Origin of the sequence: Tenacibaculum lutimaris, assembly GCF_003610735.1 — a bacterium.
Taxonomy (GTDB): domain Bacteria; phylum Bacteroidota; class Bacteroidia; order Flavobacteriales; family Flavobacteriaceae; genus Polaribacter; species Polaribacter lutimaris.
Genome location: NZ_RAQM01000009.1, coordinates 135,194 through 250,536, shown reverse-complemented (window position 1 = coordinate 250,536; position 115,343 = coordinate 135,194). Strand labels below are relative to the sequence as shown.

At 31.9% G+C, this 115,343-nt stretch carries 85 protein-coding genes and 2 pseudogenes (1 of these 87 cut by a window edge); 48 read left to right on the top strand and 39 right to left on the bottom strand.

What is annotated here, in order from left to right; translation table 11 throughout:
* The 4 genes from hemE to hemF form a co-directional block, all read left to right on the top strand.
* Nucleotides 1-982: the 3' portion of a uroporphyrinogen decarboxylase gene (gene hemE, locus C8N26_RS09500; RefSeq protein ID WP_120187080.1), read on the top strand. The gene continues 50 nt to the left of window position 1, outside the view; 982 of the gene's 1,032 nt are visible here — the last part of the coding sequence; the start codon falls outside the window, past its left edge; it ends in the stop codon at nt 980-982.
* A 20-nt stretch (nt 983-1,002) separates the two neighbouring features.
* Nucleotides 1,003-1,605 (top strand): TlpA family protein disulfide reductase, encoded by a 603-nt coding sequence (locus tag C8N26_RS09495; protein WP_120187079.1) that lies wholly within the window; start codon nt 1,003-1,005, stop codon nt 1,603-1,605.
* Between the two features lie 71 nt (nt 1,606-1,676).
* Nucleotides 1,677-2,423 (top strand): EI24 domain-containing protein, encoded by a 747-nt coding sequence (locus tag C8N26_RS09490; RefSeq protein ID WP_120187078.1) that lies wholly within the window; start codon nt 1,677-1,679, stop codon nt 2,421-2,423.
* A 30-nt stretch (nt 2,424-2,453) separates the two neighbouring features.
* Entirely contained in the window at nt 2,454-3,356 is a 903-nt protein-coding gene (hemF, locus tag C8N26_RS09485) for an oxygen-dependent coproporphyrinogen oxidase (protein ID WP_120187077.1), read from the top strand.
* A gap of 8 nt (nt 3,357-3,364) precedes the next feature.
* Here the strand turns inward: hemF and C8N26_RS09480 are convergent, their stop codons facing one another.
* The gene (locus C8N26_RS09480) at nt 3,365-6,001 is read right to left on the bottom strand and encodes a DEAD/DEAH box helicase family protein (protein ID WP_245962552.1); all 2,637 of its coding nucleotides are present in this window, start codon (nt 5,999-6,001) and stop codon (nt 3,365-3,367) included.
* Between the two features lie 249 nt (nt 6,002-6,250).
* Here C8N26_RS09480 and C8N26_RS09475 point away from each other — a divergent pair, with 249 nt between their 5' ends.
* Complete coding sequence (locus C8N26_RS09475; RefSeq protein WP_120187076.1) at nt 6,251-7,561, top strand: dihydrolipoamide acetyltransferase family protein; 1,311 nt, start codon at nt 6,251-6,253, stop codon at nt 7,559-7,561.
* 48 nt (nt 7,562-7,609) lie between these two features.
* On the opposite strand, the gene C8N26_RS09470 is transcribed toward C8N26_RS09475, so the two are convergent.
* Nucleotides 7,610-9,619, bottom strand: a complete 2,010-nt coding sequence (locus C8N26_RS09470) for an alpha-ketoacid dehydrogenase subunit alpha/beta (protein WP_120187075.1) — start codon at nt 9,617-9,619, stop codon at nt 7,610-7,612.
* A 107-nt stretch (nt 9,620-9,726) separates the two neighbouring features.
* Between C8N26_RS09470 and C8N26_RS09465 the strand changes: the two genes are divergently transcribed.
* Nucleotides 9,727-10,464: a DUF6263 family protein gene (locus C8N26_RS09465; RefSeq protein ID WP_120187074.1), complete on the top strand. Its 738-nt coding sequence runs from the start codon at nt 9,727-9,729 to the stop codon at nt 10,462-10,464.
* Nucleotides 10,465-10,664: 200 nt separating this feature from the next.
* Nucleotides 10,665-11,486, top strand: a complete 822-nt coding sequence (locus tag C8N26_RS09460) for a hypothetical protein (RefSeq protein WP_147418495.1) — start codon at nt 10,665-10,667, stop codon at nt 11,484-11,486.
* 30 nt (nt 11,487-11,516) lie between these two features.
* Here C8N26_RS09460 and C8N26_RS09455 read toward each other — a convergent pair whose 3' ends face one another.
* Together C8N26_RS09455 and C8N26_RS09450 are read right to left on the bottom strand one after the other, a co-directional pair.
* Entirely contained in the window at nt 11,517-12,194 is a 678-nt protein-coding gene (locus C8N26_RS09455) for a GNAT family N-acetyltransferase (protein WP_120187072.1), read from the bottom strand.
* Nucleotides 12,187-13,074, bottom strand: a complete 888-nt coding sequence (locus tag C8N26_RS09450; RefSeq protein ID WP_120187209.1) for a TIGR01777 family oxidoreductase — start codon at nt 13,072-13,074, stop codon at nt 12,187-12,189. Before C8N26_RS09450 ends, C8N26_RS09455 begins: the two co-directional genes overlap by 8 nt.
* Nucleotides 13,075-13,267: 193 nt before the next feature.
* Between C8N26_RS09450 and C8N26_RS13720 the strand changes: the two are divergent.
* From C8N26_RS13720 to C8N26_RS09430, 4 genes and pseudogenes are all read left to right on the top strand, one after another.
* Nucleotides 13,268-13,540: pseudogene (locus tag C8N26_RS13720) on the top strand (DUF4331 family protein); the annotation flags it as partial.
* Between the two features lie 33 nt (nt 13,541-13,573).
* Nucleotides 13,574-14,506: pseudogene (locus C8N26_RS13635) on the top strand (DUF4331 family protein).
* An 89-nt stretch (nt 14,507-14,595) separates the two neighbouring features.
* Nucleotides 14,596-15,891 (top strand): tetratricopeptide repeat protein, encoded by a 1,296-nt coding sequence (locus C8N26_RS09435; RefSeq protein WP_120187069.1) that lies wholly within the window; start codon nt 14,596-14,598, stop codon nt 15,889-15,891.
* Nucleotides 15,892-15,906: 15 nt separating this feature from the next.
* Nucleotides 15,907-18,135 carry a TonB-dependent receptor gene (locus C8N26_RS09430; protein WP_120187068.1) on the top strand — a complete coding sequence of 743 codons (2,229 nt, stop codon included), beginning with the start codon at nt 15,907-15,909 and terminating at the stop codon, nt 18,133-18,135.
* A gap of 121 nt (nt 18,136-18,256) precedes the next feature.
* Here the strand turns inward: C8N26_RS09430 and C8N26_RS09425 are convergent, their stop codons facing one another.
* The 5 genes from C8N26_RS09425 to C8N26_RS09405 all read right to left on the bottom strand — a co-directional run bounded on the left by C8N26_RS09425 (nt 18,257) and on the right by C8N26_RS09405 (nt 22,002).
* A complete protein-coding gene (locus C8N26_RS09425) occupies nt 18,257-19,054 on the bottom strand; it encodes an anti-sigma factor (RefSeq protein WP_120187067.1) in 798 nt (265 codons plus the stop codon).
* Nucleotides 19,054-19,581, bottom strand: a complete 528-nt coding sequence (locus tag C8N26_RS09420) for an RNA polymerase sigma factor (protein ID WP_120187066.1) — start codon at nt 19,579-19,581, stop codon at nt 19,054-19,056. Before C8N26_RS09420 ends, C8N26_RS09425 begins: the two co-directional genes overlap by 1 nt.
* Nucleotides 19,582-19,615: 34 nt before the next feature.
* Nucleotides 19,616-20,182: a YdeI/OmpD-associated family protein gene (locus C8N26_RS09415; RefSeq protein WP_120187065.1), complete on the bottom strand. Its 567-nt coding sequence runs from the start codon at nt 20,180-20,182 to the stop codon at nt 19,616-19,618.
* Between the two features lie 3 nt (nt 20,183-20,185).
* Nucleotides 20,186-21,514, bottom strand: coding sequence for a M28 family peptidase (locus C8N26_RS09410; RefSeq protein WP_120187064.1), 1,329 nt, complete (start codon nt 21,512-21,514; stop codon nt 20,186-20,188).
* A 104-nt stretch (nt 21,515-21,618) separates the two neighbouring features.
* On the bottom strand, nt 21,619-22,002 hold the full coding sequence (locus C8N26_RS09405) for a DUF6249 domain-containing protein (protein ID WP_120187063.1): 384 nt from the start codon (nt 22,000-22,002) through the stop codon (nt 21,619-21,621).
* A 143-nt stretch (nt 22,003-22,145) separates the two neighbouring features.
* Here C8N26_RS09405 and C8N26_RS09400 point away from each other — a divergent pair, with 143 nt between their 5' ends.
* Complete coding sequence (locus C8N26_RS09400) at nt 22,146-22,724, top strand: RNA polymerase sigma factor (protein ID WP_317124625.1); 579 nt, start codon at nt 22,146-22,148, stop codon at nt 22,722-22,724.
* Nucleotides 22,711-23,124: a hypothetical protein gene (locus C8N26_RS09395; RefSeq protein ID WP_120187061.1), complete on the top strand. Its 414-nt coding sequence runs from the start codon at nt 22,711-22,713 to the stop codon at nt 23,122-23,124. The genes C8N26_RS09400 and C8N26_RS09395 overlap by 14 nt, the downstream gene beginning before the upstream one ends.
* 8 nt (nt 23,125-23,132) lie before the next feature.
* Here C8N26_RS09395 and C8N26_RS13560 read toward each other — a convergent pair whose 3' ends face one another.
* From C8N26_RS13560 to C8N26_RS09365, 6 genes are all read right to left on the bottom strand, one after another.
* A complete protein-coding gene (locus C8N26_RS13560; protein ID WP_211327799.1) occupies nt 23,133-24,305 on the bottom strand; it encodes a nuclear transport factor 2 family protein in 1,173 nt (390 codons plus the stop codon).
* A gap of 292 nt (nt 24,306-24,597) precedes the next feature.
* Nucleotides 24,598-26,829, bottom strand: a complete 2,232-nt coding sequence (locus tag C8N26_RS09385) for an ankyrin repeat domain-containing protein (protein WP_120187060.1) — start codon at nt 26,827-26,829, stop codon at nt 24,598-24,600.
* Between the two features lie 193 nt (nt 26,830-27,022).
* Nucleotides 27,023-28,933, bottom strand: a complete 1,911-nt coding sequence (gene htpG, locus C8N26_RS09380) for a molecular chaperone HtpG (protein ID WP_120187059.1) — start codon at nt 28,931-28,933, stop codon at nt 27,023-27,025.
* A gap of 135 nt (nt 28,934-29,068) precedes the next feature.
* On the bottom strand, nt 29,069-31,489 hold the full coding sequence (locus C8N26_RS09375; RefSeq protein ID WP_120187058.1) for an alpha/beta hydrolase family protein: 2,421 nt from the start codon (nt 31,487-31,489) through the stop codon (nt 29,069-29,071).
* A 74-nt stretch (nt 31,490-31,563) separates the two neighbouring features.
* Nucleotides 31,564-32,637 carry a phosphotransferase enzyme family protein gene (locus C8N26_RS09370; protein ID WP_120187057.1) on the bottom strand — a complete coding sequence of 358 codons (1,074 nt, stop codon included), beginning with the start codon at nt 32,635-32,637 and terminating at the stop codon, nt 31,564-31,566.
* A complete protein-coding gene (locus C8N26_RS09365) occupies nt 32,628-33,521 on the bottom strand; it encodes a nucleotidyltransferase family protein (protein WP_211327798.1) in 894 nt (297 codons plus the stop codon). Before C8N26_RS09365 ends, C8N26_RS09370 begins: the two co-directional genes overlap by 10 nt.
* A 71-nt stretch (nt 33,522-33,592) precedes the next feature.
* On the opposite strand from C8N26_RS09365, the gene C8N26_RS09360 reads away from it, so the two are divergent.
* Nucleotides 33,593-35,395, top strand: a complete 1,803-nt coding sequence (locus C8N26_RS09360; RefSeq protein WP_120187055.1) for a sodium:solute symporter family protein — start codon at nt 33,593-33,595, stop codon at nt 35,393-35,395.
* A gap of 67 nt (nt 35,396-35,462) precedes the next feature.
* On the opposite strand, the gene C8N26_RS09355 is transcribed toward C8N26_RS09360, so the two are convergent.
* The gene (locus C8N26_RS09355) at nt 35,463-36,854 is read right to left on the bottom strand and encodes a Gfo/Idh/MocA family protein (protein WP_120187054.1); all 1,392 of its coding nucleotides are present in this window, start codon (nt 36,852-36,854) and stop codon (nt 35,463-35,465) included.
* 109 nt (nt 36,855-36,963) lie between these two features.
* On the opposite strand from C8N26_RS09355, the gene C8N26_RS09350 reads away from it, so the two are divergent.
* The gene (locus C8N26_RS09350; protein WP_028890988.1) at nt 36,964-37,974 is read left to right on the top strand and encodes a 3-oxoacyl-ACP synthase III family protein; all 1,011 of its coding nucleotides are present in this window, start codon (nt 36,964-36,966) and stop codon (nt 37,972-37,974) included.
* Nucleotides 37,975-38,028: 54 nt separating this feature from the next.
* On the opposite strand, the gene C8N26_RS09345 is transcribed toward C8N26_RS09350, so the two are convergent.
* Both C8N26_RS09345 and C8N26_RS09340 read right to left on the bottom strand, forming a co-directional pair.
* Entirely contained in the window at nt 38,029-40,398 is a 2,370-nt protein-coding gene (locus C8N26_RS09345) for an outer membrane beta-barrel family protein (RefSeq protein ID WP_120187053.1), read from the bottom strand.
* Nucleotides 40,399-40,485: 87 nt separating this feature from the next.
* A complete protein-coding gene (locus C8N26_RS09340; protein ID WP_120187052.1) occupies nt 40,486-42,933 on the bottom strand; it encodes a TonB-dependent receptor domain-containing protein in 2,448 nt (815 codons plus the stop codon).
* 97 nt (nt 42,934-43,030) lie between these two features.
* Here C8N26_RS09340 and C8N26_RS09335 point away from each other — a divergent pair, with 97 nt between their 5' ends.
* Nucleotides 43,031-43,393 carry a CoA-binding protein gene (locus C8N26_RS09335; protein ID WP_120187051.1) on the top strand — a complete coding sequence of 121 codons (363 nt, stop codon included), beginning with the start codon at nt 43,031-43,033 and terminating at the stop codon, nt 43,391-43,393.
* Here C8N26_RS09335 and C8N26_RS09330 read toward each other — a convergent pair.
* From C8N26_RS09330 to pyrR, 5 genes are read right to left on the bottom strand one after another with little or no spacing between them, the layout of a single operon-like run.
* A complete protein-coding gene (locus C8N26_RS09330; protein ID WP_120187050.1) occupies nt 43,390-44,331 on the bottom strand; it encodes a ribonuclease Z in 942 nt (313 codons plus the stop codon). The two genes, C8N26_RS09335 and C8N26_RS09330, sit on opposite strands and share 4 nt — an antisense overlap.
* A gap of 4 nt (nt 44,332-44,335) precedes the next feature.
* On the bottom strand, nt 44,336-44,656 hold the full coding sequence (locus C8N26_RS09325) for a T9SS type A sorting domain-containing protein (RefSeq protein WP_120187049.1): 321 nt from the start codon (nt 44,654-44,656) through the stop codon (nt 44,336-44,338).
* Nucleotides 44,657-44,699: 43 nt separating this feature from the next.
* Nucleotides 44,700-45,032: a hypothetical protein gene (locus C8N26_RS09320; RefSeq protein ID WP_028890994.1), complete on the bottom strand. Its 333-nt coding sequence runs from the start codon at nt 45,030-45,032 to the stop codon at nt 44,700-44,702.
* Nucleotides 45,033-45,034: 2 nt separating this feature from the next.
* A complete protein-coding gene (locus tag C8N26_RS09315; protein WP_120187048.1) occupies nt 45,035-45,967 on the bottom strand; it encodes an aspartate carbamoyltransferase catalytic subunit in 933 nt (310 codons plus the stop codon).
* A gap of 24 nt (nt 45,968-45,991) precedes the next feature.
* Nucleotides 45,992-46,546, bottom strand: coding sequence for a bifunctional pyr operon transcriptional regulator/uracil phosphoribosyltransferase PyrR (pyrR, locus tag C8N26_RS09310; protein WP_120187047.1), 555 nt, complete (start codon nt 46,544-46,546; stop codon nt 45,992-45,994).
* A 234-nt stretch (nt 46,547-46,780) separates the two neighbouring features.
* Here pyrR and C8N26_RS09305 point away from each other — a divergent pair, with 234 nt between their 5' ends.
* Nucleotides 46,781-48,673: a SulP family inorganic anion transporter gene (locus C8N26_RS09305; RefSeq protein WP_120187046.1), complete on the top strand. Its 1,893-nt coding sequence runs from the start codon at nt 46,781-46,783 to the stop codon at nt 48,671-48,673.
* Between the two features lie 58 nt (nt 48,674-48,731).
* On the opposite strand, the gene C8N26_RS09300 is transcribed toward C8N26_RS09305, so the two are convergent.
* Nucleotides 48,732-49,673, bottom strand: coding sequence for a hydrogen peroxide-inducible genes activator (locus C8N26_RS09300; protein WP_120187045.1), 942 nt, complete (start codon nt 49,671-49,673; stop codon nt 48,732-48,734).
* 116 nt (nt 49,674-49,789) lie between these two features.
* On the opposite strand from C8N26_RS09300, the gene C8N26_RS09295 reads away from it, so the two are divergent.
* A complete protein-coding gene (locus tag C8N26_RS09295) occupies nt 49,790-50,260 on the top strand; it encodes a Dps family protein (protein ID WP_028890999.1) in 471 nt (156 codons plus the stop codon).
* Between the two features lie 130 nt (nt 50,261-50,390).
* On the top strand, nt 50,391-52,046 hold the full coding sequence (locus C8N26_RS09290; protein WP_120187044.1) for a serine hydrolase: 1,656 nt from the start codon (nt 50,391-50,393) through the stop codon (nt 52,044-52,046).
* Here the strand turns inward: C8N26_RS09290 and C8N26_RS09285 are convergent, their stop codons facing one another.
* Nucleotides 52,047-52,826, bottom strand: coding sequence for a sulfite exporter TauE/SafE family protein (locus tag C8N26_RS09285; RefSeq protein WP_120187043.1), 780 nt, complete (start codon nt 52,824-52,826; stop codon nt 52,047-52,049).
* A gap of 46 nt (nt 52,827-52,872) precedes the next feature.
* Nucleotides 52,873-53,793, bottom strand: coding sequence for an AraC family transcriptional regulator (locus C8N26_RS09280; RefSeq protein ID WP_120187042.1), 921 nt, complete (start codon nt 53,791-53,793; stop codon nt 52,873-52,875).
* 199 nt (nt 53,794-53,992) lie between these two features.
* Between C8N26_RS09280 and C8N26_RS09275 the strand changes: the two genes are divergently transcribed.
* From C8N26_RS09275 to C8N26_RS09245, 7 genes are all read left to right on the top strand, one after another.
* A complete protein-coding gene (locus C8N26_RS09275; RefSeq protein WP_120187041.1) occupies nt 53,993-55,492 on the top strand; it encodes an aldehyde dehydrogenase family protein in 1,500 nt (499 codons plus the stop codon).
* 52 nt (nt 55,493-55,544) lie between these two features.
* Nucleotides 55,545-55,883, top strand: a complete 339-nt coding sequence (locus C8N26_RS09270; RefSeq protein ID WP_120187040.1) for a DUF779 domain-containing protein — start codon at nt 55,545-55,547, stop codon at nt 55,881-55,883.
* Between the two features lie 93 nt (nt 55,884-55,976).
* Nucleotides 55,977-57,884, top strand: a complete 1,908-nt coding sequence (gene acs, locus C8N26_RS09265) for an acetate--CoA ligase (protein ID WP_120187039.1) — start codon at nt 55,977-55,979, stop codon at nt 57,882-57,884.
* A 210-nt stretch (nt 57,885-58,094) separates the two neighbouring features.
* Nucleotides 58,095-59,564 (top strand): alkaline phosphatase PhoX, encoded by a 1,470-nt coding sequence (locus tag C8N26_RS09260; protein WP_120187038.1) that lies wholly within the window; start codon nt 58,095-58,097, stop codon nt 59,562-59,564.
* On the top strand, nt 59,564-61,357 hold the full coding sequence (locus C8N26_RS09255; RefSeq protein WP_245962550.1) for a cytochrome-c peroxidase: 1,794 nt from the start codon (nt 59,564-59,566) through the stop codon (nt 61,355-61,357). Before C8N26_RS09260 ends, C8N26_RS09255 begins: the two co-directional genes overlap by 1 nt.
* A gap of 113 nt (nt 61,358-61,470) precedes the next feature.
* Nucleotides 61,471-62,232, top strand: a complete 762-nt coding sequence (locus C8N26_RS09250; RefSeq protein ID WP_120187037.1) for a DUF6503 family protein — start codon at nt 61,471-61,473, stop codon at nt 62,230-62,232.
* A gap of 130 nt (nt 62,233-62,362) precedes the next feature.
* Nucleotides 62,363-64,024: a sodium:solute symporter gene (locus tag C8N26_RS09245; RefSeq protein WP_120187036.1), complete on the top strand. Its 1,662-nt coding sequence runs from the start codon at nt 62,363-62,365 to the stop codon at nt 64,022-64,024.
* On the opposite strand, the gene C8N26_RS09240 is transcribed toward C8N26_RS09245, so the two are convergent.
* Both C8N26_RS09240 and cmk read right to left on the bottom strand, forming a co-directional pair.
* A complete protein-coding gene (locus C8N26_RS09240; protein WP_120187035.1) occupies nt 64,021-65,508 on the bottom strand; it encodes an NAD(P)H-hydrate dehydratase in 1,488 nt (495 codons plus the stop codon). The two genes, C8N26_RS09245 and C8N26_RS09240, sit on opposite strands and share 4 nt — an antisense overlap.
* Nucleotides 65,509-65,601: 93 nt before the next feature.
* Nucleotides 65,602-66,288: a (d)CMP kinase gene (gene cmk / locus C8N26_RS09235; RefSeq protein ID WP_120187034.1), complete on the bottom strand. Its 687-nt coding sequence runs from the start codon at nt 66,286-66,288 to the stop codon at nt 65,602-65,604.
* Between the two features lie 277 nt (nt 66,289-66,565).
* Here cmk and C8N26_RS09230 point away from each other — a divergent pair, with 277 nt between their 5' ends.
* The 14 genes from C8N26_RS09230 (at nt 66,566) to C8N26_RS09165 (ending at nt 98,381) form a co-directional block, all read left to right on the top strand.
* Nucleotides 66,566-68,800: a T9SS type B sorting domain-containing protein gene (locus tag C8N26_RS09230; protein ID WP_120187033.1), complete on the top strand. Its 2,235-nt coding sequence runs from the start codon at nt 66,566-66,568 to the stop codon at nt 68,798-68,800.
* A gap of 9 nt (nt 68,801-68,809) precedes the next feature.
* Nucleotides 68,810-70,642, top strand: coding sequence for a PorP/SprF family type IX secretion system membrane protein (locus C8N26_RS09225; protein WP_120187032.1), 1,833 nt, complete (start codon nt 68,810-68,812; stop codon nt 70,640-70,642).
* 47 nt (nt 70,643-70,689) lie between these two features.
* Nucleotides 70,690-84,708 (top strand): T9SS type B sorting domain-containing protein, encoded by a 14,019-nt coding sequence (locus C8N26_RS09220; protein WP_120187031.1) that lies wholly within the window; start codon nt 70,690-70,692, stop codon nt 84,706-84,708.
* An 8-nt stretch (nt 84,709-84,716) separates the two neighbouring features.
* Complete coding sequence (locus C8N26_RS09215) at nt 84,717-85,664, top strand: PorP/SprF family type IX secretion system membrane protein (protein WP_120187030.1); 948 nt, start codon at nt 84,717-84,719, stop codon at nt 85,662-85,664.
* A gap of 66 nt (nt 85,665-85,730) precedes the next feature.
* On the top strand, nt 85,731-86,582 hold the full coding sequence (gene rluF / locus C8N26_RS09210) for a 23S rRNA pseudouridine(2604) synthase RluF (protein WP_120187029.1): 852 nt from the start codon (nt 85,731-85,733) through the stop codon (nt 86,580-86,582).
* 70 nt (nt 86,583-86,652) lie between these two features.
* Nucleotides 86,653-87,783, top strand: coding sequence for a tRNA guanosine(34) transglycosylase Tgt (gene tgt / locus C8N26_RS09205; RefSeq protein ID WP_028891013.1), 1,131 nt, complete (start codon nt 86,653-86,655; stop codon nt 87,781-87,783).
* A gap of 1 nt (nt 87,784) precedes the next feature.
* Nucleotides 87,785-88,870, top strand: a complete 1,086-nt coding sequence (locus tag C8N26_RS09200; protein WP_120187028.1) for an LptF/LptG family permease — start codon at nt 87,785-87,787, stop codon at nt 88,868-88,870.
* Nucleotides 88,857-89,756, top strand: a complete 900-nt coding sequence (locus tag C8N26_RS09195) for a DMT family transporter (RefSeq protein WP_120187027.1) — start codon at nt 88,857-88,859, stop codon at nt 89,754-89,756. Before C8N26_RS09200 ends, C8N26_RS09195 begins: the two co-directional genes overlap by 14 nt.
* A 101-nt stretch (nt 89,757-89,857) precedes the next feature.
* The gene (locus C8N26_RS09190) at nt 89,858-90,811 is read left to right on the top strand and encodes an acetyl-CoA carboxylase carboxyltransferase subunit alpha (RefSeq protein ID WP_028891016.1); all 954 of its coding nucleotides are present in this window, start codon (nt 89,858-89,860) and stop codon (nt 90,809-90,811) included.
* Between the two features lie 123 nt (nt 90,812-90,934).
* Nucleotides 90,935-91,357 (top strand): hypothetical protein, encoded by a 423-nt coding sequence (locus C8N26_RS09185; protein WP_120187026.1) that lies wholly within the window; start codon nt 90,935-90,937, stop codon nt 91,355-91,357.
* Nucleotides 91,358-91,527: 170 nt separating this feature from the next.
* Nucleotides 91,528-92,610 (top strand): efflux RND transporter periplasmic adaptor subunit, encoded by a 1,083-nt coding sequence (locus C8N26_RS09180; protein ID WP_120187025.1) that lies wholly within the window; start codon nt 91,528-91,530, stop codon nt 92,608-92,610.
* 22 nt (nt 92,611-92,632) lie between these two features.
* Nucleotides 92,633-95,881, top strand: a complete 3,249-nt coding sequence (locus tag C8N26_RS09175; protein WP_120187024.1) for an efflux RND transporter permease subunit — start codon at nt 92,633-92,635, stop codon at nt 95,879-95,881.
* A complete protein-coding gene (locus tag C8N26_RS09170; protein ID WP_120187023.1) occupies nt 95,871-97,322 on the top strand; it encodes a TolC family protein in 1,452 nt (483 codons plus the stop codon). Before C8N26_RS09175 ends, C8N26_RS09170 begins: the two co-directional genes overlap by 11 nt.
* Before the next feature lie 186 nt (nt 97,323-97,508).
* Nucleotides 97,509-98,381, top strand: a complete 873-nt coding sequence (locus tag C8N26_RS09165) for a cation diffusion facilitator family transporter (RefSeq protein WP_120187022.1) — start codon at nt 97,509-97,511, stop codon at nt 98,379-98,381.
* 30 nt (nt 98,382-98,411) lie between these two features.
* Here the strand turns inward: C8N26_RS09165 and C8N26_RS09160 are convergent, their stop codons facing one another.
* Nucleotides 98,412-99,044 (bottom strand): 7-carboxy-7-deazaguanine synthase QueE, encoded by a 633-nt coding sequence (locus C8N26_RS09160; protein ID WP_120187021.1) that lies wholly within the window; start codon nt 99,042-99,044, stop codon nt 98,412-98,414.
* A gap of 86 nt (nt 99,045-99,130) precedes the next feature.
* Between C8N26_RS09160 and C8N26_RS09155 the strand changes: the two genes are divergently transcribed.
* The 4 genes from C8N26_RS09155 to C8N26_RS09140 all read left to right on the top strand — a co-directional run bounded on the left by C8N26_RS09155 (nt 99,131) and on the right by C8N26_RS09140 (nt 102,237).
* Complete coding sequence (locus C8N26_RS09155) at nt 99,131-100,651, top strand: helicase HerA-like domain-containing protein (protein WP_120187020.1); 1,521 nt, start codon at nt 99,131-99,133, stop codon at nt 100,649-100,651.
* 41 nt (nt 100,652-100,692) lie between these two features.
* A complete protein-coding gene (locus C8N26_RS09150; protein ID WP_120187019.1) occupies nt 100,693-101,253 on the top strand; it encodes a hypothetical protein in 561 nt (186 codons plus the stop codon).
* 65 nt (nt 101,254-101,318) lie between these two features.
* Complete coding sequence (locus C8N26_RS09145; protein ID WP_120187018.1) at nt 101,319-101,876, top strand: hypothetical protein; 558 nt, start codon at nt 101,319-101,321, stop codon at nt 101,874-101,876.
* Nucleotides 101,869-102,237, top strand: a complete 369-nt coding sequence (locus C8N26_RS09140) for a cupin domain-containing protein (protein ID WP_120187017.1) — start codon at nt 101,869-101,871, stop codon at nt 102,235-102,237. The genes C8N26_RS09145 and C8N26_RS09140 overlap by 8 nt, the downstream gene beginning before the upstream one ends.
* Here the strand turns inward: C8N26_RS09140 and C8N26_RS09135 are convergent.
* Nucleotides 102,205-102,894, bottom strand: a complete 690-nt coding sequence (locus tag C8N26_RS09135; RefSeq protein WP_120187016.1) for a ZIP family metal transporter — start codon at nt 102,892-102,894, stop codon at nt 102,205-102,207. The genes C8N26_RS09140 and C8N26_RS09135 overlap by 33 nt on opposite strands.
* Complete coding sequence (locus tag C8N26_RS09130) at nt 102,891-103,619, bottom strand: class I SAM-dependent methyltransferase (RefSeq protein WP_120187015.1); 729 nt, start codon at nt 103,617-103,619, stop codon at nt 102,891-102,893. The genes C8N26_RS09135 and C8N26_RS09130 overlap by 4 nt, the downstream gene beginning before the upstream one ends.
* A gap of 112 nt (nt 103,620-103,731) precedes the next feature.
* Here C8N26_RS09130 and C8N26_RS09125 point away from each other — a divergent pair, with 112 nt between their 5' ends.
* Nucleotides 103,732-104,913 carry a THUMP domain-containing class I SAM-dependent RNA methyltransferase gene (locus C8N26_RS09125; protein WP_120187014.1) on the top strand — a complete coding sequence of 394 codons (1,182 nt, stop codon included), beginning with the start codon at nt 103,732-103,734 and terminating at the stop codon, nt 104,911-104,913.
* Between the two features lie 30 nt (nt 104,914-104,943).
* On the opposite strand, the gene C8N26_RS09120 is transcribed toward C8N26_RS09125, so the two are convergent.
* From C8N26_RS09120 to C8N26_RS09090, 7 genes are all read right to left on the bottom strand, one after another.
* The gene (locus C8N26_RS09120) at nt 104,944-106,245 is read right to left on the bottom strand and encodes a serine hydrolase (RefSeq protein WP_120187013.1); all 1,302 of its coding nucleotides are present in this window, start codon (nt 106,243-106,245) and stop codon (nt 104,944-104,946) included.
* 10 nt (nt 106,246-106,255) lie between these two features.
* A complete protein-coding gene (locus C8N26_RS09115; RefSeq protein WP_120187012.1) occupies nt 106,256-107,683 on the bottom strand; it encodes a serine hydrolase in 1,428 nt (475 codons plus the stop codon).
* A 1-nt stretch (nt 107,684) separates the two neighbouring features.
* The gene (locus tag C8N26_RS09110) at nt 107,685-108,119 is read right to left on the bottom strand and encodes a MarR family winged helix-turn-helix transcriptional regulator (protein ID WP_120187011.1); all 435 of its coding nucleotides are present in this window, start codon (nt 108,117-108,119) and stop codon (nt 107,685-107,687) included.
* 163 nt (nt 108,120-108,282) lie between these two features.
* On the bottom strand, nt 108,283-108,555 hold the full coding sequence (locus C8N26_RS09105) for a DUF4242 domain-containing protein (RefSeq protein ID WP_120187010.1): 273 nt from the start codon (nt 108,553-108,555) through the stop codon (nt 108,283-108,285).
* Between the two features lie 207 nt (nt 108,556-108,762).
* On the bottom strand, nt 108,763-109,152 hold the full coding sequence (locus tag C8N26_RS13630) for a pentapeptide repeat-containing protein (RefSeq protein WP_245962549.1): 390 nt from the start codon (nt 109,150-109,152) through the stop codon (nt 108,763-108,765).
* Between the two features lie 265 nt (nt 109,153-109,417).
* Nucleotides 109,418-111,322 carry a tetratricopeptide repeat-containing sensor histidine kinase gene (locus C8N26_RS09095; RefSeq protein ID WP_120187009.1) on the bottom strand — a complete coding sequence of 635 codons (1,905 nt, stop codon included), beginning with the start codon at nt 111,320-111,322 and terminating at the stop codon, nt 109,418-109,420.
* A gap of 11 nt (nt 111,323-111,333) precedes the next feature.
* Nucleotides 111,334-112,065: a LytR/AlgR family response regulator transcription factor gene (locus tag C8N26_RS09090; RefSeq protein ID WP_120187008.1), complete on the bottom strand. Its 732-nt coding sequence runs from the start codon at nt 112,063-112,065 to the stop codon at nt 111,334-111,336.
* A 271-nt stretch (nt 112,066-112,336) separates the two neighbouring features.
* On the opposite strand from C8N26_RS09090, the gene C8N26_RS09085 reads away from it, so the two are divergent.
* The 3 genes from C8N26_RS09085 to C8N26_RS09075 are packed head-to-tail and all read left to right on the top strand — an operon-like array spanning nt 112,337 to nt 114,406.
* The gene (locus C8N26_RS09085) at nt 112,337-112,813 is read left to right on the top strand and encodes an outer membrane beta-barrel protein (protein ID WP_120187007.1); all 477 of its coding nucleotides are present in this window, start codon (nt 112,337-112,339) and stop codon (nt 112,811-112,813) included.
* Between the two features lie 12 nt (nt 112,814-112,825).
* Nucleotides 112,826-113,389, top strand: a complete 564-nt coding sequence (locus C8N26_RS09080; protein ID WP_147418494.1) for a hypothetical protein — start codon at nt 112,826-112,828, stop codon at nt 113,387-113,389.
* A gap of 30 nt (nt 113,390-113,419) precedes the next feature.
* Nucleotides 113,420-114,406, top strand: coding sequence for a collagen-like protein (locus C8N26_RS09075; RefSeq protein WP_120187005.1), 987 nt, complete (start codon nt 113,420-113,422; stop codon nt 114,404-114,406).
* A 479-nt stretch (nt 114,407-114,885) separates the two neighbouring features.
* On the opposite strand, the gene C8N26_RS13625 is transcribed toward C8N26_RS09075, so the two are convergent.
* A partial coding sequence (locus C8N26_RS13625) for a pentapeptide repeat-containing protein (RefSeq protein WP_245962548.1) occupies nt 114,886-115,343 on the bottom strand: 458 nt, incomplete at its 5' end.

Genomic DNA, 115,343 nt, shown 5'->3' with positions numbered 1-115,343 from the left:
TCGTCCACCGGTATGGATGATGCGTCAAGCTGGAAGATATTTACCAGAGTTTATGGAATTACGTGAAAAGTACGATTTCTTTACGCGTTGTAAAACTCCTGAATTAGCTTCAGAAATTACAGTACAACCAATTCGTAGATACGGAATGGATGCTGCGATATTATTTTCAGATATTTTAGTAATTCCACAAGCAATGAACATTGAAGTGGAAATGAAACCTAATTTCGGACCTTATTTACCAAATCCTGTAAGAGATAAAAAAGGGTTAGATAACGTAATTATTCCAGATATTCATGAAGAATTAGGGTATGTAATGGATGCTATTAAAGCAACCAAAGAAAAGCTAAACGATGAAATACCATTAATAGGTTTTGCGGGGTCTCCATGGACAATTTTATGTTACGTTGTACAAGGGCAAGGATCTAAAAATTTTGATAAGGCAAAAGAATTTTGTTTCACTCAACCAATTTTGGCACACGAATTGCTTCAGAAGATAACCGATACCACTATTGCGTATTTAAAAGAAAAAGTAAAAGCAGGTGTGAATGCTGTACAAGTTTTTGATTCTTGGGGAGGAATGTTATCTCCAACAGATTATCAAGAGTTTTCATGGCAGTACATCAATCAAATAATAGAAGCATTAAAAGATGATGCTCCAGTTATCGCTTTTGGTAAAGGGTGTTGGTTTGCCTTACATGAAATGGCACAATCAAATGCATCAGCCTTAGGAGTAGATTGGACATGTTCGCCAAGAAATGCACGTTATTTAACAGGAGGAAATATTACCTTACAAGGTAACTTTGATCCTTCAAGATTGTTGTCTCCACCAGCTGAAATAAAAAAGATGGTACACCAAATGATTAATGAGTTTGGTAAAGACAAATATATTGTTAACTTGGGGCACGGAATTTTACCGAATATCCCGCTAGAGAATGCCAAGGCATTTATTGATGCGGTTAAAGAGTATAAAGCCGACAGATAACCCCCTTTAAATAATTAAAAATGAAGAACTTATTTTTTGTTTTGATGTGTTTTTTAACGACTGTTACATTCGCACAAAATAAAACGTATTACAATTTTGCAGTAAATAATTGTGTAGAAGAAAGTACCGAAGGTTTGATTGATAAGTGCATTAAAGGCTCTTATTTGTTAAATTACAACTTTACTACAATGGATAGCAAAACGGTAAGTACAGACAAAATTAACAAGCCAATCGTACTTATAGCCAATGCTACTTGGTCAGCTCCTTGTTGGGGAGATGTACCAGCTTTAAATGCTATGGTTGAAAAATATCATAATAAGTTAGAGTTTATTATGGTTTTTTGGGACAAAGAGGCAAAAGTTAAGAAAATGGCTGAAAAGTTAGATAAAAGAATAAAATTAGTGCCTGCAAGAGACATAGATAAGGTTGAAAAAGGATATTTAGATATTAGCGGGTTTGTTCATAAACTAGATTATCCTACAGCATACTTAATTGATAAAGACAAACAATTCATCAATGTTAAAAGAGGAGCAGCTACACCAACAAAAGAAGTTGGTTGGGATGAAGTAAACGAAATTAATACTAAGAATTTCGAAGACTTTTTAGCACCAATTTTAAAGTAGTTGAAATAACAATATTTTTTAAACCTCTTTCCTAATCGAAAGAGGTTTTTTATTTTCACACAAAAAAAGAAATGATACAAAATATTGTAAAAGGAATTCAAGCGTACTTCGGTGCATTCGGACTGATATCTAAATTAAAGCTATGGAAGTATTTTATCATTCCTATGTTTATAAGCTTATTAACAGCAACATTTGTTGGCTTTATGGCATATACATTTTCAGATAACATAGGTCATTATGTAGCAAATTTTTGGAAATGGGAATTTGGTAAAGAAACCTTTGAAGTAATTAGTACTTTTTTAAGTGGATTACTTATTGTGGTAATAGGTTTGGTATTATACAAACATATTGTAATGGCTTTATCTGCACCTTTTATGAGTCCAGTTTCAGAAAAAATTGAAGATTATCTTAGAGGAGAAGATCATACGCATAGAATAACTTCTTTTCAAGAACAATTAATTAGAGGTATACGAATAAACCTTAGGAATTTAACTAGAGAACTCTTATTGACAATTCCTATCTTATTATTAGGGTTGATTCCTGTGATTGGTATTGTTTCAACTGTGTTACTATTTTTAATGCAAGCATATTATGCAGGTTTTGGAAATATGGACTATACGCTTGAACGTCATTTTAAATACAGAGAAAGTATCAATTTTGTAAAAGAAAACAAGGGGTTAGCTATAGGAAATGGAGTTGTATTTATGCTATTTTTATTAATTCCTGTAATCGGAGTAATTCTCGTATTACCATTATCAGTAACCGCAGCTACTACAGAAACTATTAAGAAAATACAGCTTAAAAAATTACCAGAATAAGTACTTTTGCACTTCAACAGAAACAAACACATGAAAGAACAATTTTACGCCTACATTCAAGAATTACAAGATACCATAACATCTAAATTAGAAGCTATAGATGGGAAAGCTAAGTTTCAAGAAGATTTATGGGAACGTGCTGAAGGTGGAGGAGGTAGAACTCGTGTGATTGAAAATGGAAATATTTTTGAAAAAGGAGGTGTAAATATATCTAAAGTTTTTGGTGAGTTGCCTGAAGCATTAAGAAAGCAATTTGGAGTGGAAAGTGGAGACTTTTTCGCTTGTGGATTAAGTTTAGTAATCCATCCAAAGAATCCATTTGTACCTACAGTACACGCTAACTGGCGTTATTTTGAAATGTATGACGGTGATGGAAACATTGTTACACAATGGTTTGGTGGTGGACAAGATTTAACTCCGTATTACTTATTTGAAGAAGATGCAAAACATTTTCACACTGTTTGTAAAGAAGCTTGTGATAAGCACAACCCAGACTTTTATCCAAAATTTAAAGAAACCTGTGATAACTATTTCTGGAATGCACACAGAAATGAAGCACGTGGTTTAGGAGGTTTGTTCTTTGACTATTTAAAAGAAACAGAAGAGTTCTCTATGCAAGATCGATATGATTTTGTTACCGAAGTAGGAAATAGCTTTTTAAACTCATATGTACCAGTTGTTGAGAGAAGAAAAGATATAGCGTACACTCAAGAGCACAAAGATTGGCAAGAAGTACGTCGTGGTCGTTATGTAGAATTTAATTTAGTACATGATAGAGGAACGTTGTTTGGATTAAAAACGAACGGACGTATAGAAAGTATTTTAATGAGTTTACCACCAACGGTACAGTGGAAATACAATCACCATCCAGAAGAAGGTTCTGAAGAAGCAAAATTATTAAAGGTATTGGCTAAACCTAAAAACTGGGTATAATTTAAAACCTATTTCCAAACAACATTTTTCTTAGTAAGTTCACTATTCACATTATGAATATGGAAAAGACGTGCCTTTAGTAACAGTTTTCTTCCATCCAAAGTTCGTGTGTATACTAACTTAGATTTACCAAGATGTTTGTTCCAATTAGATTGAAAAACCAGACATTCTTTTTTACGAACACCAAAAATTTCTGGAACAGGAAAGAAATTATTTAACTTTAATTTTCTGCGGAACCAACTCGTTTTTATCAGTAAATATTTGGGGTTATCGATAGGTTGTAACAACTCATCCAAAGCCTTTATGAATAGTGTGCTTTCATACCTGTTTGCTCCGTGAATAGTACAAGAAACATTTCCTTTAGCTAATAATTGAGTTTGAACTTGTATATCGTTTAATGGTGTTGTTAAAAGGTTTAGCTCATAAAGAGATTCCAAAATAGCCAATGCAATTTTATCTATTTTTTTATGAATCAATCCGAAGTATATATACAATTGAACAGACTTATAAATTTTATAACCAAAAGTTAGTCCTAAGGCAGAAGACAAAGCAAATAGGAAGTAAATAATTCCCTTTTGTAATAAAACATTAAAGTTTTTGATGATAAATTCAGGAAGAAAAAAGGATAAACCAATAATAATTTCACCAATCGTGTATTTTACAATATCTTGATAATACAACTTTTTCTGTTTAGGATATTGTTTATTCTTTTCATTAAAAAAGGTAAGTTCTTTAATAATTCCTTTTCCATTGCTAATGGCATTTGTCCATCGTTGAGAAATTAAATTTCTGTTTTTAGAAAGCTCTAAAGTCTTTTTATTTTGTTGTTGAATATCTTCATCAATAAAATTAGTAGGAAGCTGTAAACGTTCAATTCCGCTAGTTATAACAGCTTTTTTACCATTGGAAATACCTAAGAAAGCATTAAAACGACGAGCAAGAATTTCAAAATCTCGTCCTCCAAACTCATCCGAAGTATCAATACAAGCCAAATGCCAAATTAAACCAACTTTATTAGGGTTTTTGCTATCTACTCGAATTGCACGACCACGCATTTGATTTGAAGTAACAAATGAGCCTATAACAGAAGCCAAAATTAAGCTATTGATGGATGGGGCGTCCCAACCTTCACCTAATAACGATTTCGTGCCCACTAAAATTTTGATATGCCCGAGTTCAAAAAGCTGAGTAATAGCTTCAACAATACTATGTTTAGATGAATTTTTAGTTGTAAGAATTACAAACTCGGTATCCGATTTTAAAGGAGTGTAATTGTAGTTATCAATAGCGTCAACCAAACCAAGTTTAGCAATATTACTACTATGAATAATTACTAAACTACCCGTAAGAACAGCTAAACTATTTTTGTTTTTAGTAGTTGTTCTAATATGATGAAAAATAGGAATAACTCCTAGTTTTTTAATTTCTTTTATTTCAGGTAAAGAACAGTTTAGGTATTCTTTTCTAATATAATCAGATAAAATAACACAACGTAAATCGTTTTGTAAATTTTGTTGTTCTTGTTGAACAATAGTGGTAATACTTTTTAACTTACTTGGACTATTACTTAGTGATTTATACAAAAGCTCATTTCCTACTAAATTGACTTTGTTTTTACTAAAAACTGCCAATTTTCGAAGTTTTTTTTCTAAGAAATCTAAATAAACTTCATCTTCAATAAGATTTTCACGATCAGTTACTAATAAGTGTTGAAACAAAATTTGAATCCATTCATTTGCAATTGAAGGAAAATCAATCTCTTCATTTTTATCAAAACCTAATACATGTAGCTTTTCAAAAGGAATAGTTTCTCCTGCTTCGTGTAAGAAGATTAACATAGAAGAAAAGAAATCAGAATACTTGTAGAGTTCTTCTAAGTTTTCCTCTGTTTTAGCATAAAATCTGTGTTGTTTTAGAAAAGAAATAAATTCTTCATCTTTTAAAATGTCAGTAACAAACTGAGCTATTTTAAGCCTAAAATCAGTAATAAAATTAATTTCTTGATCTTCAGGTTTGGATAGAAAAACTAAATCTTGATGTGGACAAAGATTTTGTTCTTTCACTAAATCAGGAACTACAATTTCATCATCAATTTCACCACACAGTTTAAAATATTTTTGAATTTCAGTATTGTCACTGTCATACGGTGGAGTAGCGGTTAAGGCAACAACAGTTTGCATGTGTTGTTCTTTTAAGTCAAATAAACATTTCCACCAAGCGTTTTTTAAGTGATGAGCTTCATCTAATAACAAAACTTCTATTTGATGTTTTTTAAAGAAATTATAATAGGCTTCCTTAGTATCAAAAGACTTATAAAAACTGTGTAAAGCCTGATATGTAGAAAAAGTAATATCAGAAGGTTGCTTAATGTCAAATGAAACCTGAGAAAAATTACAATCGGTAGTAAAAAAGTTTTGTAAACGATCTTCCCATTGATTTCTAATGGTTAAAGTGGGAGCTAGAATCAATGTTTTTTTACCTATTCTTTTAATAATTTCTATTCCTAAAATTGTTTTCCCAGAACCAGGTGGAGCAACTATATGAAAGTGATTATCATTTATATGAGCTGAAAAATTTTGAAGCACTTTTGCTTGATAAGGTCTCCAGTCAAATAAGAAGTTAAGTTTGGTAATAGCTTCGTTCAACAATTTTTAATTAGGTTAAGAAGTTCAAAAATAGAATTTTGAGCGAACAAACAAAAGTTTAATTAGATATTAGATTATTCGTAATGATATTTGTTTTTTATAGAGATAACAATAATCTATTTGTTGTTTTTTAGAGTTGAATTGAGGATAATTTAATCAGTAAAGAAGAAATCAAAAATATTTAACGGATAAAATCATGAAAAAATCGTTGCTTTTTAGTAACTTCGCAAGCGTTTAAAATTATACACTATGGCTAGATACGAATTGAAGTTGCCTAAAATGGGCGAAAGCGTTGCAGAAGCAACAATAACTTCTTGGGTAAAAGAAGTTGGAGAAACTATTGATATAGATGATACCGTTGTTGAAGTAGCTACAGATAAAGTAGATAGTGAAGTACCTAGTGAAGTAGAAGGAACCTTAGTTGAAATCTTATTTGAAAAAGATGCTGTTGTACAAGTAGGTGAAACGATTGCCATTATTGAAACTGAAGGAGGAGCAGCTGCAGCAACAGAGGCACCAAAGAAAGAGGAAGCACAACCAGTAGCTGTAGCGGCTGTAGAAAAAATAGTTGAAGTAGCTAAAGAGACAGTAGCTACTACGATTGATACTTCATCAAGTGATCGTTTTTACTCACCATTAGTAAAAAGTATTGCACAAACAGAAGGAATTTCTATTGAAGAATTAGATAAGATACAAGGAACAGGAAAAGAAGGAAGAGTTACTAAAAATGATATTTTATCATATTTAGAAAGCAGAGGAAGTCAACCAAAAGTGGCTGAAAAACCAGCTGCTACTCCAGCAAAAACAGCACCAGCTGAAAAAGTAGTTTCTACACCGATTACCTTAGGAGGGCAAGATCAAGTAATTGAAATGAGCCGTATGGGCAAATTGATTGCAAAGCACATGGTTGATTCTGTGCAAACCTCGGCACATGTTCAGTCTTTCATTGAAATTGATGTTACTAACATTGTAAATTGGAGGAATAAGGTAAAAGACGCTTACTTTAAGAGAGAAGGGGAGAAGTTAACTTTTACTCCAATCTTTATGCAAGCTGTAGCGCAAACAATTAAAAAGCATCCACTAATCAACATTTCTGTTGATGGAGATAAAATCATCCAAAGAGGAAATATTAATTTAGGTATGGCTGCTGCCTTACCTGACGGAAATTTAATAGTTCCTGTAATTAAAAATGCAGATCAATTAAGTTTAGTTGGAATGACTAAGCAGGTAAATGATTTAGCAAACAGATCGAGAGCTAATAAATTAAAGCCAGACGAAATTCAAGGAGGTACATATACAGTAACGAATGTGGGAAGTTTTGGATCGATTATGGGAACTCCAATCATCAACCAACCACAAGTAGCTATTTTAGCTTTAGGAGCTATTAGAAAGATGCCTTCGGTTGTTGAGACTCCAGAAGGAGATTTCATAGGAATCCGCCACAAAATGATTGTATCTCACTCATACGATCATAGAGTAGTAAACGGAGCTTTAGGAGGTATGTTTATTAAAACATTTAAAGAGATTTTAGAGTCTTGGAATGTAAATCAAGATTTTTAATAAAAAGTATAGAAATAAAAAAAGCTCACTTTTAAGTGAGCTTTTTTATTAATAAGCTATTAGTTCTAATAGTTCTTCTTTAAAGCGCTCTTTTGGTAAGTACTCCTTTTCTAAATTTCCTGCAAAAGGAATAGGAGTTTCAAGACTAGCAACTCTTTTTACAGGGGCATCCAAGTACTCAAAACAATTCTCCATTATAAGTGAAGAAATATCGCTAGAAATACTTCCGAATAAGGAATCTTCTTGTAAAATAATTACTTTACCAGTTTTTTTAACTGAGTTGTATATTGTTTCGGTATCTATAGGTTGTAAGCTCCTTAAATCAATTAAATCAGCTGATACAGATACTTGCTCTAAGGTTTCTAAAGCCCAATGCACAGCAGCACCAAAACTGATAATAGTAACCTCATTTCCTTCTTTTAAAACGGAAGCCTTACCTAAAGGAAGCGTATAATAATCTGTAGGCACTTCTTGATAGGTACTTCTATATAAGCCTTTGTGCTCAAAGAATAAAACAGGATTAGGATCATTAATAGCTGCTGTTAACAATCCTTTGGCATCGTAAGGAAAAGCAGGATAGACAACTTTTAGTCCAGGAGTTTTGGTAAACCAAGCTTCGTTAGTTTGTGAATGAAAAGGTCCTGCACCAACACCTGCACCACAAGGCATTCGTATCACAACATCAGCTTCTTGGTTCCATCGGTAATGAGATTTGGCTAATAAATTTACAATAGGATTGAATCCTGTAGAAACAAAATCGGCAAACTGCATTTCCATTACTGCTTTCATTCCGTTTACCACTAAGCCATAAGCAAGAGAAACAATAGCAGATTCACATATTGGTGTATTACGAACCCTACCTTTCCCAAAAGCTTCTACAAAACCTTCTGTAATCTTGAATACACCACCATATTCTGCTACGTCTTGCCCCATAATAACCAAATCATCATAACGTTCCATAGATTGTTTTAAACCTGTTGAAATGGCGTCTATCAAGCGAATATTTTCTGTAGTAGTATTCGGAGTTATTGTTGTAGGAGAAAAAGTCTTGTATACGTCGTTTAATTCATTTTGAACTGAAGAAGTAATGGTTGCTTCTTCAAAAGTTGTATTGAGATGTTCTTGAATTGTGTTTTTAAATTCGTCTTTAAATTTTTCATCCTCTTCCAAGGTAAGTATTCCTTCTTTAATAAGGAAGTTTCTATAATTATCAATAGGGTCTTTTAAAGCCCATTCTTCCATTAACTCTTCAGGAACGTACTTAGTTCCACTAGCTTCTTCATGTCCTCGCATCCTAAATGTTTTGAACTCCAATAAAATAGGCCTTGGGTTTTCCCTAATGCTCTCTGCTAATTCAGAAACTTTGGTGTAGACTTCTAAAATGTTGTTTCCATCAATAATATGGGCTTCCATTCCATATCCAATGCCTCTATCTGCAATATGTTCACAATTAAACTGTTCAGAAGTTGGAGTTGAAAGACCATATCCGTTATTTTCAACGCAGAATAAAACGGGTAAGTTCCATACAGAAGCTACGTTTAAGGCTTCATGAAAATCTCCTTCACTAGTACCTCCATCACCAGTAAAAACAGCACACGCTTTTTTATTTTCTTTTAGTTTATTGGCTAGGGCAATTCCGTCTGCAATACCTAATTGAGGTCCTAAATGAGAAATCATTCCTACGATTTTGTAATCTTGAGTTCCAAAGTGAAAGCTTCTGTCTCTCCCTTTGGTAAATCCGTTCGCTTTTCCTTGCCATTGAGAAAATAAACGGTATAAAGGAATTTCACGAGTAGTAAAAACACCTAAATTCCTATGCATAGGTAAAATGTACTCATCTTTGGTCAAAGAAGAAGTAACTCCTACTGATATGGCTTCTTGCCCAATACCACTAAACCATTTGGATATTTTACCTTGTCGTAAAAGAATTAGCATTTTTTCTTCTATAAGCCTAGGTAAAAGCATTTGTTTGTACAGTTTAATTAGCGTTTCATTAGTAAGGTTTCCTTTGTTATAAAGCATTGAAACATTGTTGTTTGTGTTAAGAGTTGTTTTCATTGTTAAGTTATAGTTATTCAAATGTGGCTAAAAAAAAAATAGAATCAAAATGAGAAATGAGAAATTTTAATTATATAAATTCGTGAAAAATTAAAACTTGATAAAAAATGACTAAAAAAATTATAGTATTATTATTATTTATATCAACAATAACATTTGCGCAAGAAAAGGTGTTACTTCGTTTGAATTATGAAAAAGGAGATTCTTATATAATGAGTATGAAAATGGCTCAAATAATGGGTACAGGAGAGATGACTAATAATATGGAAATTCAAATGAAATATGATATCACTAATGTTTCAAATGACACCTATGAAAGTACAGCAAAGTATACGAAAATGGCAATGGATACGAAGCAAGGTGCTTTACAGATGTCATACGATTCAACTAAAAAAGATGAAGAATTAGACGAAGCAGGAAAAGTGATAAGAACTCAAATGAAACCTATGATGGATGCTGTTATTACTATGAAAGGAGATAAGAGAGGTATCATCTTAGAATCAAAAGCTGAACCGAACTTTCAAGGTGCAGAAAAAATTACAGAACAGTCTAATAGTGTTGTGTATCCTGAAAATGCTGTTGCAGTAGGAGATACTTGGACAATGACTAAAAATCAGGATGGGATGAATATGGATTTTACTTATAAAGTTAAATCTATATCTTCTAAAAATGTTTTAATAGATGTTAGTGGAAAAATTACTGGAATAGCAGATGGAGATATAACAGGATCTATTGATATTGATAAAAAATCGGGAATATTGACAGAGTCTAAAATAGATATGACAATGAAAATTCAAGGTCAAGATTTAACAACTAATATGATAGTAAATCAGTTTAAAAATTAGAGAATTAAAATTACGTAATTAAAAAGCTCAGGATTTCCTGAGCTTTTTTTGTTAAAAACAGTTAAAATACTTAAAAAGTGTATTTTATAATTTGGTAAATTTGCTAATCTCTCGCCAAACCTCTCACACGTAGAGGTAAGTTTATTATTCTTTTTAAGCGAATCCTCAGTCAATTTTATGTAACTAAAACTACTACAATTATGAAAACATCTAAAGTAATGCTACTATTAGGGCTTTTGCTATTAATGGTAATTCCAAGTACTATTTTTGCTCAGAGCGAGAATCAACGTCCAGCTTACATTACCGTAACTACAGGACATTGGAACATGGACTATGAAAATTTTAATAGAGAAAAATGGATTGCTGTAGAAAAAGAGTTTTTAGATAAAGTTGCTAAAAAGAACGAGTTTATTATCAGGTCTTTTGTTTTTCTACATCGTTTTACACCAGACAATACAGAAATTATTTTTGTGAATACCTATAGTTCTTGGGATAATATTGATAAAGCTTCTCAAAGAAACAATGAATTAGCTAAAGAAGCATGGCCAGATGAAGCAAAAAGAGAGGAGTATTTTAAGAAGAGAAATGCGTACTATGCAGATACTCACTCAGATGAAATTTATGTACCTATAGCAGGAGCAAAAATGCTGGCTCCATCGGATAAAGAGATGATTTGGTTAGTAGTAAAAGGACATTTTGCTTTCCCAGAAGATGGTTCTAGAAAAGAATTTGATACTCTTAGTAAAGAATATCTTGATAATGTGATTAATAAAAATGAATATATAAAAGGGTATTACCAACATGGGCATGCTTGGGGGGCAGATAGAACAGAATATGTAAGAGCATTCGTAATAGAATCAATGGGAGATTTAGATAAAATGGGGAAAAGAAGTACTGAACTTTTTAAAGAACATTGGCCAGATGAAGCAAAAAGAAAAGAGTTTGGTAAAAAAATGGGAAAATACTTTACAGGCAAACATGGTGATTATATTTATACATCAGTACCAGAATTAACCAAATAAAAAGAAAAGAGCTCAGAAATTTCTGAGCTCTTATTTTTTATAAAAAAACCACCAATTCATATCTCTTGTTAGTTTATATCCCAACTTTTCATAAAGTTGTATTGCTGGATTTCCTTTATTGGTATGTAAAATAGGATGTTTTCCATCTTTTAAAATTTCTTTAGTAACATGTTGAGAAAGTTGTTTAGCTAATCCTTTTCTGGTATGCTCAGGGTGAGTGACTACAGCACTAAGTTCAATAAAATTGTCAGTTTGCATGCGTTGTCCAGTTACAGCAACAAGTTTATTATTCTTAAAAATTCCAAAATACTTTCCCATATCAAACGTTCTTTTTCTGTAATAACCAGGCATTACTAACCATACTAAGTTATAAATTTCATAAACATGTTTTTCAGTTAATGGTATAATCTCTTCGGTAATGTCAACATCTGTTATGTTTTCTAAAACCATTTGACAGCCATCAATCTTTTTGTACAGAAGAATTTTGTCTTTGTCGTAAGTAGGAGTTTTATTTTCAGAAACCAAAAAGAATTGATCTGTAAGTTTCGAATATTCATTTAAAGCTTCAGTAGTTTTTGAAGCATCAGTAAAAGCACAGAAAGGACAAACTGTAGGATTATAAAATTTCACACTATCATAATTGATAGCAAATTTTTCATGTGTTTCACACAACGAATGCCAAACAGGATTTTCAAGCTTATTATTCATTATAAATATTAGTTAAAGCAGTTTTTAAGGTTGGAAAAATAAAAGTATAATTACTATTTGTTTTTTTAGAAGAAACTCTACTTCCTTTTAATAAGATATAAGCCATTTCTCCTAAAGCAGTTTTTAAAATAAATGAAGGAGCGTTCATTGGAAGTACTGGTTTATTAATACTTTTTCCAAGTAATTTTGTAAAACTTTCGTTGGTTTGATGTTCAGGAGCAACAGCGTTAAAAATACCATTAAAGTCTTTGTCTTCTATTGCTTTTGAATAGAGTTCACATAAATCATCAATATGAATCCAAGGCATATATTGTTTACCGTTTCCTAAGGCAGATAAAAATAAAGGAGTATTCATTTTTTGTAAAGCCCCTCCATTTTTTGAAAGAACGACACCAGTTCGTAAAATGGTTACAGGAATATCTATTTGTTCAAATTGAAGAGCAGCATTCTCCCATTTTACACAAATTTTAGAGATAAAATCATTTTCAGGTTTATCTTTTTCTGTAAAAACTTTGTCAGAAGTAACAGCTCCATAATATCCTATACCAGAAGCAGAAATAAATTTTTCAAGAGGTACTTGGTATTCTTGTACTTTATTGAACAGTAAATTAGCTGTTTTTACACGGCTATTTATCAATTCTTTTTTTCTTTCATTAGTCCATCGTTTATCTGCTATACCTGCTCCAGCTAAGTGAATAATATGGCTAACATTGTTAAAAGCATCCTTATCAATAAAACTTTCTTTTACATTCCAGCGAAACTCATTGTTCTTTTTAGGTGTTCGGGTAAGAATGTTTACCACATGCCCTTTACTAGTTAATTTTTTGGTTAACTCTTTTCCAATTAACCCTGTTCCGCCTGTAATTAATATTGTAGCCATAGTACTCAAAAATAAACATTCATTTTTAAAGAAATGAATAGATAAAAGAAGAGTATAAAAAAAATCACCTGTAATCCCTTTAAAATAGGAGGGTTTCATGTTTTTATAAAAAAAAGTTAAAAAAATAAAAACCGTCATTGCTATTTTCTCGTAAGTATGGTTGAATGAGTAATTAACTTTAAAATTTACAACCATGAAAAAAATGAAATTAATTATTGGAGCCGGTGCTTTAGCATTAATAGGTTTAGTCTTATTAGCAGCCGATCACATTGATGCTCCAAACGTAACAGGAGGCTCAAGTGATATTACAGACTTTTATGCTTTCCAAGGAGAAAATACAAGCAATCTTGTTTTTGTAGCAAATATTCAAGGATTATTAAGTCCATCAGCTACAGCATCAGCAAGTTTTGATGAAAATGTATTGATTGAATTTAATATCGATAACAATGATGACAAAGTTGAAGATTTAGTAATTCAAGCAATTCCAAGAGATGGAAAAATGTACTTTTTTGGTCCATATAGTCCATCAACTACTGGTTTAACTAGTATGTTACCACAAGATGGGTCAGAGTATGGTGTTTCTATAACTCCTTATGGATCTAGTGCCATAGTTGGTAGTAAAGGAGGAATGCAATTTTTTGCAGGACCTAGAGACGATCCTTTCTTTATGGATTTTGCTCAATACGGTGAAATTATTGTAGGAAATGCAGGTGGTTTTAATGATCCAGGAGCAGATACTTTTGCAGGGACTAATGTATTATCAGTAGTAGTAGAGGTACCAAAATCTATGATTGGAGGCTCAGGTACTATTAATACTTGGGTGGAAACTAAAACGAAGCAGTAAAAACAATCAACTTTAAAATTCAAAGACATGAAACTTAACAATATAAAAATCTTAGCAATTTCAATCCTATCAATTTTTGCCTTAGCAAGTTGTAGTGATGATGATAATAATGTACCACCAATGGCTTCTATTGACTTCTCGGGAAGTTACATGCAAAAAGACCAAATGGGTAGACCAGCAGTGAATACTGTTTTTGTAAATAGCGATATGAAAGATGCATTTAATGTAACAATACCATCTGAGCAAGGAGCAAATTTTGCAGCAATGTTTGAAACGAATTTAAAAGCGTTAAGCCCTGCATATGCAAATGCTGAAGATACGAATGCATTAGGTTTAGACGCTGCAACTTTTGCGAGTGTTTTAGCTACCGATGTATTAACCGTTTCATTAGATGGTACAACAACTTTTTACGATGGAACCAATGTGTTAACAGGTAGAGCTTTAGCAGATGATGTGATTACCGTTGAGCTATTATTGATTTTTGGAGGAGAAGACTTTTCTGAAAATCCAACATTATCAGATGATCATGTAGATGCAAATGATAAAGATTTTTTAAGCTCTTTTCCATATTTGGCAAGTCCTTGGTAAAACAGGATGACAAAACCTCCTATAATTAAAATTGGTTGCTTTTTAGCAACCAATTTTTAAACAAACTATTAACTAAAAATCCTTCTAAAATGAAAACTATTAAAATAATTATATGTGCTATTCTAAGTAGTAGTATATTGAGTTGTACAACTTCAAAAACAACAAAAGTAGCTAGCCAAGAAGAGTATAATAAGTACTTACAAAAAACAGTAGTTACTTCAGAATCGTTAGCTCAAAAAGAACTAGATTTTTGGCAGAAAAAATTAAACAATCAGCCAACACAGTATCCATATTTAAGTAAAATAGCAAAGGCTAATACATTACTTTTCTCAGAAAAAGGAAATATTTCTTATTTGATAGAAGCGGAAAAGAAGCTGTTAAAAATCAATCAAAAAACGAATTATAACAAAGCTTCACATTTACGATCATTAGCAAGAAATTATATCTCTCAACATCGATTTAAAGAATCGTTAGAGTTACTAAAAAAAGCCGAGGTAAATGGAGAGAACCTAAATGCTACTCAAAAAATGTTGTTTGATGTTTATTTAGAGTTAGGAGAACCTGATAAAGCTTCTAAATACTTAGCTGAAATTGAAAACTATGCTGACTTTGATTACCTAATAAGAGTTTCTAAATGGCATGATTATAAAGGAGATTTGTCTTCAGCAATTCGATTTATGGAAAAGGCCATGAAAAAAGCAGAAGAAGCTAATAATAAAGATTTAAAGGCATGGAGTTATACCAATTTAGCTGACTTTTATGGACATAATGGTCAAATAAAGGATTCTTATAATTTATACTTAAAAGCATTAGAACTAGATAACAGTAATGCGTATGCAAAAAAAGGTATTGCTTGGATTGTATATTCTCATGATAAAAATGCAGATGAAGCACTACGAATTTTAGATATCATAAGTAACGAACATTCTTCTCCAGATTATTATTTGTTAAAGGCAGAAATAGCCGAGTTTAAGAATAGTTTAACAAAAAGAGATAGTTATCTTGAGGTATATTTATCGGCTGTAAAAAATAGCTCATATGGTGTAATGTATAATCAGCATCTAGCTAAATTATATTTAGAAGAATTTAATGACACATCTAGTGCATTATCATACATCGAAAAAGAAATTGAGAGTAGGTCTACGCCACAATCTTACGATTTACTAGCTTGGTATTATTACAAAAATAAAGAGTTTAAAAAAGCTTTAGAAGTAATCAATACACATGTAGTAGATAAGACTTTCGAGCCCGAAATACAGTATCATATAGCTGAAATTTACAAAGCAAATGGAATTAATGACAAAGCTATGGCTTTAAAAGATGAGTTATTAGAAAGCTCTTTTGAATTAGGTCCGTTGATGACAGAAAAAATTTTAAGTATATAATTAAACCCCAGTATTTTGAAAGCAAAAATTTTATTTTTAGCATTACTGCTAGGTAGTTGCCATGTATTTTCACAACAATTTAAGGGAAAGGTATTTAATACCAATAAAAAGCCTTTAGAGAATGTATATGTATATAATACTACCAGTAATAGCCACACACATACGAAAGTTAATGGAGAATTTATCTTAGATAATTCAAAAGTAGGAGATATTATTGAATTCGGAATTCTAGGATATAAAAAAATCAACTTAGAATTAGATAGTGATGACCTAAGCTCTCCAAAAACAATTATTTTGGAAATGAAAAGTTTTTTGTTAGATGAAATGGTATTATCTAATAAAAGAGATCCATTACAAACAATTGTTAGAGTTGATTTAGATAAAAAACCAGTAAACTCATCTCAACAAATTTTACAACGAGTACCGGGGCTTTTTATAGGTCAACACGCTGGAGGAGGAAAAGCTGAACAAATATTTTTAAGAGGTTTTGATATTGATCACGGTACTGATATAGCATTGTCGATAGACGGAACACCTGTAAATATGGTTTCTCATGCTCATGGACAAGGATATAGTGATTTACATTTCATTATTCCTGAAACTATTGAAAAAATTAACTTCGGAAAAGGACCTTATTATGCTAGTAAAGGAGATTTTAATACAGCTGGATATGTAGACTTCAAAACAAAAACATATTTAGAAGACAGTAGAGTAGAAGTAGGTATTGGACAATTCAATACTTTTAGAACATTAGGTATGTTTAATTTGTTAGATAAAAACAGTACAGATAATGCTTATGTTGCTATTGAATATTTAGAAACAGATGGTTTTGTAGAGTCTCCACAAAATTTTAGTCGAATTAATATTTTTACGAAGTATAGAACCTTTTTAAAAGATAATAGTAGTTTGTCATTATCAGCTTCGCATTTTACGAGTAAGTGGGACGCTTCCGGACAAATACCACAGAGAGAAGTAGACAATGGAAATATTACTCGTTTTGGTTCAATTGATGATACTGAAGGAGGAACAACTTCACGAACGAACATAAACTTAGAACACTCAAAAGTTTTAAAGAATGATGTTAGTGTAACTTCAAACGTTTTCTATTCAAATTATAATTTCAATTTATTTTCAAACTTTACTTTCTTCTTAGAAGATCCTGTAAACGGAGATCAAATAAAGCAAACTGAAAACAGAGATGTTTTCGGGTTTAACACACAGTTTAAAAAGAAAACACAATTATCAAATACACCTGTAGAGTTAACTTTCGGAACAGGTTTACGTGCTGATATTGTAGATAATTTAGAGTTGTCGCATACACTTCAAAGAAAAGAAGTACTAAATCAAATTCAATTAGGAAAAGTAAATCAAACGAACTATTATGCTTTTGTAAACAGTGAATTTGAGTTTGGAAAATTTATGGTAGCGCCGGCGTTACGTTTAGATTATTTAAAATTTAACTACAATGATTACTTATTAGATGAGTACAAAACATTTTCTAAATCACAAGTAGTAGTAAATCCTAAAATAAATGTAACCTATACTCCAAATCCTAAAATTCAATGGTTTTTAAAATCAGGAATAGGTTTTCATTCAAATGATACTAGGGTAGTGGCTACACAACCTAATAGGAAAACATTACCAAGAGCTTATGGTGTTGATTTAGGAACTGTTTGGAAGCCTACTTCAAAAGTAGCAATAAATACAGCATTATGGTATTTACTTTCAGAAGATGAATTAGTATATGTTGGAGATGCTGGTATTGTAGAGCCTTCAGGAGAAGCACAACGTTATGGTATTGATTTAGGGCTTAGATATCAATTAACAGATTGGTTATATTTTGATAGTGACGCTACTTTTACAAAAGCGGAAAGTGTTGACGATCCGTCTGGAGAAAACAATATTCCTTTAGCTCCTAAAGTGACAGTAACAGGAGGACTATCAGTAAATAATTATAAGAATTTTTCAGGAGGTATAAATTACAGATACTTGGGAGATAGACCTGCGAATGAAGATAACTCAATAGTAGCAGAAGGTTATTTTGTTACCGATGCAAATATTAGTTATAAAATAAATAACATAACATTAGGCGTATCGTTAGAAAATATTTTTGATGTTGCTTGGAATGAAACACAGTTTGCTACGGAATCGAGGTTGCAAAATGAACCAAACCCAGTAGAGGAAATTCACTTTACACCAGGAACTCCATTCTCTGCTAAAGCTACAATACGATACACTTTTTAACAATAATGTTGTCCGGGGGGACTTCTAGTAACGTTGTCATTTTTTTAGAAGGATAAATGGCAACAAAGATATAGCCGCTTTATGCGGCTATATTGATTTCTTAAGTTAAAGAGAATAAGTGTTATACAGCACCTAAAGTGTATAATTGTTCTAAGGTAGGTGTTTTACTACCACCAGTAGGTTCTAATGTAATACCGAAAGCTTGAGATTCGTTAGGGTTGCTTATAGTAAATATTTTACTATCACTAACTGTAAAGTTATCTATAGTTCCTAAACTAGTTGGAGATAACGGATCAAGTTTTAATGACCATACTTGGTATACCTTTCCTTTTGGTGGATCAGGTAAACCTTGAACATCTAGGTAAATGTTTTTAGAGTTTTTGTTCCAGTATACTTTTGCATAAGCTTCTGGATATACTTTTTGACCCTGTAGCGGAATGGTAACTATGTCTTTACTTCTTATTACCGCTAAAAGTTTTTTGTTTTCAGCTAAATCGGTATTTGTTTTGTCTAACTGAATTTCATATTGTTCTTTAGCCTCATTAATAGTGTCTATTTGACCTTGTAAATTAGCACTCTTATTTAAAGATAAAATTAAAGTACTTCCAACAACTAAGGCAGCAGCCCATCCAGTATAAGTTACCCAATTATTCTTTGATGTTCGTAAAGGAATTGTCTTTGCTGAATCTTCTTTTTCTTGTAACATTTTTATTAAAACGTCTTTAAAAGAATTTTTAGCATTTTTAGGAGCAACATGAGAAGTAAGAATAGAAATAGACTTTTCAATTTCTTTTACCTCTTCTAAAATCTCAGGATGTTCCATCATCAAACTATATACTTGCTCGTTTTCTTTATCAGAAAGAGCTCCAGCTATATATAGTTCTAATATTCCAGATTCTATGTGTTTGTCAGCTTCCATTATTTCAACATAATTCTTAATTCGTTAATACAGTTTCGATTTCTAGTTTTTACAGTCCCTAGAGGTATGTCTAAACTTTCAGAAACTTCTTTTTGTGTAAAGCCTTTAAAATAAAGTAGTTCTATTACTTTAATACAAGTCTCTTTTAACTTGTTTACAAAGTTTTTTATACCAATTGCATCAGTTTTAGAGTCTAAACTGTCATGATTCTCTAATATATCTACGAAAAATTCAGCATCAAGGTTTTTAGTATTGTTCTTAAAATTTTTAGATCTTACTTTATCTATGGCAGCATTTCTGGCAATGTTGATAATCCAAGTAAAAAAACGTCCTTTTTTCTCAGAATAAGTGTTTGCATTATTCCAAGCTTTTATGAAAACATCTTGTGTTATTTCTTCAGCTATTGTTTGATCTCTCACAATATTGTAAACTACTCCAGTAACACTTTGTTTATACATTTCGTAGAGGCTTTCAAAAGCTTTTACATCTTTGTTTTTAAATTTTTTAACGAGGGATTCTAGTTGCATATAGTTAATTGATTGGACTACAAAATACTAAAAATCATCTAGACTTTTGATTGATGGTACATAAACGTATGATTTCATAAATTCGTTTAGTTCTTGTAGTTTCTCTTTTAGCTTGATTTAACCAATATAAACAGCTTTTTCGGTAAGAAGGAGCAAAATTTTGATAGTTGTTAAAAGCAGTTGGATTTTTATCAAACTCAATTTGTAGGTCTTCAGGAACAATTAATTTTTCTACAGGGTCTAAAGCATTCCAAGAACCATTTTTTTTAGCAATTTTAACAGAAGCAATTCCGGATGGATGCATTAATTCGGAAGCAGTTAGTTCCTTGATATATTTCTTGTTCAAAGCACTCCAAACACTTTTAGGTTTTCTAGGGCAGAAATATTGTCTCCTTTTTCCATCTCCTAAACTTTTTACAGTGCTATCAATCCAACCAAAGCATAAAGCTACTTTTACGGCTTCTTCCCATCGCATGCTAGGTATGTCAACATCAACTTTGTATAAAATTAAATGAACACCGTCACTTTCATTATGGTTGTCTAACAACCAAGTTCGCCATTCAATATGAGTTTTAAAATATAAAAGAGGTTTATTATGCATTTATTAACGTATAATTTTTGAAGGGAATGAAACTATACTTTCATGTCCGTTTTTGCCAACAGCACTTACACCGAAGAAGTAATTATCTAAAACAATTCCGTCTAAAGTAAACTCAGTAGTATTTTCCACATATTTGAAATGATCCCAAGTAGGAGAAGTAGTGTCTCTCCAGTAGATTTTATATCCTTTAGCACCATCAACTTTATCCCATTGAAGTTTAGCAGAAGCTTCAACAATACCTCCAATTCCTACATTTTTAGGAGAAGGTGGTGCAGCAGCAATACTAGCTAAGTTAATAGCGTTTACAGCGGTTAATTTTTTAGCGTAATCGAAGTTTACAAACTTAAGTCTATCACCATATTCAATTTCGTTTTCTGTTCTAATATCTTGATGTTGTTGTGTGTAATTCTCATGAGCTTCCATGATTCTAATACCAGCAAAACCAGCATCGTTAAAAGGTCTATGATGTCCACCACGACCAAATCTGTCTAAGCGATAAATCATTTTCGGATTCATTTCTGGCATATACGTTTTGGTAGTTTTGTATATATAACGTGCAAGCTGTCGTGAAATACCATCGACCTCACCACCATAAAAACGACGTGCTTTTCGTTGGCGTTCTGTTTCTGTTGGAGGAACAGGCTCAGAAAAGATTCTAAACGTACGATTATCAATTACGCCGTCAACACCTTTAATATTTCCTATCATGTCATTATTCATTACACCAACAATGTTCCAGTTTTTTTCTTTAGCATATGTAGCTAGTCCTTTTCCGCCAAATAGACCTTGTTCTTCACCAGACAATCCAACATAAATAATACTGTTTTCAAAGTTGTAATTACTTAAAACACGAGCAGCTTCAATTGTTCCTGCCATTCCGGAAGCATTGTCATTAGCTCCAGGAGCATCATCGGTATAATTATTAGGGTCAGAAATTCTTGAGTCTATATCACCACTCATTACAATGTAATTGTTAGGATATTTTGTTCCTTTTTGAATAGCAACAACATTAACGACCCAAACATCTTTGGTGATTCTGCTATTGGTTCCTTTTTTTACAAAGTCTTTTTGGTAAAATACCTCTAAACAGTTGTTGCAATCAGAAGATATTTTATTAAATTCAGATTTAATCCAACGACGTGCCGCTCCAATTCCACGAGTATTTGAAATAGTATCGCTTAGTGTATGACGTGTTCCGAAATTTGTTAGAGTAGTAATATCAGCTTTGATTCTATCTGCTGAAACAGTATTAATAATATCGTATATTTTAGTGTCGGTTTGCGCTGATATTGTTGTAGAAATTAGTAAGAATAGTACTGTGAGTTTTCTCATGTTAAGGAATTTAGCTCACTAAATTACAAAACAAAAAAGAGAATAAAATTAGCTTTATTCTCTTTTAACATATTTATTAAAATAATTTATTATTTAAACAAACTTTATTCGTTGTCTATTTTTTTAGTTTGATTAAACCCAATTAATAAGGCTCCTCCGGCGCATAAAAAGATAGATGCAATAAAGAAAACTTCAGAGTCGATAGCATCTACAGGACGAGTCTCCCACGGACCGTTGTATCCAAAGAAAGAACTCAAAATAGCACCTAATAAAACACCAACACCTATTCCCATAGCTAATAAAGCTAAGTTTAAGATAATTACCCTACCTGTTAATGTAGAACGCTTTTTTTCGCCTTGCATAAAAATTTTGGCATCTACACCTTTTTCAATTAAAGCTAAACGTTCCTTATTTCTTGTTGAATAGAATAAATAAAAGATTCCGAATATTACTGCAAACAAGAACATAAATACAATTGCTACTTCCATATTTTTGAGTTTAAAATGATTATTTTTAATGTGTTTACAAGTATGACAGCTACATTTAAAAAAAGGTTACAGAATATTTTTAATTTTTTTAATGAATAGTTGTAACCTTTTTTAACTAAGTACAGTCATAGTATAAAACGACTATTATTAACGATCAAACTTATATAGATAAAATCCTTAGAGGAGATGCTAATGCTTATACTTTTTTAGTTGAAAAGTATAAAGTAATGGTGTTTTCGTTGGCGTTAAAAATGGTAAAGAGTAGAGAAGAGGCTGAAGAAATATCACAAGATACTTTTATAAAAGCTTATAAGAATTTGAGCAAGTTTAAAGGAGAGTCTAAGTTTTCTACTTGGTTGTATAAAATAACATACAGAACTTGTTTAGATGTTTTAAAAAAGACGAAAGAACGATACGTTTTAGATGTTATTGATGAGGTAACGATCAATAGAATAAAATCTACGGATACTATTTTAGAAGGAATTGAGCAAAAAGAAAGAGCCGAGGTAATAAATAATTGTTTGTTAAGTATGCCTGAAGAAGAACGTTCAATTTTATGGATGTTTTATTTTGAAGAATTAAGTTTGAAGGAAATAGTAAATGTAACAGATTTTTCTGAGGCTAATGTAAAAGTGAAGTTGCATAGGGCAAGAAAAATGTTACTGAGTATTGTAGAGAAAAATGTTGAACCTGAATTGATAAAACATTATGGGAGAAAATAAAGATATTAAAGAGTTGGATGCTTTTACAAAAAAGTATATCAACGAAATAGAAGCAGAGACACCATCTATTGATTTTACAGCAAATATTATGGATGCGATTTTAAAAGAAGAGCAATCTTCTATTTATAAAGCAGCACCATTAATATCCAAAAGAGTATGGTTTGTATTAGCAGGTATATTAGCTGTTAGTATTTTGTTTGTATCGAAAGGAGCTTCATCAAGTTGGCTTCAAATACCCGAGATAAAAATGGATTATTTATCGAATATTCAATTGCCAAATTTATTTGAAAATATCACAGTATCAAATTTAATGCTAAGTGCTTGCTTCTTTTTTACCGTAATGGTGTTTGTACAAATTTATGTTTTAAAAAATTATTTTACTAAAAGATTAAAAATGTGACTTAGTTATTAGCGAACAAATCTAACGACACTAATTTTCCCATTAATTATTTCATAGATGGCTACAGCATGAAAGGTAGCTCCGTTTGCTGTAACTTCTTCTTCATCTATTACTACATTTCCTTTAACTATTCTACTAATAATTTTACAGTGTAAATCTTTTATTGCTTCAAACTTAGGAGTATATCGTTTACGCATTTCTTCAATACCCTCATATTCTAATTTATTTGGATAACTATACACTTTTACATCTTTAGCGTAAGGTTTTAAAAATGCATCTATATCCCTTTTATTATAAGCTTCTAATTGTGCTTGTGCTAAAGCTTTGGGAGATACTTCTGCTACGATTGCTAGTTTTGTTCCTTCAGGATTTTCCATAATTCTTGAAATATTATTGATGTTTTCATTTTTAAACTGATGAAAAACAGTTGTTTCTTTGTCTGTTTTAGGGTTGTATTGAAAAATCATATTTTGATAAGCAATTAGAAGCGTGCCATCAGGAAGCCAACAAACATCTTGACTTTTGCCTGTTGAAGCGATTTTTTTAATTTCTTTAGAAACAGGGTGTAATGACCAAACTTCCCATTTTTTATCATTTTGTTTCATGAAGCTAATCAAGTTAGAGTTTGGAATTTTATGAAATGAACGTCCTGTTTGTTTAACTACCGAAATGTTAGTGTTCTTTTTTAAGTCGCTAATGTAAAGCTCAAGAGTATCATTTACAATTACGGAAGAAATTATAAGGTTTTTAGTATACCACATAGGGTATGCTACTACCAAGTCTTTAATTACTTCTTTACTTTTACCTGTTTTAAAATTATACTGATAAAAACGTTGTAAACCACTGTTGTTTAAACGTACAGCAGAAACATCTTTTGAATTGGGGATTCTTTGAGGTGAGTATTCGCCTCCATTTGGTGTATGATTAATAAAACTCTTAGCTCCACTATCCATAGAATATTTTACAATATCGATTTGTCCATTTCTATTGGAAGCAAACAAGATGGTATTGTCGTCATAAAAACAAGGTTGACTATCATACCCTTCATTGTTTGAAATATTTTTTCCGTTGGTAACCTTCCATTTTCCATTTTCAGAATTAATATCAAATAAATGAATTTCGGTATTTGTTTGAGCAAAAGTAAAGGATGTAATAAATAGGGAGCATAATAGCTTTTTCATCTGTTTATTTTTATCGTTTTTTATTGGTCAGATGTAATTCGCCAACAAAGATTTTGATAGATGTCATATTCTTTATGGCTCATTTCATGATGGATAAATAGAGGTCTAAAATACTAAAAAAGTCCGCTCTAAATAGTTAGAACGGACTTAAAAGATAGTTTCTTATTTTATCAGCTCATACGAACGTTTGATAAAGTTTGTTAGCTCTTCACAGTATAATAGAGAAGTTAATAGATATTTTGTTTGGTAAAACCTTTATAAGTAAAGTAATATATTGAAAATAACTAAAGACTTATTTTAGTAGCTTTTTAATATCGGAACTTTTAGCTTTGTCATAGGGTGTTTTTCCATATTTATCTTTTGAATTTGAAATGGCACCCGCAATAAGTAAATATTCAACAATGTCTTTATGACCTCTTGAAGCTGCTCTATGAAGTGGAGTAACCCCGTTGTTATCTTTACTGTTAATATTAGCACCAGCACTTACCAACATTTTAACAATTTTTAGATGACCTTGTTGAGAGGCTCCTAAAAGTGCAGTAATACCAAAGGCTTTTTTTTCATCTAGATTTGCTCCTTTTATAATTAAAGTTTGGACTACTGCATCATTACCTCTATAAGAAGCTACGTATAAAGGAGATTCATTTTCGTAACTATTTTTGTTTATATCAGCTCCATGTTCAATCAGGTGTTTAACAATTTGTTGATGGCCATAGTATGAAGCAATATATAAAGGAGTATATTGATCCTCATCTGTTTTATTAACGTTTGCTCCAGCAGTAATAAGGTACTTTACTGTTTCTAAGTATCCACTTTTTGAAGACATAAACAACGCTGTTTCTTTTTCAAAGTCGGGAAAATCTACTATAGCCCCTGATTTAATTAAAAGCTTTACAACTTCAGGTCGATCATTATAAGAAGCTACATGCAGAGCTGTTTGTTGTACTTTATTTGTTTTATTAACTGTTGCTCCAGATTTTATTAATAATTGAATAATATTTAAATGATTACTTAAAACAGCTTTAATTAATGGTGTGTCTTTTTCAAAATGATTACCATTTATGTCAGCACCAGCTTCAATTAGAGTCTTTGCCATTTCATAATTCCCTTCTTCACAAGCTGTACTAAGTGGAGAGTGTTTTTTAGATTTGGTATTAATATCAGCTCCAGAAGCGATTAATAATTCAACCATTTTTTTTTCATCAGAACTAACAGCGCTGCATAAAGGAGTATGCCCATAACTGTCAATCCTGTTTATATCAGCGCCTAGAGAAATTAACTCTTTTGCTAGAGCGTATTCTTTTGTTGAGCAAACTAGTTTAAAAAGGGTCATTCCATGTGAATCCGTTTGATTAATATTAGCCCCTAATTCAATTAAGTATTTTGCTGATTTTAATTTGTTAAGAGATTTAGATAAAGTATAGTTTAGGTTAACTTTAGCTCCAGATTTATATAGATATTTCATTATTTCTGGATATCCATTTTCAGAAGCTTTAATAAACGCAGGACTATTTTCTTTGTTTTCATTTACATTAGCTCCAGCTTCGATAAGGAGTTTTACGATATCAAGATTTCCTTTGCTAGCAGCATAGTAGAGTGGAGTTCGGTTGTGTAAATTATTTACATTAACTATAGCTCCTGATTCAATGAGTAATTTTACAATTTCTACACGGTTATTTTGAACAGCTAGTAACAATGGAGTCTCCTCTTTAGAATTAAGGGAGTTAACTTTAGCTCCATTTTTAATTAATATTTCGACAGCTTTTAAATTATTGTTTATTATTGTTTGGTGTAATGGAGTGACACCTTCTAAATTTTTGTGATTAACGTTTGCTCCTGATTGAATGAGTAACTTTATAATCTCCAAATGACCCTTTTGAGACGCTAGTAAAAGAGGAGACTCTTCGTTGGAATTAATAAGGTTAACTTTAGCTCCATTTTCAATTAATATTTTAGCTATTTTAGGATTTTCAAAGTAGATAGCGTAATTTAAAGGTGTGTTTTTATGGATGTCTTCATTATCAATATTAACACCAAGTTCTAAAAGAGTTTTAATTATTTCTTTATTACTTTTTGTTGCTGCCCATGATAAAGGTGTTCTTCCTTCTAAGTCTTTTAAATTAATGTCTGCACCAGCTTTAAGTAACATTTTTAAAATGTTTACATCTTCACTACCAGAAGCAAAATGAATAGGAGCTATTTTATGTTTAAATTCAGTATTTATATCTGCACCAGCATCTAAAAGTTGTGAGATAATGGTAGTGTGTTTCTTATCAATTGCTAAAATAAGAGCTGTTACTCCTTCTTTGTTTTTATAATTTAAAAAGGGATTTTTTTTTATTAAGTTACTAATAATTGTTAAATCAGGTTTTTCTTTGTTTATTTCATTTATTAGTTTATTTTCAGTAGTTTCTTGTCTCTGAGAAAAAGTATAGGAGCTAAAAAAAAGAAAAAAGATAATAGTAATTTTTTTGCTAATGTAGAGGGATGCATTAATCAATTTATTGTTTTTTATAAAGTTCATAGCTTATTTGTAATATAACAAAAATAGAAGTTTCTAATTTATTAATAGGTAAAAGTGAAGTTTTTCACAATGTTTTTTATTAGTAATAAATAGGAGCTGTGTACCAAAATTAGAGTTGTTTATGAGCTTGTAAAACAAAAAACCTCTCTGTTTTCACAAAGAGGTTTTTTAATTTATCTATGACGATTCGTCATTATTTAATTAATTCGTAAGAACGTTTGATAAAGTTTGTTAACTCTTCACCATGTAATAGGTTTTGAGATAGTTTAGCTAAATCAAAAGCTTGTGATACTAATTGTTTTTGCTTGTCTTCATCAGCATTTAAGATTTCCGATACTAACTCGTGGTTGGTGTTAACTACCAAGTTGTACATTTCTGGCATGTTACCCATTCCCATCATTCCACCACCAGTAGCACTCATTTCTTTCATACGACGCATAAATTCTGGTACGGTAATTAAGAAAGGAGAAGCACTAGAGTCCATAGCTTCTAATTGTACTGTATAGTTTGTATTGTTTACAGCTCCTTCAATAACTGGTTTTAATTTCTCTTTTTCTTCATCAGAAAGTTTAGAAATTACAGTGTCGTCTTTCTTAATTAAATTATCAACATGGTCAGCATCTACACGCTTAAATTGTACTTTAGCGTCACCAGACTCCATTTCTAACTTTTGCATTAAATGCGAAACGATAGGAGAATCTAATAACAATACTTCGTATCCTTTTGCTTTTGCATCTTCAATATAACTGTGTTGAGCATCTTTGTGTGCAGCGTATAAAACGATGTGATTCCCATCTTTATCAGTTTGAGCATCTTTAGTTTTTTCTACTAATTCATCAAACGTAAAGAACTTACCATCAACAGTTGGATATAAGGCAAACTTCTTTGCTTTATCAAAGAATTTTTCTTCCGATAACATTCCGTATTCAATAATAACCTTGATATCGTTCCACTTTTGCTCAAAGTCTTCACGGTTGTTTTTGAATAGAGAAGAAAGTTTATCCGCTACTTTTTTGGTGATATATCCAGAAATCTTTTTAACAGCTCCGTCCGCTTGTAAATAAGAACGAGAAACGTTTAAAGGAATATCTGGTGAATCAATAACACCTTTTAGCATTTGTAAGAAGTCAGGAACAATTCCTTCTACATTATCTGTTACAAATACTTGGTTTTGGTATAATTGAATTTTGTCTTTTTGCATATCCAAGTTCTGCGTCAACTTAGGGAAGTATAAAATTCCTGTTAAGTTGAATGGATAATCTACATTTAAGTGAATATGGAATAAAGACTCTTCAAATTGCATAGGATATAACTCACGGTAGAAGTTTTTATAATCTTCATCTTCTAAATCTGCTGGTTTTTTAGTCCATGCTGGCTCAGTATTGTTGATGATGTTATCAACTTCAATTTGTTTGTGAGGTTCCGTTACTTCTTTACCATCTTTGTCTTTTGTAGTTTGAGGAGTGAAGTCAGGATCGTTTATTTTCTTGGTTCCAAACTTAATTGGCACTTGGTTAAAACGATTGTACTTAGTTAGTAACCCACGGATTTTTCCTTCTTCTAAAAACTCTGTAGAGTCTTCAGCAATATGTAATACTATTTCAGTACCTCTATCAGACTTGTCGTGCTCTACTAAAGTATATTCAGGTGAACCATCACATGTCCAGTGAGCAGCTGGTTCATCTTTAAACGATTTGGTAAAGATCTCTACTTTATCAGCAACCATAAACGCTGAATAAAAACCTAATCCGAAGTGACCAATAACACCCGTCTCGTTTTTATCGTCTTTATACTTTTCTAAGAACTCTTCAGCACCAGAAAAGGCAATTTGATTGATGTACTTTTCAACCTCTTCCATTGTCATACCAATACCTTGGTCTTTAATAGTTAAGGTTTTTGCATCTTTATCAATGCTGATTTCGATTTTGGCATCGCCTAATTCTGTTTTTGCTTCACCAATAGAAATAAGGTGCTTTAATTTAGTAGTAGCGTCAGTTCCGTTAGAAATTAACTCACGTAAGAAGATTTCGTGATCAGAATACAAGAATTTTTTAATCAGTGGAAATATATTTTCAACCGATACATTAATGTTTCCTTTACTCATAAGTATATATTTTATTTGATATTATTTTCTGTGGATTGAATAGTCAAAAAAAATACCAATTAAAAAATTAGTGACAAGATGGCATAAAAAACGCCTTTACTTTGAGGCAAAGGCGTTCAGCTTAATTTTTATGGGTTAGTTTGTTTTTCTGTTTTTAACATGTTTTTCTAACCATTGATCTTGTTCCCAAAGCATATGCATAATAGATTCCTTTGCTCTATAACCATGACTTTCTTTAGGAAGCATAACAAGTCTAACAGGAGCTCCAAGTCCTTTTAATGCGTTAAAATAACGTTCACTTTGTAAAGGATAAGTACCTGAGTTATTATCTGCTTCTCCATGAATTAATAAAAGAGGTGTTTTCATTTTATCTGCATGCATGAAAGGAGACATGTTATAATATACTTCTGGAGCCTCCCAATAATTACGCTCTTCACTTTGAAAGCCAAATGGAGTTAACGTCCTATTATACGCTCCACTTCTTGCAATACCAGCCGCAAATAAGTTAGAATGTGATAATAGGTTTGCAGTCATAAAAGCACCGTAAGAATGTCCGCCAACAGCAACTTTATTACGATCTATATATCCTAATTCATCAACTGCATCTATTGCAGCTTTAGCATTTCCTACTAGTTGTTTTATAAAAGTATCGTTAGGTTCCTCTTTTCCTTCACCAACAATAGGAAAAGAAGCATCATCTAATACTACATAACCTCTAGTTACCCAGTAAATAGGTGATCCGTACCAAGGATAGGTGAATTCATTAGAGCTAGATGTACTTTGACCAGCACTACTTTTGTCTTTAAATTCTCTTGGATAGGCCCACATAATCATAGGATACTTTTTCCCTTTTTCATAGTTACTAGGTAGGTATAAAGTACCAGATAATTCTAACCCATCCTCACGTTTGTATTTAATAACTTTTTTATAAATATTTTGAAGGCTTTTGAAAGGGTTTTCAAATGTTGTTAACGGAGTGATAGGAGTAGATTTCTTTTTAATATTTCTCACAAAATAATTTGGAAACTCACTTTTAGATTCTATACCAACTATAATTTCTCCTTTTTTCATGTCTAAAGAAGTTACTATACTCTCAACTTTATCCGTTAGTTTAGATTGGTATAATCTTGATGTCTTTTGTGTTTTTAAGTTTAACTTATCAACAAAAGGGAATTTTCCTTTTTTACTATAACCATCTCCAATTAAGAAAACATTATTATCAACTATTTCTAGTGTATATTGACCATACTCATTACGTTTAGTAACGAACGACCCTGGGTCGCTGTATCTATCTTGATAATTTCTATCGTAAATAGTAATAGGTTTGATAGAATTTTTTGAAGGATTAAAGAAATAAGATTTAGTATTTCTTGTATTCCACCAATAATCTTCTGCTATTGCAGCATTGTTATTACCCCAATTTATAGTACTAAAACGACCAATAGTTTTAATTAATGAATTTGCCTTACCATTAAAGGGTGCTTCTAATTCAAAAACTTCATCTCTATAAGGTACTTCGTTTTCAGGGTTTCCTTCGTCTAAAGCTTCAGCCCAGAAAATGGTTGAAGGTTTATCTCTACGCCAACTTAAATTTCTTTTACCTTTTCTAACAGCCATAAAACCTTTAGGTAAATCTTCTATCAAAGGAACTTCAAGAGCTGTAGTAATTAGATTAGCATTGGTGTCATAAATATTAGTTTTGGCAGGAAACCTATAATAAGGAACTAAATACGAAAATGGCTTTTGAATAATGGTAATCATAATATAATTACCATCAGGAGAAAAAGATACATTTCTATACATATCATCTTTCATCCAAGAACTTTTATTTCCTTCAAGGTCTACTTTTTGTAGTTCAGACAAAGCTAACTGCTCAAAATTATGTTCGTCAGTTTTGTTTTTAAGAAGATCTTGATAAGTTCTGTTTTGTGCCTTTTTTCCTTTTTGATTAACAGAAATAGTTGGGCCAGAAGGAATGCTAGTTTTAGTGTCGATTAACTCTTTTCTTTCTTTAGAAATAAATTTAACTAATAAAGAGTTACTATCCTTAAACCAAGAAAAAGGTCTACCCATATTAGCATTAAGAGTAGCTGAAGTAAGTTTTTTTGCTTTTTTAGCGTTAATATCTATAATCCATAATTCTACACCAGTAGTAGTTGTATTTGTAAAAGCCATTTTTTGTTGGTCTGGTGACCAAGAAAAGTTAGCAAAGCGACCTTTAGCTGGTAATCCAGTAACAGTACTTTCAATTCCTTTTCTACCAATTCTTACTTTTATATCGTTGTAATAACTTTGTCTGCTATTAATATTGGTTTTAGGATTGATTCTTAATCCTCCTAAACGCATTTCCTTTTCTGATAAGGTTTCAATGCTTTTATAGTTGTTAGCGTATAAAAAGACAATATTTTCAGCATTATCGCTCATTCTAATTCTAGGAGTTGAAGGAGCATCAGCAAGGTTTAAAATTTCTTTGGGTGGTTCTTGATATCCTATGTTTTCTTGAGAAAAACTGAAAAAGGAGATACCAAGTAATAATAGTAAGCTAATTTTTTTCATATTAATTGTAAATGTTTAACTTCAAATATAAGTCCTTGATTTATAGATGAAAATTTGTAAATGTTAAAATAAACTTAAGGTTTATTGTAAATGGTTTTTATAAAGTTTTCAATAAAAGGTTTTTGTTCTTTAATTTTTTCAACCAGAGTAAATTGGTTACTAGCTCTATCTAAATTATGCTCAGGGTGTTTAGTTTTATAATAAACATCATTATTTAAGTAATCTGTTAAAAAGCGAAGCCCCATAATAAAAGTCATAACTTGAATACTTATAGGAAGATAGCTTGCTTCTTGCTTAGAAATATTATCAGCTAAATTTTTAAGAAAACCTTCTGTGTAATTTTTAAAATAATCAAGGTTAAAGTTTATGTTATAAACATTCGGTTCATCTTCGTTAGCAGTATTACAAATAGTTCGTAAAGCATCTCCATAATCAAAATGTATACATCCTTTCATAACAGTGTCTAAATCAATCATACAGATAGCTTTGTTGTTGGTGTTGAATAAAATATTAGAAATTTTAGTATCATTATGAGTTACTCGTAACGGAATTTCTTTTCGATTGATAGCACGGTCAAGAACCATCATCTCTTTTTTGTTTGCTAGAGCAAAATCAATCCATTTTTGGGCTTTCTCTTTTCTTTTTTGAGTAGCATTAACTAAAGCGTCTTTAAATTCTCGAAATCGAAAAGACATAGAATGAAAGTTAGGTAATATTTCTACCAAGTTGCTAGTAAAGTCTGAAGTGTTAGTCAAAAATTCTGCTGTAATTAAACCAGCTTGGTAGGCTATGTCGTCAGATTCAACTTTTAAAAAAGTTTGAGAGTTTTCTATAAACTCGGATAAATTCCAAAGATTGTTGTCATCATCTATTAGATAATAAACATTGTCTTTAGTGGGGATAAATCGAATTGTTTGTATTCCCTTTTCCGATAAATGATGGGTGATTTTTATTTTGTTATGAACAACATCGGTTGCTTTTTTAAAAACGGTAGTATTTATTTTTTGTAGTACATAATTTACGTTCTCTTGAGTAATAATCAAGAAAGTGTCGTTAATATGACCAGAATTGAATGTTTCAAAACGTTTAAAGATATGTTTTGTTTGAAACTGATTGAAAATAACAGCTATTTTTTTTTCTAACTCCATAAACTTTCTGGGTATACACCGTCTTTTTTTAATTCAGTTATTTTTGAAATTACCGCCGCTTTATCTTTTTTATAGGTAACCCCTAACCAATTAGAACTGGTTTCTAAAACTTTTACAGTGGCTATTTGGTTTTCTAGTAAGTAATTTACTACACTTGGCAGGTAAAACTCTTCTTTTTCTGTTCGGTAATTCTCCTTTAAAAATTGATGAAATAGTGTCTCCATTTCTTGAAAGATGGTGGGAGTAAATCCCCAAAAATTCATGGAAACTAAACTGTTTTTTTGAATTTCCTTCTCTTGGTTGTTTTCGGAATAAACGATACGGTTGTTAACTAAACTAATGTTAGTACATTCAACAACTCTTTTTAAATAATTACCTGAGTCAAGATAGCATTCTCCTCTTGAAACGGTTCCGTTTTCAGAAAGTGTATTTTGAATTTTAAACCCGACCATTGTATATTCACTAGAAGAAGAATCAGTTTTACTTAAAAACTCACCCATTTTTAAAAAAGCATGACTGCCGTAAAAATCATCCGCGTTGATTACACAGAAATTCTCATTAACTACATCTTTAGCGGTTAAAAGAGCGTGAGCTGTTCCCCAAGGTTTTACTCTGTTATTATTGTTGAATTCTTTTGGAATATTAGTTACCTCTTGACAAACAAACTCGACTTTAATTTTATCTTGAAGCTTTGGTAGGTATAAGCTTTTTATCGTTTTTAAAAAATCTTTCCGAACCACAAAAACTACTTTTTTAAAACCATATTTAATAGCATCATATATAGAAAAATCGATGATACCTTCGTTTTCATTACTAATAGCGTCTAATTGCTTCAATCCGCCATATCGAGTTCCCATACCAGCTGCAAGAATAACTAAAGTCATAACATTTATTTTAAAAAGCCCAATATAATTTAATCCGATTGATTATTTTGGTCGACATTAAATTTTATTTCATGAACTTAACTACGATTGACTATACTTTTATCTTTATTTTTTTCAGCATCACATTAGGAATAGGAATTTGGGTTTCGAAAAAATCAAAACAAAGTACTTCTGAGTATTTTTTATCTGGTAGAAATATGCCTTGGTGGCTGTTAGGAGTTTCTATGGTGGCCACAACTTTTTCTACAGATACACCTAATTTAGTAACAGATATTGTTAGAACCAATGGAGTTTCTGGAAACTGGGTTTGGTGGGCCTTTTTACTAACAGGAATGTTGACTGTTTTTATTTACGCAAAATTATGGAGAAAGAGTCAATCAACGACAGATTTAGAGTTTTATGAGCTTAGGTACGGAGGGAAACCAGCTAAATTTTTAAGAGGATTTCGATCATTATACCTTGGGATATTTTTTAATGTTTTGGCAATGGCTGGTGTAACCTTAGCTGCTATAAAAATAGGAGAGGTAATGTTAGGTTTAACACCAATTCAAACAATAGGAATTGCTTCTGTGGTTACTGTTATTTTTAGTGCTATTGGCGGATTTAAAGGAGTGGTGTACACCGACTTTTTATTGTTCTTTGTAGCTATGATAGGGGCTGTTGGAGCGGCAGTAGTTTCTGTAAATCATCCTGAAGTAGATGGGTTAGAGAATTTGTTAACACACCCTAACGTCGTAGATAAATTATCAATTTTACCAGATTTTAATAATAAGGAATTGCTTATATCAATTTTTATTATTCCCTTAGCAGTACAATGGTGGAGCGCCTGGTACCCTGGAGCAGAACCAGGTGGAGGAGGGTATATAGCCCAAAGAATGTTAGCATCAAAAAATGAAAATCATGCTATTGGAGCAACTTTCTTTTTTAATATTTTACATTATGCTTTACGTCCGTGGCCATGGATTATTGTGGCATTGGCATCGTTGGTTGTTTTTCCTGACCTAGCAAGTATAAAAGAGGCTTTTCCGAATGTGTCAGATGACAAATTAGGGCATGATTTAGCGTATCCAGCCATGTTAACATTTTTGCCTAGTGGATTAGCAGGAGTTGTACTTACATCGTTAGTAGCTGCTTACATGAGTACAATTTCCACTCATTTAAACTGGGGAGCTTCTTATATAGTAAATGATTTTTATAAACAAAATATAAATCCAAATGCTAGTGAGAAAACATTAGTAAATGTAGGGAAATTAGCCACTGTTATTTTGATGGTTTTTAGTGCAATATTAGCGTTGTTATTTACCAATGCGTTAGAGATTTTTAAATTCATATTAATGTTTGGTGCTGGTACTGGACTTATTTTCTTATTACGTTGGTTTTGGTGGCGTATCAATGCGTGGAGTGAAATTTCGGCAATGATAGCATCAGGAATTTTTTCTTTAATATTTTATTTTAATTCTGAATATTTATTTGGAAATGAAGGAGTATTTGAAAGCTATTGGCAATTTCCGTTAGTGGTATTATGTACTACAATTGTTTGGGTGTTGGTAACTTTATTAACGAAACCAGAAGATGATGAAGTGCTGATTAATTTTTATAAAAAAATTCAACCTAAAAAAGCAGGGTGGATGTATGTGTTAATTAAAGCAAAAGAGAAGAATATAGTAATAGATGAGCAGAAAGAAACGGTTAATTTAAGTAATGGTTTACTAGCTGCTTTTACGGGTTGTATTTTAGTTTTTAGTAGTTTGTTTGCTACAGGAAATTGGATTTATGGAAACTATACAATTGCTATGGTATTAACAGGAATTGCATTTATAACAGTATATATTCTACTTGGCTTGTGGAAGAAGATTAAAGTGAATTTTCTATAAAACAGATTAAAATAAATACTAAAAAAAACACTAACTCATTACAAGTTAGTGTTTTTTTTAGTATAGATTAAATGTCTCTTAACATTTCTGATTTGTTGTTGTTTTTCCAAGTTCCACCAGTAAAATCTGGAACTTTAATAGAACTACTGTTTTGTGCTACAGATAACTCTGAAAGAGGTGTAATCGCACTCCATAAAACACTGTCATAAACATTAATATCTAGTGGTAATCCTTGATTTAAACATCTAATTAAGCGGTAAATCATTACAAAGTCCATTCCTCCATGACCTACTGAGTTATCCGAGATTTGTGTTTTTAGTTTGTCCCAAAGTGGATGATTATATTTTTCTCTATATTCTTTGTATTCTTCAGGCTTTAACCATTCGTGTCCCCACCAAGCTAATTCTTCATCATTAATATATAATTTAGAAGGATACCCTTCGTGTACAGCTTTTGTACCAACAACGGTATTTAAACGATCGTAAGGTCTACCTGTATGTACATCAAATTGAAGCATAATAGTTTTTCCTAATTTAGTTTTTATAATGGTGGTATTCATATCACCACACTTAATATTAGAAAACTTATTTATTCCTGCATGTTTGGCAGCGTCGCTTAAACTTTTTTCACGAGAACTCATAGATACCACATGGTCATATGTATCACCACGACCAATATCCATATACTGACTTATTGGTCCCAATCCATGTGTAGTATAAAAGTTACCATCTTTATTTAAGTGGTGTTTTATTCTCCATTGATCTTCATAGTATTTTTCATCTAATAAATGTTTGCGTAAATCATGAATATAAGCACCTTCAGCATGTGTTAAATCACCAAAGACACCTTGATTAACCATATTCAATACCCATAGTTCTTCGTTGTTATAACAACAGTTTTCTAACATCATACAATGTTTTTGAGTTCGCTCTGCTGTTTCTATCAACTTCCAACAATCTTCTAAGGTATAAGCTACTGGAACCTCGCAGGCAACATGTTTACCTTGTTCCATTCCGTATAAAGCCATTGGTGTATGCCATTCCCAAGGAGTAGCAATTATTAATAAATCAATATCATCACGTTCAACAACCTTTTTCCATTCTTCAGGATTTCCATAATACGCATCGGCTGTTTTACCATGTGTTTTTTGAAGATGTTCGTTTAGTTTGTCTGTTTTTTCTTTACGTAAATCAGAAACAGCTACAATTTCAGCGTTATCATTTTTTACCAACCAATCAAACATTTGCACTAATACTTGTCCTCGGTTTCCACAGCCAATAATTCCAACATTAACTTTGTCTATTTTTGGTACAGTTAAAGCAAAAGCACTTCCTTTTGCAGTTTTATTTAATAGAGGAATGGTTTTGTCGTTCGTCTCTTCTTTACACGAAATAGCAGTAGACAACCCAAAAAACATAGCAGCTTTGGTTGATAATGAGAGGAAATCTTTTCTGTTCATAAATAATTAGTTAATATTTGTAGTTTTATGTCTTTTTGTAAAGGTATTAATTAATTACTATTTTTACAGGCTGCAATTGACAACAACAAAATAATCAACTTTAAAAAATATGTATAATTCAAAAATTACAGGATTAGGTTATTATGTTCCTGAGAACGTAGTGACTAACGATGACTTGACTCAGTTCATGGAGACGAGTGATGAATGGATTCAAGAAAGAACTGGTATTAAAGAACGTCGTTGGATTGATCCAAAGACATCTGATGACTCTACATCAGTTATGGGTGCTAAAGCAGCTAAAATAGCTATAGAGCGTGCTGGTTTAACAAAAGATGATATAGATTTTATTGTTTTTGCTACGTTGAGTCCTGAATTATATTTCCCTGGAGGAGGAGTACAAATTCAAGACTTGTTAGATATGCCTACTATTGGAGCATTAGATGTTCGTAATCAATGTTCTGGGTTTATTTATGCAATGTCTGTTGCTGATCAGTTTATTAAAACTGGAATGTATAAGAATATCTTGGTAATTGGATCTGAAAATCATTCTGGAGGTTTAGAAAAATCTACTAGAGGTAGGGGAGTGACTGTAATTTTTGGTGATGGTGCTGGAGCAGCAGTTTTATCTCGTAGTGAAGAAGAGGGGAAAGGAATTCTATCGTCTCATTTGCATTCGGAAGGAAAGCATGCTAAAGAATTGGCATTAATAGGACCATCAACAGGAAGATGGGTTGATACTATTATTGAAGAAAACGACCCTGATGATACTTCATATTATCCATATATGAATGGACAATTTGTATTTAAACATGCAGTAGTTCGTTTTTCAGAAGCTATTATGGAAGGTTTAGAGGCTAACGGTTTGCAAAAAGAAGATATTGATATGTTAATTCCTCATCAAGCAAACTTACGTATTGCACAATTTATTCAGAAGAAATTCCAGTTGTCTGATGATAAAGTATATAATAATATTATGAAGTATGGTAATACTACTGCTGCTTCAGTTATCATAGCATTGACAGAAGCTTGGGAAAAAGGAAAAATAAACGATGGTGACTTGGTAGTATTAGCTGCTTTTGGTAGTGGATTTACTTGGGGATCAGTAGTGATTCGTTGGTAATTTTACTCTATATATAAAAACAAAAAAGCCGAAGTTAATACTTCGGCTTTTTTATTAAAACATGCCTCCTTGGGCTTCATTATTATCTCTGTATTTTCTGTTTTTACTCTTGTTTTTACCACTCCCAAAATTATAAGAGAAACCTAGGTAAATTGAGTTGTATTCTAAGATGTATTTTCCTTTTTGTGTAAATGGATTATTTGATATGTAATCAAAGTTTACATTATTAAAAATATCAGTACCCCTTAAGGTGATACTTCCTTTACCGTTTAATATCTTTAATCTAGCTGCAGCATTAATCATTGTATATGGTTGTAATATGTATTGAATGTTTTCACTCTTACCTCTAAAAATACCTGATAATTGGAAACTCAGTTTTTTTGAAGCTTTAAAAGAGTTACTTATACGTCCTTTTACTAAGGTGTTTTTTACCGTTTCAAAGTTACCGTTTAAAACACCTTGAGAGTCTTGTATATATGTTTCGAAAGAAGGGTTTAACGTCCACCATTTGGTTGGTTTAAGACTAGCAGAAAGTTCAATACCATAACTATCGGCATAATCGTAATTGGTAAATGAAGTAATGATTTTGTTAGGGTTTTGTTCATCTTGCTGTAATAATCGACCAATTTTATCATTTGTTCTTCGATAAAATGTTCCGAACGATATATAGCCTTTAGTGATTGTTTTAGTATAATTAAGCTCTAGAGAGTTAGTAAATTGTGGTTGTAGATTAATGTTTCCTCTTGATATAGTTAGAGGCGAAAACCATTCTTGAATAGGAGTTATTTGATAAGCAGAAGGTCTGTCAATTCTTCTACTATAAGCAAATTGTAACTTGTCTTTTTCATTAAAGCTGTATAGAACTGATGCTGAAGGATACCAACTAAAAATATTATTTCTTAAAAAGGTGTTTCCTTGTTCAGTGTTCGAAAAAAGAGCATCTAAATTAAATTGTTCTAATCTTATACCTGCTTGAATTGAAATTTTTTTGAACTCCTTGTTAAAATTTAGATATCCTGAATAAATATTTTTGTCATAATTTAGAGTTGTATTTCCTGCGGGTTCAAGAGCAGTAGAATTATTTATGTGTTCTCTATCAGTAAGTATTAAATTATAAAAATCTTGTTTTCTAAATTCAAATCCTAGTTCTAATTTTCCAGATTTTATAGGTTTTACATAATCAACATTAAATAACCAGAGTTTTCGTGTGTCTTTTATATTGTTTGTGTAATTGTACTCTTTTGAATTAGGATTGATAAGTTCTTCATTAATAGTTTTTTCAGGATTTCTTGTAAAAGAATGGTTGAGTTCAATTTCTAAATCCTGACCCTTATCATCAAAATTGTAGACATAATCAATGTTATAAGTTTCGTTTTTTTGATTGTAATCAGAAAAACTTTTGTTATTAAAAACTAGTGAGTTGTTTTCATGGACAAGAGTATTGGTAGCTAAACTATTTTTATCAAAATTTAGAGAAGTGTACATCGACAATACACTTTTCGAAGTAACATCTATGTCTACACCAAATTTAATATTATGGTTGTTTGAATTGTTCAAAAAGTCAAAATCTTGAGTTAAGTCAATGTCGGTTCTTTCAAAATCATTAAATGTTTCATAATCTCCCCAACTTGTATTGTAGTTTAGGTAAAAATTAGTTATACCTGTTTTATAGTTTGTATTTAAGGAAAGTTCAGGCCTTAAGTTTCTACTTTGTTTTATACCAGCTGATAAATTTCCATTAAAACCAATTTTGGTATTTTTTTTAAGGATTAAGTTAATAATACCACTCATGCCTTCAGGTGTATGCTTTGCTGAAGGGTTTGTAATTATTTCAACACTTTTTACAGAGTTAGATGGTATTTGTTTTAATAATTGAGCTGTATTTATGTTGGAAGGTTTTCCATTTACTAAAACTCTAACATTTTCATTACCACGTAAACTTATAGTTCCCGAAAGTTGATTAACATCAACTGAAGGAATGTTTTCAAGCATTTCTAAAGAGGTAGCTCCTGCAGCAGTTAAGTCATTACCTACATTAATAATTTTTCTATCAATTTTTTGAACAATAGTTGAAGTTTCTCCTTGTATTTCAACTTCATCTAATTGAGTAGTATTTTCTTCAAGAAAGATAGTTCCTATTTTACTGTTTTTGTTGAGATCAATTTTTTTTTCGAGCGGTTTGTAACCAATAAATTGAAAAGACAAGAGTAAACTTTCTTTAGGAAGTTTTTCAATTTTAAAATTACCTTTTTCATCAGAAACACCCCCTGTTATTATTTCGTTAGAAGTGTTTTTACAAGTAATAGTAACGAATGGTATTGGTTGATTGTTTTTTTTGTTTAAAATGGTTCCTGTTAGCTGTGAATTTTGAGCTAAACACAAATAAGTGCTTAGGAATGAAATTAGTATAAGCAATTTTTTCATATGTTGAAGGGAATGAAATTGCGCTAAAAATAAAAAAAAACGAAGTAAAATACTTCGTTTTTTTTAAATAATTTAAGAAGGTTAATGTTACATGAAGCCTCCTCCTCCTTGGTTTTCGTTATTATCGCGTTGTTTTCTTGCGCGAGCTTTGTTTTTTCCTCCACCAAACCTGTAGTTGAATCCAATATAAGCAGTTCTACTTTCCCATTTAAAACGTCCGTTTTGAACAAAAGGTCTTTCAGAGTTAAACTTAAATCTCATGTTATTAAAAATGTCATTAACTCTAAGATTAATATTTCCTTTTCCTTTAAGAATGGTATAGTTAGCTCCGATGTTAACCATTTTCATAGGGTCTACGTCCCATTGAATGTCTTCTCTTGGTCCTCTATACATTGCAAATAATTGTAAACGTAATTTTTTAGATACTGTAAAGCTATTGCTTATACGTGCGTTAAAAATGTCTGTTTTAACTTCAATAGTAGAAGCGTTAGGGTCGCTAAAATCAGTGGTTCCAAATTGTTTTTGAGAATAGTAGTCCATACTAGCGTTAGCTCTCCACCATTTAGCTATTTTATAGTTTACAGAGAACTCTAAACCATAAGCATCTGTGTCATCAAAATTGGCAAAAGTTAAAATCTGTTTAGTGTTGGTTTCATCTAAAGAATCCATGTAAGTAGCTCTATTGATTACATCAGTAATATTTCTGTAGAAACTACCTAAAGTTATAGATCCTCCTTTTACTTTTCGAGTATAGTTAAATTCAACAGAGTTCGTAAACTGAGGAACAAGCTCGGGGTTACCAACTGATGTGATTAAAGGAGTACTCCATTCTCTAATAGGGTTAACTTGTTGTATTCCTGGTCTGTCTACCCTTTTGCTATAGCTTAATTGAAATTGATCTGCCTCATTAGGATTATAAGTGAAAAAAGCTGAAGGATATACACTGAAAATGTCATCAGTAACTTTATCGTTTTTCACATCACCATTTACGTCTAGTCCTGTAAAGTTACCTTCAATTTCATATTGCTCAAGACGAGCTCCTAATTGCATAGATAGTTTACCAAACTGATGGCCATAGTTTACATAAGCTGAATAGATATCTCTGTCATAGCTAAAATAAGAGTCTCCTACATCTCTAAATGTTTTATTACCATTAATATCTTCTAATACAATTTGTTGGTTTGTAAGATTAATGTTGTCTGTACTGTTTACTCGATACTCTAAACCTAATTCAAGTTTGCCGTTTTTAGAGATAGGATTTGTATAATCTAAATTTAATAATGTACTTTTTCTATCATTATTAATATCATTGAAGTAATCAGGCTGAGTACCTTCTAAGAAATAGTTATTTAAATAGTTTGGCGCATCGTTTATAGAATAGTTAGCTTCAAACTCAATAGAGTGACCTTCTTTAGCAAAATCGTGTTTATAATTTACATTGTAAGCTTGATTATGACTTTCATTGTTTTGGGTGTTAGGAGAGTACTCTATTAAATCACCATTATTATCTGTAATTATAGCGCGTCCTTTAGCAAAAACATTAAACCAGTTTTGGGTTGTATAAAGCGAAAGGGTGTTTTTATCATCTAAATAGATGTCTGCTCCAATTTTAAATAAGTGTGACTCATCATCATTCTGAAAAACAAAGTCTTGATAGTTTTCACCAGGTCTATTAATGTATCCATAATTATAATTATCACCTCCTCTAAAGCCATAGTTTCCAAAGAAGTTTACTTTTCCTGTTTTATAATTCATGTTAGTAGAAGCATTGTAACGTACAAAATGACCAGCTTCAACCCCTGTGTTTACAGAACCATTGAATCCCATGTTGGCATTTTTATTAAGAATGATATTAATAATACCACTCATTCCTTCAGGGTTGTATTTAGCAGAAGGGTTCGTAATTAACTCAACACTTTTAATAGATGAAGAAGGAATTTGTTTTAATAATTCAGAAGCAGGAATGTTTGTAGGTTTTCCGTCTACCAGTACACGTACGTTTTCATTACCACGTAAGCTAATGTTTCCTGATTGACTATCAACACTTACTGATTGTACGTTGTTTAATAACTCTGAAGCTGTAGCTCCTGCAGAGGTTAAATCCTTACCAACATTAATTACTTTTCTGTCTACTTTTTGAGTTACCGAAGAAGTTTCTGCTCTTACTTCTACTTCATCTAAAGTAGTGCTATCTTCTTCTAAAGAAATGGTTCCTAAGTCTACTTTATTCGATTTATTACTAACTGAAATAGGTTTTGAGAAAGTTTTATACCCTATAAATTGAACTTCAACAAAATTATTCCCTTCAGGTATGTTTTTTACTGAAAAAAGCCCAGCATCATCAGTAATACCACCAGTAATAATTTTTTTGGCAGCATCTTTGATTATAATATTAACATAAGGTAGTGGTTGTTTGGTTGTTTGGTCAATTACTTTACCAGAGACGATTCCCGGTTTCGGAAGATTACTCTTGGGCATTTGAGCAAATACACTTGTGCTAAACACAGTTAAGAGTATGATGAATATGTTTTTCATTTGGTTGTTTTTTTAGATTGTTTTGATGCTTAATAGACTGCCTATAGAGTATTTTTGTTACTTTAGTTAACGTTGTTTAACGTAATATTAACATAAGATGAAAAAACGGACTTTAGTTCTCGGAGCCTCTTTAAACCCTACGAGATATTCCAATATTGCTATTAAAAGATTGAGAAGTAATGGTATAGAAACTTTGGCATTAGGTGTTCGGGAAGGTAGAGTAGGTAATGTTACTATAGAAGTAGAAAAGAAACTTTTTTCTGATATAGATACGGTAACTTTGTATTTGAATCCAGAACGTCAGAAAGAGTATTATGATTACATAGTAAGCTTACAACCACAAAGGGTTATTTTTAACCCAGGAACGGAAAATGTTGAGCTTATTAAAAAATTAGAAGATCATGGAATTAAAGCTGAAATAGCTTGTACTTTAGTTCTCTTATCAACAAGGCAGTATTAATTTAAAATTTCGATAGGAAAATCGTCTGTACTATATAATTTCCCTGCTTCGGCTAGTTCTACATTTTTAAAGATAGTTTGAGCTTCAGCTTTAAAATCTTCCAAATTATTGTACCTGCTAGAATAATGACCTATAACTAATTTTTTAGCATTTGCTTGATAAGCAATAGAAGCAGCTTGTTCAGCTGTAGAATGTTTTGTTTTCTCACACAAATCTTCTCTATCTTTTAAAAAAGTAGCTTCATGGTAGAGTAAATCAACATCTTTAATGATAGAAACAATACCTGGTTTGTATGCTGTATCACTACAAAAAGCATAGCTTAATGGTTTAGGAGGATCAATAGTAAGTTCTTCGTTAGGAACAACCTCTCCTGTAGAAAGAATAAAATCTTTACCCGCTTTTATGTTATGAAAATCACAAGTCTCTATTTCATTGTATTGCTGAATATTTTCAATATGTAACTTTCTAGGTTTTGGTTTTTCCGTGAACAAAAAACCGTTGGTATATATTCTATGATCTAAAGGAATAGTTCTTACAGAAATCTTATCATCTTCAAAGATAAGCTCACTTTCTTTAGAGTCTAATTCGTGAAAAATAATAGGATACTTGGTCCACGATTTAGAAACTTTTAATTGAAGTATTGTAACTTCTTTAATTCCTTTAGGACCATAAATATGCAGTTCTCTTTCACGGTTTAAAATACCAAAAGTTGAAATTAAACCAACTAAACCAAAGAAATGATCACCATGTAAATGAGAAATGAAAATATGGTTGATTTTAGAAAAACCAACCTTATATTTACGCATTTGTCGTTGAGTACCCTCACCACAATCAATTAAAAAATGTCGATTATTAATCTCTAAATATTGGGCAGTAGGGTAGGCATTAACTCTTGGGGTTGCAGAATGACAACCTAAAATAGTCAAGTGTAAACTCATTCATTTATTTTATTACAAAGCGTTTAGAAATAATTTCTTTATTGCTTTGTATTGCGTAAATGTACATTCCAGATTTTAAATCGTTACGTTGAAACGGAAAAGAATTACGTCCTTTAACAGCTTTTAATTCTTTGTTATAAACTGTTTTACCTAACACATTTCTAACAGTTAAAATAACTGTTTGATCGTTTTTAGCGTCAAAATAAATAGTAGTACTGTTTGTAAAAGGGTTAGGGGATGCAACCAACTTCTCGATTGATTTTTCTTGAGAAAAACCAACTGAAATTGCTAAGAAGAAAGTTAAAAATAGTATTTTTTTTACCATAGATTATCATTTAGGGGGAATGAATAATTACTAAAAAATAAGGTTAAAAACCTAAATCGCGTTGAATATCTTCCATTTCTATAACATCTTCTGCTTCTATTAAAGTAGGAACGATGTTAAAAGTTTCAGGAAATTCATCAATGTCTACATCTTTAGATACAACTACAAAAGACATGCCATTGTTTTGATGTTCATGAGCGTATTTCAAAAATAGCAAAATATTTTTGTTAGAGGCATTAAATTGCTCTGAAATTACAAGAATCAGGTTTTTTCCTGTAAGAGTAACATATTCTTTTTCAAAACTTTCTAAGAATTTTGAAAAGGAATTTTCATCAGAGGTTATTAATGTATAAGCTGTTTTATGTTCTGTTTTCATAGTTACCTTTTTATTTGTTGCGCTAACAAATAAATTACTGCCATACGTACAGCAACTCCATTTTCTACCTGATTTAAGATAATAGATTGGTTACTGTCAGCAACATCACTTGTTAATTCTACACCACGGTTTATCGGCCCAGGGTGCATAATAACAATCTTTTTATCAAGGTTGTCTAAAATTTCTTTATTTATACCAAAAAGCTGTGTGTATTCTCTTGTTGAAGGAAAATATTTAATATCCATACGTTCGTGTTGTACACGTAACACATTGGCTACATCACACCACTCTAAAGCTTTTTTAAGATTGGTTTCTACTTCAACTCCTAGGCTAGAAATATAACGCGGAATTAAAGTGGTAGGTCCACAAACTTTTACCTTAGCGCCTTGTAGTTGTAAAGCGAATATGTTTGATAAAGCTACACGTGAATGTAAGACATCACCAACAATTACAATTTTCTTTCCTTTTAAGTCACTATTTAAAGCTTCTCTCATAGAAAAACTATCTAATAATGCTTGTGTAGGATGTTCGTGTGTACCATCACCAGCATTAATAATTTTAGCATCCACATGGTTCGATAAGAAAATTCCTGCTCCTACATTTGAATGACGCATTACAACAATATCAACTTTCATTGATAAAATGTTGTTTACAGTATCAATTAAAGTTTCTCCTTTTTTTACTGATGATTGTCCTGCAGAAAAATTAATAACATCTGCAGATAAACGCTTTTCAGCTAATTCAAAAGAAAGTTTTGTACGGGTACTATTTTCAAAAAATAAGTTGGCAATAGTAATATCACGTAATGAAGGAACCTTTTTTATAGGTCTGTTAATGACTTCTTTAAAATGAGCAGCGGTTTCAAAAATAAGCTCAAGGTCATTTTTGTTAAGGTATTTAATTCCTAATAAATGTTCAACGCTTAACTGCTTCATCTTAGTTTATTTTTTTAATCATAACTAATCAAGCTTTGAGGGCTTGGGTTCAAGGTAAATTATGTCTTCTTTATGAGTTTCTTGCCAACAAACAACTACTTTTTCTTCGTTGATGGCATCTACTTGTCTTCCTCGGTAATTAGGTTGAATTGGTAAATGACGGCTAAAACGACGGTCAATTAATACCAACAACTCAATGTTATCAGGTCTTCCGTACGATTGTAATGCCGTTAAAGCACTTCGTACGCTTCTTCCTGAGTATAATACATCATCAATAATTACCACTTTTTTATCTTCAATTAAAAAGTCAATTTGGGTTGAAGTGGCTTCTAGTGGTTCTTGTCTTCTGCGAAAATCATCACGATAAAAAGTAATGTCTAAAAAACCTAATTGTAAGTCCTTTATGTTGTACTCATCTCTTAGTAATTTAGCTAATCGATTAGCTAAATAAGTACCTCTAGGTTGTAATCCTATTAATACGGTATTAGAAAAATCGTTGTGATTCTCGATTAACTGACAGGCTAATCGATGCAGAATGATTTCAATTTCTTTCGAAGTAAGTAGTGTTTTTCTGCTCATTTGTTGCTACCAAATTGGTTTGATAGTTCAACGTTCAAAATTACGGCAAAAAATAAAGTTGACAAAATTAAACTTAATGAAACACCAATAAATTTTAATCGTAAAATAAGGAATTAATTAAGGTGTTCCATGTGACCTTTAAAGAATAATTAATAATTAACACATGAAACGTAAAACTTGGTCTATAAAATTATCTTTACATTTGCCCACTTTTACAAAAGACTCTTAGAAATTATGATGAAATACATTAAAAGTAAGAAGATTAACATAAAAGATGATTCGTTAGCAGGTATTACAGTATCGTTAGCAATGATACCAGAAGTAGTAGCTTTCGCTTTTGTAGCTCAAATAAGTCCTATTGTTGCGTTATTTGGAGCGTTTGTTATAGGAATCATTTCTGCGATTTTTGGAGGTAGACCAGGATTAATTTCTGGTGCAGCAGGAGCTGTAGCTGTAATTTTTGTTACTATGATTCAAGAAGGACATGCAAAAGGATTGCTATTTGATACACCTGTAGAAAACATGGGGTACTTCTATTTACTAGCAGCTGTAGTTTTAATGGGAATAATTCAAGTGTTAGCAGGAGTATTTAAACTTGGAAAATTAGTTAGACTAATTCCACATCCAGTAATGATGGGATTTGTAAACGGTTTAGCTGTAGTTATTTTTATTGCACAACTAGGAATGTTTAAAGAAAATAAGAAAGATATTTTCGGGCAAAACATGCGTAAAACCGAATCGAAAGAACTGGTTTATAAAATAGCAGATAATGAAGTACAAGACCTAGTATCAAATGCTGCATTATTTTCAATCAAAGGGAATTCAATTACCAACAATCAAACAAACCAAGAAGTTTTTGTAAAATCAGATACACAAGTTTTTGATGCTAAAACAAAAAAGGTTGTTTTTAATATAGAAAATGACGGATTTTATTCAGTAAAAGATAGCGGAGTTGTAAAATCTACTTTACAAGGAACTAAGTTATACACTATGGTGGGGTTAGTGTTGTTAACGATGTTAATTATATGGTTACTACCTAAATTAACAACAAAAGTACCAGCAGCTTTAACAGCTATTTTAATTGTAACATTTGTGTCTATTATTGGAGGATTAGAGTCTATCAATGTTGGAGATTTTATTAGAGATGGTGGAGGAGCAGGTTTAAATGGTTTTGATGAAATTTCTAAAAAAATGAATTTAGCAGAGCTTTGGAGTAATTTACCATTCAACTTAGATACGTTGAAGTTTATAGCGCCATATGCCTTTTTAGCGGCTTCAGTTGGATTAATTGAAACATTAATGACGATGAATTTAGTGGATGAATTAACAGACTCAAGAGGTGATGGTAATAAAGAATGTATAGCACAAGGAGCAGGGAATATGTTAAGTGGTTTGTTTGGAGGAACTGGTGGTTGTGGTATGATTGGTCAAACAGTAATTAACATTAACGCAGGTGGTAGAGGACGTTTATCAGGAGTTATGATGGCGGTTACTTTATTAATTTTTATCCTTTTTGCAGATAAATATATTGAACAAGTACCTATTGCAGCCTTAGTAGGAGTAATGTTTATGATGGTCATCGATACGTTTGCATGGTCGAGCTTTAGAATTATGAACAAGATACCAAAATCAGATGCTATTGTATTAATTATAGTATCAGCGGTAACCGTGGTTTTTGATTTAGCAATTGCTGTATTTGTCGGAGTAATTATTTCAGCATTAGTTTTTGCTTGGGAAAATGCCAAGAAAATTAGAGCGAGAAAGCGTTTTAAACAAGATGGAACTAAGATTTACGAAATTTGGGGGCCTTTATTCTTCGGAAGTATTACTGCTTTTAACGAAAAGTTTGATATTAAGCATGATCCAGATAATGTGGAGATTGACTTTGTAGAATCACGTATTTCTGATCATTCAGCTATTGAAGCTATTTTTATATTAGTAGAAAAATATCAAAAGGCAGGGAAAAAGGTAACTTTAAAACATTTAAGTGAAGATTGTAAGGTATTGCTTTATAAAGCAAGCCCTATTTTTGCAGATGTTATTGAAGAGGCGGTAGATGATCCTCGTTATCATTTAGCAGCAAATCCAGAAGATTTTCCAAAGCCATTATCAGAATATAGTTTTTAAATCGCTGAGTGATAAAAACAATAAAAAATCCCGCTATTAGCGGGATTTTTTATTACTCTTATTTTTTCTGAAGAGGACTTATAATTTCTACATCACTAAAAGCAATAGCACCTCTAATAACACTATCAATTGTAGTTTTTAAAGCTTCTATCAATTGCATTTTTAACTGTGATTTATGATAAATTAAACTTACTTCACGAGCAGGTGGTGGAGTTTCAAATTCTCTTAAATGAGCTTTGTCTCTATCATTTAAATCTAAAGTGTTTAAATAGGGAAGTAAGGTCATTCCTAGCCCATCTTTAGATAGCTTAATGAGTGTATCAAAACTTCCACTTTCTAACTGAAAGTGATGTGTAGCACTTCTTTTATTTGTTCTACAAAGGTTAATTACACTGTCTTTAAAACAATGTCCATCTTCTAATAGTAAAATATCATCAACCTCTAAATCGTCAATTTTTAATTTCTTTTGATTGAATAAACGATGTTCACTAGGAACTAAACCAACAAACGGCTCATAATATAAAACACGTTCTTTAATAGCTTCATTTTCTAGTGGAGTAGCAGCGATAGCAGCATCGATATAACCATCCATTAACTTTCTAACAATTTCTTCAGTAGTTAACTCTTCAATAATTAATTTAACTTTAGGATAGTTTTTGCTGAAAGTTTTTAAAAACATAGGAAGTAACGTAGGCATAATAGTAGGGATGATTCCTACTCTAAACTCTCCTCCAATATATCCTTTTTGTTGATGAACAATATCTATAATACGATTACTTTCATCAACAATAACTTTAGCTTGTTCTACAATACGTTTTCCTACTTCTGTTAATTCTATAGGTTTTTTTGAGCGATTAAAAATTTTAGCATCTAATTCTTCTTCCAACTTTTGAATTTGCATACTAAGTGTTGGTTGAGTTACAAAGCAATGCTCTGCAGCAATCGTAAAGTTTTTATATTCAGCAACAGCAAGTGTATATTTTAATTGCGTTATAGTCATTTGTATAATAATTTTCGATAAAGATATTAAAACAATCAATAACCTTTATAGTTAAAGCATGAAAAGTTACGCTAAATTTGTAATAGAAAAAGTAAAAAACTTAAAATCAATACACTATGACGACTACAATTTTAGGGTTAGACAAGCAGAAAACAACAACTTTAGTAAATGAGTTAAATACTTTGTTAGCTAACTTTCAAGTATATTATCAAAATGCAAGAGGTTTACACTGGAATATTAAAGGAAAAAACTTTTTTGAATTACATATGAAGTTTGAAGAGTTTTATACAGATGCACAGGAAAAAGTAGATTTAATAGCAGAGCGTATTTTAACACTTCAAGGTACACCTTTACATACTTTTGATGATTATACAAGTGTATCAAAAGTTCCTGTAGGGAAAAATATTTCAAACGATGTTGAAGCAGTTAAACTAATTATTAGCTCATTGTCTGAATTATTAAAAATAGAACGTACAATTCTTGATTTGTCTGACGAAGCTGAAGATGAAGGTACAAACTCAATGATGAGTGATTTTATTGCAGAACAAGAAAAAACGATATGGATGATGAATGCTTGGTTAGGCTAGGAACTACTCATCTATTTTTTAGAGGATACAAAAGCAACGTGTACGCGTTGCTTTTTTGTTTTAAATGAAAAATCTGTAACTTATTTTTTTATCTATCGTCGTATGAGTATACTAATCAAAAAAATGAATAATGAAAACACTAAACCAAATTAAAAAAGCATTTGTTTTCTTTTTGTGTCTGTTTTTAACAAACGTGATATTAGCTCAGAATTTAGAATTAAAAATAGATGAAGTTTTACAATCGAAATTCAAAAATAATGAAACCGGAGCAGTAGCTTTGGTTGCAAAAAAAGGAAATGTTATTTACAGAAAAGCTTTTGGGAAAGCTAATATAGAGTTAGATGTAAACATGAAGCCAGAAAATGTTTTTGAAGTAGGTTCAATAACAAAACAATTTACATCAGTTTCAATATTAATGCTGTTAGAAGAAGGTAAACTAAGTTTAGAAGATGACATTACAAAATATATACCTGATTACCCTACAAAAGGAAAACGAATAACAATACACCACTTATTAACTCATACTTCAGGAATTAAAAGTTATACATCAATGCAAAAGTTTGGTGAAGTAACAACAAAAGATATGGAGCCTTTAAAATTTATAGATTTCTTTAAAAATGAACCAATGGATTTTGATCCAGGAGAAAAGTATTTATATAACAATTCAGGGTATTTTATTTTAGGATATATTATAGAAAAAACTAGCGGAATGAGTTATCCAGAGTTTGTTGAAACTCGAATTTTTAAGAAATTAAATATGAATTCTTCTTATTATGGAAGTCGTTCCAAACTGATTAAGAATAGAGCAGCAGGTTATCGAATGAGAAATGGAGAATATTCAAATGCCCAATATATAAGTATGACATTACCTTATGCAGCAGGTTCAATAATGTCAAATGTAGATGATATGTTAAAGTGGCAAACAGCCATTCGTAATAACACATTAGTAAAAAAAGAAACAATTGATAAAGCGTTTACCAATTACACACTGAATAATGGTAAAAAAATAAATTATGGATATGGTTGGAGTTTTAACGAAATAAATGGAGTACCAACTTTGGAACACGGTGGCTCAATTCCTGGATATAAATCTATGGGAGTGTATGTTCCAAGTGAAGATGTGTATGTAATTGTATTTTCTAATTGTGGGTGTAAATCACCAACAGCATTGGCTATAAAAATTGCGGCTTTGGCTATTAATAAACCTTTTTCTGTAGCCGATAGTAATTTTTCTATATCAAAAGAAGAATTAAATAAATGGGTAGGCGCTTATGAGTTTGAAGATGGGGCGATTCGTTTCATTAGTTTAAAAGATAATCAATTGTATAGTCAAAGAGAAGGTAGTTCAAGTAGTTTTAAAATGTATCCAACTTCATCTAATGAATTTTCTTTTGAAGATGGATTTTACACGTACAAGTTTTCAGAAAAAAAAGGAAAGAAAACAGCTGTTTTTCAAAACAGAATTAATAAAGAAATAGGTGTTTTTACAGATAAAGAAGCACCAAAGGAGAGGAAAGAAATTTCGGTAGCTCCAGAAGTTTTAAAAGGATATGAGGGTAAATATGAGTTGCAACCAGGGTTTATAATTACAGTAACTTCTAAAGGAAACCAATTATTTGCTCAAGCTACAGGGCAATCACAATTTGAATTATTTGCAGAAACTCAAACAAAATTCTTTTTAAAAGTAGTGGAAGCGAGTATAGAATTTCATGGGAATGAAAATGGAATAATTACAGCGTTAACATTGTATCAAGGAGGAAGAGAAATGAAAGGGGTAAGGCAATAATTAGAATAAATACTTAATTAAAATCCGAATACTTACAAAGGCAATCAAAATAGCGGTTGCCTTTTTTAATTGAGTAGGAGTAAAGAGCTGATTGCTCATTCTGCTACCAATTTGTCCGCCAATAAAAACGGTAATTAATAAAATAGAAGTAAGTTTCCAATCAATATAAAACTCAGGGTTTGTGTATTGACCTATCAAGCCAGATATAGAGTTTACCAAAATAAAAAAGCTAGCAGTTGCTGCTATTTTTTTAGGAGTGTCCCAATTGGTTAAATGAAGTAACGGAGCTAAGAAAATACCACCACCAATACCAACCATTCCAGAAATAAAACCAATTACTCCACCATAACCCGCATTTTTAGCTAAGTTTAAATCTTTAGTTTTACTATTATTGGTAACTACTTTGTTAGAAATCCACATGGTAATAGCAGCAAAAAGTAGTGTAAAACCTAAAAGAATAAAGAAAAATGTTTGACTTATTCTTAAATAGCCACCTAAAAATGCTAAAGGGATACTAAACAAAGTGAGTGGAATAACCTTTTTCCAGTTATATTGTTTTTGTTGTGTGTATAGTAAAACATTTCCGGTAACAACCATCACATTACAAAGTAAAGCTGTAGCTCTTATTTGTGTAAAAAGTAATCCTGTAAGCGCTAAAACAGCTAAGTAACTAGAACCTCCGCCAAACCCGACAGAGGAGTATAGAATAGCTACGATAAAAAAAAGTAAAATTATGTACCAATTAGTGCTTAAAACATCTAAAAAAAGAGATATCATCATATTAAACAAATGTAACTATAAAAGTTTTTTGAAAAAAGTTGATGATTTACTCTTTTAGAAAAGACTTTTTAAACTGTTGAGGAGTAATCATCTCCATTTTTTTAAACTGTCTGTTAAAATAGCTAATGTTATTAAAACCAGATTTGTAAGCTATTTCAGAGATTCGTAGGTTTTTAGATTGTTTTATCAGTTTCTTAGAAAATTTGATTTTTTCAGAATTGATATAATCAATAGGAGAGATTCCTAAGGTGTTTTTAAACTTTTTATGAAAATGAGAAGTACTCATACAAGCTTTTTCAGCTAAAAGCTCAACTGTAATATCTTTATTAGTAAGGTTGTTTTTTATAAATTTAATAACCATACCTATTCGAGTATCAGAAAACGTATCGGTAGAATCATTTAAAATAAAAGCTTTAGCCTTAGTTTGTAAAAGTCTAACAATTAATTCTTGAATCATAAGATCCAATAAAATGTCTTTAGATTTATTTTGGTCAGTAAAAGTGTGTACTAAACGTCCAACTAAATGATTAATATCCGTATTATGAACCAAATGTGACGAATTATCATTCAAGCTCCAGTTGTTATTTTCTCTCTCTATAGCTACATTATGATTGAATTTTTCTACAATTTCATCAATTTTATGCGAATCAATTCCTAAAGCTAAACACTGAGTAGGATTGTTTTTATCTGCTAAAGGAAAATCAATAATCATTTCTTTGTTTTTTGGCATTACTACAGATTCACCAGGGAAAAAATCAAAAGGATCCATTCCTTCTAAATGCATTATTTTTTTTCCTGTTAGCATACTTGCAATCACAGGAAAGTCAAAAGTTAACGAAACTTGTTCAGCATGTTTGTGAGTTTCAAAAATGTTCAACTCAGCATATTCGGCGTTATACGTAGTTCTGTTTTCAACTAAAGTAGTGAGTTTTCGGCTTTCTTTATGGCGACTTAATAAATGATTCATAATCAATAGTACAAAATTCTATTTGTGTTTTTTGGGGAATAATAGATATGTGTTACAATTTAATAAATATGTTCAATGTATTAGTTATCTGATATTATAATTTTACCAAAATTACGAAATATTCATTTTTATATGCAATTAATTAAGGAAGTGTTATTTCGTTAGCTAAATTCAAATAAAACACAAAAATACAAAGTTTATGAGTTATACTAAACCAAAGTTTAAAGACACGTATGCTAATTTTATTAATGGAGAGTTTGTAGCTCCGTTAGGAGGAGAATATTTTGAAAATAGATCTCCAATAGATAATAGCATCATCGCAAAATATCCAAGATCACAAAAAGAAGATGTAGAATTAGCTTTAGATGCTGCAAATGCTGCTAAAGAGAGTTGGGGAAATACTTCTGCTGCAGAAAGAGCTTCATTATTAAATAAAGTAGCGGACATTATTGAAGCGAATTTAGAAGAATTTGCACTAGTAGAAACTTGTGATAATGGGAAACCTATAAGAGAAACCTTAAATGCAGATGTTCCTTTGGCGGTAGATCATTGGCGTTATTTTGCTGCTGCTATTAGAGCAGAAGAAGGTAGTGCTACAGAGCTTGATCAAAATACATTATCAATGAACATTAAAGAGCCATTAGGGGTTGTAGGACAAATTATTCCTTGGAATTTCCCTCTTTTAATGTTATCGTGGAAGTTGCCTCCTGCATTAGCAACAGGAAACTGTGTGGTGTTAAAACCAGCAGAACAAACACCATCATCTGCAACATTATTAATGGAAAAAATAGCAGGTGTTTTTCCTCCAGGAGTTTTAAACGTAGTGCACGGTTTTGGACCTGAAGCAGGAAAACCATTAGCATCGAGTCCAAGAATAGATAAAGTAGCCTTTACAGGAGAAACTACTACAGGACAGTTGATTATGCAATATGCTTCTAAAAACTTAAACCCTGTTACGATGGAGTTAGGAGGAAAGTCTCCAAATATCTTCTTTAATAGTGTAATGGATGAAGATGATGCATTTTTAGATAAAGCAATTGAAGGAGCGGTGTTATTTGCTTTTAATCAGGGAGAAGTATGTACCTGTCCATCACGTATTTTAGTACAAGAAGATATTTATGATAAGTTTATGGAACGTGTGGTAGCAAGAACAAAAGCTATCGTACAAAACAGTCCATACGATGTTAATACAATGGTTGGTGCACAAGCATCTAACGATCAATACGAAAAAATTCAAGCATATATAAAAATAGGAAAAGAAGAAGGAGCGAAAGTATTGTGTGGTGGAGAAGCTAATAAGTTAGAAGGAGATTTAGCAAATGGTTTTTACATTAAGCCAACTATTTTAGAAGGGCATAATAAGATGCGTGTGTTCCAAGAAGAGATTTTCGGACCCGTAGTTTGTGTTACAAAGTTTAAAGATGAAGCAGAAGCTTTAGAAATAGCGAATGACACAATGTACGGATTAGGAGCAGGAGTTTGGACACGTGATGCGCATCAGTTGTATCAAATTCCAAGAGCAATTAAAGCAGGTAGAGTTTGGGTAAACTGTTACCATGCATACCCTGCACATGCGCCATTTGGAGGGTACAAAAAATCAGGATTTGGTAGAGAGACCCACTTAATGATGATGGACCACTATCGTCAGACTAAAAACATGTTGATATCGTACGATAAAAACAAGTTAGGGTTCTTTTAGTTGTTTGAAAATACTGAGCTTGAAAAAGCTCAGTATTTTATAATTAAAAAAGATGGAAAGAGTAGCAATAACAGATGCGGCAAAAGCGATAGTTGAAAAACTAAAAAAAGAACATGGAGATTTAATTTTTCATCAAAGTGGAGGTTGTTGTGATGGTTCATCACCAATGATTTTTCCTAAGGATGAAATGTATTTAGATGAAAGTGATGTTTTATTAGGAGTGTTAGAAGAAGTCCCTTTTTATATGAATAAAGACCAATATGAATATTGGAAACATACTCATTTAACAATAGATATAACCGAAGGTAGGGGGTCTAGTTTCTCATTAGAAATACCTTTAGGAGTTCGTTTTATTGTGCATTCTCGCTTATTGCAAAATGATGAAGATTAGTTTATGTTTTAAGAAGAAGGAATTAATAAGTTGATAAACAATTAAAAATGATTTATTTTAGTGGCTTAAGCTAAAATAAAAAGGTGTATAAGAATGAGTAACTACCACGTAAAAACATTAGAAGAATATTTTCAATTATATAGAAAGTCAGTAAGAAACCCAGAGTTATTTTGGGAGGAAATAGCAGAAGAGCATTTCGTTTGGAGAAAAAAATGGGATACCGTTTTAGAGTACGATTTTTCAAAACCCGAGTTTAAATGGTTTGAAGGAGCAAAACTAAATATTACAGAAAACTGTATAGATCGTCACATACATATTAGAGGAGATAAAACAGCTATTTTATTTGAACCTAATAACCCAGATGAAGAAGCAGAACATATTTCTTACAAGGAATTACACAAACGTGTTTGTAAGTTTGCTAATGTGTTAAAAGAACAAGGGATAAAAAAGGGAGATAGAGTTTGTATTTATTTACCAATGATTCCTGAGTTGGCAATTTCTATTTTAGCTTGTGCCCGAATAGGAGCGGTACATTCTGTAGTGTTTGCAGGATTCTCATCTACAGCCTTAGCAACAAGAATTAACGATTGTGAAGCAAAAATGGTAATTACTTCCGATGGTTCTTACAGAGGAGCTAAAACAATTGATTTAAAAAGTATTGTAGATGAAGCATTAGAAAGTTGTTCATCAATAGAAACAGTGTTGGTAGCTAAACGAATTCATTCAGATATTGAATTAAAGGAAGGTCGTGATAAATGGTTGCAGCCTTTATTAGAAGAAGCTTATCAAGACTGTGTTCCTGAAATTATGGATGCTGAAGACCCATTGTTTATTTTGTACACATCTGGTTCAACAGGAAGTCCTAAAGGAATGTTGCATACCACAGCGGGGTACATGGTGTATACAGCATACACGTTTAAAAATGTATTCAATTATAAAGAAAATGATATTTATTGGTGTACGGCAGATATTGGTTGGATTACAGGGCATAGTTATATTGTATATGGTCCGTTAGCTAATGGTGCTACAACAGTAATGTTTGAGGGTGTTCCTAGTTACCCAGATTTTGGTCGTTTTTGGGAGATAGTTGAAAAGCACAAAATAACTCAGTTTTATACAGCACCTACGGCTATTAGAGCTTTAGCAAAAGAGAACTTAGATTTTGTAGATAGCCACGATTTATCATCATTAAAAGTATTAGGTACGGTAGGAGAGCCAATTAATGAAGAAGCTTGGCATTGGTATAATGATAATGTAGGGAAAAAGAAAAATCCAATTGTAGATACTTGGTGGCAAACAGAAACAGGAGGAATTATGATTTCACCATTACCGTATTTAACACCAACTAAACCAACGTATGCTACTTTACCACTTCCAGGAATTCAATTGGCTTTAATTGATGAAAACGGAAAAGAGATTAAAGGAAATCAGGTAGATGGTCGTTTGTGTGTAAAGTATCCTTGGCCTTCTATGGCAAGATCCATTTGGGGAAATCACCAACGTTATAAAGAAACTTATTTCTCTGCGTATGATAATATGTATTTTACAGGAGATGGAGCGCTACGTGATGAAGTAGGCTATTATCGAATTACAGGTCGTGTAGATGATGTAATCATTGTTTCAGGTCATAATTTAGGAACCGCTCCTATTGAAGATTCTGTAAATGAACATCCAGCAGTAGCAGAAAGTGCTATTGTAGGTTTCCCTCATGATGTTAAGGGAAATGCGTTGTACGGTTATGTGATTTTAAAAGAAACAGGAGAAGAAAGAAATCAAGACAATCTTCGAAAAGAAATAAATCAAATAATAACTGAACATATTGGTCCGATAGCAAAATTAGATAAAATTCAATTTGTTGAAGGATTACCTAAAACGCGTTCAGGAAAAATAATGAGACGTATTCTACGTAAAATAGCACACAACGAATTAGATAATTTAGGAGATGTATCTACGCTCTTAAACCCAGAGGTTGTGCAAAACATTATAAAAGAAAGACTTTAGTTGTAGAAAATAAATAAACAGTAAAATTTTAAAGCCAATACATTTTTTAATGTGTTGGTTTTCTTTTGTTTAGATGTTTAGTGTCGAAATTAGTTAAAGATTTGTTAAAGCTGTTAACGTTTTGTTGAGGTAGATTTAAACTGGGGCTAAAATATTCTTAAAGTTAGTGTTGTTGATTTGCGCCTATAAAAACTAAAATAAAATTTAACAATGAAAAATTTATTGAAATTAGGATTTTTAGGTGTTTGTACAGTAGCTACATTAACATCTTGTGATTCTGAAAGTGGGTCTAATACACCAGAAAATGGAGAATCAATTGAGTTAACAGCGCATTCTAAAACGCCTAATTTTTTAAAATTAGAATCTGAGTTTTCAGGAGTAAAAGTTTACCCATTATTATCTTCAGAAGATGCATTAGAAGAAACTCCAAACTTTGTGTATGGTTCTATGGCTGATGGAGCAGGGTTAATGAGAAATTCAGACGGAACGTTTACATTAATCAATAATATTGAAGCAGATTATTCAATCGCTCGTATCAAGTTAGATAAGACTTTTAAACCAGTTCATGGTGAATATATTTTAAATGCAAACGCAACTGCAAGTACAGCTCAATGTTCTGGTTCTTTGGTAACTATGGAAGAGCATGGTTTTGGACCATTATACTTATCAGGAGGTGAATGGGGTGGAGCATCTAAAGGTGTTTTTGCTACCGATCCTTTTAAAGAAGCTTCAGCGGCAGGTACTCCAAACATGTTAACTGCAATGGGGCAATGGTCTACAGAAAATGCAGTAGTAATAGGTAAAGATGCTTATACAGATAAAACTGTTTTATTTATTGGAGATGATCACTCTGATAACGAAGTTCCTTCTGGTCAATTAGGAATGTACGTTGGTAACAGAGGAGACTTAAACGGAGGTAAATTATACGGGTTAAAAGTTACTGATGAAGGAGTTACTTATGAAATGGATATGGCAGAAGGTCAAACTTACAACGCTACTTTTGTTGAATTAACTGAAAAGAATATCGATTTATTAGATGCTGAAGCAAAAGAAAAAGGAGTAATGGGATTCTCTCGCTTAGAAGATATCGACTGGAGAAGAGGTTCTGCTAAAAACAATCGTGAAATTTATTTTTGTGTTACAGGTCGTAAAAAAGATGGTTTAGTAGGAAAAGGAACTATCTACGGACGTGTATATAAGGTAGAGTTAAATGAAAATGATCCTACAGGAGCAGCTAAAATTACTTGTGTATTAGATGGAGATAAGTTAGGTGGTAAAGCAAGTGCTTTCCATAGTCCAGATAACATTGTAGTAACTGAGAACTATGCATATATTCAAGAAGATCCTAATGGATATTTTGATGGAGAGAAAGACCATGCAGCAAGTTTATATCAATATAACTTAAACACAGGAGAAGTTAAAAAAGTATTAGAATGTGATCAAGTAGCAGCTACAGCTTTAGGATACGGAGCTTCTTATCAAGAGAGTGCTTGGGAAATTACAGGTATGATTGATATTTCTGAAACTATCGGAGTAAGCGACACTTTCTTATTAATTACTCAAAACCACGGATGGGTTCCTGCTGATGGTGGAGCGTTTACAGATGCTTTAGCAAATAACGCAGCTGAAACTGAAAAAGAAGGAAGTCAATTATATGTGATTCAAGGATTAAAAAGATAATGACAAACATTTTTCAAAAAGTAAAAAAGGCACATGTTATCATGTGTCTTTTTCTAGTATCTATAATTAGCTGTAAACAAGAAAAAACAGCAGATTATGCTAAAGTTCATAATCAAGCTTTAGTGGTAAAAGTTCAAGAGTATTATACACAACATCTCGATAGTTGTATTGCATTATTAGAAGGAATAAATACTGTTGAAACGGTTTCAGAGAAACTAAAAAAATACAAATCAGCAAGGAGGGAATTTAAGTTAATTGAACCTATTTTGGCTTTTGTTGATAAAGAAAATTACAAGAGTTTAAATGCTCCTAATATTTTAAAGATTGAAGAGGAAGATGCTACGGATATTAAAATAAGAAACCCTTTCGGGTTTCAAGTTATAGAAGAATTACTACACGAGGATGATGTTGATGTTTCTGAAGTGAATAACATCGTAAAAACTACAGCAAACAGACTTAAATTAATAGCAGGTAACAACACATTGTATTTAAAAAAATATCACACACTATGGCTGTTACGTGATCAGATTGCTCGCATAGCTTTGGTAGGAATAACGGGTTTTGATTCGCCTGTGTTAGAGCAGTCGTTGACTGAGGCTAAGACGAATTATGAAACCTTATTTTTTATTATAAATACATATAAAAACGAGTTTTCAAATGAAAGCTTATTTACTGATTGGTTGAATGAAATACAAACAACTCAAAAAGTATTAGAAGAAGGAGAGTTTACTACATTCAACCGTTTTGATTTTATTAAAAATCATGCACATAAACAATTAGAGTTGTTAGCAAAAACTGCAAAAGATTGGAAGGTAGAATTCCCATTAACTATGGCGTTCAACAATAATATTACTTCGTTATTTTCTAAAGAAACATTTAATATTAATTTCTTTAATGACTATCATCAGTTAGAAAACGCAATGTCAGATGAAAAAATAGCTTTAGGAAAAAAGTTATTTAATGATAAAAGCCTATCAAAAGATGGTGTTATGAGCTGTGCTACTTGTCATATTAAAGACAAAGCTTTTACTGATGGATTAGCAACTTTTCCGAAACAGTTAAGAAATACTCCAACGGTATCGTATGCTGCGTATCAACAAACCTTTTTTCATGATGGAAGAGCGGGAAGTTTAGAGGGGCAAATTGTAGGAGTTGTTGAAAATAAAAATGAGTTTCATACCAATTTAGAAAATTTGACAGAAACTGTAAAAAGTGATAGTGTATATACAAAATCGTTTACCGATTTATACGGAAAAGTAAGTGATTTTAACATTCGAAATGCGATGGCAAATTACATTAGAAGTTTAGGAGACTTTAGCTCAAAGTTTGATAAAAACATCAATAATAAAGAAAACACCTTAACAACTTCAGAAATCAACGGTTTTAATCTTTTTATGGGAAAAGCAAAATGTGCGACTTGCCACTTTCCACCTGTGTTTAACGGAACAGTTCCTCCTAATTTTACTGAGACTGAGGTAGAGTCTATAGGAGTTCCAAATTTAGAAGAAACAGGGTTAGATGATGACCTAGGGGCTTATAATATATTTAAAACTGAAGAACGAAAATACTTTTTCAAAACTTCTACCGTTCGTAATGTATCCAAAACGGCTCCCTATATGCATAATGGGGTATATGAAACCTTAGAACAAGTAGTTGATTTTTATAATAAAGGTGGTGGACAAGGATTAGGGTATAAAGTTCCAAATCAAACGTTACCATTAGATAAATTAAATTTGTCAGAAAAAGAAATTAAAGACCTAATAGCTTTTATAGAAGCCTTAACGGATGAATAATTCATTCAATTTTTATAGTTAACATCAAACTCTCTAAATGTATTTTAGAGAGTTTTTTATTTTTACTGTAATTTTTAGTGGCAGTTTCGACCAATTAGAACAAATCAATTATCATGAAAAAAATACTAGTACTAATAGCTATAACTCTTGTTTCAATAGCATGTAAAAAAGAAGTTAAAAAGGAAACAAGTAAAAAGGAAGAAGTAGCAACGTTAAAATATCCAAAAGCTTTAGAAGAGGTTTTAAAAAAACATGGAGGAATTGAACAATGGAAGAAAATGAAAACATTGTCATTCACACTAAAAAATGAAGAGCATACTACAGATTTACATTCACGAAAAATAGTAGTGAATTCACCAGAATATTCTTTAGGGTTTGACGGAAAAGAGGTGTGGTTACAACAACAAGATTCAACAGCGTTTAAAGGAAATCCTGAATTTTATTACAATCTATATTTTTACTTTTACGCAATGCCTTTTGTATTAGCTGATGATGGTATAGTATATTCAGAAACAAAACCACTAATTTTTGAAGGAATTACTTATCCAGGAATAAAAATTTCATACAAAGCCAACGTTGGAACTTCACCAGATGATAATTATTTTATATTTTACCATCCGGAAACAAAACAAATGGCATGGTTAGGGTATACGGTCACTTTTTTTAGTAAAGAACCAACTGATGCTTATAAAATTATAAGATATAACGATTGGGAAAATGTTAACGGTTTGTTATTACCAAAATCCATAACTTGGTATGCTAAAGATGAAAACGGGCAACCAACAGAACCAGCAAGAGAACCAATTCAGTTTAAAATGCCTTTGTTAAACGAAGCATCTTTAGCCAATAGTTTTTACGAGAAACCAAAACAATAATCAACTAATAAACAAACAAAGTATGGATAAAAAGTATGTATGGAAAAAAGAATACACGTTAGTCTTAGTGGCTAATTTAGTATACATCGTGTTATTTTATATAATCACTAACATATATACAAAATAAACCATGCAAATAGTAGATTGGATTGTTCTTTCAATAACCTTATTGTTTATTGTTTTATATGGAGCTTGGAAAACCAGAGGAAGTAAAAATGTTGAAGATTATATAAAAGGAGGAAACGAAAGTAAATGGTGGACGATTGGTTTGTCGGTTATGGCAACACAAGCCAGTGCCATTACTTTTTTATCTACTCCAGGACAAGCGTTTCATAGCGGAATGGGCTTTGTACAGTTTTACTTCGGGTTACCAATAGCAATGGTAATTATCTGTTTGGTGTTTATTCCTATTTATCACCGATTAAAAGTTTACACAGCTTACGAATATTTAGAGGGAAGGTTCGATCAAAAAACTCGAACCTTAACTGCAATTCTGTTTTTAATTCAACGTGGATTAGCTGCAGGAATTACCATTTTTGCCCCAGCTATTATTTTGTCAGCAGTTTTAGGTTGGGATTTAGTTACGCTAAATATTATAATAGGTGTTTTGGTAATTATTTACACCGTTTCAGGAGGAACTAAAGCAGTAAGTGTTACTCAAAAACAACAAATGGCTGTAATTTTCGCAGGAATGTTTGTTGCTTTTTACTTGATATTACAATATTTACCAGACGATATTACATTTACCAAAGCACTAGAAATTGCAGGTACTTCTGATAAAATGAAAGTACTAGACTTTTCTTGGGATTTAAATAACCGTTATACTGTTTGGACAGGTATTTTAGGAGGAACATTTTTAATGTTGTCTTACTTCGGAACTGATCAAAGCCAAGTACAGCGCTATTTATCAGGTAAATCATTAAGAGAAAGTCAATTAGGATTGATTTTTAATGGGCTGTTAAAAGTACCGATGCAGTTTTTTATTCTGTTAGTAGGAGTAATGGTGTTTGTATTTTATCAGTTTAATCCGTCACCATTAAATTTTAACCCAAAATCAGGAGAAGCAATAGCAAATTCCAACCTTGAAACAATAGAACAATATGTAAAATTAGAAGAGCAACATCGTTTTATTGAAGGAAGAAAAAAAGCATTGATTTTTGAAGGGTTAACTCCTGAGAATGTAGCACAGATTCAAGAATTTAATGAACAAGATAAAGTACTAAAGGAAGAAGCGAAAACTATTATTTCAGAAGTAGATCCGTTAGTAGAAACAAATGATAAAGATTATGTGTTTATTCACTTTATTCTAAATAATTTACCCAAAGGATTAATAGGTCTACTACTAGCGGTAATTTTATCAGCAGCCATGTCTTCTACAGCATCTGAATTAAACGCTTTAGGAGGTACAACAGCGATTGACTTGTACAAACGAAATACCAAAATAGAATATAGCGAAGAGCATTATGTAAAAATGTCAAAATGGTTCACTTTAGGTTGGGGGATTTTAGCAATTTTAGTAGCTTGTATAGCCGATTTATTTGATAATTTAATTCAGCTCGTAAATATTATAGGTTCTATTTTTTACGGAAACGTGCTAGGGATATTCTTATTAGCCTTTTTTATAAAATATGTAAAAGGAAATGCGGTATTTGTTGCAGCAATAATCACACAGCTAATTATTATAGCAGTTTGGTATATTGACTTGCTACCATATTTGTGGTTAAACGCTTTAGGATGTGGATTAGTGATGTTATTAGCAACACTAATCCAAACATTTTCTAAAGAAAATTAATTTTTTTCTATTCGTAAAGCATCAATAATATCAGAAGCAATTAATGCTTTGTATCCTTTTTTACAAGCGGCTTCGTCACCTGCTTTTCCGTGGAAAAATACGCCTAACAAAGCGGCGTGTAAAGGAGTGTAGTTTTGTGCTAATAATCCAGTTATGATTCCTGTGAGTACATCACCGCTACCACCTGTTGCCATTCCTTGGTTTCCAGAAGTGTTGAAATATAAATTTCCTTCAGGAGAAGAAATCACAGTGTACGCATTTTTTAAAACTACCACACATTGATATTTTGCAGAAAACTCAAGTTGCTTCTGAAAACGTTCCGTTGAGGTGTCAGAGTTTCCAACCAATCTATCAAACTCTTTAACATGTGGGGTTAAAATAGAATTTTTAGGAAGTAACGATTTTAATTCTTCATTTTGCGCAATAATATTGATGGCATCAGCATCAATAACTAGCGGATTCTTACTTTCAGAAAGTAGTTTTTTTACAACTCGTATTGTTTTTTCGTTTGTATCTAGTCCAGGACCTATTCCGATAACGTCGTATTTGGAAATTTCTGGAAGTTGGGTCACGAATTCTTCATTCTCATCGGTTATACACATTGCTTCAGGAATGGAAGATTGAACAATTTGATATCCACATTTAGGAACATAAGTAGTTAACAGACCTGTTCCACTTCGTAAGCAAGCTTTAGAAGATAGTGTTGCGGCTCCCATTTTACCATAAGAACCAGCAATCAGTAAAGTATGTCCATAATCTCCTTTATGAGATTGGCGAGGTCTATTAGTTAGAATATCAACAATTTTCTCATTAAGAATAAAGTGTTTGCTGTCTTGTTGTTGTACGAACTCTTCGTCTAAACCAATATCAACTGTTTTCCAGTTTTTTACATAATTTCCATTTTCAGGAAAAAAGAAAGAAAGTTTAGGGCGTTGAAAGCTAACTACAATATCAGCTTGTACAATGGTTTCAGAGTCAGGTAGTTTGTCACAATAAAGTCCAGAAGGTACGTCAACGGCATATACTGTTTTTTTAGCTTTGTTGATGTTTTCAATAACTTGTTTTGTAAAACCTGTAATGGGTCTTGAAAGTCCAAAACCAAAAATTCCATCAATAATTACATCATACTCAGAAAAATCAGGAATTTCGCTAGTTGAATTTATAACAATTGTATCATGTAGTTTTTCATAGTTAATAATACAATCGGGTGTAAGTATATCTTTAAACTGAACTAAAAAGGGTTGTATATTGTATTTTTTGTTTCTTAAAATTCTAGCTATGGCAAATCCATCACCTCCATTGTTTCCAGAACCACCAATAATGGCAATTTTTTGTGAACGTTGTAATAAAGGTTCAATAGCTTTAACAAAAGCAAGAGAAGCTTGTCCCATAAGAGCAAAAGAAGAAATGTCTTCTTTTAAAATAGTGTGTTTGTCTGCTTCTCGTGTCTGAGAAACATTAAGGATTTTTTCTAGTATTTTCATGTAGGAAATATACAATTTTATGTATAGTAACCCAAAAAAGAACCGTGCAAAATTTTGCACGGTTCAATGATGTTTTATGTTGTTTTATGAGTGTTAAATTCTTGCGTTTACAAGACTCATAATACGCTCAAATTGTTCTTTAAGTCCCATATCTGAATTGTCAAATTCAATAGCATCATCAGCTTTCGTTAAAGGAGAATCTTCTCTAGTAGAATCAATTCTATCACGCTCTTGTACATTTAGTAAAATTTCTTCATAATTAACTTTGTCACCACGATCAAGTAGTTCTTTGTAGCGACGTGTGGCACGTTTATCGGCAGAGGCGGTCATGAATAATTTTAATTCAGCATTAGGGAAAACTACGGTTCCAATATCACGACCATCCATTACAATTCCTTTGTTTTTTCCCATTTCTTGTTGCTCTTTTACTAGTTTTTTTCGCACATCAGAAATAGTAGCAACTTTACTTACTAGTTTAGAAACTTCAATAGTTCTAATTTCTTTTTCAACGTTAACGTTATTTAAAAACATTTCAGCAAAACCAAGTTGTTCGTTGAAGGTAAAAGATAAGGAAATATTGTCTAAATCAGCGATCAACTCTTTAGAGTTAAAAAAAGTTTCGGAAATATAGTTTTGTTGCATAGCGTACAAAGTAACTGCTCTATACATAGCGCCTGTATCAACATAAATATAACCTAATTCTTTTGCTAATTGTTTAGCAATAGTGCTTTTTCCTGTTGATGAAAAGCCGTCAATAGCGATAGTTATTTTCTTAGTCATATAATAGTGTAATGAACAACAAATATACGGCAGATTTTTAATATAGTTTTACAGGTAAGAGTGTTGAAATTTTAAGAAAGAATAACTCTTTTTTAAGACGTTGTTAGTTAGTTGTTTATGTTTTTTTAGGAATAAACAAAGGATGTTTTTTTTGAAGAAAAAAACTTTAGTTGTCTGTTAAAAATAGATTTTATATATTTCCCTATTAATTTTACAGGTTTTATTATATTTTTGTTTGGAAAAACTATAAATTTGGCAACCCCTAAAAATCCCTTAAATGAAAAGAAAAACTAAAAGCATATTAATACTTTTAGCAATATTCCTTATTTGTTTAAACTCAAGCGCTCAAGTACTTGAGAGTGTGGTTATTAATGATTTAAGAGGAGTTGCTAATAGAGCTCTTTGTGATCAAATAGGAGGGACTAATTATTCTTTAGACATTACTTTTAGTGGAGCTGTTTTTGAAAATGATAATACTTTTACAATTGAACTTTCAGATGAAAATGGATCTTTTTCAGATCCAAGTAAAGTAAAAGAACTAAGAGTGCTAACAAGTACTGCAACAAATAACTATAATCAACAGTTTAATATAAAAAACATAGGGTTTCAATTAAGAGAAGGAACTTATGGGAAAAGTTATGTAATACGTGTAAGAACAAGCAACCCAGTACAAACTGTACAGACAGCTTCATTTGAAGCCTATTATGATATGTTTGCAGAAGGAGAATTGTCTATTAATAATGGGCAAGAGTTTACCTTGTGTAATGGAGAAACTAAAGAAGTAGCTTTAGATACTAATGTCATAGGAGAGTATTTATGGTATCGAGTACAAAGTGGTACAGATGAACTTGTAGCAACGACTCAAGAACCAAAATATACAATAGCAGAAACAGGACAATATTATGTTGTAATTGATTATGGTTTGTGTGGAGGACCGAAATCGAGATATTTAACGGTGTCTGGACTTAGTGGGGCGGATACAGAAATAAAAGGTCCGTCAACAATAGAGGTGTGTAGTGATCAATCACATACATTTGAAGCTAATATTACTAATACTTCATATACATATAAGTGGTATTTAGATAATGAGCTAAAAAAATCTTCAAATGAACCTACATACACTACACCGAATACAGGACAATTTGGAACGTATCGTTTAGAAATCGAAGCAGGAACTTGTAGTACGAGATCAAATGATGTTATTTTGCAACAACCAACAGCAGCAGGTTATACGGTAACTAATGAGGGGGCTTTGAGACGAGTTATGTTAACGGGAGAAACAAAAGAACTGTGTATAAACCATGATGCAACTTCGACAGATGTTGATATTGAATGGTATAAAGACGCGGATGGTGTTCCTATGGGTGGGAAAACAGGAAGCTGTATGAATGCTACGGATCCGGGGAACTATTATGCAAGGGTGAAAAAAAGTACAGGAGGCACTTGTGAAGCTGCTGTTGATTCAGAAAAATTTGTGTTGTTAGGTGTCGATTCTTTTAAAGTAGCTATAAGAGTCGCTACTGATTATGAAGAGTGCAACATTACAAATACTACCTTGAGTGTTGTTGGGGTTAAAGCGGTTGCTGAAGATGGAAATGAATATGATTTAACAGCAGATCAAATAGCAATGTTAAGTTATGATTGGAGAAAAGACGGGGTCTCTACAGGAGAAACAGGTAATGAGTATACTGTTAACTCATTTTCTGATAATGGATTGTATACATTAAATGTAAGCCATGATGGTACAGAAAGTAATTCAGAGGGTATTAATGTAAAACTTGTAGAGATTCCTGTGGTTAGTTCACCTTCTAACTCATTATGTGCAGGTTCTTTTATCAACTATACAATAGATAATTATAACACGAGTTATACATACCAGTGGATAAAAGATGGAACTGAAGATGTGACTCCAACAGATCCGCAAACATTAACGGTGACAGAAGTAGGAGAGTATGTGCTGAGATACTCTGGTTTTGGGTGTGATAAGGAGTTAGCTCCTATAAACGTAATCCCATTTGATGATTCAGCAGTAACAATAACACCATCGGAAAAAGTTGTTATGGAAGAAGGAGGATCTGAAGTAGTAATAGCAGCAGGAGGAGAGTCTTACGAATGGTATTTAGGAGAAAACACCTCAGGAACGTTGTTGTCAACAACAGATCAATTAACAGTGACCTCTTTAGGGTTTTATACAGTAAAAGCAAAGGTAGGAAATTGTTCAGTCGAAAGAACAATAGAAGTGGTTGAACAAGACGACCAAATTATAGTACCTAATACCTTAACTCCTAACGGAGATGGTAAAAATGATACATGGAAAATATCAAACAAATATGCGTTTCAACCATTAGTGACTATAATATTGTATAATGCAAACGGTAAAGAAATTTTAAAAACAACTGAATATAGAAATGATTGGCCTACAGAGGATTTAGGAAATCAAAAAGTCTTTTATTATAAAATAATAAGAGAGGATAAGTTGATTAAAGCTGGAACTATATCTGTTTTACACTAAAAAGTTAGAATGATTAGAAAAATTACTTTATTTATAATAATAGTACTGAATGTGTTTGCTTTACAAGCGCAAACTTCCAGTAATGCACAGCAATACAATAGTTTTAGCTCTCGTAATTTCATGAAGTTTAATCGCTTTTTAACCGTTCCTACTTTTTCAGCTCTGCGCGAAAATAAAACTTCACTTTCAGCTATTGTAAGAAATAGTAATGTAGATTTTGAAGACAACCCTCGTTTATATGTGCTTGCCTATTCAGGTAAGATGAGAGAAAATGTTGGAGCAGGTGTAGCTGTGTATCAACAAGATGTTGGATCGGTAAAAGATTTTGGAGCCCTTGCAAATTACGCACATCGTTTACAACTAAATGAAACCATGGATTTAACCTTTGGTTTTAATTTTTTATATAGTAGAAGAAGTTTAAATTGGGGTAAAGTTCTAGTAACTGATGCAGACGACACTTTTTTAAATAATTACCAAGATGATCCAGCGGTTAATTTTCAACCAGCAGTTACATTATCTATAGGTAAGTTTGATGTTGGGGTATTTTTCGAAAACTTACTAGATTTTAATCTCAAAAAGAGTGAAATGATTACTTCTTTTGGAGAAAAAACATTTTCAGGTCATTTAATGTATTCTCATGAGTTTACCTATGCACAAGGTCTTTTTGAAGGAGCAGATGTAAGGTTTTTAGCAACAGCAAGAAAGCCAGGGAATGATGAATTTGGTTTTGGTGGAAGTGCTATTGTAGATTTACCCAAAGCAGGTTGGATAAAAGCAGGCTATGATAAAACTTATGGAATTTCTGCAGGAATGGGAATAAACTTATCAGAAAATTTAGCCATAGGAATTAGTTATGAAAAAAGTAGCTTTGCCGCAACAAATGAGGTAGGGCTAATTTATAATTTTGGTAAAAAATCATACACAAGAGAACGTCCAACAAGAAGAACTGGTAATGTAAAAGTTAGTTTGCCTGAAAGAACTCCAAAGAAAGAAGTAGAATATAAAAATCAGGAACATAACGATTTATCAGATGAGATTCAACAAGCACAAGACTCTATTGATATTTTAAATAAGAAGATAGATGAAGTGTTACGAATCTTAAAAAATCAACCAGCACCAAAAACAATTACAAATACTGTAATTATTAAAGATAGTACTGAAGCTAAAGATACTTCGTTAAGAAGAAGATCAAATAAACCATGGCGTAGAAGTACAATAACGCGTTCAGGAGGGGGTGGTACTATGTATTATGTTATTTCAGACCAGTTTAGAAGTAAAGAAAATGCAGAAGCCTTAATAGAAAAATGGAAACGTTTAGATATTGAAGCAAAGTATGTGTTTGAGCCAAATAAAAAATTATACTATGTGTACTTAGATAGGTTTACAAAAGAGGAAGACGCCCAAGAAAAAGTAGACGATTTTAACGATAAAACTCGTTTGTTTGAAAAGAATGACGAGAAAAAAGATAATTCAACTATAAAAGTTAAAAAGACTACTAAAGATCCTGTATATGTGGTGAAAATTACTTTAGGAGGAGAGCTTAGAAGTTACGAAGAGCCTAAAACACAGCCACCAGCGAAAGTGTATCCTATGGAGGCGGCAGGTGTAGAACCAGGATATTATTTACGTGTATATGTAAATTCTCAAAAAGCGTTAGCTGATAGAAATGTAGATGAGTTACGAAATGATGATATAGATGCAGATTATTTTGTAGACCCAAAAACAGGGTTTATGCATGTTTACATTTTTAAAACAACAGATAGAGAAGAAGCAATTAAAATGTACAATACAAATTTAAATGGAGCTTTTTACGATCGCAAAGCTATCGTACAAATTAAATAAAATATATAACAGAAGAACTTGATTAATTAATTCCCCCAATTGATATTATGAAAAGAATAATTACTCTATTATTTATACTACAAACCTTGTTGGTTTTTTCACAAGAAAAACATCATATAGAAGGACGTCTCCAAAAAGGAGAACAAAAAAATGACACTCCTTTTTTATTAAGAGAAGAAATGTCACTTAAAGGTAACCTCACATTTATATCAAATAACACTTTAAATAGAGCACCTGCAAACACGAGTTATAATGGTAACAACAACAATCATCAGTTTAGGTTAGAATATATTGATATTGATGGTTTTGTTGATGAAAATGGTGATAATAAAGATGATACTTTTTCTTCAAGTATGTCTACGTTAAATTTACCAAGTTGTTCTAGAGTTGTTTATGCAGGTTTATATTGGGCAGCAGTTTACCCTTATGAAGATTGGTATGATGAATATTTTGGAGTTAATACACGTGATGATGACTTTAATAATATGAAATTAAAGTTACCTGGAGCAAGTAATTATACAGATATTGTTGCAGACCAAATAATTTATGATAATGGAATTTCAACTGAAAAACCTTACGTATGTTATACAGATGTTACATCTTTGGTTCAAGGGGTAGGGAATAACCCAAATGGAGAATACTATGGAGCGAATGTAAAAGCTACTGTAGGAAAAGATACCGAAGGAAGCCTGTTAGGTTCTTCAGCTGGTTGGGTTTTAGTTATTATTTATGAAAATGAAACAGAATCAAGTAAAAAGTTTTTTGTTTTTGATGGCTTTTCTACAATAAAAAGGTCAAATAATAGCAGTTTAGAAGTTCCTTTTTCAGGTTTTACAACTATTCCATCTGGACCTGTAAAAGTAAAGCTATTAGCTGCTGCTCTTGAAGGTGATGGAGGAATTTATGGAGATAGATTTCAGATGAGAGATACAGATGGTGATTTCGTTGATTTAACGACTGGAACAAGAAACCCTACTAATAACTTTTTTAATGGATCCATAACACAGTACAATAATTATTTATCAGGTAGAAACCCTAGTAGTGAAAATACCTTAGGGTTTGATGTTGATTTGTTTGATTTGGATAACAGAAATAACTCTATAATGGATAATGGTGATACTAGTGGAATGATGAGATTTACAACTAGTGGAGATACTTATTGGCCTTTTTTAAACGCTTTGGCTGTTGAAATTATAGAACCTAAAGTCCAGTTGGTTAAAAGAGTTGAAGACGTAAATGGTAATGATATCTCAGGTCAAATGGTAAACTTAGATCAAGAGCTATATTACAATATTAAATTTAGGAATATAGGTACCGATAATGCTTTAAATACAGTTATTATTGATAGTTTACCTAAAAATGTAGATTTTATACCTGCTAATTTAATTTTACCTTCTGAAATGGAGCCTCTTAGGAATTCAATTATAAATTCTTATGAAGCACCTACAGTAGCAAACAATTTTAGAGGGGTTTTAAAATTCCCTATTCCAGATGAATTAGTGAGGAAGTTTGAAGGAACATCAACAGACTTACTCGGGTTTAGTGAAATTAAAATAAGAACAAAAGTAGTAGCTACCTGTAACGATTTAAGGGATGCTTGTTCTAATGAGATTGCTAATACAGCTTATGCTAATTATAGTAGAGATGAGTCATTAATTGGAGATCCTAATTTTGACAGAATAAATAATGAAGCAAGTTTTTCAGGACTCACTGATTGTAATTTAGGAGTGGTTGGAAGTTCTAACTTCTTAGTTAATATAGATGATTGTAACTTTTTAAGAGAAGAGGTACTTTGTGGAGGAAGTATAGAATTAACAGCAGGAGATGGCTTTGATAGTTATACTTGGACAGATGAAAACGGAAATATTATAGGAAGAACTCGAACTATTACGGTAAGTAGTGCAGGAACCTATACTGTTACTAAAACTTCAAATATAGGGTGTATAACCAAACCAGAAACCGTAAGAGTAATTACTTTTGATGATGCTCCAAACCCATTAGTAGCCCCTTTTGCTGACCGATTTAACACTTCATGTACTAGTAATACTACAGAGTTAGCTGAAGTATATTTATGTGGAGACGGTAATAGTACAAGAAGTATTACACTACCTTTTGCAGGTTCAGAGACCATTGTAGAATGGTTTAAACTAAATGGAGATGGAGGTTGTAATTATGATTTTGAAACAGACAATTGTGCTCCAACAGATATAAATTGTTCATGGACGCCGTTAGGAACAAATCTAAACATGTCTTTTAGTGAAACAGGAGCTTATAAATTAGTCGTTTTATATGATGGAACATGTCCTAAAACTTATTACTTTAATGTTTTTAGAAACTCTTTGTCTCCTAATATTGAAACCACTAATATCACTTGTAATGGTAATGGTAGTATAGTTGTTAATAATGTTCCCAATGGTTATGAGTATAGTTTAGTAGGAAATGGATATAATGGTACGTTTCAAACAAGTAATACTTTTCCTATAACACAACCAGGAGATTACGACTTAACAATTCGTTTAGCAGGAGCTTCAGATGCAGTATGTAACTATGTTACAGAAGATATAAATATACAAAGTATAAACCTTGAGAATAGTATAAGTGTTTACACAACTCCTATTGATTGTGCTTCAGATTCAGTTGACGCAACAATTGAACTACGTAACCTACCTAGTGATTATTCATATTCTTATACAATAACAAGAGCCTCTGTACAAGTAGCTAGTTCTGGTACACTTAGTGGAGGAAGCCTAGAAACATATACTTTTACAAATGAAGGTCTTTACACAGTTTTATTAACAGGAGAAGATGGTTGTACTGTAAGTAGGATGTTTGAAATAGATAAACCAGACCCTATAGTATTTTCAGCCACAACAACAAAAAACATTACGTGTACTGACGGAAGTTCACCAGGAATAATAAATTTATCAGCTAGTGGAGGTACGTTAAATTATTCTTTTGCTGTAATTTCTTTTAATGGAAATCCAATAGCAGATGCAGACAAAGTATATTTTACAGACACTACTTATGAAGTTCCTATGGGAAGTCAAGGAACCTATGTGTTTGAAATAGTTGATGCAAATAACTGTACAACAACTGCTGAAGCAGTAGTTGTAGTAGAACCAGCATTACAATTTACAGCAGTACCAACAAGTGTGAAGTGTAATGGAGGTAGTGATGGTACGATAGCAGTAAGTTTAGTAGGAGGAAATCCTTCAAAATATACATTAGAATATAGTATGGATAACTTCTCTACATCTAATACTACAGGAGTATTTTCTGGGTTATCAGGAAGTATAGCAGGTACTACATATACCATTGATATTAAAGCTAGTGATACTAATAATACTTACCAATGTAATTATCAAGTAACAGCTACAATAACAGAACCAGAAGCAATCAGTGCAGAGGTTGAGTTAGAGAGGCCTTATAATTGTGGTGCAGGAGCCAAAGTACGATTTTTTAACGAACAAGGAGGAACACTTCCTTTTACCTACGGTATAGGTGAAGTAGATACCACTACTGGAAACGTAACAGATGTAGATTATTATTCTTTTGATGATAACGGTTCGGCAGAAGCTGTATTTAACAGTATAGAGCCAGGTACCTATCGTTTTTATTTACGAGATGCAAATGGTTGTGAGTATACTATACCTAATGATATCTTTGTTGAAGATTCTCCTAAAGCACCGCAATTAGTACCAGAAATAACTTATAATTGTGACGGTACAGGAAATGTAGTATTAGGACCAGCTTCAGAAATTAAAAGTAATTTTAAGTATTCGATTGATGGAGGTGTAACAATAGTAGATACTAATGAGTTCTTAAATTTAGATCCAGGACCTCATAATATTTTAGTGTATTATAAAGGACAAGACTGTAGTACGTTAGTAGAGTTTGAAATAGAGCAAGGTCAGGAGTTTACAGCCACTGCTATTGGAACAAACATAACGTGTAATGGAGGAACAGATGGTAGTATTACTATTACTGCAGAAAATTTTGGAACCTCTTTTCAATATTCATTAAATGGTGGAGCTTGGCAACCAGCACCAGCACAAACTTCAAGTCCATATACAATTACAGGATTAAGTGCAGGAAACTATTCAGTTAGTGTACGTTCTAATGTAAATTCAATAGGAGATTGTCAAGTTGATATTCCAGGAACTATCGATTTAACAGAACCAACAGCAGTAACAGTTACAGCTGAAGTAACAAAAGAAATTACTTGTGATCCTGCAACAGGAGCAACGATTTCAATTCTTACTACTGGAGGTGGTAACGGAGGTTATACCTATGAATTACTTGATAGTTCAAACAACCCTATTCCGTTTACCGATGTTCCAGAAGGTTCTTATAACGTGGTTGCAACAGACAAAGATGGTTGTACATCTGCACCTTTCCCTATTACAGTTAATCCAAAAGAAGATTTAGACTTTACCGTTACACCAGTACAATGTTTTAACGGGAATGATAACGGAACATTAACTGTAAATATAGGCACAGGAAATGGAGGGTATTCTTATATGATTGTTGGCGAAACTGGTTGGCAAACATCAAACGAGTTTACTAATTTATTAGAAGGTACTTATAATGTTTCAGTACGTGATGAAAGAGGATGTGAGCTAACAAAACCAGCAACCATTCGTCCGCAGTTAACGGCTACATTTGACGTAACACATATTACTTCATGTGACTTTGGAAGAGTAGTTGTTACAGCATCAGGTGGTGATGGAAATTATGTTTACCAAGCAGTTGTAGCAGGTGGAACATTTTCAAATATGTCAAACTCAAGTAGTTTATCTCTTCCATTACCAGGAGATTATGATGTGTATGTAAGAGATAACGGAGGAAACCCTGGGTATTGTGAAGTAAAACATACAGTAACAGTAACTAAAACTGAAGCTCCTATTGTTTCTTCGTCAAATGTTATTCAGCCAAAATGTAATACAGATACAGGAACAATTAATGTAACTGTGGGTGAAGGAACTTCACCGTATACAGTAACAGTAACAGGACCAGGAGGACCATATTCTCAAGGACCATCAACAGATGTAAACTATAGCTTCACTGGATTAGCAGCAGGAAATTATTCAGTTAGTATAAATGATGCTGATGGGTGTTCTTCAGTACCTGTTTCACTAGAAGTTATTGTTCCAGATGCATTAGCTAGCGGAGGACCTACAACAGCAACCGATTTAATGTGTAGTCCTTCAGGAACAATTTTAGGATCAATTACATTTCAAGTACCAACAGGAGGAACAGCAGATTACTTATACTTCTATAAGTTAACAACAAATACCGATTATACACAAGCAGGTAGTAATACAGTAACTAATTTAGATGCAGGTGTATATAATACAAAAGTAGTAGATGCTAATGGTTGTGAATTACTATTAAATGATGTAACTATTGCTCCTTTACCAGAGGTAACACTTACTGTTTCTCCAATAACATATAATTGTGATGGAACAGGTAACTTTACAGTAACACCAAATCCAGCAGGTAGTTATACCTATACATTAGGTGCAATATCAAACACCGATGGTGTATTTACAAATATTCCAGAAGGATCTCATGTAGTTTCTGTAGCCATAGGAAGTAACTGTACTGTGGAAACAGATCCAATAATTGTTGCGCCAAACCAAGAGTTTACTGCAGCGGTTATTAATACTACCAACCCTGTATGTATAGGAGACGGTAACGGTAGTATAGAAGTAGAAGCAAGTTTCCCATCGGCAGCACCAACCGAGTTCGAATACAATACAGGTTCTGGTTGGGTAAGCACATCAGGAAATAATCCATTTGTGATTCCAGGTTTTTCAGTAGGAACGCATACGATAGAAGTTCGTCCTGTAGGATCAACAAATATAGCTTGTGTACAAACAGTAAGTGCTACTTTAACTGAGCCTGAACCAATGGTATTAGCATTACCAATAACAAAAGAAGTTACGTGTAACGTACCTACAGGAGCTACCATTACACCTAATGTAACAGGAGGTTATGGAGGAACAACATATACTTATGAGTTATTTATAGCACCAATGACACCAACGGGACCAATGACACCAACAGGAACTACCACAACTACAGAATTTACAGATGTTGCACCAGGTGATTATGTTGTAGTAGCTACAGACCAAACTAATGGTTGTACAATATCTAATACAGTTACTGTAACAGCAGCAGAATCTGTAGCTTTTGATGCAGTAGCATTATGTTTTGATGGTTCTAACGGACAGATAGAAATCAGTAATATTATCGGTAATGGTGACTATTCGTATAGTTTAAATGGAAGTACCAACTTTACTCCTATAACATCAGATCCGTTTACAATTTCTGGTTTATCATCAGAAAGTTATACTGTTAGAGTAAAAGATGGAAAAGGATGTTTTGCAGAAGAAACGGTTGTAATAAACAACCTACTTTACGCAACAGCAACACCTACCAATGCTAGTTGTAGACCACTAATAAATCCTACAGGAGAAATTTCAGTAACTGCAACAGGAGGTGATGGGGCGCATGAATTTGCTGTTATTGCAAACGGATCACCAGCACCAGCGGCAGGAGATTATAGCGGAACAAATCCTATTACAGGGTTAGCTCCAGGTACTTACGATGTATATGTACGAGATGGTTCAGGTTGTTCTTATATTATTGAAGATGTTGTAATAGCGGCAGTAATACCTGTAGATATTACTGCAACGCCTAACCAACCTGAATGTAATGGATATACAGGTAGTGTAGACGGACAAATAGTAGCCAACACAGGACAAGCTCCTTATACCATAGAAATTACAAATACAGGAGGAACTCTTACTAACACTATACCTAATTTTACAGGTGCTAGTTTTAGCTTTAATAACTTACCTGTAGATGCTTACGAAATCAAAATTACAGATGCTTTAGGTTGTGAAGATACGTTTGACTTTACGTTAAATAATCCTACGCCTATTTTAATGAATCTAGAGCCTGTTTTACCAGCAGATTGTAATTTAATAGATCCAACTAATACTGGTTTTGATTTTAATTTTAAAACATATACTCTAACAGATTATGCACCATATGATTTAGAATATACTATTGATGGTACCAATTGGTTCCCTATTACTGATGCAATGCACTCTACAAGTGTTGCACCACACCCAACACCAGGAGATAATTTATATGGTGTAAGAGGTTTAACTCCAGGGCAAACATATTATCCATCTATTCGTATAGTTAATAGTGATGGTACTACTCGCTGTAGAGAGGATAACGGTATTTTTATTATGCCTTACCAAGTAAGTGGTATTGTAGTAAAAGTTACTGTTACAGGAGATTGTAATATAGGTTATTCAGTTGAAGTTGAAGCACAAGATGGTTCAGGTGCCTCAGGGTTTGAGTTTGGTATAAGTACAGAAGACCCTATAAATACAGGTACTTGGCACCCTGCTGATGATCCAACAAAACCAAGGATAAAAGTATTTGATAATATTATTCCTGGTTTAAACTATCAATTTTATGTAAAAGATATTGCCACAGGCTGTATTGAAATGAATGATAAACCAATTAATTATCCAGATTCTACTTTTGATGTAGCAATTACACCAACAGCAGTAAATCAATCATGTAATGGTGCAAATAATGGAGAGTTATCATTCTTTATAGAAGATACAGATGGTGTGTTAAATACCAAAGAAGTTACTTGGGAATTATATAATGGCGTTAACGATCAACCATTGGGTATTACAGGTACTATAGCAGATACAGCTGGTTATCCGTATACTTTAAACTCTAGTGGAACTCCAGTAGCAGCATTACAAAACTTATCTCCAGGATTATATTTTATAGTATTAGATGCTTTTGATGGTGGAGTAACTGCATGTCAATGGGCAAGTGGAGATGTAGAAATTTTAGAAGGACAACCTATTACAGGTAATTTGAATAAATTAAACGATATTACTTGTAGTGTTCCAGGTAAAATTAGGATAGAAAATGTACTAGGTGGTTTTGGACCTTATACATATACTGCTACAACATCAGACGGATCTGCAGTGGCAACTGTAGTAGGAAATGAAATATCAGTAACAGCACCACCAACATTAACTACTGTTGAGGTAACAGTAGAGGTAGTGGATAGCAACAGTCCTAATGCTTGTACTGTTGTATTAGGCCCTGTTACTTTAAATGTAGCTCAATTACCAACCCTTACTGTAGACAGTACAGCAAATTGTGATCCTTTAAAATCTATTACAGTTACAGGCTCAGGAGGTTTAGCTCCATACCAATATAGTATTAACGGCGGTGCTTTTACAGCACAAACTTCAGGCTCACATACCTTTACTGGTTTAGCTGAAGGAGACCATACTGTAACGGTAAGAGATGCGAATGGCTGTGAAGATACCATAACAGGAGGTACAGCAGTTACGTATCCAACATTAGAGTTTGACTTAACCCCAGTTCAAAATTTAAATTGTGCACCAGGAGAAGCTATTATAGGTATAGAAATAACTTCAGGAGCTGATTTAGGTTCTTCGGGAGATTTTACGTATACAGTAACACCTGCTGCTACGGCAACACCAAATAATGGTACAATAACAGGAGCACAAACATCTCAAAATGTTACGGTAACAACAGCTGAAACTTACGAAGTAACAGTAACAGATGCAACATCAGGATGTTCGCAAACAAAACAAATCCCTGTAGCACCTGCAGTTCTTCCAGACTTCTCATATGAAGTAGAAAATAGTGTGTGTGCGGGTGATAATTCAGGAAGTATCAGAGTAACATCGGTTGATAATGGAATTTTACCATTAACGTACGAGATAAATAATGATCCATCAGACCCATCAACTCCAGTATATAATGCTACATTACCAGCAGGAGATTCAGTATTCACAGGGTTGGCTCCAGGTACTTACACAGTAACAGCTGAAAGTACAATTAATGGATGTACAACAATTAAAACAGGTATCGTAATTACTGAGTATTTAGCTATAAACTTAACAGATCCAGTAGTTGATGAATTTAAGTGTAATGCAGGTACAAATACTGTAAATGTAGCTACGGTTACCGTACCAAATGGAGCAGGAGATATTTCAGGAGGTTCAGGAAACTATACGAGTGTATCATTTACCTATACGCCTAATACAGGAATACAAGAATCAAAAATAGGAAGCAGTTTTGAGTTTACAACAACAAACACTTCTGGTGGTACTGTAGATATTATAGTGTATGATAGTGAAGGATGTTTTGCTACAACCACAGCAAACATTGCTGCTTTTGAGCCAATGATAGGTGTAACCGCTAATCAAGATAATGCTATTACTTGTACTACCTTAGAAAGTATTATTGTGGAGGCTAATCCAAATGTTGCAGGTATTGAATATAGAGTGGTAGGTCCAGGATATAATCAAGCAATAACAGGAACAGGAAGTCCTGTTACCTTTGCAGGGTTAGCAACGGGAGACTATACAGTTACTGCTACACACCCAACAACAAACTGTGTGGTAGAAACATTCTATAAAGTTGGACCAGAACCTGTATATGATATTGTAGTATCTGATGTTCAAAATGAATCATGTAAAGATGCAAACGATGGAAGTGTACTTATAGATTTCAGACCAACAGGAGATTATGGAGATCAATATGACTTTGAATTATTTGATGCTAATACAGGAGCGTCTATAGATTTAAGTTCTAATCCAGGAGGTCTTAATATTCCACATCAAGGAGTAAATGCGCCTACACCTGTTCATAATTTACCAGCAGGTAATTATTACATAACCATTACAATGACCGCTAGTCCTAACTGTAAGGCAACTACCGAAATATTTACTATTTATGAGCCTACTCGTTTAGGAATTACTGCTGATGTAAATCCTGTAGTAAGTTGTACAGATGGTAATGATGCAACAATTATAGCAAAAGCAACAGGAGGTTGGGGTAATTATATTTATCAGTTAGAAGAGGAAGCAACTGGAAATATTATTGGAAGCTATGATTTTGCGACAAACGGAGGTAACAATATTTTTACTAACTTAGGTTCGTTAGCATCAGGTCAATATAAAGTTCGAGTAAGAGATGGTAATGGTTGTACAATATCAACAACTATTTCTATTGCAAATCCAGATCCAATAACCTTCTCTACAGATAAAAATGATAATGTATGTGATACCTCTGTTGGAGGTAGCATAACAATAAACGCAACAGGTGGTACAAATACCTATGTATATAGTATTACCAGTGCCTCGTATAGTGCTACGCAAACGATAAATGCACCGTCATTTACATTTAGCAACTTACCAGCAGATACGTATACCGTAAACGTTGTAGATTCTAAAGGATGTACTGCTTTAACAGCTCCTATAGATGTAACAATAAACCCTAAGGTAAGCTTCTCATTAGTAGAAACGAAGAAAATTGATTGTACACCAACACCAAATGGTATTGTAACAGTTGATTTAACAAATTGGACGTCTGGCGTAAGTAATTACGAATATGAGGTAGTAGATTCTTCTGGTGGTTCATTGGTATTAAGTAGTCCTGTAACGAGTAATCCGTTTACAATTTCAATTCCTAACGCAAATCCAACACCTGAAACCTATACGGTAACGGTACGTGATATGGATTCTCAGCCAAAACCAGAATGTGAGGTTTCGAAAGAAATCATAATCAACCCTAAAATAGAACCTGTGTTTACAGCACAAGCTACGGTTAATAATATCTGTTCTGGAAGTGCAACAGGAGAAATTACGGTTTCTTCAACTGATAATGGTATTTCACCGTTAACGTATACTATTAATCCATTGCCAGCAACAATGACATTTAATAATAATGTATTCTCTGGTTTACCTGCAGATACGTATACAATTACAGCACAAGGAACAAATGACTGTATTACACCATTAACAGTAACAATTAATGAAAATTCGGCTATTGATATTACCAATGCAGTTACATTTACTCAGTTTAATTGTACAGTGGGTAATGAAACAAACAGTGCAACTATAGTGGTAGATAAATCAGCTATTATAGGAGGTACAGGAAATTATGTACGTGTAGTATTTTCTGATGGAGCAACTATTTTACAAGACAGTAGTAACTTTACTTACACTTCTACAGATGAAACAGGAGGTACATATACAGTAAGCGTGTATGATGAAAACAACAATTGTTTTGCTACGGAAGATGTAACTATCAATCCATTTGTAAGAATAACTGGTCTAACAGTTGATCCTCAAAGAAAAATTGATTGTAACAACGGTGAAGATATTATTGCTACTCATACTGTAGTAGGAGGTTCGTTAACTAATTTTGAGTATAGGTTGTATGACAATGCAGCAGGACCAGCAGCTACACCTATAGAAACAAGACCAAATACGGATGGTGACTTTACACAATTCTTAGCACCAGGTACCTATAGAATAGAGTTAGAAAACTTAGATACCAACTGTATTGAAACAGAATACTATGTAGTAGGACCAGTACCATCGTATGATGTGTTCTTAACAAATATTCAAAGAGCATGTTTTAATGGTACAGGAAGTGTAGATTTCTATTTTAGCCCTTCTACATCATATACAGATGCTTTTGATTATGAAGTAATTACTGTAGGAGGTGGTTCAGTTGTAGCTTCAGACAGTATAGCGGCAGGGGCAGCGTCACCAATAACTATTTCAGGTATAGCACCAGGAGAGTATTATGTACAAATAAGAATGACAGATTCTCCATACTGTACACCTAGGTCAGTTGATTTTGAAATTGCTCAACCAACAGCAGATTTAACATTAGCGCATGAGTTAACCTATTTAAAATGTACACCAGCAAACTCAGGAGCTGTTAATTTAGCTGCTAGTGGAGGTTGGGGAGCTTATCAATATGAATTGGTAAACAATACTTCAGGTTTAACTGAGCAATCATTTGATAACAATGCAATAATTACAGGTTTAACAGCAGGTGATTATACTGCTACGGTTAGAGATATTAATGGATGTATTGAGACAACAACCTTTACATTAAACCCTGGAACAACCATTACTGGAGACTTTAATGTTACACCAAACTTATGTGAAGGAGAGTATACCGCAACTATTGAAGTAACTAATATAGCAGGAGGTCAAACAGATGCGTCACCAATAACATACAGTTACATATTGGTATATCCTGATGGAACAGAAAGTGCAAGTCAGTCGTCTCCAATCTTTACGAATTTACCAGCAGGTACTGGATATTCAGTAAAAGTAGCAGATGGGTATTCTTGTGATGGTCCAATTGGTCCAATTGATATTGTAGATCCTACTGAAGTAGTAGCTTCAGCAGATATTATAGCAGATATTACATGTAACGACCCTCAAGCAGTGGTAGAAGTTACAGGAGCAGGAGGTACAGGACCATATATGTATAGTATGGACGGAATTACTTTTGTATCAGCTAATCCAGGTTCTCCTAACCACACATTTAATGTTGATGCCGGAACACACCAATTCTTTGTGAGAGATAGTAAAATGTGTATTTCTGATCCAACAACATTAACAATAGGAGCTTACGTAGATCTTAGTGCTACCTTAAATGTAGACTCTGCATTTATAACCTGTAATGGAGATAGCAATGCAGTGTTATCAGCTAATGTAGATGGTGGTTTTGCTAACTATGAATACCAGTTGTTAGATGGTAATGATAATGATAATCCTATAGGTAATTGGCAAGCATCAAATACATTTAGTGGTTTAAATGTTGGTACCTATAAAATTAGCGTAAGAAGTACGAACAGATTTGGAGTTGTGTGTAGTACTGTAACAGGCGAACATACGATAACAGAACCAGATAGATTATCTGCTCAAGAAATAGTAACAGCAGTTACATGTTATGGAGGTAGCGATGGTACTATTACGATAAATGCAACTGGAGGTAATAATGATTACGAGTTTAATATCGTATCAGATCCAAGTAGACCAGAATTCCCACCAGCTAAGTTTGTAAAGAACAATGTGTTTGAAAATTTAACAGCAGGAGTATATTGGATAACTGTAAAAGATGTTGTGGGTTGTTATATGGATCCAATAAGAGTTGAAGTTGAGCAACCAGAACAGTTTACAGCATCATTAATTCAAGTAAATAACCAAGTATGTATTGAAGATGCTACGCCAACAATTGAGTTAGATGTACAAGGAGGTACAAGTCCTTACTACGTAAGTATTAATAACAATCCACTGGGAATTCAGTATACGGAGAATACGATTGTATTAGGTGCTGCAGAGAATATCCAAGCAGGTGAATTCTACTATATCACGGTAAGTGATGAAGCAGGTTGTAACGTAGTAGATCCTATTAGAGTAACTACAGAAGAACCAGTAGACTTACAGTTAACAGTAGATTTTGCGTATACCTGTGAGGTAGGAAATGTTATTAAAGCAATAGTAGATGACAAGTATAAAGGTTCAACATCTTACACCTTATATGATGGAAATGGAAATTCAATAGAAACAAATAATGAAGGAGAGTTTTTTGATTTACCAGCAGGAGTAGGATACCATGTTGTAGCTACGCATACAGTAACTGGTTGTAACCAAAGTTCAGTAAGTAATCCAATTAGTATTGATGATATTAGAGCGTTAACTTTAGAAATTGACGACTCGGTTAAAAATACTTTAATAGCCAATGCAGATTTTGGGTTAGAGCCTTATGAGTATAGTGTTGATGGAGGAGATTTTGGGCCTGATAATGAGTTTACAATCTTACAAACAAAAGATTACACTATTACGGTAAGAGATGCAAGAGGTTGTGAGGTTACGTTAACAGTAAGAGGAGAGTATATATCTATTTTTGTACCTAATTTATTCTCACCAGATGGAGATGGAGATAATGATTACTGGTACCCGCGTGAAGTAGAAGATTATCATGATATTAAAGTATTTATTTATGATAGATATGCTCGTAAAATCATCAACTTCCAAGGAGTTCAAATAGGATGGGATGGTACTTATGACGGTAAACCACTGCCATCAGGTGATTACTGGTACACAATTTATTTTAAAGAGTTATCAGGACAAGAGAAAAAAATAATGGGACATTTTACACTATATAGATAAGAAGAAAAATGAGAAAGATTTTAATAATTTTGGGTGTAGTATTTAGTAGTGTAAAAGCAACTGCACAAGAGGTAGAATTGCCACAATATGTAAGTCATTTAGCAGATAACCCTTTTGTAATCTCACCAACCTATGCGGGTATTGGAACAGGATTACAGGTTAGATTAAACGGAGTAAGCCAATGGATAGGTGTAAAAGACGCACCTGATACACAATCATTAACAGTTGAAGCACGTATTGCAGATACTTTCGGAGGAGGTATTTCATTATTTAATGATAGTAATGGATTTACCACTCAAAAAGGGGCAAAATTATCGTTTGCAAGTCACTTAACATTAAGTGACTTCCACGATAGTTTCCTATCATTTGCATTAAGTTATAGTTTTATTCAATTTGGTCAAGACACATCTCAAGATAATACGAATAGTGGTAAACCTTCTAGAGCCATAAATCACTCTAATTTTGATGTAGGTTTACTATACCGTTTTGAAAAGTTCAGTATTACGGCTAACGTAGTTAATTTATTGAATAGGGATGTAGAAAACTTCGAAACAGGTGAGCCAGAAGAGTTACGAAAGTACGTGGTGTTTTCATCATATATATTTTCAAGAATTAGTAGAGGTTTTGAGTTAGAGCCTTCTATTCTTTATGAGTATAGAGAAGCTACAGGGCGTTCTAAAACAGATATGAACATTAAAGCCAGAAAAGGTATTAGAGATGGGTATGTTTGGGCAGGTTTAAGTTATACCTTCTTAAACGATCAGTTTTTTCAACCAAACGCCATTGCGCCATTATTTGGTTTAAAGAAAGATAATCTTTATTTGTCATACGGATTTAGTATTAATATGAACAAAACACAAGACTTTAACTACGGTACACACATGATTACACTAGGGTTTGATTATGAAAGAAGACAAAGTTTAGCACGTTGTACACAAAAAATGATTATGTTCTAATATTTTAAAGCATAAATTATTAAATCCTCAAGTGTTAGCTTGAGGATTTTCTTTTTCTTTGCATTAATGGAAAATAATAACGACACATCAATAAATCTTAACAAGTACATAAGTAGTACAGGAATCTGTTCACGTCGTGAAGCAGAAAGATTTATTACTGAGGGGAGAGTAACTATAAATGGTAAATCTACACAGTTAGGAAATAGAGTGCATGAAGGAGATGTAGTGAAAATTGATGGAAAACCATTAAAAACTAAGCCTAAAACGATATATATAGCTTTAAATAAACCTGTAGGAATTGTTTGTACTACCGATAGCAAAGAGCGTAAAAATATCGTAAAATTTGTAGGGCATCCACAAAGATTATTTCCTATTGGACGTTTAGATAAACCCTCAGAAGGGTTAATTTTTTTAACCAATGATGGAGATATCGTAAATAAGATTTTACGTGCAGGGAACAATCATGAAAAGGAGTATATAGTTTCGGTAGATAAAACTTTTGATGAACGTTTTATGAAACGGATGAGTAACGGAATACCGATTTTAGGAACAGTTACCAAAAAATGTAAAGTAGAACGTGTTAATGATACCACCTTTAAGATAATATTAGTGCAAGGTTTAAATCGTCAAATCCGACGTATGTGTGAATATTTAGGTTACAATGTAACAAAGTTAAAACGCACACGTATTATGAATGTAACTTTAGGAAACCTGAAAGTAGGAGAATGGCGAGAGTTAACATCCAAAGAAATGGATGAAATAAATAAACTTGTAGCAGGTTCGTCAAAAACGTACGAAACAACAGAAAAAATGAGTTCTTCAACAGAAACCAAAAACAAAAATTCACCTAAGAAGAATACATTATCTAATAAAAAAGGAGAATTTAAGAACAAGTTTGGGAGAAGAAGAAAGAATTAAAAATCAGTAATAAGAAACTTTTAACTTTCTACTTTTTAACATTCAACTTACATGCGTATCTTTGCCACTTATGCAATTTGACTTAAAAATAACCGATCCTAAAAGTAAAGCACGAGCAGGTGTTATTACTACCGATCACGGAACCATAGAAACTCCAATATTTATGCCTGTAGGTACAGTAGCTACAGTAAAAGGAGTACACCAATCAGAATTAAAAGAAGAGATAAACCCTGATATCATTTTAGGAAATACCTATCACTTATACTTACGCCCTCAAACCTCTATTTTAGAACAAGCAGGAGGCTTACATAAATTTATGAACTGGGATCGTAATATTTTAACTGATAGTGGAGGATATCAAGTATACTCGTTATCAGGAAGAAGAAAAATAAACGAAGAAGGGGTAAAGTTTAAAAGTCATATTGATGGATCAACTCATTTTTTTACTCCTGAAAATGTAATGGATACACAACGTACCATTGGAGCAGATATAATTATGGCTTTTGATGAGTGTACACCATACCCTTGCGATTATAACTACGCAAAACGATCTATGCACATGACACATCGTTGGTTAGATCGTTGTATAAAACATTTCAATAACACACCTCCAAAATACGGATACAATCAAACCTTATTTCCAATAGTGCAAGGAAGTACCTATAAAGATTTACGTAAACAATCAGCAGAGTACATCGCAAATTCAGGAGCTGAAGGAAATGCAATTGGTGGGTTGTCAGTTGGTGAACCAGCTGAAGAAATGTATGCAATGACTGAGGTTGTAACAGCAATTTTACCAGAAGATAAACCTCGTTATTTAATGGGGGTAGGTACACCAATCAACATTTTAGAGAATATTGCACTAGGAGTAGATATGTTCGACTGTGTAATGCCAACACGTAATGCTCGTAACGGAATGTTATTCACGGCACACGGTAGTATTAATATTAAAAATAAGAAGTGGGAAAACGATTTTTCTCCTATTGATGAAATGGGAATTACTTGGGTAGATACCATGTACTCAAAAGCCTATTTACGCCACTTATTTGCTTCAAGAGAAATGTTAGGGAAACAAATCGCTTCTATTCATAATTTAGGATTTTACTTATGGTTGGTACGTGAAGCACGTAAACATATTATAGCAGGAGATTTTGCCACGTGGAAAGACAAAATGGTAAAACAAATGGATAAACGTTTGTAACTTGAAAAAACTAGATTGGTACATATTAAAGCGTTATCTGGTAACTTTTTTGTTTACCTTATTAATTCTAATTCCTATTGCTGTAGCAATTGATATTGCTGAAAAAATAGATAAGTTTTTACGTCATGAAAACTTAACTTTTTTTGAGGTAGCGAATGATTATTATAAGAATTTTATTATTTACTACGCTAATACTTTCATGCCATTAGCGTTATTTATTGCAGTAATTTTATTTACTTCAAAGTTGGCTAGTAATACTGAAATTATAGCCATAAATAGTTCTCAAGTATCATTTACTCGTTTTCTATATCCATACTTTATAGGAGCTTCTATTGTGTGTTTGGTAGCACTTTCAATGAATCACTTTTTTGTCCCTACTAGTAGTAAAACAAGAAAAGCATTTGAAAAAGAGTACCTTAAAAAGCAAAAATATTCAGATACTTCAATACAAGAGTTCAGTTTACAATTAAATGATAGTACTTATGTCTACTTACAGAGGTATGATTTAAAACGAAATTCAGGATATAACTTTTCAATAGATTTATACGATGGTATAAAACTAAAAAGTAAGTTGATGGCAGATAACATTAACTGGAATGAAAAGGACAGTACGTTTAAATTAAGTACATGGAAACTTCGAAAAATCTTTAAGGGAAGAGATAGTATTTTTTCAGGAAGAAGTATAGATACAACGTTCACTTTTACTCCTACCGATTTCAATTATAAAAACGTAATGGCTCAAGAAATGAATTCTCCAGAATTAATAAAATTCATTGATGTGTCTAGAAAAAGAGGAATCAAAAACTTAAATGCTTATTTAGTAGAACTATATAAACGTACTAGTTTGCCTATTGCTAGTTATATTTTAACCATGATTGCTGTTGCTTTAGCGCATAAAAAAACTCGTGGAGGTATTGGAGCTAATTTGGCGATAGGAATCGCTGTAATGTTTATTTATGTGTTCTTTTTAAAAGTAGCAGAGGTATTAGGAGCAGTAGCGGGCGCTAATGCTTTGTTGAATGTTTGGGTACCAAATATTGTTTTTGGTCTATACGCTATTTACTTATATATAAATGCAAGGAGATAAATTAAGAAATTACCTACACCTACATTTAATCGTTTTTATTTGGGGATTTACAGCAATACTAGGAGCATTAATATCAATTGATGCTGTTCCATTAGTTTGGTATCGAATGTTTTTAGCTGTTATTTTTATAGCACTGTATTTTTTAATCAGAAAAAAAACATTTAAAATTGAGAAGAAAGCATTGTTAAAGTTTGCTATTTCAGGAATAATTATAGCAGTGCATTGGATAACTTTTTTCAAGGCTATTAAAGTATCGAATGTATCAGTAGCATTAGTTACAATGAGTACAGGAGCTTTTTTTGCCTCGTTAATAGAACCTTTCTTCTTTAAGAGAAGAGTAAAGCTTATTGAGATTGTTTTAGGCTTACTCGTAATTGCAGGTTTGTATATTATATTCAATTTTGAAAGTCAATATACTTTAGGGATTGTTTATGCGTTAATATCAGCTTTTTTATCAGCATTGTTTTCAGTATTAAACGGATTATTTATCCAAAAGCATGATGCAAATACAATTTCCTTTTACCAATTATTCTTTGGTGTCTTAGGAGTAACATTATACATGTTATTTACGCAACAATTTTCAATAGAGTTTTTCCAAATTAAAACAACCGATTGGATATATTTATTTGTGTTAAGTAGTATTTGTACAGCGTATGCTTTTATAGCTTCTGTTAAAGTGATGAAGTATTTAACTCCCTATACAGTAATGCTTACAATCAATTTAGAGCCTATATACGCTATCATTTTAGCACTCATAATTTTTGGTGAAAAAGAACAAATGAATCCAGAGTTTTACTACGGTGCTTTCATAGTTTTATTTGTGGTGTTGCTTAACGGAGTTCTAAAAAACGCATCTTCTATAAAAAAGAAAATGATTAAAAAATAGTATTTTAAGAAAAACGATCAAGGTAAACTGTACAATTTTTTAGTATGTTTGCCTTTACAAACGACTAATTAGAAAATTAGAAAATCAAATTATATACAATAATGGAATATTTAGATTTTGAAATGCCAATTAAAGAACTACAAGATCAGTTGGCAAAATGTCAGATTATTGGAGAAGAAAGTGAAGTAGATGTAACGGAAACATGTAAAAAAATCGAAGAAAAATTAGAAAAAGCGAAGAAAGACATATATAAAAATTTAACTGCATGGCAACGTGTACAGTTATCTCGTCACCCAAATCGTCCGTATACATTAGATTATATCAAGGCGCTTTGTGGAGATACTTTTATGGAGTTACACGGAGATCGTAGTGTAAAAGATGATAAAGCCATGATAGGTGGTTTAGGTAAAATAGGAGACCAGTCTTTTATGTTTATAGGTCAGCAAAAGGGATATAATACGAAAACGCGTCAGTATCGTAATTTTGGTATGGCAAACCCAGAAGGATACCGTAAAGCATTGCGTTTAATGCGTATGGCTGAAAAATTCGGAATTCCAGTTGTTACTTTTGTAGATACTCCAGGTGCTTACCCAGGATTAGAAGCTGAAGAACGTGGACAAGGAGAAGCAATTGCTCGTAATATTTTTGAAATGACTTACTTAAAAACTCCAATTATCACTATAATTATTGGAGAAGGGGCTTCGGGAGGAGCTTTAGGAATTGGAGTAGGAGACAGAGTATATATGTTAGAAAATTCATGGTATTCAGTTATTTCTCCTGAAAACTGTTCAACAATTTTATGGAGAAGCTGGGAGCAAAAAGAAAAGGCTGCTGAAGCGTTAAAGTTAACAGCTAAAGATGGAATGAAGCTTAATATAGTAGATGACATCATTAAAGAACCATTAGGAGGTGCTCATTCTGATAGACCAGCAACTTTCGAAGCTGTTAAAGAACAAATTTTAAAAACGTATAAAGAGTTAAATAAACTAACTGAAGCTGATTTAGTAGCTCAGCGTATGGAAAAATATGCAAATATGGGAGTATTTAAAGAATAGTCTTTAACATATCCTTAAAACAAATTAAAACTCGCCAATTGGCGAGTTTTTTTATTGGTTACTATTTTTTACTAAAGTATTTGTTTGTCATATGAATATATATATCTAATTTTGCCGGTCGAAATGAGTAATGTATTCAATAAATATCTTTTTTTAGTAATATTCTTATTAAAAGGATGGTCTACATCGTATGCAGATTATGGTCAATTTAATAAGAGTATCTCGGTGCCTGTATTAAATTCAGCCTGTGTACAAACTCAATTCATTACTCAAAATACAACATATAACTTAGTTTTTGACAAAAATCATCAAGATCCTGAAAAAGAAAATTATTTTGAAATCAACGAAGTTGAAGACAAAACTCAAGAAGAAGATGAAATTGACAGAAGCTTATCTAAGTTTGGTGGCTACTTTTCTGCCATTTTGCATGCTCAATTTTTTGAAAATCAACTTTGTGTAGTTAAAGAAAAAACACAAAGAAGTAAAGAGTATATTTTTACTTCTATTTTAAAATTGCATGTAAAACATCAAGTTTTTATAATTTGATACACTCCTTTTTTAAAGTAAAACCTAAGTGCTTTTATAGGTTATTATTTTAATTCTCAAAACTCAAGAAATCAATTAAATCTTTTGGGCAATCATTCTATGTGAATAATTGCGATGATTCTACGTGTTTGGTTGCCCATCCTACTAATTTTTTAAATACATATAAAAAAATGAAAAAAAGCTTCATTTTAATGAGCCTATTTGCGCTATTCATTCACGTTAGTTGCGAATCAAAAAAGGAATCTAAACACCCAGAAACAAAATTCCTTGTAACCAACCCAATTAAAAAAGATACCTCAATTACAAAAGACTATGTAAGCCAAATTCATGCTAGCCAGCATATAGAATTAAGAGCTTTAGAAAAAGGATATTTGAAACAAATATTTGTAGATGAAGGGCAACATGTAAAAAAAGGACAACGCATGTTTCAAATATCACCAAATGTATATAAAGCAGATTTACAGAAAGCTACAGCAGAAGCAAAAGCAGCTGAAATTGAATATAAAAATACTCAATTATTAGCTGAAGGAAATGTTGTTTCTGAAAACGAATTGGCTTTAGCAAAAGCAAATTATGAAAAAGCATTAGCAGAAGTAGAGTTAGCTAAAACACATCTTGGTTTTACAAGTATAAAAGCCCCTTTTGATGGTATAATGGATCACTTACATGCTAGAAATGGTAGTTTGTTAGATGAAGGAGAACTCCTAACAACACTGTCAGACAACAGTAAAATGTGGGTGTATTTTAATGTGCCAGAAACTGAATATTTAGACTACATAATGAGTCAAGATAAAGACAAGAAAAAAGAAGTAACACTTTTAATGGCAAATAACAAGCCATTCAATCAAAAAGGAATAGTAGAAACGATTGAAGGAGAGTTTAACAATGAAACAGGAAATATTGCCTTTAGAGCAACTTTTCCAAATCCAGATGGAATTTTAAGACACGGAGAAACAGGAAGTATTTTAATGAAAGTTCCTTATAAAGAAGCTCTAATCATTCCTCAAAAAGCAACTTTTGAAGTACTAGATAAAAAATATGTTTTTGTGGTAGATAAAAATAATACAGTAAAACAACGAGAAATTACTGTAGAGGCGGAATTACCACACTTATTTATAGTAGAAAATGGACTTACAGAAAACGATAAAATATTGTTAGAAGGAATTAGAATGGTAAAAGACCAACAAAAGATACATGTTGAGTTTGAAGAACCAAATGCAGTTTTGTCAAGTTTAGACTTGTATGCAGAGTAATTAAAATTAAAATTAACAAAACATGTTTAGTCAATTTATAAAAAGACCCGTACTAGCAATAGTTATTTCGGTAATGATTGTTTTTACAGGATTGTTAGCTATAAAACAGCTTCCTATTTCTCAGTTTCCACAAATTGCACCAACCACGGTAAACATATTTATAGCTTACCCAGGTTCAAGTGCAGATGTATTGGTAAACTCAACATTAATTCCCCTAGAAACAGCTATCAATGGAGTACAAGGAATGCGTTATATCGCTTCTGATGCAACAAGTGCAGGAGAAGGAACCCTACGTGTAATTTTTGAACCAGGTACAGATCCTAACCAAGCGGTAGTCAGGGTAAAAACAAGGGTAGATCAAGTAATGCCTTTATTACCTGAGTTAGTACAACGCGAGGGAGTAATTATTACTCCAGTACAACCAAGTATGTTAATGTATGTGAACCTTTTCAGTAAAGAAAAAAATAATGATGAAAAGTTCTTATACAACTATGCTTACACGAAAATGGTACCAGAAATTCAACGAATTGATGGTATTGCAAGTGCTCAAATTTTAGGAAGTAGAAAATATGCGATGAGAGTTTGGTTAAAACCAGACCGAATGAGAGCCTATAATATTTCTGCGGAAGAAATTTTAGAAGCGATGGAAGACCAAAGTATTTTGGCAAGACCCGGAAGATTGGGAAGAAGTTCAGGAATTAAATCACAATCACTAGAATACGTACTTACCTATCAAAACAGGTATAACGAACCAGATCAGTACAAAGACATTATTATTCGAGCAAATGAAGAAGGAGAAATTTTAAAGCTAAAAGATGTTGCCGAAGTAAAATTAGGGAGTGAATTCTTCGATATTTACTCAAACTTAGATGGGCATCCATCAGCATCTATTGTTTTAAAACAAACCTTTGGAAGTAACGGTAGTGATGTAATAGCATCGGTAAAAGAAAAACTAAAAGAATTAAAAGAAGATCTACCACCAGGGATTGATTTTCAAATTAGTTATGACGTTTCTAACTTCTTAGACGCCTCTATAGAACAAGTAATACATACACTTAGAGATGCCTTTATTTTAGTAGCAATTGTGGTATTCCTATTCTTGGGAGATTTACGATCAACCTTAATTCCAATTATAGCAGTACCAGTATCCTTAATCGGAGCTTTCTTTATAATGCAGCTTTTTGGGCTTTCAATAAACTTAATTACCCTGTTTGCATTAGTGTTAGCCATTGGTATTGTAGTAGATGATGCTATTGTAGTTGTAGAAGCAGTCCATTTAAAAATGGAGAAAGAACATCTAACACCTTATCAAGCATCTAAAGCAGCATTAGGAGAAATAGGAGGTGCCATTTTAGCAATTACATTTGTTATGGTTTCTGTATTTGTGCCAATTTCATTTATGACAGGACCGGTAGGAGTTTTCTACAGACAGTTCTCTATAACAATGGCGGGATCTATCATTATTTCAGCAGTGGTAGCATTAACATTAACACCAGTATTGTGTGCAATGATGTTGAAGAACAACCACGGAAAAGAAAGAAAAAAATCAATAGTAGATAAATTTATTGATTGGTTTAACAAAGGATTTGAAAAGCTTACAGGAAGATATGTAAAAGTGTTAAACAGAATCGTAGCACGAAGAATGTTAACCTTTGGAGTATTACTAGCTTTCTGTGCAGGAATATTTATTACCAATAAAACATTACCAGCAGGTTTTATTCCTAGTGAAGACCAAGGAATGATTTACGCAATTATTCAAACACCACCAGGTGCTACCTTAGAACGTACAAACGAAGTAGCAAGAAAATTACAACAAATTTGTGAAGAAACTGAGGGAGTAGAGTCAGTTTCATCTTTAGCAGGATATGAAATTATGACCGAAGGTAGAGGGTCAAACGCAGGTACCTGTTTAATTAATTTGAAACCATGGTCAGAACGTCATCATTCAGTTCATGAAATCATGGAAGAACTAGAAGAAGAAACTAAAGACTTAGGAGCGGTTATAGAATATTTTGAACCACCAGCAGTACCAGGTTTTGGATCTTCAGGAGGATTCTCAATGCGTTTATTAGATAAAACAAACTCAACAGACTACCACGAGTTTGAACGTATCAATAACAAATTCATGGAGTCGTTATCAAAACGAAAAGAGCTTACAGGGTTATTTACTTTTTATTCTGCAAACTATCCGCAGTACGAATTAAAAATCGACAATAAAAAAGCGATGCAAAAAGGAGTGACCATTGGTAAAGCCATGGAAAACCTAAACATTTTAATAGGTAGTACCTATGAACAAGGTTTTATTCGTTTTGGTAGATTCTTTAAAGTATATACACAAGCAGCACCAGAATACAGAAGAATTCCTTCAGATTTAGAAAAACTATATGTTAAAAATGAAGAGGGAGAAATGGTGCCTTATTCAGCGTTCATGAGTTTAGAAAAAAAACTAGGACCTAATGAGATAACACGATACAATTTATATAATTCAGCAGCTATTAGAGGATTACCAGCACCAGGATACACAAGTGGAGATGCTATTAACGCAATTAAAGAAGTAGCAGCAAAAGAATTACCAAGAGGTTATGATGTAGCTTGGGAAGGACTTACCTATGATGAAGCAAGAAGAGGTAATGAATCAGTGTATATTTTCATCATTGTATTAGCCTTTGTATATTTTGTATTAGCAGCACAATATGAAAGTTTTATACTACCATTAGCTGTAATTTTCTCACTTCCAGTAGGAGTGTACGGGTCATTTACACTATTAAAATTAATGGGCTTAGCTAATGACGTATATGCACAAATTGGTATAATAATGCTGGTCGGTTTATTAGGTAAAAATGCAGTGTTAATTGTAGAATTTGCGGTATTAAAACGAAGTCAGGGAGCTACAATTTTTGAAGCAGCTATTGAAGGAGCTAAAGAACGATTCAGACCAATTTTAATGACTTCATTTGCGTTTATCGCAGGGTTAATACCGTTAGTTATAGCTCATGGAGCAGGAGCTATTGGTAACAGAACTATTGGTGGGTCGGCTTTAGGAGGAATGTTAATAGGTACAATTTTCGGAGTTTTAATTATACCAGGTCTCTATTACATATTTGCTAAAATGAGTGATGGAAGAAGCTTAATTAAAGACGAATCGAGCGAACCAGTTTCTGAAGAATTTATAAGAATAAATGAAGTTGAAGGAAGTAAAACAAAAGCTAAAATAGCAGAGCTTAAAAAACTTCTAAAGAAAATAATTAAAAGAGAAAACAATGAAAACTAAACAAAGAAGTTTATTTGTAATAAAAAAAGCACACTTTTTAAGTGTGCTTACCCTCTTAGTTTTGTGCTCTTGTGTATCAAATCAAGTAGTAAGAGAAGAAAATAAGGCGGTACCAGAGAATTTTAAGAACCAACCTACAGATTCATTAAATACAGCTACTATTAAATGGCGTGACTTTTTTTCAGACTCACATTTAATTTCTCTGATAGATACAGCTTTATCAAACAACCAAGAGTTGAACATAATGTTACAACAAGTAGCTATTTCAAAAAATAATATTAAGGCAAAAAAAGGTGAATATTTACCATTTGTAAATATGTATGCCGGGGCAGAAGTAGAAAAGGTAGGGAAGTATACTAGAAATGGAGCCGTTGAAGAAAATTTAAATATTCGCGAAGATGAAAAATTTCCAGAGCCATTAACTGATTTTTCAATAGGACTTTCTGCTTCATGGGAGTTAGATGTTTGGAAGAAGTTACGAAATGAGAAGAAAGCAGCAGTACTAGAATACTTAGCTAGTGTTGAAGGAAAAAACTTTATGGTAACTAATTTGGTTTCAGAAATTGCAAATTCATATTACGAATTAGTAGCATTAGATAATGAATTATCTATGGTTTCACAAAACTTAGAAATTCAAAAAAATGCATTGCAAATGGTGAAGCTTCAAAAACAAGCAGCAAGAACAACTGAATTGGCAGTACGTAGGTTTGAAGCGAGTGTACTTAAAAACCAAAGTCACTTATATGAACTTCAACAAGAGATAGTAGAAACTGAAAATAAAATTAACTTTTTAGTAGGAAGATACCCACAACCTATAGAAAGAAACTCAGATAATTTTATAGATAAACCTATTGAAGGAGTAAAAGCAGGAATTCCATCACAACTGTTACAAAACAGACCCGATTTAAGGAGAGCTGAATACGAATTAGCAGCAACCAAATTAAATACTAAAATAGCACGAGCTAATTTTTATCCATCAATCGGTATAAAAGCAGGAGTAGGGTTACAAGCATTTAAACCTAAGTTTTTAACATCAACACCAGAATCGTTAGTGTATTCTTTAGCAGGTGATATTGTAGGACCTTTAATCAATAGAAATGCTATAAAAGCAGCATATAAAACAGCCAACAATAAACAATTACAAGCTGTTTACGAATACGAAAGAGCTATTTTAAATGCGTATTTAGAAGTAGCGAACGAGCTTTCGAAAATTGATAACTTAAAAAACAGTTACGATTTAAAAAAGCAACAAGTAGAAGCGTTAAACGAATCTATAGACCTTTCAATTCGTCTGTTTAAATCGGCAAGGGCAGAATATACAGAAGTGTTGTTAACGCAAAGAGAAGCATTAGAATCTAAAATTGAAATTATAGAAACTAAAAGAGATCAATTATTAGCAAACGTAAAAGTATATAAAGCCTTAGGAGGAGGCTGGAACTAATTTTTTCATTCGTTATTAAATATTAATTGTTGTTAAAGTGGTAGTTTTATTAACTATCCAAAAGACTCGCTAACTGGCGAGTCTTTTTTTAGTAATAGATTTTCTATTGTACAATTTAGGGTTTTTCAATACTTTTAAAGTACCTTCGTAATACCTCATAAAAAGAGATTGTAATATCATAATTCAATGAGTAAAGAAGAGTTAGCTATAAAAACCACCTATTTTAGTATTCTTAGCAATGCTAGTTTGGCAATTATTAAAGGACTAGCAGGTATTTTTGGAAACTCATACGCATTAATAGCAGATGCAATTGAATCTACTACCGATATTTTTTCTTCGCTTTTAGTGTTATTAGGTTTGAAATATGCGAAAAGACCCGCAGATAAAAACCATCCGTACGGACACGGAAAAATAGAACCTTTAATCACCTTTGTAGTAGTAGCCTTTTTGGTAACTTCAGCTACAGTTATAGCCTATGAAAGTATACAGAATATCCAAACACCACACAAAACTCCTAAACCATGGACTTTACTCGTTTTAGGGGCAATTATTATTTGGAAAGAAATATCTTTTCAAGTGGTTATCAGAAAAAGTAAAGAAACTAATAGTTCTTCCTTAAAAGCAGATGCGTGGCACCATCGAAGTGATGCAATTACTTCTGTAATGGCATTTATAGGAATTTCTATAGCACTTATTTTTAAAGAAGGTTATGAAACAGCTGATGATTGGGCAGCTTTATTGGCTTCGTTTTTTATTCTATACAATAGTTATCTAATTTTCAGACCAGCGCTGGGTGAAATAATGGATGAACATGTATATGATGATTTGATAGAAGAAATAAGAGAGAAATCTATGGAAGTAGCAGGTGTTTTAGGAACAGAAAAATGCTTTGTTCGTAAAGCAGGAATGAAATATCATGTAGACTTACATGCCTTTGTAGATAGCACCATTACAGTAAAAGAAGGACACGATATTGCTCATAAATTAAAAGACTATTTAAGAGAAAAACTCCCAGATTTAGGACATGTTTTAATTCATATAGAGCCAAGTGAATACTAAAAAAGCAACCTAAATAGGTTGCTTTTTTATTTATGGTATATTTAAATATTTATGAGTTTGTAAGGAAATTTTCCATTGTGGATGCTCCATCACATAATCAATAATTTGCGGAGTCATTTTTTCCTTTTTACTCCATTCAGGTTGTAAAAACAACTTACATTTTTCACCAACTTTAGCAGCCTGTTCCTCAGCAAACTGAAAATCATTTTTATTATGAATAATCATTTTCAATTCATCCGCTTCTTGGTAAGCACGTTCCAAAGGTAATTTGGTTTTTTTAGGCGATAAACAAAACCAATCCCAAACACCAGAAAAATCGTAAGCTCCAGAAGTTTCAATATGTGTTTTAATACCTTTTTCTTGAAGTTGTTGCGTAATATAATCCAAACTCCACATTAAAGGCTCTCCACCTGTAATAACTACAGTTTCAGCATATTTCTTTGCATTTTCAACAATAATATCCGTTTTTGTAGGCGGATGTAAATTAGCATCCCAGCTTTCTTTTACATCACACCAGTGGCAACCTACATCGCAACCACCAATACGAATAAAATAAGCAGCAGTACCAGTGTGTGCTCCTTCTCCCTGAATCGTATAAAACTCTTCCATTAACGGAAGCATTTCTCCTGTATTAATTAACTCTTGTACTTCTTTTTTCAACATAAGAGTGCAAAGATAGGCAACATTAAAAATTAATGAATGATTTTTGTTACTTTTACGTGTTTTTATCACAAAAAAGATCAAAAATAATGAGTAAAACCCAAGAGTTTTTCAATTACATCAACGAAGGATATACAGCTAAAGGAGAGTTTATTACGTTAGGAGCAGGAATGTTAGGTGAAGAAACCGTAACCAATGCCTTGGTAAATATACCTTTAAAAACATTAAACCGTCACGGATTAATAGCTGGAGCAACAGGAACAGGAAAAACAAAAACCTTGCAAGTGCTGGCAGAAAACATGTCAGAAAAAGGAATTCCTGTATTGTTAATGGATGTAAAAGGAGACTTAAGTGGACTAGCGCAACCAAGCCCTGGACATGCTAAGATTGATGAACGCCACGAAAAAATTGGAATACCATTTACTCCAACAAAATTTCCAATAGAAATTTTATCAATTTCAGAACAAAACGGAGTTCGTTTACGTGCTACAGTTTCTGAATTTGGACCTGTTTTATTATCACGTATTTTAGATTTGACTGAAACACAATCTGGTATTGTAGCGATTATTTTTAAATATTGTGATGATAACCAATTACCGTTATTAGACTTAAAAGATTTCAAGAAAATCCTTCAATATATAACCAATGAAGGTAAAGAAGAAGTTCAAGGAGAGTATGGACGAATTTCTACCGCAAGTACAGGAGCAATTCTTAGAAAAATTATAGAAATAGAACAACAAGGAGGTGATTTATTCTTTGGAGAAAAATCATTTGAAGTTGACGATTTAACCCGTATTGATGAAAACGGACGTGGAGTTATTTCTGTATTACGATTAACAGATATACAAGATAGACCAAAACTGTTTTCAACCTTTATGCTACAGTTATTAGCAGAGGTATATGAAACTTTTCCAGAGCAAGGAGATAGTGGTCGACCAGAATTGGTGATTTTTATAGATGAAGCCCATTTAGTGTTTGATGAAGCGTCAAAAGCGTTATTAAGTCAAATAGAAAGCATCGTAAAATTAATTCGATCTAAAGGAATAGGATTGTATTTTGTTACACAAAATCCAAAAGATGTTCCAGAAGATGTATTAGCACAGTTAGGAATGAAAATTCAGCATGCTTTACGTGCATTTACAGCAAAAGATAGAAAAGCAATTAAATTAGCCGCAGAAAATTATCCAGATTCTGAATATTATGATACTAAAGAAGTATTAACACAGTTGGGAATAGGTGAGGCGTTGATTTCTGTATTAAATGAAAAAGGAATTCCAACTCCACTAGTACGAACCATGTTGCGTGCACCCATGAGTAGAATGGATGTGTTAACAGAAAAGGAAATTAAACAAGTATTAGATAATTCTAAATTAATACCTAAGTACAATGATACTTTAGATAGAGAAAGTGCTTACGAAATATTAAATAAGAAAATTGAAAAGATAAATAAAGAAGAGGAAGAAGAAGCAAAAAGAGAAGAGGAGGACAAGACAAGAAGAAGAACCTCTTCTAGCCGAACTAGTACACGTATGAACCCAATTGTAAAGGTGTTAACAAGTGCTACATTTATTCGTGCTGCTTTCGGAATTTTAAAGAAGGTAATAAAATAACAAATAAGAAAAATAGACGTTTTAAATATAAAAGAAGAACAATGAGAACATTAATGAAACCTTTAGCAGTTGCTATAATGGCAATAGTATTTGTACAATGTGGCAATAGTAAATTTGATATCGCTAAAGGAAAAGTAGGGGAGCTAACAACTAAAACAACTGTGCAAGAAATTGAAGGTCTTTTCAAGCAAGATTCAGTAGTAAAAGTTTTAAGTGAAGGAGCTAAAGGAGATAATCTTTTTCAAGAAGATGATAAATATTTAGTGTATGAAAAAGGAGGGAAACATTTGTTAACCATCACCCCAAAAGAGCAGTTAGACTCTACATCAACAATTAAGAGTATCGAAATTTTTGATGATCGTTTTAAAACAAAATCAGGAGTAAATATAAAATCTACTTTTCAAGAAATTAATGCAAATACTAAAGTAAGTAAAGTAGAGTCATCATTTTCATCAGCAACCTTATTTATTGATGATTTAAATGCAACAATTACGATTGATAATGAAGATTTAGGGTTAAAAGAATTTAGTACTCAAAAAGTAACCAAAGAGCAAATTCCAGATTTAGCCAAAATTAAATCATTTACTATTTGGTTTAACTAAAATATTCGAAGCCGAAACATTTGTTTCGGCTTTTTAATTAATAATAGCTATGTAAATTTAAAAAGATGGAAGTAATAAAAATAGCATTTTTTGTATTGGGAGTTTTCTTTGGAGAAAATAGTAGAATAGGAGCGGAGAAAACAACTGTTACTATAAATCCAAAAGAGCAAACAATAACTATAGTTCAAGAAAACATATTTGCACTTATAGCGAATGAAGCAGATAGTATGCAAGTTAGTTCAGAACTAAAAAAAGTGGTAGCAAGAAACTGGAGGAAAGAAATAGAAAGCTATCCATCAAAATCATGTACTTTATATGTTAGTGATAAGGGTAGTTTAAACGCAAAAATTACATTGAAGTATACTTCTGAAAATATATTAAGAGATTTTGCGCTAGATTTTAATAAAGAAACCAAAGAATTCTCTTTAATTAACATTCCTGATTGGAATGTTGAAACAGAAGATGGAGCGTTAAAAGGAAATTATTGGAGGTTTAGTGCCGATAACAGTTTTACCTTTGTTGTTACTCCTTTTAAAAACATGCCAGGTAGGTTTAAAAGTGTTAAAAGAAGTCTTCTACCAATTTGGGAAGCTGAGAACTCAAAAATAAAACAAGATGAGTAAAAAATATACCATTCAAAAAAGTCCGTTTGTGGTACCAACTACTGATGGAAAGTTAATTGAAGAACATTTTGGTAATGCTACTGATAGAAACTCAAAAGTAAGTATTGCACATATGATAGCTCCTGCAGGGTGGAGCGAGCCTTTTCAAACTCCAGAATTTGAAGAGTATACTTACATTATTAAAGGAAAAAAACAATTCAATATTGATGGTGAAATCATGGTGCTAGAAGCAGGGCAATCCATCAAAATTGAAAAGAATGTACGTGTGCAGTATTCTAATCCTTTTACAGAGCCTTGTGAGTATTTAGCAGTTTGTTTACCAGCTTTCTCAATGGGGTTGGTGCATCGTGAAGATAGTTAACAATACTCCTAAAATAATGGCTGCAAATTTTTTGTAGTTGAATTTGTGGTTTTCAGTACTTTCAAAAAGGATAATAGTTGAAATATGTAAAAATACTCCGATAATTAAGGCAGTAATTTCAGTGTTATACTCCATAATTACAGGTACTTTATCAGCAACTAAAATTCCTAACGGACTCATCAATGCAAATACCGTTAAAAAGAAAAAAATTGTTTTTTTCGAATATTTAGCGTGTAATAAAAAGGTGGTTAAAACAATTGCAATTGGAATTTTATGTACGATGATTGCCCACAATAAATTATCATCGGCATGATGAATAGGTAGTCCTTCAGAAAAAGCATGAATACATAAACTTACAAAGAGCATCCAAGGAAATTCGGAAGAATCTGAGTGTAAATGTATATGTCCGTGTTCAGCACCTTTAGAAAAAGATTCTAATATCGATTGTATTATAATTCCCACCAAAATCAAAATACCTACTAGTTTAGTGTTATCGGTATGATGGTATACTTCTGGTAATAAATGTAAAATAGTAACAGAAAGTAGATAAGCACCACTAAAAGCTAATAACAAACGAACGAAGTTATTGCTTGGTTTTAGCATAAAAACTAACAAAACACCTAATAAAACGGCTGAAATTAATAAGAAGTAACTCATTTGGCAACGATAATTAAACGATCAGAAGATTGTGAATTGAATTTATTCAGGCTATAGTCGCCAAAAATATGTATTACTTGCAAATTCACTTCATCAAAGTACGATTGTAATTTTTCTAAAGTTAAGAATTTTACGCGTTCGGTATACAAATGTGATTTTCCTTCAGCAGCAAAAGAAATATGCTTTAAGATAAATCCGTTTTTGATTTCTTTTTTTATGTGAAATTCAATATCGTCAATAATTTTTACTTCTTCTTTTACCAACGTGTTTTTTACTTTTTCAACATTTAAGAAGTCCAAAACAAATACACCGCCCTCTTTCAATCCGTTTTTAATACTTTTTAAAACAGCAATGTCTTCATTGTCATCTTCAAAATAACCAAAACTGGTAAAAAGATTAAACACAGCATCGTATTTACTTTCAATAGGTTTTCGCATGTCCCAAACTTCAAAATGAAGCGTTTCATTCTCAAATTGTTTGGCATGTTCAATGCTATTTTCACTTAAATCACCTCCCACAACATCATAACCTAACGAGTTTAAGTACACTGCATGACGTCCTTTACCACAAGGTAAATCAGCAATACGACTCAATTTAGGTAATTGTAAAAAAGAAGTAATGTTTCGCATGAAAAACTGTGCATCGGCATCGTTTCTATGCTTGTATAAAATATGATAGTATGGTGTGTTAAACCACGAAGTAAACCAATCTGTTGTTGTATTCATAACTCTAAGGTCTGCAAAAATACATAAAACTTACGTTTTTTATATTCAAAGTAGAAAAGATTGATAACAACCCAAAATTAGCTGTACTTTTGCAATGAAATTTTACAGTTACATGGAAAAAGATTTTAAAATGACCGCCGTTACCATGGCAGGTTTAGAAGGTGTTTTAGCAGACGAATTACGTCAGTTAGGAGCAATGGAAGTGAAAGAAGGAATAAGAAGTGTTGCTTTTAGAGGTGATAAGGGTTTTATGTATAAAGCAAATATTGCATTACGTACCGCTATTCGTATCTTGAAACCGATTAAACGCAGTAAAATTTATGATGAAGAAGATTTATATGAGGCTATTCAACGTGTAAAATGGGAACGTTTTTTAGATGTTGACGGTACATTTGCAATCGGAGCGGTAGTAAACTCGAATAATTTTACTTCTAACTCACATTATATCAGTTTAAAATCGAAGGATGCTATTGCTGATTATTTTATGCACAAGTATAAAAAACGTCCGAATGTAGATTTAAAATACCCTGATGTTAAGGTTCATATTCATATTCATAAAGAGTGGTTAACCATTTCGTTAGATTCTTCGGGTGAATCGTTACACAAGCGTGGTTATAGAAGTGCAACAAATATTGCGCCGATTAATGAGGTGTTAGCAGCAGGATTAATTTTGCTTTCAGGATATAAAGGTGAAGAGAACTTTATTGACCCGATGTGTGGTTCTGGAACTATTTTGATAGAAGCTGCAATGATTGCAAATCAAATTCCAGCAAACATTAACCGTAAGCATTTTGCTTTTGAAAATTGGAACGATTACGATGAAGACTTGTATTTCATCATTCAAGATTCTTTATTGAAGAAAATACGAAGTTCACATTTTAAAATAATGGGCTTTGATAAGGCTCCTTCTGCGGTTAGAAAGGCACAACAAAACATTATCAATGCAAATTTAGATGAGTTTATAGGTGTACACCATGTAAATTTCTTTAACTCTAAAAAAGAGGTTTTTGGTAAAACTACAATTTTGTTCAATCCTCCTTATGGTGAGCGTTTAAATATCGATGTAGAAGAGTTTTACACAAAAATAGGGGATACCTTAAAGAATAATTACCCGAATTCAACAGCGTGGTTAATTACGTCGGATATTCAAGCCTTAAAGCATGTAGGTTTACGAACCTCGAAAAGAATTCCGCTTAAGAATGCTGATTTAGATTGTCGTTTTGTAAAGTACGAACTCTATGAAGGAAGTAAAAAAGAAAAGAAAAATACGTCATTTAATGACGAAGAAGAATAAGAAAAACTCCGCTGAAAAAGCGGAGTTTTTTTATGAATTTGTTTTCTTTTTAATTTCTGGAACTCCAGCTTTTCTGGTTATAATTTGAATAACTTTTCCTCTTATATTTTTAATAAATTCAACAGTTCTATCATTATTATCAGAACGAAAAAACTTAACCTCCGATTCTGGTAATAATTCGTAATCATTATAGTATAACCTTCCATTCCTTTTTAGAATAGTAATGTTTTCATATTTACCAACATACTCGTTATATATTGTAGTATCTATTTTAACTTGTTGATGTTTGTACGGAAGTTCAACAGGTTTGTTAAAACAAATTGCAGCAAGTGCGTAGGCAATTAAATACGAAGCAGATTGATTGTTAGATAAAACGGTAATAAAAATATCATCATCCGTATATTTATTAAAAGAAGTCATAGCTCCATAAAAGCCTCCATCATGAGCAATTAATTCGTGATTTTGATTGTAAAAAGGATTGATAATTAAACCAAACCCAAAACTTTGATCATTATACGATGTAAACATCTTCTTCTTAGAGGTTTCGTTTAGTAAAATAGTACTGTCAAAGAGAGCCTTGTTCCAGAGATATAAATCTTCTACAGTAGAGTAGATTCCATCATGCCCAATATTAAAATTCCAGTTTATGTATGGATTTTTTATGAGTTTACCGTTCTTTTTATAATAGCTTTTAGCAGATTTTATAACTATTGAATCATTAGTACTTACACCTGTATTGTACATTTTAGTTTTATCAAACAGATTTGTTTTGAGATATGTTGCATATGATTGATTGGAAACTTTTTCAATAATTCGCGCAAGTAAGTAATAACCAATATTACTATATGATGTGTTTGAACCAGGTTTAAATAAAAGTGGTTTTTGCATAATATAGTTTGCAACAGAATCTTTATTTATAGATGTTTTAGCAAGGTACAACTCGTCATAATCCATTTGAAAACCAGCGTTATGAGTCAACATCATTTTTATCGTAATCTGATTTCCTTCTGGGAAATCTGGATAGTACTTACTAAGTTTATCATCAAGCGATATTTTTCCTTTTTCTATTAATTGCATAATAGCAACTGCGGTAAATTGTTTTGATACGGAAGCCAAACTAAATTTAGTATCTATTGTATTAGGAGTTTTCCATTCATAATCGGCTAAACCGTATGCTTTTTTAAGTAAAACAGCATCTTTTTTAGTAATTAATACAGTTCCTGAAAAATTATTAATGCTTGCTTGAGCATCCATATAACTTTCTAACGTTGTCTTTTGTTGGGCAAAAGTTACCGTTGTAATTAGTATGAGTAGAATAGTGAAGTATTTCATTTAATTACAATTAAACAGATTTTAATACTTTTAGTTTCTCTACGGCATTTGTGTTTTTAGGATTCAGGTCTAAACTTTTTTGATAATTTTCAATAGCTTTTTTCGTTTGTCCATCTTTCATATATGCTTCTCCTAAAGAATCGTATGCATCATATGATTTAGGAAAAGAGAATACTTCAAGAGTAAATAAATCAATAGCTTTTTTATAAAAACCTCTTTTAATCATTTCATAACCTTTAGCATTTAAGTTAATTTCAGACAGCTTGAAGTTTGAGTTTTTAATCGCATTTTTAGCTTGTTCAAGACCATTATCTAAACAAGTTTTAGTTACTTCTTTAGTAAAAAAGTAATTATCTAACTTAGGAGTGGCACCTGAAATAGTTTTCTCTATAAAAAAGCGAGCATCAAAAAAGCCTTGATCTAAATCTTTGTTTGTTAAAAGTATAACAGTGTAGTTTTGCTTTTCAAAAATTCGCCATTCAGCACCTGTACCATAATGTCCGCCACTATGTCCGTAAATTCCAGAGCCTTTAGCTCCCGCAAATTGCATTCCATACCCATACCAATTACCCTCTGATTCTTTTTTCATCATATCGGTATATTTAACATTTAGGAGCTCGTTATTTTTAAATGCAGTAGAGAATTGATATAAACCATCTACGTTAGAGTAACCACCGCCAGCAGGTCCGCCTTTTACAGCCCCCATAAAAATGGTTTTCTGTAATTGGTTAGGAAAAATATCTGATAGTGTATAATTTTCAGCTGCGTTTTCAATAGTGAGATCAATATCATAATTGCCAGTATTTTTCATATTTGCTATTGAAAAAATATGTTCTTCTATATATTTTTCATAAGGCATTTTTGTAACTGCTTCTATAATTCTACCAAGAATAATATAATTGGTATTTCTATAAGCAAATTGTTCATTTGGTTTAAACTCTAAAGGTTCATTTTCGTATAAGTTTTTAAGGCTTTCTAAAGTTCTGAATTGTTCTTTTGAGGTGTTCAAGAATTTTTCTGAATGAAAATAGTTTGGTAACCCACTTCTATGTTTTAGCAATAGTTCAATAGTTACAGAATCTCTTACTACTTTATTAGCATAATTAGGAAGGTGCTTTCCAATATTATCTTGTAAGGATAATTTTCCTTTTTGTATTAATTGAAATATAGCAACGGCAGTAAATGATTTACCGATAGATGCATATGAAAACTTAGTTTTAGTATTGTTCTTTACTTTGTGTCCTAAATGAGCATATCCGTATGCTTTTTTTAATAATATGCTGTCATTTTTAGCTATTAGGACAGTACCGCTAAATCCATCTAAAGAATCTAAATAGTTTGCTATTTTAGTTATTTTTTGATCTTTAATAGGTGTAGTTTTTTTCTTTATACAAGAAAAAGTAATTACGAGTACTAGTAGATAGGTTATTTTCTTCATTTTAAGAATTACAATTTTTAGTTATTTTTTTTAAGGTTTTATAAAGTTGCTCTAGCTCTTCAAAGGAAATTGTATTTAAGGCAGTTTCTCTATTTTTTTGTATTACAGGCTTTAATTTTTTGATGATTTCTTTTCCTTTTTCTGTAATTTCTAACTTAGCTTTTCGTTTGTCTTGATTGTCTGTTGATTTTACTAGATAATCTTTTTTAATCATCAACTTTACAATTCGTGTCATTGAAGCGTAGTCTTTAAAAACCAAATCGGCAATTTCAGTTTGAGATTTATCATTATTTTCAAGTAACAATAAAATTAAGCCCTGATCTACAGTAATATCAGGCACAACTTCTGAGATATTATGTTGACTTAGTTTTCGATATGCTTTTATAGCTTCCTCTATAGAGTATAATACTGTGGTGGTTGGTGTATTGAAATTCATTTTGTTTGATATATCAATCAAATATATAATTTTGTTTGATATATCAAGTAAAATTATAAAAAATCATTTTCTAAAAAAAAAAGAATAAATTAAGCTTAATTACAAAAGCCTTGTAAAAAACAAGGCTTCTTTGATTGTTTTAATGAAAAAATAGTTGTTTTAGTTACTCTGCAGTGATAGGGTCAATAATGGTTGTAACTTTACTGATTTTTGTTAAAGGAAAACCACCTTTTTCAGCGTGCTCACGGATTTTTGATTCATTAGGAGCATTATAAATACAATATATTTTGTTACCAGTAACATAACTATGTACCCATTGAATTTTTGGTCCTAATTCTTCTAAAACATTACAAGAGGTTTGTGAAATTTCTTTTAATTGCTCAGGTGCTAAGTCACCAGCTCCTTCGAGCTCTCGCTCAATAACATACTTTGGCATAATTTAAAGATTTAGTTCCTACTCGTTTGGTTTTTCGGATTTACCCCGTTTTTAAATGGTTTCTGGACTCCATTAGTAGTTTTTTTGAGGGTAAGAAGTTATGTACTAAGTTACTATAATTAGTTATGAAAGGCAACCTAAATTTTTAAAAAGCAAAAACTCGTAATTTTTATTACGAGTTTTGCTTTGAATGAAAGTTTTTTCAAATTATTTTTTTAGTAAGTATTTGTTAAAACTTTTGCCGTTTATTTTAGTGTATTTTGAATCAATATCAAAAGCTACCTCCATACCTGTTATATCAAATTCACCTGATACTTTGGTATATTTTATGTTTAAGTCTTCTTCAAACTTAACGTTTCTAAACGATACACCGTTTTTAAAATCAGTATATTTAAAAATAGCACTTTCGTTAAATACTGAGTTTTCAAAACTTACAAAACGCTTAAAATTAGCGTATTTAAAAGTAGATGGTTCTTCAAATAAGGTATTTTTAAAAGAAATATCTCTGTTAAACTTAGCATATTTAAAAGTAGAATCTCCTTTAAACTTAGAGCCAGAAAAGTCTGTGTTTTTTTCAAAGTCAGAATATTTAAACATTGCTTTTTGTTCAAAGGTACAATCTTTAAAAATTACGAAGTCTTCAAAATTAGCAACAAAAGTATATCCATTTTTTTCATCAGGAATATAGGCTAATACATCATCTTCAAAAACACAGTTTATAAATGAAATCCTATTAGTAATTTGTTTTTCAACAGTGTTAGTTCCACCAAGTTTTTCTGGCAGGAAGTTTAGGGAGTGCTTCTTCCATAAAAGTAAAATCTAAAGTGCCTTTATCTGTTTAAACACAGATCTAAAAGTTTAATTATAGAGGGATTTTAATAATAACTTTAGTTCCAGCAGGGCTGCTTAATTTATCTTTTAAATCTTCATAAGAAAGAGTATAGTTTTCTTTATAAAAATTTTCTAAAATTTGATTTACAAGGTTAATACCTATTGATGAGTTCTTATAAGTTTTTTGTTTTATTTTAAATTCAGAAGCTTTTTGTCTTCCAATACCGTTATCAATAATTATAATATGAATATGTTCTTTTAGTTGTTGTATTTTAATACTTATTTTTTTGTTTGGTACAGTAGCTATTCCATGCCAAATAGAGTTCTCTAATAGGGGTTGTAAAACAAAGGGAGGGATATTAATATTCTCTACTGAAATGTTTTCAGAAACGATTAACCTAAAATTAATATTATCTTCAAAACGTGCGTTTTCAAGTTCAACATAAAGTTGAGAGTTGTATAATTCATCCTCTAAAGAAATACTTTGTATTACACTTTTTTCTAATACTCTTCTTGTAAATTCAGAGAATTTATTAAGATAATCAATCGCATCATGCTTTTCATTTTTAATGATATAATATTTTATTGAGTTAAGTGCGTTAAAAATAAAATGTGGATTTAATTGAGAGCGTAATACTTTACTGTTTAAGTCGGATATCTTTTTTTTAGCTTGTAACTGTTTTTGACGTGAGAGGAAGTAAATAATTATAAAAAATAGCACAATTGAACCAGAGCCAATAACCCATAGATTTCTTGAGTTTTTATGATTTAGGTCACTTATTTTTTTTTCTGTTTCTAATTTTTTTATTTGCTCTTTTTTCTTGTTGGTTTCATACTTTAGAATTAAGTCATTAATATACTGTGCTTTTTTATTATTATTAAAAATTTGTTTAATATCTATGTGTTTTTTATAGTGCTGGAGAGCTGTTTGATATTGGTTTCTATCTTGGTAATATTCATAAAAATAATAATGGATGTTAAATAACAAAGTTTTAAAAGATTCCTCTTCAGCAATTTTTAAACTTTTGGTCAAATATTTTTTTGCTTTTTCATATTCTTTTGTTTTTAAAAATAAATGACCAAAATTTTTATAAGTACTGGCTATATAGAATTTGTTTTTTACAGAACAAGCAATAGGCATTGCTTGTTCAATATAGTTTTTAGCTTTACTATAATTCTGTTTTTTTATATTAATTTTGGCTAAACTATTATAACAAATCATTCTACCAAAGTGATTGTTAATGGTAGTGTCAATTTCAAGAGCTTTAAGGATATAGTTTTCAGCCTCATCTAGTTTGTTTTGTAAAACTTTAATTTTTCCAATATTTTCATAATTAATAGATTGAGACCATTTGTTTTTAGATTTTTTTGAATAATTTAAAGCTGATTGATAATTTTTTAAAGCTAAATCATACTGCTCTAAATAAAAGTAAATGTTACCGATTGAGTTGTATGATACCTCAATACTTCTTAGTATTCCAAAAGAAGGGTTTTCTATTTTTTCAGCAATTTCTAAGGCTTCTTGGTTATAGTCAATAGCAGTTTTATGAGCATCCATTTTTCGATAATCAACACCTATCATATTTAGACAAAAAATAATGAACTCATCACTTTGTATTCTCCTTGCAGTTTTTAAAGCTTTCTTATGAGTAGTTATAGCTTTATCAAATAAAGAATACTTACGATAGTTGTTGCCCAAATGAATTAGTTGGTATATTTCACCGTAAGCAAAACCTTCTTTTTTAAATTTTTTTATAAGTTCTTTTTGTTTGGTAGTATCTTTATTATATTTTTTTAAATATTTGTTTATTTCTTTGTAGGTATAAGTTTTGCGGTGATCTAAACTATCTATAGGGTTTTTACCTTGAATAGTAACCGAGTAAAACAAGGACACTATCAATACGGTAAGCTTAAAGAAACAACTAATTTTAATCATAGCTTCTAAAATTAAAAATGATTTAAAAGTTCATTTTTTTTGTGACGAGCTACAGGAATTTTTTTATTGTTATCCATGATTAAGTAAGCTTCCGTTTTAAAGAATTTTTTAATTTTATGAAGGTTAACTATATAAGAATTGTGTATACGATAAAAAGAATTATTATCTAACAAGTTTGCTACCTCTTTTAGTTTTTTACTAAGCATAATTTCTTTTTCACTTTCAATTATTAACCTTGTGTAACTACCATCAGCTTCAGCATAAATAATTTTATGTAGTTCAATAAAAGTTATACATCCATCTGTATATACGGCAATTCTTTTTTTTGTTTCTTGTTTGTTAAGGTTAGATAAAATTTTTTCAATAGCACTCAAATCTACAGTAGATATTTTACGTTTTTTTACTCTATTTATAGCTTCCTTTAAATGTAAGTGATTAATAGGCTTAAGTAAATAGTCGTAAGCTCCTTTTCTAATAGCCTTTAGAGCATGTTCACTATAAGCAGTAGTAAAAATTACAGCAAAATCGTTATTTATTTTATCTAAAAAAGTAAAACCATTCATTGAAGGCATTTCTATATCTAAAAAAAGAGCATCAATTTTAGTACTCTTTAAGAATAAGATAGCTTCTTTTGGGTCAGTAAATGTTTGTAAGACCTTTATATCATCCTTAAAACTTCCTAATTCCCAAATTAAGTTTTCAATAGATTTTGATTCATCGTCTACAATAATTGCTTTAATCATTTTTCAAGAAATTTTGAGGCTAATTTACAATTTATCTTTGTTAAAAAATAACTCAAAGATGTGAAAATACGTGTTTTAACCATGTGTTGTATAAAATTGTTCATAGTTTGTGTTTACTTCTTTTTAATTGGTTTTATGAAATTTATTAAGCAAAATGTAAATTGATATAGCGAGTAGTAAAAAGGTGTTTTTATTAACTACTCTCTTAATACATATTTGCAGCCGTGTTTAGAGAAACACAAAAAAGGAATGTATAATTAATTAAAAAAAAATGAGAAAAAACGTATTAACAATTTTAGCATTATTTGTAACTGTAATTGCTTTTAGTCAAACAAAAGTGGGGGCAAATGTAGTTTATGGAACTAGTTCAGGTTTAGGTTTAGGAGTGAAAGCTTCATTTGACGTATCTGAAAAGTTTAAAATATCTCCAAGTGTAAACTATTATTTTCCGGAAGATATACCTGGAGTGTCAACTACAAGCATGAGCTTTGAAGCAGATGCACATTACTTCTTTGAATTGCAAGATAAATTTAGCTTATATCCATTAGCTGGTCTTAACGTATGGTACACAAGTGTATCGTCATCATATGCAGCGTTTTCTGCTTCATCAACCAATTTTGGATTAAACCTTGGTGGAGGAGCAAATTACAAACTTTCAGATAAGTTAACAGGTTTTTCAGAAATTAAACTAATGGTAACGCAAGGAAGTCAGGTTGTGTTTAATGCAGGGGTAATGTATAGTTTATAAAAAAATAATATTATGAAAACAACAGTAAAACATGTTTTTTGCCTTTTAACAATAGTAATGATGGGAGGTATAGTAACATCTTGTTCAAGTAGTGAAGAGGATATTGATATTGATGTAGCAAGCAAGTCGTATTTTGAATTTACCATGGACGGAGTTGAGCATAAAAGTGGAGATTTAGCTGCTTCTATAGGAATGAGTGTAGAAGGAGTTGATGAGGAAACAGGGGATGATTTTAAAATAATTTACTCTTGGGTGTCATCAGAGAAAACAAGTGTAACATTAGCTCCTTTAGTTATTAACGGAGAGCAAAAAACTTTGGGACTAAGTGAAGAGGAAAATGCATTTTCTTTAGCTGCTATTAAAATAGGTCAAGAGGTTTATTTAGCTAAAGAAGGAGCATTAAACATAAAAAAGGAGGTGCCTTATTATGAAGTAGAAGTAGAAAATGAAAATGGAAAAGGAGTAGCGTTGGAGTGTTTAATCGAATTTTCAGGAACATTTGTTAAGGGTTCAAACCATGATGAAGAACATTCAGTTTCAGGAAAAGTATACGTAGCAAAACCTTTAATGTATTAAACAAATTAATAATAAATTAAACAAGTAATAATGAAAAAAAGAATTTTAAAATTTAAAATGTTAATAGCTGTATTAGCATTAAGTACAGCGGTAGTAAGTTGTTCTGGAGATGATGGTGCAATAGGACCAGAAGGAGAACAAGGTATGCAAGGAGAACAGGGTATACAGGGTGAACAAGGTATACCTGGTAAAGATGGAAACATAATTATAAGTGGAACAGGAGCACCAGATTTAGAAATAGGTAATATAGGTGATATGTATTTAGATATGAGTACAAGTAACCTATATGGACCTAAGTCAGAAAGTGATTGGGGTACTCCTTTAAATTTAAAAGGAGCAGACGGAGCTGATGGTCAGGACGGAGCAGACGGAGCAGACGGAGCTGATGGTCAGGACGGAGCAGACGGTTCAGCTATTTTAAGAGGCTCAGGAGCCCCATCTACCTCTCTTGGTAATCTTGGAGATTATTATATAGATTCATCAACAGGAGATCTTTACGGACCTAAAACCGTAATTAGAGTTGTAGGGAGACCAGATCTTGTTACTTGGGGTAACCCAATAAATTTAAAAGGAACAGCTAATGTTGTGGCTAGTAATTGGGTAGAATATGGAGTTTTTCCAATTTCTAAAATATTAGATGTTAAAAGAAAAACATTTGGGATACCTAGTCCTATTCTTTCTGCTATTGGAGAATCCTCAATGGCTGATTTTTATGACAAAGGAGGAGTAGTTTTATTTTACGGGAAAAATTTTAATAACGATTATATGCGAATGTTTAATTATGAGCTTAATAATATTAAGTATTCAATATTTACAGGGTTTACTAATGATTTTAGATTAGAGGTAAAAGGTTTAAGTGGTTCAATTTTACCAGTAGAAAGTTATGGAGAAGGAAATCAATTTCGTTACGTTTTAATTCCTGCAGGTACGCAACTTAGTGGTAAAGGAGTTAATAAAGAAGATTTATCACAACTTAGCTGGGAAGAAGTAAAAGAAAAGTTTAACATAGTAGACTAGTAAGAGTTTTCATTTAATAGTTTTATAAGTCATTTTGGGTGTTTTTTATAGAGTTGTAATTACAAATTATTCCTTTTAGGTTTCTCATCTCCCCTTAATACCTTTAAAATTCGCTCAAAATGACACTTTTTAAAATTATAGAAGTTAAACTAACTAATAGTTAAAGTTAAATAGCAGGTTTAAGATTTAGATTAGGATGTTTTAACTTAAATGAATTGAACTTTAAGTATGTAATTATTAATAATTGTGTTTCCCTTTACTCTCTTTAAATCATATAAATAATAGTTTTAAGTTTGTATTAAAACCAGAATAGAACTACTTAATAGAAAGCGTTTAAAAAAGAGAAATTTAGTGTAATGTTTATAGTAGTTTTATTTGAAAGGAGAAGTGTTTTTTACTTCTCCTTTTTTTATTAAACTATATTTAAAGTTCTTATAAACATTCTATAACACCTATAAGATATTTAAATTAGATTTGAGTTACTTCTTCAGCAGGTGTTTGTTAAAACTTTTACCGTTTATTTTAGTGTACTTTGAGTCAATATCAAAGGCTACTTCCATACCTGTTATATCAAATTCACCTGATACTTTGGTGTATTTTATGTTTAAGTCTTCTTCAAACTTAACGTTTCTAAACGATACACCGTCTTTAAAGTCAGTGTATTTAAAAATAGCACTTTCGTTAAATACTGAGTTTTCAAAACTTACATAACGCTTAAAATTAGCATATTTAAAAGTAGATGGTTCTTCAAATAAGGTATTTTTAAAAGAAATACCTCTGTTAAACTTAGCATATTTAAAAGTAGAATCTCCTTTAAACTTAGAGCCAGAAAAGTCTGTGTTTTTTTCAAAGTCAGAATATTTAAACATTGCTTTTTGTTCAAAGGTACAATCTTTAAAAATTACGAAGTCTTCAAAATTAGCAACAAAAGTATACC

What these genes read in the sequence shown, in the direction of transcription:
- C8N26_RS09495 (WP_120187079.1), top strand. Translation starts at nt 1,003, where the DNA reads ATGAAGAACTTATTTTTTGTTTTGATGTGTTTTTTAACGACTGTTACA.
- C8N26_RS09490 (WP_120187078.1), top strand. Translation starts at nt 1,677, where the DNA reads ATGATACAAAATATTGTAAAAGGAATTCAAGCGTACTTCGGTGCATTC.
- hemF (WP_120187077.1), top strand. Translation starts at nt 2,454, where the DNA reads ATGAAAGAACAATTTTACGCCTACATTCAAGAATTACAAGATACCATA.
- C8N26_RS09475 (WP_120187076.1), top strand. Translation starts at nt 6,251, where the DNA reads ATGGCTAGATACGAATTGAAGTTGCCTAAAATGGGCGAAAGCGTTGCA.
- C8N26_RS09470 (WP_120187075.1), bottom strand. Translation starts at nt 9,619, where the DNA reads ATGAAAACAACTCTTAACACAAACAACAATGTTTCAATGCTTTATAAC.
- C8N26_RS09465 (WP_120187074.1), top strand. Translation starts at nt 9,727, where the DNA reads ATGACTAAAAAAATTATAGTATTATTATTATTTATATCAACAATAACA.
- C8N26_RS09460 (WP_147418495.1), top strand. Translation starts at nt 10,665, where the DNA reads ATGAAAACATCTAAAGTAATGCTACTATTAGGGCTTTTGCTATTAATG.
- C8N26_RS09455 (WP_120187072.1), bottom strand. Translation starts at nt 12,194, where the DNA reads ATGAATAATAAGCTTGAAAATCCTGTTTGGCATTCGTTGTGTGAAACA.
- C8N26_RS09450 (WP_120187209.1), bottom strand. Translation starts at nt 13,074, where the DNA reads ATGGCTACAATATTAATTACAGGCGGAACAGGGTTAATTGGAAAAGAG.
- C8N26_RS09435 (WP_120187069.1), top strand. Translation starts at nt 14,596, where the DNA reads ATGAAAACTATTAAAATAATTATATGTGCTATTCTAAGTAGTAGTATA.
- C8N26_RS09425 (WP_120187067.1), bottom strand. Translation starts at nt 19,054, where the DNA reads ATGGAAGCTGACAAACACATAGAATCTGGAATATTAGAACTATATATA.
- C8N26_RS09420 (WP_120187066.1), bottom strand. Translation starts at nt 19,581, where the DNA reads ATGCAACTAGAATCCCTCGTTAAAAAATTTAAAAACAAAGATGTAAAA.
- C8N26_RS09415 (WP_120187065.1), bottom strand. Translation starts at nt 20,182, where the DNA reads ATGCATAATAAACCTCTTTTATATTTTAAAACTCATATTGAATGGCGA.
- C8N26_RS09410 (WP_120187064.1), bottom strand. Translation starts at nt 21,514, where the DNA reads ATGAGAAAACTCACAGTACTATTCTTACTAATTTCTACAACAATATCA.
- C8N26_RS09405 (WP_120187063.1), bottom strand. Translation starts at nt 22,002, where the DNA reads ATGGAAGTAGCAATTGTATTTATGTTCTTGTTTGCAGTAATATTCGGA.
- C8N26_RS09395 (WP_120187061.1), top strand. Translation starts at nt 22,711, where the DNA reads ATGGGAGAAAATAAAGATATTAAAGAGTTGGATGCTTTTACAAAAAAG.
- C8N26_RS13560 (WP_211327799.1), bottom strand. Translation starts at nt 24,305, where the DNA reads ATGAAAAAGCTATTATGCTCCCTATTTATTACATCCTTTACTTTTGCT.
- C8N26_RS09385 (WP_120187060.1), bottom strand. Translation starts at nt 26,829, where the DNA reads ATGAACTTTATAAAAAACAATAAATTGATTAATGCATCCCTCTACATT.
- htpG (WP_120187059.1), bottom strand. Translation starts at nt 28,933, where the DNA reads ATGAGTAAAGGAAACATTAATGTATCGGTTGAAAATATATTTCCACTG.
- C8N26_RS09375 (WP_120187058.1), bottom strand. Translation starts at nt 31,489, where the DNA reads ATGAAAAAAATTAGCTTACTATTATTACTTGGTATCTCCTTTTTCAGT.
- C8N26_RS09370 (WP_120187057.1), bottom strand. Translation starts at nt 32,637, where the DNA reads ATGGAGTTAGAAAAAAAAATAGCTGTTATTTTCAATCAGTTTCAAACA.
- C8N26_RS09365 (WP_211327798.1), bottom strand. Translation starts at nt 33,521, where the DNA reads ATGACTTTAGTTATTCTTGCAGCTGGTATGGGAACTCGATATGGCGGA.
- C8N26_RS09360 (WP_120187055.1), top strand. Translation starts at nt 33,593, where the DNA reads ATGAACTTAACTACGATTGACTATACTTTTATCTTTATTTTTTTCAGC.
- C8N26_RS09355 (WP_120187054.1), bottom strand. Translation starts at nt 36,854, where the DNA reads ATGAACAGAAAAGATTTCCTCTCATTATCAACCAAAGCTGCTATGTTT.
- C8N26_RS09350 (WP_028890988.1), top strand. Translation starts at nt 36,964, where the DNA reads ATGTATAATTCAAAAATTACAGGATTAGGTTATTATGTTCCTGAGAAC.
- C8N26_RS09345 (WP_120187053.1), bottom strand. Translation starts at nt 40,398, where the DNA reads ATGAAAAAATTGCTTATACTAATTTCATTCCTAAGCACTTATTTGTGT.
- C8N26_RS09340 (WP_120187052.1), bottom strand. Translation starts at nt 42,933, where the DNA reads ATGAAAAACATATTCATCATACTCTTAACTGTGTTTAGCACAAGTGTA.
- C8N26_RS09335 (WP_120187051.1), top strand. Translation starts at nt 43,031, where the DNA reads ATGAAAAAACGGACTTTAGTTCTCGGAGCCTCTTTAAACCCTACGAGA.
- C8N26_RS09330 (WP_120187050.1), bottom strand. Translation starts at nt 44,331, where the DNA reads ATGAGTTTACACTTGACTATTTTAGGTTGTCATTCTGCAACCCCAAGA.
- C8N26_RS09325 (WP_120187049.1), bottom strand. Translation starts at nt 44,656, where the DNA reads ATGGTAAAAAAAATACTATTTTTAACTTTCTTCTTAGCAATTTCAGTT.
- C8N26_RS09320 (WP_028890994.1), bottom strand. Translation starts at nt 45,032, where the DNA reads ATGAAAACAGAACATAAAACAGCTTATACATTAATAACCTCTGATGAA.
- C8N26_RS09315 (WP_120187048.1), bottom strand. Translation starts at nt 45,967, where the DNA reads ATGAAGCAGTTAAGCGTTGAACATTTATTAGGAATTAAATACCTTAAC.
- pyrR (WP_120187047.1), bottom strand. Translation starts at nt 46,546, where the DNA reads ATGAGCAGAAAAACACTACTTACTTCGAAAGAAATTGAAATCATTCTG.
- C8N26_RS09305 (WP_120187046.1), top strand. Translation starts at nt 46,781, where the DNA reads ATGATGAAATACATTAAAAGTAAGAAGATTAACATAAAAGATGATTCG.
- C8N26_RS09300 (WP_120187045.1), bottom strand. Translation starts at nt 49,673, where the DNA reads ATGACTATAACGCAATTAAAATATACACTTGCTGTTGCTGAATATAAA.
- C8N26_RS09295 (WP_028890999.1), top strand. Translation starts at nt 49,790, where the DNA reads ATGACGACTACAATTTTAGGGTTAGACAAGCAGAAAACAACAACTTTA.
- C8N26_RS09290 (WP_120187044.1), top strand. Translation starts at nt 50,391, where the DNA reads ATGAAAACACTAAACCAAATTAAAAAAGCATTTGTTTTCTTTTTGTGT.
- C8N26_RS09285 (WP_120187043.1), bottom strand. Translation starts at nt 52,826, where the DNA reads ATGATGATATCTCTTTTTTTAGATGTTTTAAGCACTAATTGGTACATA.
- C8N26_RS09280 (WP_120187042.1), bottom strand. Translation starts at nt 53,793, where the DNA reads ATGAATCATTTATTAAGTCGCCATAAAGAAAGCCGAAAACTCACTACT.
- C8N26_RS09275 (WP_120187041.1), top strand. Translation starts at nt 53,993, where the DNA reads ATGAGTTATACTAAACCAAAGTTTAAAGACACGTATGCTAATTTTATT.
- C8N26_RS09270 (WP_120187040.1), top strand. Translation starts at nt 55,545, where the DNA reads ATGGAAAGAGTAGCAATAACAGATGCGGCAAAAGCGATAGTTGAAAAA.
- acs (WP_120187039.1), top strand. Translation starts at nt 55,977, where the DNA reads ATGAGTAACTACCACGTAAAAACATTAGAAGAATATTTTCAATTATAT.
- C8N26_RS09260 (WP_120187038.1), top strand. Translation starts at nt 58,095, where the DNA reads ATGAAAAATTTATTGAAATTAGGATTTTTAGGTGTTTGTACAGTAGCT.
- C8N26_RS09255 (WP_245962550.1), top strand. Translation starts at nt 59,564, where the DNA reads ATGACAAACATTTTTCAAAAAGTAAAAAAGGCACATGTTATCATGTGT.
- C8N26_RS09250 (WP_120187037.1), top strand. Translation starts at nt 61,471, where the DNA reads ATGAAAAAAATACTAGTACTAATAGCTATAACTCTTGTTTCAATAGCA.
- C8N26_RS09245 (WP_120187036.1), top strand. Translation starts at nt 62,363, where the DNA reads ATGCAAATAGTAGATTGGATTGTTCTTTCAATAACCTTATTGTTTATT.
- C8N26_RS09240 (WP_120187035.1), bottom strand. Translation starts at nt 65,508, where the DNA reads ATGAAAATACTAGAAAAAATCCTTAATGTTTCTCAGACACGAGAAGCA.
- cmk (WP_120187034.1), bottom strand. Translation starts at nt 66,288, where the DNA reads ATGACTAAGAAAATAACTATCGCTATTGACGGCTTTTCATCAACAGGA.
- C8N26_RS09230 (WP_120187033.1), top strand. Translation starts at nt 66,566, where the DNA reads ATGAAAAGAAAAACTAAAAGCATATTAATACTTTTAGCAATATTCCTT.
- C8N26_RS09225 (WP_120187032.1), top strand. Translation starts at nt 68,810, where the DNA reads ATGATTAGAAAAATTACTTTATTTATAATAATAGTACTGAATGTGTTT.
- C8N26_RS09220 (WP_120187031.1), top strand. Translation starts at nt 70,690, where the DNA reads ATGAAAAGAATAATTACTCTATTATTTATACTACAAACCTTGTTGGTT.
- C8N26_RS09215 (WP_120187030.1), top strand. Translation starts at nt 84,717, where the DNA reads ATGAGAAAGATTTTAATAATTTTGGGTGTAGTATTTAGTAGTGTAAAA.
- rluF (WP_120187029.1), top strand. Translation starts at nt 85,731, where the DNA reads ATGGAAAATAATAACGACACATCAATAAATCTTAACAAGTACATAAGT.
- tgt (WP_028891013.1), top strand. Translation starts at nt 86,653, where the DNA reads ATGCAATTTGACTTAAAAATAACCGATCCTAAAAGTAAAGCACGAGCA.
- C8N26_RS09195 (WP_120187027.1), top strand. Translation starts at nt 88,857, where the DNA reads ATGCAAGGAGATAAATTAAGAAATTACCTACACCTACATTTAATCGTT.
- C8N26_RS09190 (WP_028891016.1), top strand. Translation starts at nt 89,858, where the DNA reads ATGGAATATTTAGATTTTGAAATGCCAATTAAAGAACTACAAGATCAG.
- C8N26_RS09185 (WP_120187026.1), top strand. Translation starts at nt 90,935, where the DNA reads ATGAGTAATGTATTCAATAAATATCTTTTTTTAGTAATATTCTTATTA.
- C8N26_RS09180 (WP_120187025.1), top strand. Translation starts at nt 91,528, where the DNA reads ATGAAAAAAAGCTTCATTTTAATGAGCCTATTTGCGCTATTCATTCAC.
- C8N26_RS09175 (WP_120187024.1), top strand. Translation starts at nt 92,633, where the DNA reads ATGTTTAGTCAATTTATAAAAAGACCCGTACTAGCAATAGTTATTTCG.
- C8N26_RS09170 (WP_120187023.1), top strand. Translation starts at nt 95,871, where the DNA reads ATGAAAACTAAACAAAGAAGTTTATTTGTAATAAAAAAAGCACACTTT.
- C8N26_RS09165 (WP_120187022.1), top strand. Translation starts at nt 97,509, where the DNA reads ATGAGTAAAGAAGAGTTAGCTATAAAAACCACCTATTTTAGTATTCTT.
- C8N26_RS09160 (WP_120187021.1), bottom strand. Translation starts at nt 99,044, where the DNA reads ATGTTGAAAAAAGAAGTACAAGAGTTAATTAATACAGGAGAAATGCTT.
- C8N26_RS09155 (WP_120187020.1), top strand. Translation starts at nt 99,131, where the DNA reads ATGAGTAAAACCCAAGAGTTTTTCAATTACATCAACGAAGGATATACA.
- C8N26_RS09150 (WP_120187019.1), top strand. Translation starts at nt 100,693, where the DNA reads ATGAGAACATTAATGAAACCTTTAGCAGTTGCTATAATGGCAATAGTA.
- C8N26_RS09145 (WP_120187018.1), top strand. Translation starts at nt 101,319, where the DNA reads ATGGAAGTAATAAAAATAGCATTTTTTGTATTGGGAGTTTTCTTTGGA.
- C8N26_RS09140 (WP_120187017.1), top strand. Translation starts at nt 101,869, where the DNA reads ATGAGTAAAAAATATACCATTCAAAAAAGTCCGTTTGTGGTACCAACT.
- C8N26_RS09135 (WP_120187016.1), bottom strand. Translation starts at nt 102,894, where the DNA reads ATGAGTTACTTCTTATTAATTTCAGCCGTTTTATTAGGTGTTTTGTTA.
- C8N26_RS09130 (WP_120187015.1), bottom strand. Translation starts at nt 103,619, where the DNA reads ATGAATACAACAACAGATTGGTTTACTTCGTGGTTTAACACACCATAC.
- C8N26_RS09125 (WP_120187014.1), top strand. Translation starts at nt 103,732, where the DNA reads ATGGAAAAAGATTTTAAAATGACCGCCGTTACCATGGCAGGTTTAGAA.
- C8N26_RS09120 (WP_120187013.1), bottom strand. Translation starts at nt 106,245, where the DNA reads ATGAAATACTTCACTATTCTACTCATACTAATTACAACGGTAACTTTT.
- C8N26_RS09115 (WP_120187012.1), bottom strand. Translation starts at nt 107,683, where the DNA reads ATGAAGAAAATAACCTATCTACTAGTACTCGTAATTACTTTTTCTTGT.
- C8N26_RS09110 (WP_120187011.1), bottom strand. Translation starts at nt 108,119, where the DNA reads ATGAATTTCAATACACCAACCACCACAGTATTATACTCTATAGAGGAA.
- C8N26_RS09105 (WP_120187010.1), bottom strand. Translation starts at nt 108,555, where the DNA reads ATGCCAAAGTATGTTATTGAGCGAGAGCTCGAAGGAGCTGGTGACTTA.
- C8N26_RS13630 (WP_245962549.1), bottom strand. Translation starts at nt 109,152, where the DNA reads ATGTTTAAATATTCTGACTTTGAAAAAAACACAGACTTTTCTGGCTCT.
- C8N26_RS09095 (WP_120187009.1), bottom strand. Translation starts at nt 111,322, where the DNA reads ATGATTAAAATTAGTTGTTTCTTTAAGCTTACCGTATTGATAGTGTCC.
- C8N26_RS09090 (WP_120187008.1), bottom strand. Translation starts at nt 112,065, where the DNA reads ATGATTAAAGCAATTATTGTAGACGATGAATCAAAATCTATTGAAAAC.
- C8N26_RS09085 (WP_120187007.1), top strand. Translation starts at nt 112,337, where the DNA reads ATGAGAAAAAACGTATTAACAATTTTAGCATTATTTGTAACTGTAATT.
- C8N26_RS09080 (WP_147418494.1), top strand. Translation starts at nt 112,826, where the DNA reads ATGAAAACAACAGTAAAACATGTTTTTTGCCTTTTAACAATAGTAATG.
- C8N26_RS09075 (WP_120187005.1), top strand. Translation starts at nt 113,420, where the DNA reads ATGAAAAAAAGAATTTTAAAATTTAAAATGTTAATAGCTGTATTAGCA.